Below are 115,343 nucleotides of genomic sequence, written 5' to 3'. Positions count from 1 at the left end.
CAGTTAGGAGCAGCAAATAGAATAATTTTTCTAACCAAGTTATTGGCATTCTGTATATAGTTTCCCGTTACTTATTTCAAGTCTTGGTTTAAATGTCTCTTGGAATTGAACTCCATTGATTATTTAGTATTTTGTGATTTACAATTCCTTCACCATCACTTCCTTATACCATACCATATTTCCATGGTCCTGAATACAAATGTGACCTTTCTTGAATGCCCCAAAACCTGGCCATTGCTTGAATTTACTATTGGCGATCAATTCTATCCAGGCATCGTCCCACATAGTAGTTTGAACTACAGCTGTGCCATTGAGTTTGAAAGTAAGCGAACCATGATCACAGATGATCTCGGCATGATTCCATTCGCCAACAGGTTTAACTGTCTTTGTGGAGCAAGGGATCAGGTCGTATAAGTCACCGGCATGATGTTTGAATATCTTACCATCGGGATGGCCGTCATTGTCCAATACTTGCATTTCAGGACCTGTTTCATATGAAGCCTTATATTTCACAGAGTCATCTTGAACATAAAACATGACGCCACTATTGCCATTTTTTGAGATCTTCCAGTCATATTTTAAATGAAAGTTTTCATACTCCTTATCAGTTACTATGTCACCACCTTCCTTGATCTTCCAATCTGCTTTAGCCAAAGTATCCAAATATAACTCACCATCTTTGACTTTCCAGGCAGAGCCAACAGCGCCACCTCCATATTTATGCCAGCCTGCGGTAGTCTTACCGTCAAAAAGTTTAGTCCAGCCTTTTTCATTTTCTTGCATAGAGCAACTTATTAATGTGATGAGTAAGAGGGTGGAGAAGAGGATAGTTAGTTTGTTATGCATGTTATCTGGTTTTTTTAATTATAGTTTGTTTGAAAAAGACTCCCCCTAGCCCCCTCTGAGAGAGGGGGAAAGTCACCGCGGCTCGGGTAGAGTTAATCTAAGCCAAGGATTTTTCTATTCATTTTTTCGTCAGTACCCGAAGAAGCAAAGTCGTCGAATGCCTTGTCAGTGACAGGAATTATGTGATTTTTAATAAATTCAGCGCCTTCTTTCGCGCCTACTTCCGGATGTTTGATGCAACACTCCCATTCCATAATCGCCCACCCGGCAAAATCGTATTGTGTTAGTTTGCTGAAGATCGTTTTGAAATCTACCTGGCCATCACCCGGTGATCTGTATCTTCCTGCCCTGTTTAGCCAACTTTGATAGCCTCCGAAAGTGCCTTGCTTTCCTGTTGGATTAAATTCTGCATCCTTCACATGAAATGCCTTTATTCTTTCGTGATAGAAATCTATGTACTGAATATAATCCAATTGCTGAAGTACAAAGTGTGAAGGGTCATATAATAAGCAAGCTCTTGGATGATCATTAACTTCTTTGAGAAACATCTCATAGGTGATGCCATCAAATAGGTCTTCACCCGGATGGATCTCATAACAAACATCTATACCATGGTCCTCATAATAGTCCAGAATCGGTTTCCATCGTTTACCCAATTCCTTAAATCCTTCTTCTACTAACCCTGCAGGCCTTTGCGGCCAGGGGTGGAAGGTATGCCAAAGAAGAGATCCACTAAAAGTAGGTACAGCATTCAGACCTAAATTCTGAGAAGCTTTGGCTGCATATTTCAATTGTTGGACGGCCCACGCTTGTCTTTCTATAGGTTTATTTTTTAATTCTGTCGGAGCAAATCCTTCGAATAAAGCATCATAAGCAGGATGAACCGCCACGAGTTGACCTTGAAGATGGGTTGAAAGTTCAGAGATTTCCAAATTGAATTCGCCAACAATTTCTTTGATTTCATCGGCATAATCTTTGCTTTTGGCAGCTTTTTCAAGATCAATTAAACGAATATCCCATGTTGGAATCTGTACCGCTTTAAAACCTAATGATTCTGACCATTGACAAATGGATCTCAAATCATTGAACGGTGGCGCATCACTCATGAATTGAGCAAGGAAAATTCCGGGACCTTTAATGGTACGCATATGCAAATGATGAATGGTAAATTATAAATTATAATAATAAATGAAGATAGGAAAGAATTGGTAATTGAAAATGAATAATTGACTGGAAAAATTATGAACTTCATACTTATTGATAGCTACTACTGATAGTTCGGTTAAGATAAAAGTAGAGAAACCTAATGCGTAATTACTGATTCTATTCTATGTGAAGAGTTGGTTGAAATCTATCTCAACTTAGCCAAATAATCTGGTTTAGTAATCTTATAAACTAGACTTTCAGCTTGACCTTCCACATCATTAAGTTTATCAAAAAGGACCATTTCGCACTTTTCCAATACTTTAATTGATGCTAAGTGACCTGGCCTTACAATGGCAAATATTTCTTCTGTATTAAGCTGATCAAATCCAAATTCTATTGCCGCAAATGATAATTCAGTAGCATATCCTTTTCCCCAGGATTTTGCATCAAATCTATACCCAAGATTTAACTTAACTTCTTCACCATAAGATCTATCAGAAAGTCCGCCAACTCCCATGACTTGATCCGGATTACCTATCTCCCTGATAATCCATGCACTATAACCTGGATCCTTCCATTGATTTATTATTTCCTCAAATACTTTTTTTGCTTTCGCAAGGTCCATCGGGCCGGCCGGATTAAATAAATTAGTCTGAGGATCTGATTGTATCTCATAGAATCTATTGAAATCGGATTCAGTTGGTTTATCTAAAATTAATCTTTTGGTTCTCAGCATTTAATATTGTTATAATATTTAAAATTATAAGAAAATATCAAACTACAAGATATTTTTTGAAACTTCGGTGCAATTAAATTTATATTAATCAATTGATATCGCTCAACTTAAAGCTAGAAATCAGAAGTTTGTCCATAGATTGAAGCGAAGGTGCGAGAATTCTGATAATTGAGAATCTAAGGATTATTATCTGGGATAGAACCATTTTTTTCTGCCTGCACCGTAGATTTTCGTATTCCAGTTCTATGAATCTCGTTGATATATTGATCTTTTAAGTGATCGTAAAAGGAATGCCTGCTTGATGAGGAAGCGATTAAATTGGAAATTAATGCTGTCAACATAATGTAAAAAATCACGTTATGGCTGCTGGTCATTTCAAGGACCAAGATGGAAGACGTGAATGGACTTCGTGTGATACTGGTCAAAAAGCCGGTCATTCCACATAGGATTAGCAGATTTGTTTCGGTGCTTGTTACATTAAAAAATTCTGCAAAAACAGCACCTATGCTTGCTCCTGCACTGAGTGAAGGTGCGAATATACCACCGGCTGCACCAGTAGAAAAAGAAATTATAGGACCTAAAATTCTTAAAATTGGCAAGTACCATGATACATGTTTGTCATCAGTAAAAAGTGTATTTACCATTATTTCTTTACCGGAACCAAGTGTATATTTATCTAAAAAGGAGGCGAGTGAAGCAATTATTAGACCACAAATCGAAACATACAGAATTTTATGAAAATTGGTTTTAAGTACATTTTTCTTTTTTGATATATATAAAACAGCGCTGCCCATGCCGGTTCCAGCTACACCTGTTATAATTGCAATGGGGAGAATCAATAGGATGATCCAAGAAGAAATATTGCTTAGGTCAGGATAGCCTAAATACAGATAAGGTCCTAAGAAATTTAGTGCGGTGAGTCCAGCGATAATCACGCCAGTTAATAAAGCAGATTTAAAAAAACTAAAATGAATTTTGGTAAGTTCCTCGATAGCAAAAACTATACCACCTAAAGGTGTATTAAAGGCGGCTGCAAGACCTGCGGCAGCTCCTGTAACAATCATATTTCTCTTCGAAATCTTTGGATACCATGCGGGTAGAAAGTCATTGATTTTTTTGAAAATTGTTGCAGAGATTTGGATAGTAGGACCTTCTCTCCCAATGACACCTCCTCCAAAAACCATAATTAGGCTGGAAAGTATCTTGATGAAGATGACTTTAAGGCTGAGTAGCACATTTACTCTGTAAGAGTTAATTGGATTGGATAATTCTATTGCTGCGGTTACTTGAGGAATACCGCTTCCCCTTGCATATGGTGCATATCTCTGAACGATCCACCATGCCAATACAAAACAGATAGGAGTAATTATAAATAAAGCCCAACTTATGTTTTCGAAAATCAGATGCGTTCCGTATTCTGCCCATGAAAATAATTTTGCGTAAAGGACTGCGATAGAGCCGGATATAAATGCACCAATCCAAAAAGGCAAGGCGTTAAGTAGATTTTTCTTGAGCCTTTTGTTTGTTATTAAATCGAACTTGGATTTTAAGAATAGCCTTACTTTGTATAATAAATTCATGTGCAAAGATAATGTATAATAACAAAAGGATTGGATTTGCTTGTTAAAGAGAATGTTAAACGGCCGGGCCCCATAATAAGATTTCTCTTAGAAGTTGTAGAATGTTATTATTAAAATGGCTTTTGAATTGTGTCAACGGAATAGCTGGTAAAAAAAAGTCTTTAATCCACTTAAATTATTAACACATAAAGCGGTTGAAATGGCAGTAATTTTATATTATTGGTTCTAATTTACCTCTGGGTGTATGGGATTTAAACATAAAACATGAAGTATATTTTGTTCAGATTTAAAGGAATGCTTCTTTTGCTTCTTTGTACTTGGATTTCCATTTCCTTATCATATGGGCAAATCCATACCGCACTTTTTACCTCTTCCGACAAAGAAATAGAGGGCGCTTTTGAATGGGCCAAGGGTATGGCAATGAGCTACAAAGGGGAAGAAAATGATCATGTAGGGCCTTGGTATGAAGCAGCGCTCCCATCAAGATTTGCATTCTGCATGAGAGATGCTTCTCATCAATGTATTGGTGCCGAGATTTTGGGTTGGAGTGAACAAAATTTGAATATATTCTCGTTGTTTGCCAAGAATATTTCAGTCTCGAAAGATTGGTGCTCTTATTGGGAAATAAATAAATGGAATAAACCGGCTCCTGAAGACTACAGAAACGACAAAGAATTTTGGTATAATTTACCGGCTAATTTTGATCTTCTTTATGCAACATGGCGATTGTATCAATGGACAGGTAATAAGTCTTATATTGAAGAGCCCAATTTTATCTATTTTCAAGAAAAAACAGTTGATGATTACATTGATAAATGGGTATTATCGGCAGACTCATTGTTCTTTAGGCCAAGTCATGTAAATGTGCCGATTCCGTATAATGAGAAGGATTATTTTCATAGTTGCCGTGGGTTGCCATCTTATACAGAAGGGATTCCTGGTATGAAAATGGGAGCAGATCTTGTCGCAGCATTATACCGTGGTCTCATTACTTATTCTGATATTTTAAAGACAAAAGGTCAAACTGGGAAGGCCGACATATATGCTAGAAAGGCGGAACAGTATAGGAATTCCTTGGAAACGGAATGGTGGAGCAATGAAAATTCTCAATACTACTCATATTATTGTGATGATGGGAAGTTTAGGAATGATGAGCCGGGTACTTACTTACTTTGGTTTGATGCACTTAAGGATATCAAAAGGAAAAATCATACGGTAGAACAAATTATTACATCAAAAAGTAATGTGGAAAATATGTCATATTGGCCATATTTATTATACACTAATGGGAATTGGACAGAGGCAAGAAATATTATTCTTCGACTTTCAGACTCAACTACAGCTAGAAGGGAGTATCCGGAGGTCTCGTTTGGTGTACTGGAAGGTGTTGTTAAAGGCGCAATGGGTATTGATCCTGATGCGGAAGAGTATTCAATTAGTACTTTATCTAGGATCAATGGTGGCAACTCTGCGACTATATTAGATTTGCCAATCTTACAGACATTTGTGGATCTTAGTCATAGAAGTGATCATCAATCAGAAATGACTAATAAAGGGAAGAAGTCTTTTATTTGGAAAGCTAAATTTTCCGGAATTTATGCTTCGATAACAGTAGATAAATCTTCCGCCCCAGTAAATAAGGAGTTTGACAGTCAAGGCAAACCAATAACTTTTGTGATGGTGCCAATGGACCCTGGAAAACATGCATCAGTTGAGGCATTCAAATGAGATGGTAATTTTTTTATTTTTATAGGTTACTTCCATCTCTTTTTTTCAATTTTTCATTGTTTATTTAATCAAATTAAATCGGTCGTCACATCAACTGCAAAATGGCTCTATGAAATCTTCTAATTCTTTCATTTTTATAGGGGGTAATTTATTGTAAATTTCACGACCATTTTGTACTTGAGTTAAAATTTTGCTATCGATCATAATTTGCAAATGCCTTGAAATTGTCTGTCTTGATAATTTGATATTTACTAAAATAGCTGTTGGAGTAATAGCCTGAAGTGCAATCGAGGCAATATTTGCTCGTCGACTTGGGTCCGCCAGTGCCTGAAATGCATATCCTCTTATTTCCATAATACAGCAACTTGACCTCATAAAATAATTTATAGACTTTTTAACCAATAAATTTATAAATATGCCTGGTGTATTAATCTATGTGCTTAAAGCAGCAAAAAGAAAAATTTTGAGTTGTGCCGAAAGGTGTCACATGATCATGAGTTTTGCATTGAATTGATGTAAATGCTTCGATGAAGCATTTGGATAATTGGTCTGTACTATAATTCTTGATATCCAGTCCACTGCATTTCTGTGGGCCGTTTTCTGAGAAAGTCCCTAAAATCAAATATCCATTGACATATTTATTCACAGTATCAAGGTATTTTTTTATTTCTAACTCGTTGGTTAAGAAATGAAAGGCGGCTCGATCGTGCCAGAGATCAAAATTTGAATGTGGTATATATTCATTAATGTCGCTGACGATCCAGTTAATTTTTTCAGCTCGGCTTCCCAGCCTCTTTTTTGCTCTTTCTATAGCTGTTGAAGAAATATCTAATATCGTGATATTTATAAAACCCTTGTCCAATAAATAATCGACAAAATTACTGTCACCACCACCAATGTCTATAATGCTTGCATTCTTGCTCAGACCTATTGAATGTATGAATTCAAGGGATATTTCTGGAATTACTTGTGTCCAACTTACTTGATCGGGTGTTTTAGTTTCATAGATTTTTTCCCAGTGTAATTTATTTGATATGCTCATAGATCGCAGTATTACTAGAGTTTGAGTAAGAATATTGGTGGTTCTTAAGCTTTAATTAGCATTTTAAGTATAATTCTGTTTCACAAATTTAGTTCAGAATACCTACACAATATAATTTGTCGTATGTTTGCACGGGCAATATAGCCTAAATCATTTAATTTAATTAGTAATGTACAGCGGAGTTGTAAAATTTTTCAATTCAGAGAAAGGCTTTGGTTTTATCGTAGATAGTAGTTCCAAAGAAGAATTCTTTGTTCATGTTTCAGGCCTTATTGACGATGTCGCAGAAGGAGATTCAGTAACTTTTGATACTGAAAAGGGAAGAAAAGGTATGAATGCAATCAATGTAAAGTTAGCGTAAGCCTTTAATTTTGCCCGTATCAGTTTGGGTTGTTTTGGTCGATTGACTTAACTTCCCAAACTGATTTTTTTTTTTGGAGTATTTTATAAAATAGCTTCAAATTTGTAATTGTTGGTCCTTCAAATCTTTTCATAGAGTATTTTCGAGATAGATTTTACCGTGTTTGGGAGCAAATTTCATTGTAACTCAGACTGGCTTTTCTTGTTTGGTCTAATGCCTTCAATTACTTGAATCACTTAAAGAATATTAAATCTTTGTAAACTCATTGCTTATTCAGTCTTTTAACCGAATAAATATCTGTCCGACGGTCTTTCAAATTACGGACGCTTCCAAACTGATTTAATTCTCTCAATAGATCTAAATCAACATCAGCGATAAGGATCATTTCACTATTTGGTGTTGCTTCAGCTTTGATACCATTCGTTGGGAATGAAAAGTCACAAGGGGTGAATACCATCGATTGAGCATATTGAATGTCCATATTGTGCACCTTTGGAAGATTGCCGACGCTGCCGGCAATAGCCACATAACATTCATTTTCTATTGCTCTGGCTTGCGCGCAATTTCTTACTCTGGAATATCCACTTTGAGTATCTGTTAAGAAAGGAACAAACAAAATATCAATACCATCTTCCGCTAAAATCCTACCCAATTCAGGAAATTCTACATCATAACAAATTAATATTCCAATCCTTCCACAATCAGTATCATAAGTCTGAATCGATTGTCCACCCTGCATACCCCATACTTTGGCTTCATCAGGTGTGACATGTAATTTTTCATAACGTTCTACTCCACCATCCCTCTTGCATAGGTATCCTGCATTATACAAGTTATTATTCACGATTTCAGGCATGCTGCCTGTTATGATGTTTATGTTGTATGAAATAGCCAACTCTGCGAATCGCTTAGTTATAGCTTCTGTGTAAGTAGCCAATTGACGTATAGCATCCGGTTCTGAGAGGTGATTATATTCAGACATTAAAGGAGCATTAAAAAACTCAGGGAATAATGCAAAATCTGCTCTGTAGCCTGACACAGCGTCAATAAAGTATTCCGCCTGCTGCATTAATTCTTCAAAGTTCTTATAAAGCCTCATTTGCCACTGGATCAAACCAAGTCTGATTACCGTCTTCTTGATATTGGCGGAATTAGTTTTTTTCTCATAATAAACATTATCCCATTCCAGCAAAACTGCATATTCTTTGGATTCTTTATCTCCTTCGAGATATCCTTTCAAAACCCGCATCGGGTGAAAATCATTTGACATCTGAAAGTCCAAAACTGGATCGTGGATTTCCTTGTTTCTTACATTATCAATGTATTGGCGTGGAGTCATCGTAGCGGAATATTGATGATAATTCGGAATACGTCCACCGAAAACTATTCCTTTCAGATTCAGTTTTTCACATAGTTCTTTCCGGTAATCATACAGTCTTCTACCTAATCTCAAACCACGAAATTTAGGACTCACGAAGACATCTATACCATAAAGTTTATCTCCAAGAGCAGTATGAGTATTAAATGAATATGCTCCAGTGATCTCGCTGTATGTATGCTTATCATCATATTTGGAATAATCCACTATAATTGATAAGGCACAAGCTGCCAGCTGATTATCTATTTTAATGCCTACCTGACCTTCAGGGAATTTTTCTATGAGAGATTTGATGTGATGTTCTTTCCAATAAGCATTAGGCATGTGAGAGTAAACTTCCTTCATCACATCTCTAATCTCATCATAGTCCTCCATTTTTAGAAAAACAAGTTCAATATTATCGATTGAATGAGTATCATTTTTATTGTCCATGATATATTTTATTTGTTTTGAGTTACGCTCGTAAAAAGTGAGATTCCAAATTTTACAAGTAATTACAACAACTCATACATTTAGATTGAATGATGATGCAAAGGTACAAAATATTAAGTGAGAAGGTGAGAAGAGGTGAGGAGGTGAGGAGGTGAGAAGGTGAGAAGGTGAGGGGGTGAGAGGGAAAGAACACTAACGTGAGTTCAAAGATTGGAGGCGATTATTGTTGATTGTGGTGAGAGGGGGGGGAGGGGAAAAGAGAGGTAGAATAAAGTATTTTCTGAAAACGCTATTACTCATTATCCATTACTCATTGATAATTGGAGTTAAAATGTAAGTGTGATAGAATAAATGTCAAAATTATTCAACCAAGTAGCGTTCATTTTCTAAGTCTACCCATTACTCTGATTTGGTTAGGTTATTCATAAATAGGTTCATTTCCTTCAGCCATTTTCCTCACATTTTCCAACACTCGTTTCATATAAGTTTTCCAGAAGGTGTTTGTAAAAAGCCAGTTGAGCGGATAGAAAAGCGGATTTCCTGAATGCATTGTGTAAGTGTAATCGATTTGAATCTTATTGGGTTCAAGTTCAGTAGTCTGCCATTCTCCAGTAAATTTTGTAAAACCGAGCATCCAGGCTTGAAAATTGCTCACTTCGATCTTCCAATATTTATTTTCGATGCGTTCCAGGACAGTATCATTCGATGCCCAACCACCTTTTTGAGTCAGCGACTTTGCCGCATATACTTTTTTTGAAAAACCGATTTTTCCCCAATTTTCATCATCTGTAGTATGGGTGACGGCAGGCATGATTCCATAACCAGTGTGGACTTTCGCGACATCACAAAGCATTGGTGTCTTAAAGGCTCGTTCGAGGGAACAATGGTAGATAGTTGAAACGGAGATTTGGAATGTCAAATTATTTGCTTTTGATATCGTAAATTTAAAAAATTACTTAATGTATAAATATTAGGAAGATTAGTTTCAAATTTAGTTTGAAAGAAAAAATACTCATGGAAAAGATTTACTTTAGAAAAATCTTTTCAATGAGTATTTTTTATCTTTATTCTTGATGTCAAATATTACATACTTAAAGCACTATTGCTGCGATGTAGTCTTCTTATGATCTTTGTCATTTTCGTGTGTATTTTTTCTAATCGGCACTGGCAAAACTCCAGCCATTTCACTGATTATGTTGATCAATTCACTTCCGGATGGAACTACAATTTTTGCATTTGACATTAAAGAATTTTCAACAGCTTCCAATTTTCTTAATAATTGAGCATTTCCTGTAAAAAATTCATCAGCAGCAACGTTCACCAACTTTATAGCCTCAGCTTCTCCTTCTGCGTGCAATACTTTTGCTCTTTTATAACCTTCAGCTTCTTTTATTTTAGCTCTCTTTACCCCATCAGCAACAGTCTCTGCGGCAGTTGCATAATCTATAGCAGCAATCTTTTCATTTTCAGCCTTAACTACTTTCCCCGCGGCTGAACGTAAAGTTAGCGTGCCAATAATATTCCTAAGAGTAGTACGAGCAAGATTCACGATCTGTAATCTGTAGTTATTTACATTGTACAAAGAGCTTTTTACATTTTCTTCACCTTCTATTACTCTGAAGTAAATCTGTGCATCTACACTGGCATTAAGGTTATCGTTCGTGATAATTTCCTGAGGTTGTGCATCTACCATCTGCTCTGTAATATTCACAATGTACATCTTGTCGATAAATGGTATAATCCAATGAAAGCCTGGATTGGCAAACTTCGAGTATTTACCCAACCGTTCGATCAACCCTCTATGAGTTGGGCGAACGATCTTGACACCTGCAAAAAATAATAGTATCAGTGCCGCTAAATAAATTGGTATTTGTTCCTGGAAATAGGGGGCGGCGTCTTTTAATCTCTTTGTTTCGATTTAATAGTTATTTATTAAAGCGAATTTATTAATAAGTAAATCGAACAGATAATTCAAATTTGTTGCTTTATTAGATAAAAATGAATTTGAAAAAATGTGTTCGTATAAACTGGCAATATAAATTTGTTTAATGCAGGCTGAAATAAGAATAGTTGATCATGTTTGGAAATTATGATATCTAAATTTAACCTATTAATCTTTATTTTTGTGGCATTATTTTAATCTATTCTATTTTATCTATATCTAATTTATTTTATAAATTTTTCTCTTTTTTTTTTATTCTCCCCCCCCGTGTTTTAATGAAAAAAATTAATTTTAGAAAGGTTTAGATAAATCTGATATTAAATCTATGGGGGTAATAGAGTGCTGAGTGACCTCAGAACAGCAATTAAAAATTTTGGAATGCATTATTTGTTGATTATCTGGTTTTTAAAAATGATGGTGTTTAATATAATTTAGTGCTTCTAGTAATTCACCGCTAAACCCACTCCAAATCCCATATCACTATCGTAATGTGTCCGAATACCAATGTTTTTATTTACAATATAGCCTAGATCCACCATATATTCCTTATCAGTATTAACCATAAATCCAAATCGTAATCTTTTAGAAATGGGTATGTCTTCTCTCATTATTTGTAAGCGGACATCTCCGTTGTGATAAACTTCCGTCTGAAAAATTAGAAGCATGGGCAGTGTATAATCAAAGCCAGCGCTAAATAGCTTGCGATTGTCCTTATAAACGCCATTCTGTCCCAATACTCCAGCGACGCCTGAAACCATACCACATATCCGAAGATTAACGGAAATTGATTGCTTTCTTTTTGTAATTTTAACATCGAGTACAAAATGTGGCAATGAAAAAACCAATCACCATCAATGTTAGCTGCAAATTCAATAGTATCTGTTTCCATTGGCATGATGCCCAGCGTTTTAGTGGGCATATGCACCTGACCATTTAACAAAAATCATGACCATGCAGGTGCAAAGGTGTCTCATAGATTATTGTAAAGACTATACGAACCGTTTCACCTTTTTTAATGAAATTTGTCGCATGTCCATACTCCCGAACGTTTCTGTTTCCGTTAAATCAAATCGCATTTCATTAATAGGTGCAGTTGGCGCCAAGGTCTTTAGTTTGCATTAGGCCATGAGAATGGTACCAATGCGTCCCATTTTAATAATTGGAAACGATAAGTAAAGGTTTCTCCGGTTTGATAGGCATGTGTAAGATAAGGCACTCCATCTCCTTGTTGGGTACATTGTTTTTTTTTTTTTTTTTTTTCCCCAATTTTCCCCCCCAACCCGTAAGTGGGGCCGGTGGCCCCCCCGCCGTTTTTTTCCCGAAACCCCCGTTATTTTTTAAAAAAAAAACAGCCCCAGTACTTTTTTCCAAGATACTAACAATAAAGCTATTACGTGGCAGATTTTCTTACTCATTTTCCAATCGATTTATCATTTTTTAATTTCTTCAATTTCTTTCTTTGGGCAGCAATGATCTCACCAGCCAATTTTTTGACCTCAGGATCTTTTATATCAGCCCGCTCGCTGGTAAGAATGGCAATTGAATGATGAGGGATCATGCCTTTCATATAAAGGACGTCACCATTACGGGTTTTTTTTGCCCCCCCACCGGGCCCAGGGCCCCCCCCAGAACCCCCGGGCCAATGAGAATTGCCATATTTTTTTCTATCAATATACATTCCTTTCATTATAAGCAGCATAATCACACCCATTACAGAGATACCCAAACAAGCCATGTAAAATCGTGTCATGCTAAAATAAACATGGTCCAAAGCATATGTATTCAAGTACATTGTAACATACATAGCCATAAAAGATAGTGCTAACATAATAAAGAATTTGGTATAGCTATTTCCGCTTTTCTTTTTTATCGATTCCATTATTTTTGTTTTTAAAGGTTAGATTGTATTTAATGGCAAGACTTTTTTATTAATAGTTAGTTGAAAATACGTTGAGAAGTTAAATTTATAATTTAATATTTTTCAATCGCAAAGAATTAGCAATTACTGAAACTGAACTGAAACTCATCGCTGCGGCTGCTATCATTGGGGAAAGAAGTAAACCGAAAAATGGATACAATATACCAGCTGCAATTGGTATACATAATGCATTGTAGCCAAAAGCAAAAAGCAGGTTTTGTTTAATGTTTAGCATGACTTTATGACTAAGGTTTTTTGCTTTTGCAATGCCCATCAAATCACCTTTTAACAAAGTAATTTTTGCACTTTCGATTGCCACGTCTGTTCCTGTACCCATCGCTATGCCAATGTCTGCCTGCGCAAGTGCAGGTGCGTCGTTGATACCATCGCCTGCCATTGCCACGATTTTACCCTGAGCTTGAAGTTTCTTAATTTCCTCCATTTTATCCTGAGGTAAACACTCTGCTTTAAAATGAGTTAGGTTCAAATCAACGGCAACAGCTTTCGCCGTATTGTGATTATCGCCCGTGAGCATGATTACTTCCACCCCATCATCCAGTAATTTTTGGATAGCATTTTTACTACTTGCTTTTATTGCGTCAGAAATGACTAAAAAACCCTCTAATTTCCCATCAATTGCAAAATAAGAAACGGTTTTTCCTTTTTTCTGCTCGTTTACGATTTGTTGCTTTTGATCTTCTCCAACGGCTACATTTTTATCTTGCATCAGTTTTTCGTTACCAATAACAATGCTTTTACCTTCTAGCATCCCCATAACACCTTTTCCCGATATAGCTTCAAATTCGGATATGGTTTTAATTGCCAACTCTTTGTCCTTTGCCTTTTTTACAATGGCTTCTGCTAATGGGTGTTCACTTTGTGCATTGATTGATGCTGCCAATATCAAGAGTTCATCCTCAGAAAAAAGCTGAAAAGAATGAATTATCTCCAATGACGGTTTGCCTTCAGTAATCGTTCCGGTTTTGTCGGTAATCAACACATCTACTTTATCCATTTTTTCCAGAGCTTCTGCATCTTTAATCAATACACCATTTTGGGCACCTTTACCTACGCCTACCATTACACTCATGGGAGTTGCCAAGCCCAGAGCGCAAGGACAAGCTATAATTAATACTGCCAAGGCATTTACAAAAGCATATACATATGAAGGTTCAGGTCCTAAAAATTTCCAAATTAAGAATGTACTTAAGGAAATTAACATTACTATCGGAACGAAATATTTTGAAATGGTGTCTGCCAACTTTTGGATAGGGGCTTTGCTTCGACTGGCATCATTCACCATTTTAATAATCTGGGCAAGCAGGGTTTCATCGCCAACTTTTTCGGCCTTAAAGATAAAAGATCTATTGCCGTTTATAGTGCCCGAACTTACCTTGTCATTTACAGTTTTTTCAACAGGAATTGGTTCACCAGTAATCATGGATTCATCTATGTTGCTGCTACCATCAGTTATACTGCCATCCACAGGGATTTTATCTCCCGGCTTCACGCGCAACAAATCTCCAACCTTAATATCGTGAATTGAAATAGTTTTTTCAACGCCATTTTCAACCAAAATAGCCTGTGTAGGTGATAATTTTAATAATGCTTTTATAGCTCCATTCGTTTGGCTATGCGCCCTTGCCTCTAGTACTTGACCCAATAATACCAAGGTAAGAATCACAGTTACTGCTTCGAAATAAAGATAAACACTGCCATCATGATTTTTGAACTGGTCCGGAAATATACTGGGGAAAAGTAATGCCACCACACTAAAAATAAATGCGGCTCCTGCACCAACTCCAATGAGGCTGAACATATTTAGATTCCATGTTTTGAAGGAATTCCATGCTCTTTCGAAAAACATCCAACATGCATAAAAAACTACGGGTAGAGACAACGCAAATTGGAGCCAATTTTTAAAATTTACGCTAAGCCAACTATTTAAAGGATTGTTTGGTATCATTTCTCCCATTACTAGTATGAAAATGGGTAAGGTAAATGCTACAGCAATTTTAAATTTTCTAACAAGTTTTTGATATGTTTTATTTTCTGCATCCTCAGGGATCAAAGGCACGAGATCCATTCCACAGATTGAACAATTTCCGGGGCCATCTTCCATTATTTCGGGGTGCATAGGACAGGTGTATTGTGTGCTTTTGACCACACTTGCTTGTTGCAACAGATCCATTCCACAGACGGGACAGTCTCCTGCTTTAGCGTACATTTTATTACCTTCACAGTGCATTGGGCAATAATATTTCCCGTCATTATTGGGTTTTGGAATATGCTTTTCTAATGGTTTTTCTTCCATTGTTTCGTGCATCGACCCAATACTATATTTTCCACCATCATTTTCCAAAGCGTCTTTAAAAGCGGCTAGAGGAATATGTCTATCCATTTCTATAGTAGCCGATTTCTCTTCAAGACTTACTTCTATTTTGGTTACACCCTCAACTTCGCTGAGCGTTTTTAGGACATGATTGCGACAGCCGTTGCAGCTCATTCCTGATATTTGGTATGTATGTGTCATTATTTTTTTTTGAAAATTAATTAAAATGGACTAGAGTATCTTAAATCAGAAGTCAACTCGTTTTAATTGATTGTGTTATTTTTTTACCATGCTGTGACAATAAACTAATTAAGTATAAAATAGTTAGCTGTAAATAGATTGTACAGGTTGTTATTCTTGTGAAATTGTTGTTATTCTTTCATAATTTAACCCTATAATAATTTTTCAACCTCTGAATTCCGCGTTACATTCAGGACTTCCATATAAATACCTAAGGCGCTTATGGGTTGCATGGACTGATAGCACGAAAATTCCTAATTCTACTACTTTACCTTCACCACCGGATAAACATTAGCCCATGGCTCCCCATACTTAGAGCGCTCATATATAAAATTCAATTGGCCAAAAGCATTGGTTTTAAGTGCTGGGTCAGCCTCGATGGCCTTATCGAGTGCTGTGCGGAGGGAAGGATCCTTTTTAAGTAATTCGGCAGCTTCATCTTCAAAAACATAATCTGAAAATCCTTCTTTTCTATTTAATATACCATCAAAGAAATTCCAATTGAAATATGAGTCGGTGGCTTGAGGTTCCAGCGTTTCTACGATGTATCTTTTGGCTCGTTGATCTGTTGGAATAATGTAATCCCCTTTCAAAAATTGTTTTGTGACTTCAATCGGCTCCACTTGTGTATTGTAATGTCCAAAATGACTTTCGTAAGGATTTTTAATGCTCTCTGTTTTTATAATTTTGTAAGCCTGACCTTTTATCACAGTGTCCTGACCGATTTTAACCATTTTTACACCATTCATCTTCATTCTTTCTACTACCTTATAATAGGCTTGCGGTAAAATATAAGAAGTCGGCACATCGACCATTGTTGTTGCATTGGCATACCCATAATATGGCACCTTCCATGTAACAGGTTTATCTCTGAAATATTTTAAGCGAGGCAGACCTGAAACTTCACTGTTGACATAAGCATAGTCATAACCTTTGAAATTGAAAGTATCATTTTTGGTCTTGTCCATTTCCCATGCGACAGGCATTTTTTGTGCCACTTTCATGTCGCGTATTGCTTTAGCACGTTCTATTTTAATTGAAACATAATTTTCAGCATTGTATTCGATCATCGACATCATGAATGCATAAGTTGCCTTAACACGTTGATCATAAAGTTTCAACATATGTGTTTCGGGTACAAAACAAAATGATTGAAACAAACTGCCGTAACCTGAAGCATAGCGGGGACTATCAATGAATCCCGGTAGTCCTTTGTCGGGTGTTGTCCCCCAAACATTGACATATGGGCACATCGGAAACGATTTTATATCCATCCTTTTATAAAGATCAGTCAGCATTTGTGTTCGTAGAAATGCTGCTTGTCCATAACCCAGTTTGTCAGGATGGCTCGCCAGCATTGTCATAGTATATGTATAGTCTGCGCCATTGGAGACATGATTATCAATAAAGATCTCAGGATCCCATTTGGTGTAGAGTTCTGAGAAACTCATGGCATTTTTTGTATCACATTTGATAAAGTCGCGATTGAGGTCGAGGTTCTGACCATTGCCACGGAATCCGTATTCCGCAGGGCCATTCTGACTCGCTCTAAGTGAAGAATTTCTGACCAAAGCTCCATCGATGTTGTATACAGGAATGATGACAAGCACCAGCCTTTCTAATAAAGCTGCTTTTTTGGGGTCAGTGAGAATATCCTGAACTAACCAAAGCGTGGCATCGATACCATCCGGTTCGCCGGGATGTATGCCATTGTTTATAAAAAGGACGTTTTTCTTTCTTCTACGCGCATCTCCCGGATTAAAATCGCTATTGATATCTACGATTACTTCATGAAGTGGAATTCCGACATCCGTCATGCCGACTTCATTTACCTGGATCCTTTTGTCTTTTGCCGCCATAGCTTTATATAATTCAATGGCTTTGGCATAAGTAACGGAGCGATTTGCTTCGACTTCTTTCTTGAAAGGGTAGGGGGTAAAGGACTCCTGAGCTGAAAGAATATTAAATGTCAAAAAAGTAGCAATAATTATAGCAGAAAACTTGTTCATGGAAGCGTATTTAGATTTAGGTGCAAGTTAGAAAAATATGAAAAGTTTTAAGGTTAAAAAGTGAGGAGGTGAGAAGGTGATAGGGTGATAGGGTGATAGGGTGATAGGGCAGTATTGATAAATTTGTTCTTGACTAAATATTAATCTAGACAGCTAAAGGAGATTTCGAAGTCATAATTACGAATTATAAAATAATTAAGAAACTATAACCCAGCTGAAGTTCCGAGATTGATTATCACGACTGCAGGGATTAGATAATCTTACTAGAATTAGAATATGACTTGGAAACTTCACTATTCTTCAAAAGCATTGGATTACCGGATGCCGACTTTTTTACCACACAGGCTATTTGCTTCAAAACTAGCACCCAAAAGAAAAAATCATTAATCCAATGATGTTCATACTGAGTTGAAATATATTAATACCCATATTCTATAAAAGTTAATACCCACGATAATTTGTCTTACATTCAATGATTTAAGAAAACAAAGGGAATTTAACCTTTGATTAAATTTTGTGCGCTGATGGAACCATGTATTTAATAATTGAATTTTAGATTACTGATTACTGATTACTGATTACTGATTACTGATAACTGACCACTGATTACTGATAACATCTCCAACATTCTTATATTTGTCCCAAATAGAAAATATCAAAATGCAAAATATACAAAACTTTATCGCCGGACAGTGGATTAGTGGGGATGGCCCAGGTCAACCATTGATGCACGCCATCACAGGTGAACAATTTGCGACGGTGTCTTCTAAAGGGCTGGATTTTCAAGGCATGTTCGACTTTGCGAGAGATAAAGGCAATAAGTCTTTAAGAAAAATGACTTTTCAAGAGAGAGCTTTAATGCTAAAGGCACTTGCTTTGTACCTCATGGATCGAAAAGAAAAATATTACGAGGTAAGTTATAAAACCGGCGCTACCAGAGTAGATAGCTGGGTGGACATCGAAGGCGGAATAGGTAATTTATTTGCCAATGCAAGTCTGCGAAGAAAATTGCCGAACCAACCATTCTGCATTGATGGTGAATATGCCCCACTCTCAAAAGAAGGGAGTTTCATCGGTCAGCATATTCTTGTGCCAAAACTAGGTGTCGCCTTGCACATCAATGCCTTCAATTTCCCTGTTTGGGGCATGCTCGAAAAAGTAGCAGTCAATCTACTAGCAGGAATGCCCGCTATTGTTAAGCCGGCTGCCATTACTTCCTACTTAACTGAAGTAGTTTTTAGAGACATCATCGAGAGTGGATTGCTCCCAGCAGGTGCCTTGCAACTTGTCACTGGTTCCGCACACAATTTAATTGATTTTGTCAATGAGCAGGATGTGGTCACATTTACAGGATCCGCTGATACAGGACGTTTGTTGAAGAGACATGAGAATATTATTGAACATGCAGTTCCTTTTAATATGGAGGCCGATTCATTGAATTGTTGCATTCTCGGCAGTGATGCAGTATTTGGAACTCCTGAATTCGACTTATTTATCAAAGAAGTCAAACGAGAGGTTACCACGAAAGCAGGTCAAAAATGCACTGCAATCAGAAGGATCATTGTTCCTGAAAACATGGTAGAAGACGTTAGTTACCATCTCACAGAAGCGTTGTCGCAGGTGATGATCGGAGATACAAAGCATAAAAATGTGAGGATGGGTGCATTGGTCGGTAAAGGTCAGGTCGAGGAAGTAAAAGGTAAAGTCGTTCAGTTATTAAAAGACTCAGAACTTGTCTATGGTCTGGATGAATTAATATTAGTAGGAGATAATACCCAAAATGGTTCATTCATGGGACCTGTTCTGCTAAGGGCTACTAATACCGAAGCAGATAGTCGCGTACACGATATAGAAGCATTTGGCCCGGTATCGACAATCATTGGTTATAAGGACATTGATCATGCAATTGAATTGGCCAATAGGGGTAAAGGCTCACTTGTTAGTAGCATTGTAACTTATGATGATGCCATAGCAACACAATATACACTTGGAGCGGCTCCTTATCATGGAAGGATTATGGTTCTCAACAGAGATTGTGCAAAGGAGAGTACAGGTCATGGAAGTCCGATGCCTTTGCTAACACATGGAGGTCCTGGTAGGGCAGGAGGTGGTGAGGAAATGGGTGGATTGAGAGGTATCAAACATTACATGCAGCGCTGTGCTGTGCAAGGTTCACCTACGACTTTAACTGAAATAACTCAGGTATACCAGCCCGGCGGGAAATATAAAGATCCGGGCAAACATCCATTCAGATTGCATTTTGAAGAATTGACTGTGGGAGATACGTTAATTACACACAAAAGAACGATCACTGAGACAGATATTGTCAATTTTGCCAATGTGAGTTGGGATCATTTCTATGCTCATACTGATGTGACAAGTCTTGACGGAACCATATTTACTGAAAGAGTAGCACATGGATATTTTGTATTATCTGCTGCGGCAGGCTTGTTTGTAGATCCGGGAAAAGGCCCTGTATTATTGAACTATGGTCTTGAAGAATGTCGCTTCTTAAAGCCGGTCTATGCGGGAATGACCATAGGCGTAAAACTCACAGTCAAAGAAAAAATCGACCAGGAGAAAAAGACGGACGATGATATTGCAAAAGGCATTGTAAAATATTATGTGGATATTTATGATGAATTGGACGAGAAAGTCGCTGTGGCGACAATATTGACGATGGTTAAGAAAATAGATAATTGATTAAGGAGTTTGGCGTTTGTTGTTTGTGGTTTGAAGCTTTATTTTCAAATTCAATAAACCTGAAAGCTTGCCGGACTGAGTAGACAGGGTTGATATTATGAAATGAAATAATATGTAAAGCTCTTTAAGAGCGTTTCCCTCCAGCGAATTGCGAAAGCTGTTCGATATGTAAAAAACAAATTGCGAAAGCAATTTCCATTTTTAAAAAAATAAAATATCCATGAGCGATAATCAAGCATACGTTAGATCCCAAATAAAATCAGACAGAGTCGAAATAGAATTTTATCACCCTGCAGGGAATTCACTTCCGGGCTCATTATTAGCACAATTGGTACGTGCGATAAATGATGCAGGTAATGAAAAACCAAATGTCATCCTACTAAAAAGCCATGGAGAAAGAACGTTCTGTGCAGGAGCTAGCTTCGACGAATTGTCGTCAATCGGAGATGAGGCAACAGGGCTAAAGTTTTTCTCAGGATTTGCAAATGTCATCAATGCCATACGTAAGAGTTCAAAAATCGTCCTCACTCGAGTTCAAGGGAAAGCAGTAGGCGGAGGAGTGGGCATCATGGCTGCATCCGATTATGTCATAGCCAGCAAATACGCTTCCGTAAGATTAAGTGAATTGGCTGTTGGTATTGGCCCTTTCGTCATTGGCCCTGCTGTGGAGCGGAAGATCGGACTGTCTGCATTTGCGAAGATGGCCTTGACACCGGATGAATGGCAGACTGCTGAGTGGGCACTACAAAGAGATCTTGTTCAGGAGGTTTTTGAAGACGTGAAACAGGTCGATGAATACATAGATTTTCTGATCGCAAAATGGAATACTTATAGCCCTGATGCTATGGATGAGCTCAAGAAAGTTCTGTGGAAGGGCACAGAAGATTGGGATAACCTGCTGGCTGAAAGAGCAGCTATCTCTGGTAGATTAGTGTTAAGTGAATTTACAAAAAATGCTATTAATTCGTTTAAAAGTAAATCATAAAAGATGGGTACGAAAATTAAAGAAGTTGATATAATAATCGACAAAGCTGCACCATTCGCCCAACCCATCATGCGTCATTATAGGAATCTCATTCATGATAATTGCCCAAATGTGGAAGAAAAGATAAAATGGGGCATGGCCTTTTTTGACTATAAAGGTCCCATGACTCATATAGCAGCCTTCAAAGCTCATTGTGCAATTGGGTTTTGGAAAGCACCATTACTAGAAGAATTTAGCAATACCTTACAACTCGAAGAGCGCACCGCAATGGGACATTTTGGCAAAATTGGAGGAATGGATGAAATGCCATCCGATGAAATTCTGATACCGATTATCATGGAAGCCTGGAGGCTAAATGACGAAAATGTCAAACTCCCTGCTAAAAATAAAGTTGTCAAAGAAATAGATGACTCAGTTCCTGAAGAATTGAAAATTGCTTTGTCAAAGGCACCTCAAGCTCAATTCAACTTTGAAAAATTTAGCCCTTCACACAAAAGAGAATACAGCAACTGGATCAGAGAAGCAAAAACAGAGGCGACTAAATTAAAAAGGATTAACACTGCCATCGAGCAATTAAATGAAGGTAAGAGTAAGGATTGGAAGTATCAAAAATAGGTGAGAGGGTGAGAGGGTGATAAGGTGATCAGGTGATGAGTGATCAGGTTATCGAGTGATGTGTGATGTGTGATAAGTGAGAAGGTGAGGAGGTGAAGCGTATGACTTGGCCGTGACTATTCTAATTTCTAACTTCTAATTTCTAATTTTTATAATAATGTCTGAACAAAATTACATAGATATAAATCGCCAATCCTGGAATAACCGGGTTGACAGCCATTATGATTCTGATTTCTATGATGTGAAGGGATTTATCGAAGGAAAAACGTCGATTAATAATGAGGAGATGGTCTTGCTCGGAGATGTCAATGGAAAATCCATACTTCATCTTCAATGTCATTTCGGTCAAGACACACTCTCGTTGGCAAGATTAGGAGCAAATGTAACTGGAGTAGATCTCTCAGATAAGGCCATTGACAGAGCAAATGAATTGTCAAACGAGATCGGGGTAGATGCAAGATTTATTTGTTGCGATATTTACGATCTACCTCTTCATCTTGATGAGCAATTTGACATAGTTTTTACATCATACGGCACAATCGGATGGTTTCCTGATTTGGATAAATGGGCCGGATTAATATCCCGATATTTAAAACATAGCGGCAAATTTGTATTCATTGACTTTCATCCGGTACTTTGGATGATGGACAATGATTTTATAAAATTTGAATACAATTATTTTAAATCAGATCCTATTATAGAGTCTCAAACCGGGACATATGCTGAAAAAGAATCTGATATTCAGGTAACTGATGTCTCCTGGAATCACTCACTTAGTGAGGTGATGAATTGCCTCATGGATCAACATTTGAGAATGACACATTTTAAGGAATATAATTATTCTTTGTATAATTGCTTCAGTCATATGGAAGAATTTGAAAAGGGAAAGTACCGAATAAAACATTTGGGAGAGAAGCTACCGATGATGTATTCGTTAGTTTTTGAAAAATAACCAGATGATATGAAGGCAAATTTTAGCTGGAAATAAGAAAAGTATAAAAATTCAATTGAATGCAATATCAAAAAATAATTTCGGGAACTACAGTAATCGAATTTCATAACAGCCTTTGGGGTGAAGAAACGATCAAGGTCAATGGGCAGGAAGTTTCCAAAGCGAAGTCAATAATGGGAGCCGAGCACTTTTTTACAGTCGTAGAAAATAATGAAGAGGCGAGATATGTTCTTGTTACAAAAGTTGATTCTCAGATGCAACCTTTACTAGACTTATTCAGAAATGGTATACCCATTAAGCACAATTTAGTCATCAATTACGGAAAGCCGCCGCAGAATGAATATAAAAAGAAAGGAATTTTGTTCCTTAATAAGTACAAACTTGAAGAAGCAGAGGCTCAGTTTTTAAAGGCAATGGATATAGATAGTTTTGATGCTGAGTTATATCTGTATTTAGCTTGTATTTATTCTTTAAGAGAAAATAGTTTGAAAGGTTATGAATATTTGCTGAAGGCTAAACAGAAAAATTTGTGTGATCTCTCTGTCTTTGAAACAAACGACATGCTTGCTTTTCTTAGAATTCAGGAAGCATTTGAAGGATTTAAGTCAAGTGGGTATAATTCGTACGATGTCAGTTTGATGCCGACCATATCTAAAGGTGATTCAGGGCAGGAGGTCAAATAAATATAAAAGCAAATAAAGTTCAAGTTTTTATAAATAAAAGTTAGGTGTATCTAACATTTATTTATATTTGTCTTTGTAAAATAGTCAGGCTGTTGCTTGAACAGGATATTTTTGCTAAGCTGAATTAAAAACAATGAATAAAGGCGATGATCGATCCTTATCGGAAATCAATTCCTCTATTGAGGTGGTAACTAAAAAGGGTTTTTGGAAAAAGTTGTTTTCTTTTATGGGTCCAGCATATTTGGTCAGTGTTGGATATATGGACCCGGGAAATTGGGCTACTGATCTTGCAGGTGGAAGCCAATTTGGTTATAAATTAATTTGGGTGCTTTTGATGTCAAATCTGATGGCCTTACTACTTCAAAGCCTCAGTGCCAGACTTGGCTTAGTCCAAAAGTTAGACCTTGCCCAAGCTTCTCGCGCTAATTATCCCAGATTCGTAAATTTTTGCCTTTGGATACTTGCTGAAATCGCTATTGCTGCTACAGATCTCGCTGAAGTACTTGGTATGGCTATAGGTTTGCAGTTACTGTTTGGCATACCTTTGTTATGGGGTGTGAGTTTGACAGTGGCAGATACCTTCCTTTTTTTGTTATTACAAAATTATGGTGTGCGAAAGATGGAAGCATTCATCATCTGTCTCATTGCTATTATAGGAGGATCTTTTTTAGTTGAAATGATACTCGCCAAACCAGACATGAGTGAGTTGGCAGCCGGATTTATTCCTTCTATACCAAATAGTACTGCACTTTATATTGCAATAGGTATTATAGGTGCTACTATCATGCCTCACAATTTATATTTGCACTCAGCATTGGTGCAAACCCGGCGTTTCGATTCAGATGAAAAAAGCGTAAAAAGTGCCATAAAATTTAATATTATCGATTCGGCAATTGCGTTGAACCTTGCGTTTTTTGTCAATGCTGCAATTTTGGTATTAGCTGCATCGACCTTTTTTAATAATGGAATGTTTGAAGTCGCGGAGATTCAAGATGCACACAAGTTTTTAGAACCCTTATTAGGGAGTAAATGGGCGCCTATATTATTTGCTGTAGCATTGATAGCGGCTGGGCAAAGTAGCACTATTACTGGCACTCTAGCTGGGCAGATTGTGATGGAAGGATATCTTAATCTACGCATACAACCATGGCTAAGACGACTCATCACCCGTTTGATAGCCATCATTCCTGCATTACTGGTTATATTGATCTCAGGTGAATCCAAGACTGGAGAATTGCTGATTTTTAGTCAGGTCATTCTTAGTCTGCAGCTAGGTTTTGCAATCATACCTTTAATTCATTTCGTATCCAATAGGGAGAAAATGGGTGTATTTGCTATTGGTAAATTAACAAAATTTACGGCGTGGCTCATTGCTTTAATTATCGTATCTCTGAATGTTAATTTGGTATTTAATGAATTGTTAGGTTGGCTTGAAAGTGCAGGAGACGAAGCTTATGTGCTATGGCTGACAGTCGTCCCGGTAATGATCGCAGCAGTCTTCCTTTTATTATATCTAGTATTTAATCCGCTTTTCAGAAAACATAAAAAAGAAAAATTAATTTCTCCTCACGGCCTTTTACAGCCTCTGGTTATTAATACGGATATAAAATTTAGACGTATTGCAATCGCCCTGGATTTTTCAGATACAGATGCAAAGGCTGTTAATGGAGCACTCGCACAAGGTGGAAAAAATTCTAAATACGTACTCATACATATTGTGGAATCAGTCAGTGCATATATTATGGGTGGCGAGACAAGTGATCATGAATCCTCTTCAGATCTTAAGTATCTTGAGGACTATACAGCTCAATTAAATGCCTTAGGCTATGATGTTGGATACAAATTGGAGTTTGGAAGTCCCAAGAAAAAGATACCACAAATTGTGAAGGATTTTGATGCCGATCTACTTGTGATGGCAGCACATGGACATCAGTGGTTTAAAGACATACTCTTTGGGACTACAGTGGATAGTGTGCGACATAAGATCGATATACAAATGTTGGTAGTGAAATGAGACGACTTTCTCTATTTATTTTTTGAAAACATCGACTTATTCGCAACAATTTGTTAATTAAATTGTAATATTCAAATTGCATTAATATTAAACAATTGTTTGTTTTTTGTGATTATTTCATATAATACATCAACTTTATTCACTTTGCTTAATTATTTTGTAATATTGAATATCTCACCATTACCTATTTTGTTAATTTTTTTATTAAATAAATAACCACTTTATATGAATAAAGCTAGCTTCATTAAAGACTTATTGGCAGGACTTACTGTTAGTTTTGCAGCTTTGTCTTTAGGTGCTGCTTTTGGAGCAATGTCAGGCAGAGGAGCCTTCGCCGGTATGATCGGAGCGGCAGTAATCCCTATTATTACTTCTATATTTGGTGGTACAAGACTTCAAGCTTCCGGTCCAACTGCACCAATGACTGCTGTAACGGCACTGATTGTTGCACATGCCTATGATGTATTTCCGGAAAAGATATTTGCAGAGCAATTTATTACATTGATATTTATGATGTTTGGAGTCACCATTATACTCGCAGGTGTGCTCAGAGCAGGAAGATTAATTCAACTCGTTCCGAATACCGTTGTTTTAGGTTTCATGAATGGGATTGCTGTGCTAATTTGGTATGATCAGATTGCAAAACTATTTGGTATACTTGGCAAAAAGATGATTGAAGGCAGTCTCTGGCTTAACTTAACCATTGCTTTAGCCACCATTTGCTTAATATTTTTAATTCCTTACCTCATTAAGAAATCAGGGATCAAAGCGCAATACCACTCCTTTTTTTCGGGACTTTTATTTGCTATATTGATCATGACCATACTTGCCAATCTGATGGGATTAGATGTCCAGAAAGTTGAATTAGGTAATACCATAGAATCATTTAGCGAATACTTTGCCATTATTTCAAGTTATTTTCCCTCTTCACAGATAGTTACACAGCAGAATTTAATTCTGGCTTTACCTTATGCCCTTGAGTTAACGATGCTATGTTATCTCGACAGCTTGCTTACAGCATTGGTAGTCGACAAGATGACAGGAGAGAAGACTAATCAAAACAAAGAATTGATGGCTCAGGGTCTGGCCAATGGAATCAGCGGAATTCTACAGGGTATACCTGGTGCACAAGCCACCATTCGTTCAGTGCTGCTCATCAAAGAGAATGCGCAGACAAGATTGGCTGGTATCATGCTTGGTATATTTGTTCTGATCAGTTTGGTGTTCTTTAAAGATTTCATTACTCTAATTCCAGCAGCTGTATTCGCCGGAGTGCTTGTGAAAGCAGGTTGGGATGTTTGTGACAGAGATTATGTTGAGGCTTATTTTAAGAATAATTGGATAAAATCAATTAACAGAAATTTTCAGGTTTTAATAATTGTATACACAACAATCATAACTGTTGTAGTTGACCTGAATGTCGCAGTGATCACTGGTACCATACTTTATTATATAGGAGTAAAACTTTTCAAGAAATACGACTTAAAAGATGTGGAAGATCAATATGAAGAAAACATAGATTAATATATATAAAACATTATGATAGAAAAATTAAAGGCAGGCAATGAGGCCTGGATAGAAAAAATTAATGCAGAAGATCCAACTTTTTTTTCCAAAATGGCTGTTGGGCAATCACCTGAAATCTTGTGGATAGGTTGTTCGGATAGCCGAGCTCCTGCGAATGAAATCACTGGTACACAGGCGGGCGAAATATTTGTACATAGAAATATTGCCAACATGGTAGTCCATTCAGATATGAATTTACTAAGTGTCCTCGATTATGCAGTGAATGCACTATTAGTTAAACACGTTATTGTATGTGGGCATTACGAATGTGGGGGAGTCAAAGCAGCTATGGGTGGACGTCAGCATGGACTGGTAGACAATTGGATCCGACATATTAAGGATGTCTACAGATTGTATGAAGATGAACTCGAAGCTATTGAGGACAAACAGGAAAGGTTTGACAAGTTTGTAGAATTTAACGTTTATGAACAAGTATTTGATCTATCTAAGACTTCAATTATTCAAAATGCATGGGAGGAAAGAAAAAGCCCTACTATACACGGCTGGGTATTCGATGTCAGAACAGGCAAGATAAAAGATCTTGGAATATCCTTCGACAGCAATACAGAAATCCCGAAGTTATACAAGATTGACAGCGAAACTGTATTATTCTAATCTCATAAATTGAAATTTGTCACCATCAAACAAGCCCTTGTCACTTAGTTTTAAACTTGGGATGACAAGTAATGCCATGAATGATAGACTCATGTAAGGTGCACGAAGAGTCGAACCCATAATAACTTTACAATATTGGTCAAGATCTGTATATTTATTAGTCACTTCCCATGCATCTTGGTCACTCATCAATCCTGCAACAGCTAATGGCAATGTTTTAATTTCATTGCCATTAGCAGCAGAGAGTGCTCCTTTATGATGTATTACTTCATTGATAGCATTTAGAATGTCCATATCATTTGTGCCGGTAGCAATAATATTATGGCTGTCATGTGCTACAGAGGATGCCATAGCCCCTCGTTTTAATCCAAAATTTTTAATAAAGCTTATCGCTGGTTTTGTTTGATTGTAACGATTGACCACCACTAATTTCAATATGTCATTTTCAACATTGCAGTGTTTGCCTTCTATGATTAATTTATTAGTAATTAATTGCCCATCCAGACATTCTATTACATTTTCGCTTTCATTAATAATATATTTAATGGATTCCAGATCTATAGGATCAATATTAAATTGATTAATATCATCGATGGCGATTCTCGGGATCAAGGATTGACCCTCATTTGCAACTAAATGTCCTTTAATATATGTGGCAATCGTTTTAAATTCTTGAAGGTCCGATGTAATAATAAAATCCGCCGGATCCCCCACTTGTAAGGTACCGACAGGAAGACCATAATGAAGGATAGGGTTAATACAAGCTACTTTAAGCACATCAAAAATATCATGACCCTTTTTCAGGGCTCTTGTGACGAGTTGGTTAATGTGTCCTGAAATGAGACTGTCAGGGTGCTTATCATCGCTACAAAACATGAGCATATTTGAATGATCTTTCATTAGTGGAATCAATGCATCAAAATTTCTTGCGGCACTTCCTTCCCGAATAATGACCTTCATTCCTAAGGCTATTTTACCCAATGCTTCCTCATAAGTAAAGCACTCATGATCTGTGGAGGGGCCGGCCTCAAAATACCTCCTTGCATCATCTCCCATCAATCCTGGGGCATGACCATCAATAGGTTTGTTGTATTTTTTAGCGATTTGTAATTTAGCAAGTACACTTGGATCATTGAACAAAACTCCCGGAAAATTCATCATTTCTGCAAGGTACCAAATGTCATCATTTTGCATTAATACTTCTACTTCCTGGGATTCAATGGTTGCTCCTGCAGTCTCATATATAGTAGCAGGAACACAACTTGGAGCTCCAAAGAAGAAATGGAAAGGAACCTTTTTGCTGTTATCAATCATATATTCCACTCCTTTAACTCCACACACATTTGCTATTTCGTGAGGGTCGCTCACAGTTGCAACGGTGCCATGTAATACTGCCATACGTGCAAATTCTGAAGGAACTAATAGAGAGCTTTCTATATGGATATGTGCATCTATGAAGCCAGGAAGAATGTATGACTCCAAATCTTCTGAAAGTCTTTCAATCGAAGCGATTATTCCATTCTCTATAGTAATGCTGGCCGGATATATCGTTTTCTGATGTAAGTCTACAAGATTCGCTTTTATATTCATCATGTGTTTAAGTTTGAACTAATAGTATTGACATGCCGATAAATATATTGACCTATTGGAAAGGTATTTTCACGGCTTCGTCCTCGATTCTCATATTAATATTTATAATGTTATTAAGTTTGAGAAAATTAAATCCACAGTTTTCTTCGTCAAATATTTTATAAAAATGGCAAATAAAATATCTAATATCCTTAAATATATTTTAGCAAATTCTATTTTGATTCTGAAATATTTCCTTTTTGACTATAAATCTAATTCAGGAAATGATAATATTCTATTATCTACCAAATACAATTTCTATTTAATGCAGTTAAACTTAATATGATTCATGCTAATTCCTACTAAAAATAAAATTTATTATTTGAAATTGTGATCAAAAGAAGTATAGATCGGATATTTGATTTTATTTAATGTAAAATACATTAGGTTTATTTTTGAAGATGAGTTTTAAGAATTTTGTCTTGTTTCTGACATTAAAAATATAAAAACAGCAATAAAACATATATATAGAAAATTGTACATGTGTTATCGTTTTAATGGATTTTAGAGAGTTATCAATGTTACCAAATAATTTTTATTAAAAATTTAATATCTTTACCTCTTTATCGCACTTAACTATACCCTCATGAAAAAGCTAAACCTAATATTGGGATTATTTTTTGTTTTTACTGCTTTATATTCTCAAGAGATCTCAAACCAACTAGTTAGTCCAGGCGGGCAAACTTCAAAAACAAGTCTTATTAATTTTGACTGGTCATTAGGCCAAATTGCTTCAACGACAATCAATACCTCCGGGGGATTAATTACTCAAGGTTTTCAACAACCAACAATCACAAAAAAAGGAGCAACACGCCCTGTCTCTGTTGCTTCTTCAACTATCATTGATGCTTGGCCAAATCCTACCAATTCTCAATTATTTTTAGATATCCAAACGAAAAATAATGATAAATTGAATTTTGAGCTTATGAATAATCAGGGAATTAAACAGCTTGATTATACTCAGGAAAGTTCTGAAAGCCGCATCGCACTAAATTTAGAAAAATTACTTCCTGGTCTTTATATTTTGTTGATACACAACTCCTCAGGTGAATTAATTGATTTAAAGAAGATCATCCGTTCTAATTAAGCTTAATTTTTATAAATATTAAACACTTACTAATGAAGCATTTTATCCTATTCATTTTCATAGCTTTTTTCGCTGTGAATTCATTTTCTCAAGCGCTACCCAAAGGTATGAACTATCAGGCAGTGGCCAGAGACCAAAAAGGTCAGGTAATCGCCAATGAAGACATTGAATTAAAAATCGAATTAACTAGCCTGCAGTCCGGGCATGAAAAAATCTATTACTCTGAAAGTCATAATGTGACTACCAATCTTCTTGGTCTTTTTTCTTTGACTATTGGAGAAGGCAAATCTGAAAAGGGCGGCTATGATTTAATACCTTGGTCTACTGAAGATATATTTATGAATGTTTCAATAGGGGACAAAGCTACACAATCATTTACCAACATTAGCAGCAGTAAACTATTGGCAGTGCCATATGCATACTATGCTGTTACTGCCTCACAGATCTTGGGAGGAGATGAGATTGAAACCAGGGGAAGTGACGAAGCTTGGATGCTGGCAGGAAATCTCACCGCAGGCAAGCCAAAGGCTAAGCTGGGAACAAGAGATTGTGCTGATGTAGTGGTAATCACGAATAGTATTGAAAGGATGCGTATACAATGTGATGGCAATATTTCAATGGAGAATAACCTCACAGTTAAAAATGACTTGGAAGTTCAAAATGATATGAGCGTTTGGGCTGATGTTATTTTAAATTCAAACTATAAAAATAAGCTTTCACAGACAATCAATAATGGACCATTCTCGGTTTTAAATAGATCAGCGACATATCTGTCAGGCTCGCTTACTGTAGATCTGAACACCTGGCTAAAAAGCAGGTTAAGGGTAGACCTTCGGACAGATCTTAATGATTCATTATTTGTAAATAATGGTGCACCAACATACCTAACAGGTTTGCTGACTGTTGACAAAAAGACATGGCTCAAAAACAGATTGAGAGTAGACCTTAGAACGGATCTTAATGATTCATTGTATGTTAATAATGGAGCTCCAACTTATTTAACAGGGAAACTTACTGTTGATCTTGCTACTTGGCTAAAAAATACTTTGAGAGTAGATGGCATTACGGATCTAAACGCTGCATTGAATGTCAATAATATGGCACCTACATATTTGAGCGGAACACTTACTGTAGACAAAAGAACATGGCTTAAAAACAGATTAAATGTTGATCTTAGAACGGATCTTAACGATTCATTGAACGTCAACAATATGGCTCCAACATTATTGACAGGTACTTTACAGGTTAATAAGTTTTCTACTTTTAAGGATCAGGTTTTACTTGATAATCCATCTTTCCAATCTACAAGCATCAGTACCGGAGCTCTGGTAGTAAATGGTGGCGTTGGTATTGGTAAAAATCTTTGGATCGGAGGAGAATTTCATACGCTCGGTCCGGTTAAGTTGGAATCTACTCTAGATGTTCAAGGTGCAGCCAATTTCTTTGGAACATTAACTGGTCATAAGTTTACAGAATTAAAAGCCGGATTAAGAGTTCGCGGTGCGACAAAATTAGATTCAATTCTTACAGTGGATGGCGCAACTACGCTTAATACGACATTAAATGTATTAGGTACCACTACAACAAAAGCAATTAATGCCAATGGTCAGGTGACAATCTCGGCTGCATTGGGAACCGACGAAGGAAATTATGGCGCACATCCATTACGAGTAGAGGGAAGTGGACAAGGAATAGCAATAAAATTAACTGCAGGAACTCCTGATAATGGAAGTAATTTTGTAACTTTTTATAATGGTTCCGGAAATCCGGTAGGCGCAATTCAAGGAGAAACAGCAGCAGAAGTTGCCTCAGATCCTGAATTTATTTTCAATCAGGCTATTCTAATCGCAACTGAAGTTACAGCGGGTATTAATATTGGTCTTTCACTTATTCCTGTTGTAGTAGCTGGACTTGTTGCTTCGACTGGTCCATGCGGTGCATGTATTGGTATGGCAGCAGCAGATTTAGCACTGGCCACTGCAAATTTAATTGCATTTAATGTTTTTGCATTTGAGAATTTAGGAGTTAGCTACTCATCTGGATCTGCTGATTACGCAGAATGGTTGGAACGTGCTAATCCTTCAGAAAGAATTTCTGCAGGCGAAATCGTAGGAGTTACTGGAGGAAAGATTTCTAAAAATACAGTGAAAGCGCATCAATTAATGGTGATTTCCACTAAGCCTGCTGTCCTTGGTAACGTGCCAAAAGAAGGAACAGAACATCTATATGAAAAAGTAGCTTTCATGGGTCAAATTCCTGTTAGAGTAAAAGGCCTAGTGCTTACAGGAGATTATATTCTTCCTTCAGGATTAAATGATGGTCAAGGAATTGCGGTTTCTCCTGATGATATAAAGGTTACACAATATAAAGAAATTGTGGGGGTTGCTTGGTCTGCTTCTTTAAACACAAATGGTATTTCTGTAGTTAATATGGCTATCGGTTTGAATTCTAATGATATGGCAAGATTGGTAGAGAAGCATGATATTAGAATTTCAGAAATGGAAAACAAATACAAATCTTTAGAAAATCGTATTACTGCAATTGAAGATGGAACTATTGCTGATCCTAAGAAAGAGGGAAGAGGAGTTATTGCAAATAATGCACCTGAAATCCAACAACCTAAGACATCAAGAGAGGCGCTTGCATATGCTAATATGCCTCCTGAATTAAGCGATGAAGTAATGGAAGAAGCAATGTCTTATCTTAAAAACCAATATTTAAATCATGGTGTTAAATTAGAAGATTATCCGGCATTGAATAAGCTTTTTGTAGACGAAGCTTTCAGAAGTGAAGTAATCAGAAAAACTCAATCAAATTACAAGATATCTTATCAAAGTGCTATGGCATCTTTAGATAAATAGTAATTTAATTATTACTGTCTGAAATAATGTATGAGACCGGCCTGACAGCCGGTCTTTTTTTATTGATTTTGGATGCATCTTATAAGCAACGGAATTATATAATTGATTAATATTTTTCCGTAAAATGCCAATCTTAAATTCGGTTGATAAAGTATAATTTGTCAATTACAAATTTCCATTCGGCATTAGTGCTATTTTATTGAAATACTTATCTTTAAAAAAATATTACAATGTCAAAATTCCTTGGGCTTAGGACAACTATCTACAAAGTGAAAGAAATCGAGAAAGCTCGCGATTGGTATGCTGAGGTTTTTGAGACACAGCCATATTTTGACCAGCCATATTATGTTGGATTTAATATAGGGGGATATGAACTAGGCTTGCAGCCTGTCAGTCAAAGCCCTGAAATACAAGTGGATAATGTAGTTGTATACTGGGGAGTCGAAGATATAAATGAAACTTACAATTGGATGTTAAAAAATGGAGCAGAGCCACATGAAACACCTGAAAATGTGGGTGGAGATATTGAGGTAGCTACTGTTGTAGATCCTTGGGGCAATGTAGTAGGTCTCATTTACAATCCATCATTTAAATTAGTAAATAGTAATGATTAGAGTGATAATAACAGGCAGCACAGGAATGGTAGGTGAAGGTGTTCTATACGAATGCCTTAGATCTGACCAGGTGGAAGCTGTTTTAGTAATTAATAGAAAACCATGTGGGTACAGTCATCCTAAGTTGTCGGAGATCATTCATAATAACTTCTACAACTTAAAACCAATAGAGTCTGAATTGAAAGGATATAATGCTTGCTATTTCTGCCTGGGAGTTACTTCTGTGGGAAAGAATGAAGAAGAATATACAAGGTTAACCTATGATTTAACATTACATGTATGTGAATTGATTTCACAGAATAATACAGATTTAACTATTTGTTACATTTCTGGTGCAGGCACTTATTCTGATGAAAAGGGAAAGTTGATGTGGGCAAGAGTCAAAGGAAAGACTGAAAACGATATTATGCGGCTAAAAGAAGTGAAGGGTTTCGCATTCCGACCCGGCATTATAAAGCCAATTAAAGGTTTGAAATTTACACATCAAGCCTATAAATATTTTCTATGGGTTTTTCCTATTATAAAGTTGTTTAGCTCTAATGGTTTTTGCAGTTTGGAACAAATTGGTAAGGCTATGATTCAGGTTAGTATGGTTGGTCGAAAAGATCCCCGACTTGAAGTCAAAGACATTATAGAGGAAGCAGCAAAATATGACGCTGCATACAATGAAGTAGTTTAATAGCTTACATAAATTTTAAACTATTTTTGTTTTAATTAGTTTAAGGGTTTAAATAATCGAAATATGAAATTTACTAAATTTGGCAGTGCAAACTGGAAAGGCACAGGTAAAGAGGGAGTTGGCACAGTAAGTACTGAGTCTAATGCGCTTGACAATGCAAACTATGGCTATAAAGCAAGATTCGAAGATGGTCCCGGAACTAATCCGGAAGAACTAATAGGTGCAGCGCACGCCTCTTGTTTTAGCATGAAGCTAAGTTTCGTTTTAAACGCTCAGGGCTTTACACCTGACAATATTGATACTAAAGCTGAGATTACGTTTGAAGATGGAAAGATCACTAAAAGCCATTTAATTCTAAAAGCAATAGTTCCAGGAATCACAGAAGAACAATTTCAAACAGCTGCTGCTGAAGCAAAATCAAACTGTCCAATTTCATTATCGTTGAACTGTGATATCTCATTAGAGGCAACGCTAGAATTTTAAGGAATTCAATTCATGAATAAAACTCTCAACAACCAAATTGGTTGGCTACGTCTTATTGCTTTGATAGAAGGGATTTCTTTTCTGTTGATTTTATTTGTTTCGATGCCCTTGAAATATATCTGGAACATACCTGAGCCAAATATTTATATTGGGTACAGCCATGGTATTTTATTTATGCTGTACATTATTACAGTATTATTTATGTCCAGAATATTAAAATGGTCTAATAAGGTAACATTTATGGCTCTTTTAGTTTCAGTGATTCCGTTTGGGACATTTTGGGCCGACAAGACTATATTTAGAGCCAAGTCAACTTTGCCAAAAAACTAAATTTGTCAAAGTCATATTAAATAAGTACCTTTGCGGCATAAATTTTATTATTATATTTATTTTAATCACCTACCCACCTAATCTATATACAAGCACATATATATTTAGTTAATCAAAGTGCTAAATAATCTTTAAACAAAACTAATTTGTTATTTACAGAATTAAATTTAATCGAGCCAATCCTAAGTGCGCTCGAAGCAGAAGGATATACAAATCCTACACCCATTCAACAAAAAGCTATTCCACCCGTACTTGCCGGTAAAGACCTCTTGGGTTGCGCTCAGACAGGTACTGGAAAAACTGCGGCATTCGCAATCCCAATGTTACAATTGCTTTCATCCAGAAAACCTGAACTTTCTGCTCAGGGTAAAAAACCTATCAGAGCACTTATCCTTACACCTACCAGAGAATTAGCTATCCAGATACAAGAAAGTTTTGACGCATATGGCCAAAACCTTCGCATGCACAATGCAGTGGTATTTGGGGGCGTAAATCAAAATCCGCAAGTTGAAAAATTGAGAAGGGGGATTGATGTGCTTGTAGCAACGCCGGGCAGGCTTCTTGACTTAATTGATCAAGGTTATGTTCATCTTAATAAAATTGAATTTTTTGTTTTGGATGAGGCTGATAGAATGCTTGATATGGGATTCGTTCATGATGTGAAAAAGATCATTACAAAGTTGCCTAAACAGCGACAAACATTATTTTTCTCTGCAACAATGCCTAAAGAGATCCAATCTCTTGCTGACAGCATTCTCAATAATCCTGTGAAGGTTGAAGTTAGTCCGGTATCATCAACAGCTGATACGGTAGCACAAGCTGTCTATTTTGTCAAGAAAGACAACAAGAGATTATTGTTGAATGATATGTTGAAGGATAGGTCAATCGAGACAATTTTGGTTTTCACCAGAACAAAACATGGCGCAGACAAGGTAGTTAAAGATCTAATTCGTTCAAATGTAACTGCAGAAGCCATTCATGGAAATAAATCTCAAGTGGCAAGACAACGAGCTCTACAAAATTTCAAAAATAGAACTACCAGAGTATTGGTTGCAACAGATATTGCTGCCAGAGGAATTGACATTGATGACCTGACGCATGTTTTGAATTATGAATTGCCAAATATTGCAGAGACCTACGTACATAGAATAGGTAGAACCGGTAGGGCAGGATCATCGGGCATAGCTTTGTCGTTTTGTGATGATGTAGAAGTAGCATATCTTAGAGATATACAAAAATTGATCAATAGAAATATTCATATAGTGGATACTCATCCGTATCATGAAGAATATGAGTTTATCAAACCTACTCCGGCAACTGTCAAACAGCAAGGACAAAGAGGTGGTGCTCGTCAACAGGGAAATGGCGGCGGAAGGAATAACCAGCGTCCAAAATCATGGAAAGGATCAAGACCAAATAGGTCTATGTCTGAATCGAGATAGAATTTTAAAAGTCAAATAATCGGGCAACCCATAAATTGATTGAATACAATTTATTTATATTCAATGATTTAAGTAAGTATGATTTGGTTATGTGGGCTGGATTTTATGCGTCAGTGAAAGTACATTTGAAAATAGTTTGATTTTTTTTTGAACTACATATATAAAATGTCAAAGTTAGTATTATCTTTGCAGTCGCTTATGGAAAAGTCCAATAGTTTTTGATTGAAACGACCGTTTGGTGCTTATGTTAGCACTGATAAAAATATAATATTGAACTTCTTTTTACATGTATTTCAAGTAAATAAGTAAAAAGAAATTCAATGCCAGTGTAGCTCAGTTGGCCAGAGCAGCTGATTTGTAATCAGCTGGTCGGGGGTTCGAATCCCTCCACTGGCTCTAATTATTTTGTCGGGTAGATGGCCGAGTGGTTAAAGGCGGCAGACTGTAAATCTGCTCACGTGAGTGTACGTAGGTTCGAACCCTACTCTGCCCACAAATTAATTATTGTCAATTTCAATCATTTTGTATTTTTTGCGGGAGTAGCTCAGTTGGTAGAGCGACAGCCTTCCAAGCTGTAGGTCGCGGGTTCGAGCCTCGTCTCCCGCTCCATCCTTTCAGGTTTTCCTGAAGAAATACGGTTACTATCGTATATGTGTTAAGGAATTGAGATTGCAAATTGGATATTCCCCATAACGTATGCTGATGTAGCTCAGGGGTAGAGCACTTCCTTGGTAAGGAAGAGGTCGAGGGTTCAAATCCCTTCATCAGCTCTAAAATATGTGTGCCTGATTTGGCATGATATATAAAGAAAACTTTAAGCGGAAACAGTTGTCTTCCGCCTAATTTTGTATTAGTTTATAATTGTATAATTTAAATATTTTTTAAAAAAAGTTCATTCGATGGCAAAGGAAACATTTGACAGGAGCAAGCCACACCTTAACGTTGGTACAATAGGTCACGTGGATCATGGTAAAACCACTCTTACGGCTGCTATCACTTCAGTGTTAGCTGCTGATGGATTGGCTGAAAAGAAGAGTTATGATTCAATTGATGCTGCTCCGGAGGAAAAAGAAAGAGGTATTACTATCAACACTGCTCACGTAGAGTATCAGACGGTTAATCGTCACTATGCTCACGTTGACTGTCCGGGTCACGCCGACTATGTTAAGAACATGGTTACAGGTGCTGCTCAAATGGACGGAGCGATCCTTGTGGTTGCAGCTACTGATGGTCCTATGCCTCAAACAAGAGAACACATTCTATTGGCTCGCCAGGTTGGTGTTCCAGCGATTGTAGTTTTCATGAATAAAGTAGATATCGTTGACGATCCGGAAATGCTAGAATTAGTAGAAATGGAAGTTAGAGAACTACTTGATCAATACGAATTTGACGGTTCTAACGCTGCGGTTATTCAAGGTTCTGCTTTGAAAGCTTTGGAAGGAGATCCTGTTTACGTTCAGAAGATCAAAGATCTTATGGAAGCAGTAGATACTCAGATTCCTGAGCCTGCTCGTCTTGTTGACCTTCCATTCTTGATGCCGGTAGAAGACGTATTTACTATCACAGGTAGAGGTACAGTAGCTACAGGTCGTATTGAAAGAGGTGTAATCAACGTTAACAACCCGGTTGAAATTATCGGTATGATGAAAGAAGATGAGAAGCCTCTTACATCAGTTGTAACAGGTGTTGAGATGTTTAGAAAATTACTTGACAGAGGTGAGGCAGGTGATAACGCTGGTTTACTTTTGAGAGGTATCGATAAAACAATGATCAAAAGAGGTCAAGTTATTTGTGCTCCAGGTTCAGTAAAGCCACACAAGAAATTCAAGTGTGAAGTTTATGTTCTTGGAAAAGATGAAGGTGGACGTCATACTCCATTCTTTAACGGTTACCGTCCACAGTTCTACTTCAGAACGACGGATGTAACAGGTGACTGTGTACTTCCTGCAGGTGTTGAAATGGTTATGCCAGGTGACAACGTAACTCTAGAAGTTACATTGTTGAACACAATTGCAATGGATAAAGGTTTGCGTTTTGCGATCCGTGAAGGTGGCCGTACAGTTGGTGCTGGACAGGTTACTGAGGTGATTGCATAAGCAATTTTAAATAAGAATTGTAATGATATTAAGCACCTCATCTTGATGGGGTGCTTATTTCAATTATCAACGGGAATAGCTCAACTGGTAGAGTGCCGGTCTCCAAAACCGTAGGTTGCGGGTTCGATCCCTGCTTCCCGTGCAAATTTTAACAAAATGGACAAATTAACAACATACATTAAAGATAGTTATGATGAGCTAATTCACAAAGTTGAATGGCCGGAGCGTAATGTCCTTCTTGAGAGCACCATTGCAGTCATTGTAGGTTTGTTGATTATCACTGTTTTCGTCTTTATAATGGATGGTGGAATTAATACACTTGTTGATTTTATCTATAAAATTAAATAATGTCCGATAGTCCTGAAATATTGATCCCAAATGATCGAAAGTGGTATTCCCTTCGAGTCATCAGTGGTAAAGAAAAGAAGGCTAAGGAAGCCATTGACCTTGAATTGACCCGTTCAGGTTGGAAGGAAATTGTTACACAAGTAGTGGTTCCAACTGAAAAGGTCTACAAAATAGAGAAGGGCAAAAAGGTGATTCGTGAAAGAAACATCCTGGGCGGATATATTCTAGTAGAGGCAGTATTTAAAAAGATGACTGGAGAAATAATCCAAGCCATCAATAATATACCAAATGTAATTCACTTTCTAGGTGGACAGCAGCCGATACCAATGCAACATGCAGAAGCTAATCGATTACTCGGGAAGATTGATGAGTCTCAAGATATGGATGAATCGATGTTGGAACCATTTATCGTTGGCGAAACAATTAAAATTGTCGATGGGCCATTCAACGAGTTTGTTGGAGACATCAAAGAAGTTAACGAAGAGAAAAAGAAACTTAAAGTGATCGTTAAAATATTCGGTCGTGGTACAGAAGTTGAGTTGAACTTCGTACAGGTTGAAAAGAAATAATTAAACATTGTATCCTTGAGGGTACAGAATATAACAATTAACTATTATGGCAAAAGAGGTTGATATAAAAATCAAATTGCAAGTCAAAGGCGGACAGGCAAACCCTGCTCCACCAGTAGGACCGGCTTTAGGTGCAAAAGGTGTAAACATCATGGAATTCTGCAAAAGATTTAATGCAGAGACTCAAGATAAAATGGGTAAAGTTTGCCCGGTTATCATCAATGTTTATAAAGATAAATCGTTTGATTTTATCATTAAAACATCTCCTGCTTCAGTTCAATTATTAGAGTTGAGCGGAGCTAAAAAAGGTTCTGATGAGTCTAATAGAAAAAAAGTTGGTAAAGTAACCTGGGATCAAGTACAAAAAGTAGCTGAAGATAAAATGTCGGACTTGAATGCATTGACTCTTCACTCTGCTATGAAAATGGTAGCTGGTAGTGCCCGCTCATTGGGTATAACAGTGGAAGGTACTGCACCTTGGGATAATTAATTCAAATACGAGGATATTTATCCTCAATTTTGAAGTTATATATTTTAATAATAAGGGAGCTGACTATGTGGTCAGCGTTTTACCTAAAAACATTTTGAGATGTCAAAACTTTCTAAAAAACAAAAAGCTTCTCAAGCCAAAGTTGATGCAAATAAATTGTATCTGATTGAAGAAGCTATGGCAGTCGTTAAAGACGCCAACTATGCAAAATTCGATGCTTCTGTCGATTTGCATATCAAATTAGGAGTAGATCCTCGTAAAGCTGATCAAGCGATCAGAGGAACTGTTTCCCTCCCTCATGGTACTGGTAAAAGCAAAACTGTTGCTGTTTTTTGTACTCCGGAAAAGGAGGATGAAGCTCGTGCAGCAGGTGCGGAATTTGTAGGACTTGACGAATTGATTGAAAAAGTTGCTGGAGGATGGACTGATGTGGACGTTGTAATTGCAATGCCTGGCGTAATGGCTAAAATGGGTAAAATAGCAAGAGTTTTAGGTCCAAGAGGTTTAATGCCTAACCCTAAGACTGGAACTGTAACTAATGACGTAGCAAATGCTGTCAATGAAGTTAAAAAAGGTAAAATCTCATTCAGAGTTGATAAATATGGTATCGTGCACTCATCAGTAGGTAGAGTTTCATTTACTCCTGCGCAATTGGTTGACAATGCTAACGAACTGTTACATACTTTGAACAGAATGAAACCTTCTTCTGCTAAAGGAACATATATGAAGTCTATAACTATAGCTTCAACGATGAGCCCTGGTGTGAAAATCGATACCCGATCAATTAAATAATTCTATCAAGAGAAAGAGATATGAATAAAGAACAAAAAACACAGGCAATAGCGGACTTAACAGAGCAGTTTGCCAACTCTACATTCTTCTACCTTACAGATGCATCATCTCTGAGTGTAGCGCAAATTAACAATTTCAGAAGACTTTGTTTTGCAGAGAATGTACAAATGCAGGTGGTTAAAAATACACTTGTTAAAAAGGCTTTAGAGGCTGCTGACGAATCAAAAGGTTATGCAGGTCTATATGAATCACTTACAGGGCCAACCGCAGTATTGTTTACCGAAACGGCAAATATACCTACGAAACTTCTTAAGAAATTCAGAAAAGCAAACAGCAAACCGGTTTTAAAAGCAGCTTATATAGATTCGGCAATTTACATCGGTGATGATCAAATAGAAGTTTTAACAAAACTTAAATCAAAAGAGCAATTGGTAGGCGAAATACTTGGTCTATTACAATCTCCTGCGAAAAACGTTATCAGTGCTTTGAAGTCTGGAGGATCCACAATAGCGGGTCTGTTGAAGACTTTAGAGGAAAGAGCAAACTAATTGCATTTGCTTTGGTAGCTTGAAGAAGATTGATCTCTGAATCGAGCTACTATTAATACGGCTTCCAAGCTTTACGCAATAATATATTTATTGACTAAATTTTAAAAATTAATTACAACATGGCGGATTTAAAATCTTTCGCAGAACAATTGGTTAACTTAACCGTTAAGGAAGTTACAGAATTGGCAACTATACTTAAAGATGAGTATGGTATTGAACCAGCAGCAGCTGCAGCAGTAGCAGTAGCAGGACCAGCAGCAGGTGGCGGTGACGCTGAAGCAGCTGTTCAAACTGAGTTTGATGTTATTTTGAAATCAGCAGGTGCTAACAAACTAGCAGTTGTTAAAGAAGTGAAAAACTTATTGAACTTAGGCTTGAAAGAGGCTAAAGACATAGTTGACGCTGCTCCAGCTCCTTTGAAACAAGGTGTTTCAAAAGACGAAGCTGATTCAATCAAAGCAGCTCTTGATGGAGCAGGTGCTGAGGTTGAAATTAAATAATAACATTTAATTCTTACAAACCGAAGACCATAGTTGGTTGTTTGGTAAAAACATAGTGTTGCTAATAAAAGTAATATTGTATATCGATTAGGCTTAGTTGAGTTATTTATAACTCTACTAAGCCTATGGTTATATATGAACTTTCATCGTAACTATGTGTTTTAGAGGCTTATTTTATGTCTCTCTCTTTATTTGAAAACTTCATTCATATTGCAGTAATCTTAGATTACTTTATTACTAAAAACAGATCGATCTAATGGGTTCAAAAGTAGCTTCTAAAAACAGTGAATTAACTAGACATAATTTTGGTAAAATCAAATTGGCAGATCATCAACCGGATCTTTTGGAGATCCAGTTAAAATCTTTCAAAGAATTTTTCCAACTTGAAACAACACCTGAAAATAGAATTAATGAAGGTCTATATAGAGTATTCCAGGAAAATTTTCCAATAAGTGATGCGAGAAGCATTTTCGTATTGGAATTTTTGGATTATTATATAGACCCGCCAAGATATGATATAGAAGAATGTATGCAGCGCGGTCTGACATATTCTCTTCCTTTGAAAGCAAAACTTCGTTTATCTTGTAATGATGAGGAACACGTCGACTTTCAAACGATTGTTCAGGATGTTTTCTTAGGAAATATTCCATATATGACCCCGAAAGGCACTTTTGTGATAAATGGTGCACAAAGGGTTGTCGTTTCACAACTGCATAGATCACCTGGAGTTTTCTTTAGTCAGACATTCCACCCAAATGGAACTAAGATCTATTCAGCCAGGGTAATTCCATTTAAAGGAGCCTGGATGGAATTTGCTACAGACATTAATACTGTCATGTATGCTTATATAGATAGAAAGAAAAAATTCCCTGTAACAACGCTTCTTAGAGCTATTGGATTTGGTTCTGATAAAGATATTTTAGAAATCTTTGGCCTTTCAGAAGAGATATCAGCTAAGAAAAAAGATCTTCAAAAGGCAGTTGGCAGAAAGCTTGCTGCACGTGTCCTCCGCAAATGGACTGAAGATTTTGTCGATGAGGATACTGGAGAGGTGGTGACAATAGAAAGAAATGAAATCATCCTTGAAAGAGACGTGATTTTGGAAGAGTCTCATTTTGATCTTATTCAAGATGCAGGTATAGAGACAGTCATCCTTCAAAAAGAAGATGTTTCTGAAGATTATACGATCATTTACAATACCCTTCAAAAAGACCCTGCAAGTAGTGAAATTGAAGCTGTAGAATACATCTATCGTCAGCTAAGAGGTGCAGAGCCACCTGATGAAGAGACTGCAAGAAGTATCATTGATAAATTATTCTTTTCAGACAAAAGATATAACCTGGGTGAAGTTGGTAGATATAAGATCAACCGAAAACTAGGACTTTCTACTGATCTGACTACATTGGTATTGACAAAAGAAGACATTATTCTTATTGTTAAATATCTAGTATCATTGATAAATCAGAAAGCTGAACTCGATGATATCGATCACTTGAGCAATAGAAGAGTTAGAACAGTTGGTGAACAATTATTTGCTCAATTTGGAGTTGGACTTGCTCGTATGGCCAGAACAATTCGTGAGCGGATGAACGTTCGTGATAATGAGGTATTTACTCCCGTAGACCTTATTAATGCAAGAACACTTTCTTCAGTTATCAACTCATTTTTTGGTACATCTCAATTATCTCAGTTTCTGGATCAAACCAATCCACTTTCAGAGATCACACATAAGAGAAGAATTTCAGCACTAGGGCCAGGTGGTCTTTCCAGAGAGAGAGCAGGTTTTGAGGTGCGTGACGTTCACTATTCTCACTATGGTCGTCTTTGTACTATTGAGACTCCCGAAGGACCAAATATTGGATTGATTTCTACACTTTGCGTGCATGCGAAGATTAATAAAATGGGATTCCTTGAGACTCCTTATAGAAAAGTAAATAATGGGGTTGTAGATCTTACGACAACAGTTGATTACCTTTCTGCTGAAGCGGAAGATTATCAAAAAATTGCTCAGGCCAATTCCCCTATTAATGAAGATGGTTCGTTCGTTAGTGATCGTATCAAAGCAAGAGATCAGGGTGATTTTCCAGTACTTGAACCTTCAGAAGTTGAATATATTGATGTAGCTCCAAACCAGATTGTTGGTATTTCAGCTTCATTGATTCCATTCCTTGAAAATGATGATGCAAACAGAGCCTTGATGGGTTCGAACATGCAACGTCAGGCAGTTCCTTTGATTCGTCCGGCTTCACCTATCGTAGGTACAGGTCTGGAAGGCAAAGTGGCCAGAGATTCAAGAATGCTAATTAATGCTGAAGGTGATGGTGTGGTAGATTATGTAGATGCTGCAAAGATCATTATTAGATATGACAGAAGTGAAGAAGATCAATTGGTATCTTTTGAAGACAATGTTAAAACATATACATTAACTAAATTCTTACGTACCAACCAAGGTACTTGTATCAACCTTAAGCCAATCGTAAAGAAAGGTATGAGAGTGAATGCAGGAACAGTACTTTGCGAAGGTTATGCTACAGAAAATGGTGAGTTGGCATTGGGTCAAAACCTAAAAGTGGCTTTCATGCCTTGGAAAGGTTACAACTTTGAGGATGCTATCGTGCTTTCTGAAAGAGTAGTAAGAGAAGATGTATTTTCATCTATCCATATTGAGCACTTCGAGATGGATGTAAGAGATACAAAACTAGGTGAAGAGGAATTGACTCCGGATATACCAAACGTTAGTGAAGAAGCTACTAAAGACTTGGACGATAACGGGATCATTAGAGTTGGTGCTTGGGTTAACGAAGGCGATATCCTTATAGGTAAGATCACTCCAAAAGGAGAAAGTGATCCTACTCCAGAAGAAAAACTACTTCGTGCCATTTTCGGTGACAAAGCTGGTGATGTGAAAGATGCATCATTAAAGTGTCCTCCATCTGTAGAAGGTGTAGTAATAAACAAACAATTATTCGCAAGAGCGAAAAAAGATAAGGTACAGAAAGTTCATGAAAAAGACCTGTTAGACAAGTTAGATGATGAACATGAAGTCTTACTGAATGAATTGAAGACGAACTTGATCGATAAGCTACTTGTTTTGGTTAAAAACAGGGTAACAAAAGGAATCAAATCAATCTACAATGAAGAGATGTTGCCTAAAGGATCTAAGTTTAATAAAACTGTTCTGAAAGCAATCGAATTCAATACCGTAGATTATGCAAACTGGACTGACGATGATGCAACAAATGCTTTGATCGTAAGAATGTTACATAATTATAGCATCAAAGTAAATGAAGAACTTGGTCGCTATAAAAGAGAGAAATTCAATATCAGTATTGGTGATGAGTTACCAGCTGGTGTATTGAAGTTAGCTAAGGTTTATATCGCTAAGAAGCGTAAGCTGAAAGTTGGAGATAAATTGGCGGGTCGTCACGGTAACAAGGGTATCGTATCTAGAATAGTAAGGGTAGAAGATATGCCTTTCCTTGAAGATGGAACTCCTGTGGATATCGTTTTAAATCCACTGGGTGTACCTTCAAGGATGAACCTAGGTCAGATATTTGAAACAGTATTAGGCTGGGCAGGTGAAAAGTTGAACATAAAGTATGCAACTCCAATCTTTGATGGTGCTAAATTCTCAGAAATAGCTGACGAATTGGTTAAAGCTGAGCTACCTGAATTAGGACAAACATATCTATATGATGGTGAGACCGGTGATAAATTCCACCAAAAAGCAACTGTAGGAGTTATCTATATGTTGAAACTTTCTCACATGGTAGATGATAAGATGCACGCAAGAAGTATCGGACCATACTCATTAATAACACAACAACCTCTGGGTGGTAAAGCTCAGTTTGGTGGTCAGCGTTTTGGAGAGATGGAGGTATGGGCACTTGAAGCTTACGGAGCATCAAATATTCTTCAGGAATTATTGACTATTAAGTCGGATGATATCCAGGGTAGAGCGAAAGCTTATGAGGCGATAGTGAAAGGTGATAACCTTCCAGAGCCAAATATCCCTGAGTCATTCAATGTATTGGTCCATGAATTAAGAGGATTAGCACTTGACGTAGGATTTGATTAATAATTAAATCCATGTTTCGAGATTCAACTTAAGTTGAATAAATTAATCATTATTTGAACCCATTAACTTTATTATAATATGTCATTGAAGAAAAAGAATTCAACACCAAAGCAAAGTTTTTCATCGATTACTATTCGTTTAGCTAGTCCTGATGAGATTTTGGAGAGGTCATATGGGGAGGTTTTAAAGCCTGAAACAATCAATTATCGTTCATACAAGCCTGAGCGTGACGGTTTATTCTGTGAAAGAATATTTGGTCCAGTTAAGGATTATGAATGCTACTGTGGTAAATATAAAAGGATTCGTTACAAAGGCATCGTATGCGATCGATGTGGTGTAGAAGTTACAGAGAAGAAAGTACGTAGAGAGCGTATGGGGCACATCAAACTGGTGGTTCCAATCGTTCATATTTGGTTTTTCAGATCTCTTCCAAACAAAATTGGATATCTTTTAGGTGTTTCTTCTAAGAAACTTGAATCAATCATCTACTACGAAAGGTACGTTGTTGTTCAGGCTGGTGTAAAAGAAACCAGTGGAGTCAATAGATTGGATCTTTTAGCAGAAGAGGAATATTTCGAAATTCTTGATTCGCTTCCTAAGGAAAATCAATTGCTTGATGACAGCCATCCAGATAAATTCATCGCAAAGATGGGTGCTGAAGCAGTTCGTGAATTACTTGTAAGAATCGATCTTGATTCATTATCATTTGAATTACGCCACTTAGCATCAACAGAAACTTCTCAACAAAGAAAGTCTGAAGCGCTAAAGAGATTGAGAGTAGTAGAATCTTTCAGAGAAGGGATGTTAACTACTGAGAACAAGCCTGAATGGGCTGTTATTCAGTATTTGCCAGTGGTACCACCTGAATTGAGACCATTGGTTCCTTTGGATGGTGGCCGTTTTGCTTCTTCGGATTTGAACGACTTGTATCGAAGGGTGATCATAAGAAACAACCGTCTTAAGAGACTTTTAGAGATCAAAGCGCCAGAGGTTATCTTGCGTAATGAGAAAAGGATGCTTCAGGAATCTATTGACAGTTTGTTCGATAATTCAAGAAAATCTAATGCTGTAAAAGCAGAAGGTGGTAGAGCGTTAAAATCACTATCTGATATCCTTAAAGGTAAGCAAGGTCGTTTCCGTCAAAACTTATTAGGTAAAAGGGTTGATTATTCAGGACGTTCTGTAATTGTTGTAGGACCTACCTTGAAGTTGCACGAATGTGGTATTCCTAAAGGAATGGCTTCTGAGCTTTTCAAACCATTTGTTATCAGAAAACTGATTGAAAGAGGTATTGTTAAGACCGTAAAATCTGCAAAAAAATTAGTAGAAAGGAAAGACCCGGTTATTTGGGAGATTCTAGAAAATATATTAAAAGGCCATCCTGTAATGTTAAACAGGGCACCTACACTTCACAGACTTTCTATTCAGGCTTTCCAGCCTAAATTGATAGAAGGAAAAGCCATCCAGTTGCACCCATTAGTTTGTAGTGCATTCAACGCCGATTTTGACGGTGACCAGATGGCGGTACACGTACCATTGAGCCAAGCTTCAATAATTGAAGCACAGTTGTTGATGCTATCCTCACACAACATGTTGAACCCTCAGGATGGTTCTCCGGTGACCCTTCCTTCTCAGGATATGGTACTTGGATTATACTACCTTACTAAAGCAAAGGTGTCGAAAGATGATCTAATTGTTAGAGGCCAAGGAATGAAATTCTACTCTACTGAAGAAGTAGTGATTGCATTGAATGAAGGAAAGATTGATCTTCATGCGGAGATCAAAGTAAGAGAAAGGGTAGAAGTAGATGGCAAATTAGTCATTAAATTGATTGATACAACTGTTGGTAGAGTATTGTTTAATAAAGCTGTACCTCCTAGTGTTCCCTACATTAATGAATTGCTTACAAAGAAAAACCTTAAAAAGGTAATCAACGATATCATTAAAAGAACGGATTTTGCTGTAACTGCTGAATTCCTTGATGGAATCAAAGAGTTAGGATATTTTTGGTCTTTCAAAGGTGGTCTTTCTTTTAACTTGGGTGATTTGATTATACCGAACATGAAAGTTACGGCTATTAAGAGCGCTCAGAGTCAGGTAGATGAAATCATGGAACATTACAACATGGGTCTAATTACCAATAATGAGCGTTATAATCAGACGATAGATAAATGGACTTTTGCGGATAACTTGATCACGAATACGTTGATGAAAGAGTTGGCTTTGGATAAACAAGGTTTTAATTCTGTTTATATGATGTTGGACTCAGGTGCTCGTGGTTCTAAGCAGCAGATCAAGCAGTTGTGCGGACTAAGGGGACTTATGGCTAAGCCTAGAAAATCAGGTGACACCGGAGGTGCGATTATTGAAAACCCGATCTTGTCTTCATTCATAGAAGGGTTATCAGTTTTGGAATACTTTATCTCTACACACGGTGCTAGAAAAGGTCTTGCGGATACAGCTTTGAAAACAGCGGATGCTGGTTACTTAACTCGTAGATTGGTGGATGTAGCTCAGGACGTTGTTATCATGGAGGTGGATTGTGATACTTTAAGAGGTATTGAGACACTTGCATTAAAAGACAATGAAAAGATCATCGAAACATTGGCTAACCGTATTATAGGACGTTATTCACTTCACGATATTTTCCACCCTGACACAGATGAAATTATCTTAGCTGCAGGTGAATATATCGATGAATATGTAGCTGAAGCTATTGAAGCAGCAGGTATTGAAAGCGTTACGATCCGTTCAGTACTGACATGTGAAACTAAACGTGGTGTTTGTAATAAATGCTATGGTAAGAACCTTGCTACAGGTAGAATAGCAGAAATGGGTGATGCGGTAGGTATCATCGCTGCTCAGTCTATCGGGGAGCCGGGAACACAGTTGACGCTTCGTACATTCCACACAGGGGGTACCGCCTCAATGTCTAAATCAGATTCTGAAATCAGATCTAAGTACGAAGGTAAATTGGAGTTTGATGGCATCAGAGTTGCTATTCAGGAAAATGAAGACGGAACTCAAAGTGAAGTTGTTATTTCCAGAACCGGTGAGATCAAAAACGTTGATGGTAAGACAGGTAAGCTTTTAAATACAGAGCATGTTCCTTATGGTGCTAAATTGAAATTGAGAGATGGAGATAAAGTTGCTAAAGGCGATTTGATATGCGACTGGGATCCATTTAATGCAGTTATAATCTCAGAGTTTGCCGGTAAAGCACAATTCGATGCAATCGAAGAAGGTGTGACATTCCGTGTAGAACGTGATGATCAGACTGGATTTGCTGAAAAAGTTATTATTGAAAGTAAAAATAAACGTAAGATTCCAATCATCCGTATCGTAGATAAGGCAGGAGAAGAATTACGTAACTATACACTTCCTGTAGGTTCGTACATGCAGGTAGATGACGCCTCCAAAATCAAAGCAGGCCAGGTTATCGCTAAGATACCTAGAAAGTTAGGTAAGATTACGGATATCACGGGTGGTCTTCCAAGAGTAACAGAGTTATTCGAGGCGAGAAACCCTTCTAACCCGGCTGTAGTAGCAGAGATAGACGGTATCGTAAAATTTGGTATGATCAAACGTGGTAACAGAGAGGTTTCTATCACATCTAAAGATGGTCAGGAAAGGAAGTATCTTGTTGGATTGTCCAAACACGTTCTTGTACAGGACGGCGACTTTGTAAGAGCTGGTACACCACTTTCTGATGGTGCTATCGCGCCAAAAGATATTCTTGATATCAAAGGTCCGTTTGCAGTTCAGGCGCACCTTGTCAATGGTGTTCAGGAAGTATATCGTTCTCAAGGTATAGCTATCAATGATAAGCACATCGAGGTAATCATCAGACAGATGATGAGAAGAGTGGCTATCATAGAGCCGGGAGATACAACTTTCCTAGAAGGAGAAGCAGCAGAAAAATACGAGTTCCTTGAGCAGAATGACTTTGTATTCGATAAGAAGGTAGTAATTGAGGCTGGAGACAGTACTAAATTTAAACCAGGACAATTGGTTACTATACGTCAGATCAGAGAGGAAAATTCAATTCTTAAGAGAGATGACCTTAAGCCGGTGGAATTCCGTGACGCTGCTGCAGCCACTTCTTCACCATTATTACTTGGTATCACCAAGTCTTCATTGGGTACAGAAAGTTGGATATCTGCTGCATCATTCCAGGAGACAACTAAAGTATTGAGTACTGCCGCGATAGCTGCTAAGAAAGATATGTTGAAAGGTCTTAAAGAGAATGTGATCATAGGTAAGAAGATCCCTGCAGGAACAGGTATGCGTAAGTTCAATCAACTATTGGTGGGTGTTACTGCTGATGGTGCGATCCTGGAGCATAGCCCTGAAGAGATCATGAATTAATAAGATTTATCTTAAAATATTGAGACCGTAAGACGTAAGTTTTACGGTCTTTTTAGTTAATAGTATGATAGTATATTAGTATGACAGTATATCGTTATGACAGTATTAAAGAATTAAGTTGAACTGTCCTATCTATATCTTCGTCCATAACTAATTCTCGATTACCTATCAATATCAAGTCAATCCGACTGAACTTTGATATCACGTATCACCATCTTATCATTTATTATTTACCATTTATCATTTTTTCGTATTCGTTTGTAAATATTTATACACAACTATTGTATAAGTAAAAAATATATTATAGCTTTGTTGTAATGAAAACTTGAAAAGCGTGTTTGACAATGAAAATTGTTAGCGAGATATCTTCTCAGGATTCAAATTTTAATCACCAATTAAAATATTTTTTCATGGAAACAACAACCACCATAAAGGTATGTCTAAGCTGTTCGAAAAAAATCAACGGAAGAGCGGACAAAAAATATTGCGATGATTTCTGTCGTAATTCTTACAACAATCATTTGAAAGGTCAGATTAACAATGTCATCCGCAATGTTAATAACGCACTTTTAAAAAATCGGAGAATCTTAGAATCACTCTTACCACCGAATGAAGAGATGAAGATGGTAGGGCAGGACAGGCTGATTAGACGAGGGTTTAAATTAAAACATCATACCCATCTCTTTAAAAACCACAAAGGACAAACATACTTTTTCTGCTACGACTATGGTTATCTAATCACCGATAAAGAAGGAGTACTCATCGTAAAAAGTAAGTAATAAAAAAGGAGCAATTGCAGCAATTGCTCCTTTTTTTAATTTTAGCGAATCAGTGTAACATCCCCTTTGAGTATTCTTATCCCTTCACCAGGAATATTTACCTCAACTACCCAGGCAAATACTGCAGGATTCATCTCTTGATTTTTAAAAATTCCGTCCCATCCTTCAGATTCTATATTAGGTATAAAGTTTGATCTTTCAAATACTAATTCTCCCCATCTGGAGAATATCTTTAGATTGTCAATAATCTTAATATTATCGTCTGTAAATACTGTGACAAGATCATTCACCCCATCACCATTTGGAGTGAAAATGTTAGGTACGAAAATATTAATTTTCTTTCTGATCACAACCCTTACTGTGATTTCATCTTTACAACCCTGTTCATTAGTGACTTCAACGGTGTATGTTATTTCCTTCTTTGGTTTACATCTTGGAGTAAGGCAGGTTGTACAAGAAAGATAAGTCCCCGGTGTCCAGATAATGCTAGTATATGGGCCACTGATCTCAGGGATTAGTGTCACTTCCTCACCTTCATCTACCACATAAACTCCCTGAATATCAATATCTATATTGGAAGACTCCGTGATAGAGAAGTCATCTGTTATTTCGCAACCTTTGCTATCAGTGATGATAAGTGTATGGTCGCCGATTGATAGATTATCAATTTTAACAGGTAATTTGCTGGTTGTTACCATGAGATTATTATCTACATAAATGAAGATCGGCATGGTCATATTCTGAGTGGATAAGACATCTATAAAGTTTGTCAAAGCACTTGTACAAGCTTTAGATGTTAGTTTCCAATTGGCAGTAACTACTGGTGGCGGATCAATCACAAAATTTGTACTAGATTGACAACCTGAGATTGGTTCTTTATAAATCAACGTATAATTTCCTGGAAGTAATCCTTTAAATATGGGAAGTTCAGTAAAAGTACCCCCATCATCCACTGAGAAAATTAGGAGATTAGATGCCGGTGGCAATACTGTAACACTTCCTGTCGCTTCCAAGCAATCCGTATGATCTACTAATAAATCGACATCGATTAATGTGGTTATTCTTACTGATATTTCATCTTTTTTGGAGATACAAGGTCCGGCGCCATCAGGATCTTCTGTTGTAATCGTAAGTATTATTACTTGGTTTAATCTATCTAATGTTGAAGGTATATATTCCGTTGAAGCGTTATTTTTATTGACGAAGGTACCTGAACCTGACGTACTCCAGGTGAAATTGGAAGTTCCGGTTACTTGGGCATTTATTAATATTTTTCCATTTTCACAAATGCTTAGATCAGGGCCTGCATTTACACTAATTAAAATATTGCAGCCACAATCTGTTACGGATAATATTACTGAATCTATAGAGCTACAATTTCCACTTTGAACATTATAATAAATTGTATGTGATCCTAGGCCGGCAATGCCAGGATTGAATGTACTTCCACTTACACCATTGCCTGACCATGCTCCATTAGATGGATTTGCACTTAAGTTGATTGGATCATCATCTAAGCACAATGATATGGGTGAAGTTAGAATATCTATATTTGGAGAGGGAGTGATCGTTAATTTGAGCTCATCCGTAAATGAATGACAAGGGCCACTGCCATCAGGATCAACGGCTGTAAGCATCAGGGTGACTGAACCATTGATAATATCGGATGCACTAGGATTATAAACAGTATTTAACGATGCCGGATCATCGAATGTACCTGTCCCTGATGTTGTCCAAATAGAATTAGTTGTCCCACTGATAGTTCCGTTTACATTATACTTTTGTCCGGCACAAATAATACCGTTAGGGCCTGCATTTGCGGAAGCAGGATTGGCACAACCGCAGTCGTTAACAGCAATGTCAATGGAAGCAGAATTAGTACAACCATTATTGTTGATAAATACATATCCAATAGTAAATATTCCAGCTTGAGTTGGATTGAATGAATTATTTGTAACTCCTTGACCACTGAAGGTTCCACCACTTGGGCTTCCGTTCAAAGTGATTGGAGCATCATCAATACACAGTGGTCCTGCAGAAGCAATGGACACTAATGGAAGTGGATTTACAATAATAACAAATGTTTTACTTCCGGGACAATTTCCACCTATTGTATAAGTTATTGTGTGGCTGCCCTGACCGGCTATCGCCGGATTAAAGATATTTCCTGAAACTCCTGCTCCTGAGAAAACTCCATTTGCTGGAGTAGCTGAAAGTGTCACCAGATTGCCATCGATGCAGACATTTTGAACTGGGGTTATTACTATCTGAATTTGACTAATAGTGATTACTACCAAATCAAGTGCGGCATGGCATGGCCCACTACCATCTGGATCTGAAGTGATTAATGATAAGGTAACTGAACCGTTTGCTATATCTAAGACACCTGGAGTATAATCTGAACTTAAGCTTTGAGAATTACTGAATACTCCATCTCCGGATGTAGACCATATCGCATTAGTTGATACTGTAATTATACCATTAAGTGAAGCTATTTGCCCTGCACATATATTTATATCATTTCCTGCATAGGCTGTAGCCGGATTTAGACATCCGCAATCCTCGATAAGTATGTCAGATGTTATCGAATTGGTACATCCATTTCCATCTGAATATGAATATTTAACTGTAAATGTGCCAGCATTTGAAGGTGTAAATATATTATTCACTATGCCACCACCACTAAATGTTCCGCCGGAAGGTAGACCAACTAATAAAACGGGATCATCATCTATACATAATGGTCCGACAGCGTTAATATTAACTATTGGTAGGGGATTTACAGTTATTAGTGTGGTTGTGGATGCCGGACAGTTGCCATTCAATGTGTAATTAATCACATGGTTACCTACGCCGGCCATCAGTGGATCGAAATTGTTGCCAATGATGCCTGCTCCTGAAAATATTCCCCCTGATGGAATTGCTGATAGTGTTATTATTCCGCCATCAATACATAATGGACCTGCTTGATTTATATTGACCGGGATTGTAGTTATTGTTAAGGTCATCTGATCAGTAGCCTCATGACAAGGCCCATTGCCATCCGGATCCGAAGTGGTCAAAGTAAGGATAACCGCACCGGATAATATATCAGAAGGTCCTGGTGTATAAATAGCATTTAGAGCATTTACGTTGTCAAAAGTACCATCTCCTGACGTTGACCATTGAGAAGCTAAAGCTATTCCAATGGAACCATTCAATTGGTAGTCAGATCCTTTGCAAATACTTGCATCAGATCCTGCATTCGCAAGGGCGGGATCAAGACAGCCACAATCATTGACTGTAATATTGATCATTGATTCAGCGTCACAACCATTAGTATCCGTGTATTTGTAGGTGATTGCAAATACTCCTGCGCTTGAAGGTGTAAATATACCAGCATTAACATTTATTCCTGTAAAAACACCTCCTGTCGGACTTGCTGTAAGGGTTATGGGACTATCATCAATGCACAACAAACCTACATTGTCTATATTAATGATAGGTAAAGGATTTACAGTAATAGAAATCGTAGCAAACCCGCTGCAATTTCCCGATACTGTATATGTTACGACATGAACACCTGTTCCGGCTATCGAAGGATCAAATGTGTTGCCTGAAACACCTACTCCCGAGAAGACACCTCCAGATGGAGTGGCGACTAATGTTACCAATCCTGCATCAATACATATAGGAGCTTGAATATTGATGTTAATTGATAATTGTTCAAAAGTTAGTGTGATATCATCTGATACTGGACTGCATGGACCCACACCATCAGGGTCTGATGTAGTCAACGCTAAGATCACAGATCCATTCGCAAGATCATTGGATCCAGGTGTATATATGCTATTGAGAATTAAAGGATTATTAAAAGTACCATCACCACTTGTTGACCATGATGCTGATGCGGCTACTGTAATTGAGCCAAATAGCTGATAAGTATTTCCTTCGCAAACTATAGCATTTGGTCCTGCATTAGCAGAAGCTGGATTGGTGCAATTACAGTCAGTGACGCCAATAGTGGTTGAACTGGCAGCTGTGCAGCCATTACTATTTGTATATGTGTAATTAATCGTAAAATTTCCGACAGAAGAAGGAGTAAATACATTGCCAACAATGCCGCCTCCACTAAAGGTGCCACCTGCCGGATTACCTGTCAGTGCAACAGGAGCATCATCAAGGCAAAGATCAGCAATATTATTTATACTCACTAAAGGGAGCGGGTTTACGATTATGTTAATAGTTTTATTTGATGGACATGGAGTACTGATTGTATAAGTAATAACATGACTACCAGGACCGGCAGTCATTGGATTGAAAGTATTTCCGGAAACACCGCTTCCAGAGAAAGTTCCACCTGATGGTAATGCATTTAAAGTAACTATTGCATTATTCGAGCAGATTGGATTTACCGGATCGATCTGGATACTTATAATATTAAAAGTAATAACCATATCATCAGAAGCAGCTATACAAGGACCTATTCCGTCTGGATCTAGAGCTGTCAAGGTTAATGTGACGCTTCCAGCTAATAAGTCAGCAGCACTTGGAGTATATGTCGTAATTGCATTTGAAGCATTTGCAAAGACCCCGGTTCCCGATGTAGTCCATAGAGATGAATTTGAAAATGAAATTGAACCAGTTAGATTATATGGAGTGTTTGGACAAATATTAGCATCGGAGCCAGCGTTAGCTATTGGTGGATTGATGCAATTGCAATTGACCACTACGATAGGAATTGTTGCTATATAACTGCATAAATTACCATCAGTATAAAGATAGTCTATATTAAATGTGCCGGGAGTAGAAGGTGTAAATACATTGCCGGTGATACCCGGGCCAAGAAATATACCTCCAGCAGGATTACCTACAAGAAATACAGCAGGATCGTCGGAACATAATTGAGCTACCGGATTTATCGAGACATTAACTCCGGGGTGTACTGTAATATTTATGGAACCCGAGCCAGTGCATCCACCGGTCAATGTATATGTTACTGTATGCACCCCTGCCCCTGCAGAAGCAGGATCAAAAAAGTTGCCTAGGACGCCTTGACCTGCCCATATTCCTCCAGGAGGAGAAGCATTTAGCATAAAGGATTGATCATTGGCACACAATGGTTGAACAGGAAAAATATTAACTGGAGTATTTGTAATTGTCAAGACCATTTGATCTGAAGTCGCACTACATGGCCCAGAACCATCCGGATCGAAAGCAAGTAAGGTCAAAGTAACTGATCCCAATGCGTAATCGGCCTGACTTGGAGTATAGGTTGTTATAGGGTTAGATACATTACCAAATATTCCAGTCCCTGTTGACGACCAAGTCGAATTGGATGAAATAAATATCTGTCCGTTCAGGTTGAAGGTTCCTCCTTCGCAAATACTGCCATCTGGGCCGGCATCAGCACTCGCTGGATTCATGCAAGAGCAATCATTCACCACTACATCAGTCGATGCAACATTCGTACAACCATTACCGTCAGTATAAGTATAAAATATGCTAAAGGTCCCACCAGCTAAAGGATCAAAAGTGTTACCAATTACGTTCGTTCCTGACCAAGTACCGCCAGCGGGCGTAGCAGTAAGAGTTACTGCGGCGCTGTCTATACACAATTGTGGAACTGGGCTAATATTAATCTGTGGAAGAGGGTTAATAATAATTGATAGGGTATTAATTGAAGCGCATTCATTTTCATTTGGCGTAAAAGTATATATAGAGGGTCCGTTTACAGTTGTATTAATAAATGGTGGATCCCAATTACCCACAATCGGAGGGTTGTTGGTACTTAATGCTGGCAAGGACGGAGGAATCTCGCCATTACAGAAAGGCCCTATACCATCAAAAGATGGAATTGTGGGCGCCGTTATATTAATAGACATTGTGGCCGGACCGGCACATTGACCAGGATCAGGAGTAAATGTATACACTGAATTACCTGCGTTAGCAGTATTGACTACAGCTGGGTTCCAGATTCCTGTAACTGTTGGATTATCATTAGAGAAATTAGGAAGTGTCACTCCAGCGGAATTTTTACAGAATGGACCCAGCTGAGTAAAGGTAGGCGTAGGAGGAGTAAAAATTGTTATTGGAATATTAGTCGGAGAGGTGCATTGTCCCGGATCAGGTGTAAATGTATAATTTATGACACCAACTGCCGAAGTGCTAATTACTGATGGACTCCATGTTCCTGTTATTGGCGGCACATCATTTGAAATTAGAGGAAGGTTTGGCGGAATAGAGTTCAGACAGAAAGGTCCGATTGTGGATATAAAAGCTTGTACTGGTTTATTAATAGTTATTACCATGGTAATAGGCGGTGAACAGATTCCAGGCGTTGGTGTAAACGTGTAAACAACCGCGCCTGTGCCATTAGGGTCTATGACTGATGGAGACCAGGTGCCTGGTATCGGAGGAGTGTTTTCTGAATTTGTAGGGAGCGGGTCTAGAGGATCACCGTAACAATAGGGTCCTAATTGAGTGAAAACAGGCAATATCTCAGGTAAGATTTCTATTTGAACTGAGATAGGAGTAGCACATTCTATTGCTGAAGGTGTAAATGTATATGTTGTTATTCCCGGAGTGGATGTGTTCACTACTGAAGGGCTCCAACTTCCTGTGATTGGAGGTGCATTAGTGGATGAACTAGGAAGCGTGATTCCTGCCGAGTTTTGACAATATGGACCAAAGGGGCTGAAAGTAGGAACAATTGGTGGTTTAATAGTAATATCCATTGTAGTCGGCAAGGCACATTCTCCTACATTTGGTGTAAAGGTATAGGTAGTTGTTCCTAGAGTGGAAGTATTGACAGGGTTTGGATTCCAACTACCAGTTATTGGAGGGCTATTGGTAGAGTTGTTGGGCAATACGACAGGAGTAGCATTAAGGCATATGGGTGGGATTGGCACAAATGTTGGAAGTACCGGTGGATTGATTACTACACTCATTGTAGCAGGATCGGCACATTGACCTGCATCTGGAGTAAATGTAAATACAAAGGTTCCAGGCGTTGAGGTGTTAATAATTGCAGGTATCCAGGTCCCAGTTATTGCAGGGCTGTTGGTTGAGGATAATGGAAGAATACCCGGAATAGCATCTTTGCAATACGGACCTAATTGGGTAAACGTAGGTAAAATAGGTGCATCTATCGTGATCATCATTGTAACGATCTTGGCGCACACTCCGGCATTTGGTGTAAAGGTATAAGTAGTCGTACCCGGAGTTGATGTATTAATAACTGCTGGATTCCAGGTTCCCGGTATTGGTGGAATATTGTTTGAGTTATTGGGTAAAATATCAGGAGTAGCATTCTTGCAATATGGCCCTAATTGAGTAAAAGTAGGTGTGATCTCAGGATCAATTACTATCGACATCGTAGTTGGAAGTGCGCATTCACTGGCATTGGGTGTGAATGTAAAAATAAACGTCCCTGCCGTAGATGTATTGATGACAGAAGGAACCCAAGTTCCCATGATAGGAGGAGCGTCATTAGAAGATGTTGGTAGTGCAGGTGCAGAGCTGTTTTGACATAGTGGTCCTATAGGTGTAAAAACAGGGACTATCGGTGCTTTTATAGTAATGTCTAACGTAGTTGGCAGTGCACACAATCCCGGAGTTGGGGTGAACGTATAGGTCGATGTTCCTACTGTAGAAGTATTGACAGGCATTGGACTCCATGTACCGGTAATACCTGGACTATTATTAGAAGTATTAGGTAAAACAATTGGTGTAGAATTCTGGCAAAGTGGAGCAATTGGTGCAAAAGTAGGTATAACTGGTGGGTCGATTACAATAGTCATTAATGCAGGATCTGCACATTGACCCGCTGTAGGAGTGAATGTATATACAAAACTTCCCGGTGCGGAAGTATTAATAACTGCCGGATTCCAAGTTCCTGTTATAGGAGGTACATTGGTAGAACTATTCGAAAAAGTACCAGGTACAGCATCTTTACAATAAGGGCCTAACTGTGTGAACGTTGGTTGGATTGGTGGATCTATAACGATGGTCATAGTTACTACTTTGGCACAGATTCCCGCTGTGGGAGTAAATGTATAGACAAAACTTCCAGGGTTACTGGTGTTTATCACTGAAGGGCTCCATGTACCTGTAATTGGTGGAGCATTAGTAGAACTGCCAGGAAGTGTAGGTGGAGTAGCACCTTTGCAATATGGGCCCAGCTGAGTAAAGGTCGGTGTTATCTCAGGATCTATTGTTATAGACATTGTGGCTGGCAATGCGCATTGGCCGGCTGTAGGAGTAAATGTATAAGTTACTGTTCCCGGAGTGGAAGTGTTTATAACTGCAGGACTCCATGTACCAGTAATTGGTGGTGCATTGGTGGAGCTTCCGGGAAGAGTTGGAGCAGTCGAGTTTTGACACAATGGCCCAATAGGAGCAAAGGTTGGTAATACCGGTTCATTTATTACGATGGTCATCGTAGTTTGTGTAGCACATATTCCTGCGCCGGGAGTAAAGGTATAAACGGTCGAACCTGAAGCTCCAGTGCTTATCACGGCTGGGGACCATGTACCGGTGATTGGCGGACTATTGGTAGATGAGCCTGGCAAGGTTCCCGGTACAGCACCTTTACAGTAAGGACCAAGTTGATTAAACGTTGGTATTATCTTAGGATTTATAGTGATATCAATAGTGACTGGCAATGCACAAACTGAAGGGTCTGGGGTAAAAGTATAAGAACTTGTTCCGGCTGCCGAAGTGTTTATAGTTGGAGGAGACCATGTTCCTGCCAGAGGCGGAGTATTGGAAGATGTGCCAGGAAGCGAAGGAGGTGTATCGCCAATACAGAAAGGCCCTATTGGTGCCATAGTCGCTTGAATAGATGGATTTACAACCAAATGCAGATTGACGATCTTGTCACAACCCGGAGGATTGGGCAGTGTATCTAGTGGGGCATTTGTCGATGTGGTATATGTAATTCCATTGAACACGTAGCTCTGACCTTGGCATATGGCTACATTAAGTGTTTCATAAGTGTAAGGCAGGAAAGTAACAGTGATTTCATTGCTTATTACTTTATTTCCAGAACAGTCAGCAAAACTATTTATTATACAAAAGATCTTATCTCCATTATGCAAATTATTCAAAGTGAGCGTACTGTTATCTGTGCCTACAGATGAATTATTCAGATACCAAGAATATACTATTGGAGGTACACCATTAGTTACATTAGCCGTAAATGTGGCAGAATTCGTCGGGCAGGCAGGGAATACAGGATCACTTGTGATATCCAGAGTTACGACTTCAGAGCTAAAGCTGTTGCTTTTGATAAATACACCAGAGTCTAATGCAGAATCAGAAACATCGGAAATGGCTAATTTAATAGTATAAATCTGGCAGGATTGAACTGTTTGAGTGGCTAATAATGTAGTGGTGAGGCCGTTAAATTCTATAGTTGTACTACCCGAATTGTTGATGTAATATGCGGTAAAAGGGCTTCCGGGGCCAGGACTGGTGCAATTAAGAGTATTTCCGCCTGGACCTGGTACACCATTATTAATTGTATTTATTGTAACAGGTATATTTGTTCCAGGTACTAACGCCAGATTCTTTTTGCCTACTATGCCTGGACCACTTAGGAAGAATCCAAAAACATCATTAAAGCTAGTACAATTATATTGAGGATATTCTTCTGATCCGAAGACAAATTCAAAATTGATTTCTGTGCCTATGGCTCTGAATTGAAATTCAAGATATGCGGCATCATTTATACTTCCTGTGCTCAAGAGGTCGAGGTCAGGATCGCTGCCACCCGATGTATTTGCGCTCATGACAGGCCCTCCTGCAGGCGCACCAATTGGAGTTACAAAACCACTTGATAAAACGACGCCATTAGTCATTGGTAAGGAAGTCGCAAATGCTGTAAAAATACCTTTGGAATTACCATCACCAACGTATGTGGCAGAAATGACATCAACACCTGGACCAACCAATTCCTGGGCCATTTGCATGGCTGTAGCTCCGGTATTAACCGAGAATTGACTATATGCTGTGTTTAAAAATAAAAGAAAGATAGACCCAAAAATGAATTTGTAAAAAGGGGCATAACGATACATAGGTAAATAAATTTAAAAGAGCAAAAAAAGGCGGTCAAAATTCTACTTTGTATCTTTTGTAAATTGTTTGTTAAAACACCTGCGAATTTAGGAATTATTGTGCAATTTTGTCACAATTCGTTAATAATATCTTTGAGATTAGTTATCTATTGAAATAATTTCGAATTTACAATATTTATTTGAAGTTTTGTTGTATTGGTTAGATTATTTCTATTTATTTATTTGTATTATTTTGATTGTTTTAAAATTAAAATTGCCAATTTTGTATATTTATGACATTTAACATCGATATTATTGCTTTTTTAAATTTTTTATTTAATTATTCATTCAGATATTTGTTAACATATGGTCTTTTTAAGATGAATGGTCATTTTTTATTTGACCAAACAAATTTTTTATATGAAGGATAAATTTAATATATATACCTTAGCAAAATTATGGAGATGAAGAATGAATCATGCATTTTAATCAACGATCTGAGTGTTCAGGTTGAAACGGCAGAACTCAACAAGTTGATAAATACACAAATAGATCAACTTTTCAAATCAAGAGGACCTATTGTTATCAGCGTGCTTAATGATCAGGAAATACTTATTACTCCTATTTCTAACGCGGATATTTCGATAAGTAATGATCGCATACATGGTTATCTTCCTGTTAAAATTGAAACAAATCTAAGAGTACCTGTAAAAGCCGTCAAAGTAGAAGCTGAACTCATGGTTGAATTTGAATCTACCTTGATTATTGAGGGTGAAAGCAATATTAAAGTAACATCTAGTATAATAAATATTGAGTGGACAACAGGTCCGGATATCACTCCCAAATTAGTTGACTTTATTGTTCCTGATGAAATGGTCAAAGATATTGTTCAAGACTCATTGCCAACCATTAATGAAAAGATTAACGAGACACTTGCGGAAGTGGTGAATCTCAGCTCTTTACTAACAAAAACTGTTTGGCACAAAATATTAGAAATACCTTTAAAAAATGAAGAATCAATGTTTCTTTCTGTCAAGCCTGAATACATTGAGATTTACAAGGTCAATATCCTGGAAAACTTAATAAAGTTAGCGATTAACACCAGAGTCATAGTTAAGCCGATTGAATCCTCAGAACGACCTGATACAAAATATCAACCAAAGGTGACATTTCTTGAGTCTTATGCTGATAATAAACCTCTTTATATTGAAGTCCGATTGGACCTTCAGTCTCTTGATCTGCCTGCATTGAAAGTTGTTAAATCCTTGGGAAGTATTGAAAAAGCGATTGGATGCACTATTGAAAAAATCTTAGTCAGACCGGTAGGGGAGGATGGAGTTGCAATAGCGATGCGACTTAAAGGTACTTTGAATGGAGGTCTTTCTATCGCTGGTAATCCTGTGGTGGACCAGCAAAACTTAATGCTTGATATTGAGAGCCTGACTTTCAATTTTTCAGGTAAAAATGTACTCTCTTCTTTAAAAGGCAATATTGCTCTTTCTGTTGCCAAATCATTTATGCGCAAACAATTTCCAATAGCACTTAAGCCTTATATCGATAACCTAATATCGACAGTTAATGAAATGATGTCAAATCTTCAATTGGCCAATGGATTGTTTTTAAAAGGAGATATCCATGAGTGGCAGTTGTTAAAAATGGATATTCATAATGGACAGGCTATTATGATAGTTAACTCCAATCTAACCATGGAGCTAGTTCCAGAAAAATAATTAATCAACTAAAGTTTCGGAGCAAAATAATTTCTATAAAAGTTTTGATATCATTTAACTTGAAGTTGGAAGGTTCCCCGCCGTCATTGCACTTAGTCTGGCAAGCTTCTAATTTCTAATTTCTGACTTCTAAATTTAAGGTGAGTGCTGAATATCTTCTGGGAAAAACAAGTGTCCCCGAAACGAATAAATTATAGATCGCCTAATTGTGGTCTAATTATTATTTCTTCTACACATGCTGCAGGGCTAAGTTGTGCAGCATTGAATATACATTTTGCAATATCCAGGGCATCCATCAATCTTTCATCAGGAAGATCAGCCCCTGCCCATGAGTTGGACCAAGTTGCTCCAGGTAATACTGCAGTTACCTTTACTCCAAAAGTCTTTAACTCCTCTCTTAAGTTCTGAGTCAATCCATAGAGGGCAAATTTTGAAATTGAATAAGAACCTCCATTACTATAAGCTTTGAGGCTAGCTACTGAACAAATATTGAATATATGACCTGTCCCCGCGGATTTCATTGAAGGGATCAGCCTCCTACACAGTGTGTAAACTGATGAAAAATTGACCATCATCATTGTCTGATGATCTTCTAAAGATTCTTCAAGGATATTACCGGGAAGAAAAATTCCAGCATTATTAACAAGAATGTCAATTGTAAATTCTAGGTTGGATACAAAATCACAGAAGTAATTCACTTCCTCAATATGCGAAAAATCAGCAGCAAGAATGTGAACTTTTAATTCGGGATACTTTTTCTGTAATTCAATTTTCTGGTCTTCAAGATCAATTAAAGTCCTTGATGTAAGAATGATCTCGGTCGCAAAAGGGGCAAACACATCAGTGATTGCTTTGCCAATGCCTTTAGTACTGCCTGTAATTAAAACTTTCATATGTGGATCAGCCTTTTAGCTTCATTATTTTCTGAGTCGTTGGTCTCAAACCTGGTTCGACCAATGAGAGGATATAAACTCCTCTGGGATAAACTGCAAGATCAAAGTTGATAACATCGGTAAATTCATCGAAATGTATCTGCTCATTGGCACAGCCGACTATATCCTTCAACACGAAATATGCTCCCGGTACCAGATTATTCTCTATGTGAATGGCCAATTGACTTTCGTCAGATTGTATGACTGTAAATTTTTTAATTTTGGGAAAGAATGTCCCTACACCGCCCGTCATTGCAGTATTGTGGACATAATGTAAAAGCGAGTAATCACCATCTTCTCCTATTGCATCCTGACCTATTTCCCACAACATTACACCTCCACATTGTTGTTTAGCCAATTGTGTTTTTTCAATGATTGTCGGAATACTGTTGTAATAAGTCTTTTTTGTATTGTCTGCAAAAGCAAGCTCAGGATCCGCGCTTATAATTGAAGCAAAGGTCTTTCCCCGAACTGGTTTTTTAGCAAAATCATAGCCATAAAAAGGAATTCCAAGATTAATTCTCGAGCGCGGTATATTGCAAGTATTCACCCAAAATTCTATTGATTTCTCTGCGAGATCGAATGAGGAATGTTGTCTGATGACATTAGGTTGCCAAGGTCCCGCATTGTCATAAGCCATGACATTTATATAATCAAAATTATCGAAGTCCGCATTAGTAAGGACATTGTATCGTTTCATTGCAGGGAAGGCCGCACTGATTTCAAAATTATTAATTCTTATCGAATCACTTAATTCGGCTACGAATCCGGGATAATCTGAGGTAATATTGTTCCATTCAAGATCCACATCAACACCATCAAGATTGTTTATCTTCAGAAAGGTTACGATTTGATTAATAAATGCACTGCGATTACTCAGCAACATATATTTTTTCCAGTAGGCAAATTGTGCTCCATTTAATCCACCACCTGCCAGAGAAAGTATAACTTTTAAATCGGGATTTTTCTCTTTGGATCTTCTGATCACGTATGGATAGTCCCCTTTTAGTGTAATTTTACCATCATAAGTAGCTTGCCCAAAAGCCAGGTTCAAATGGGTCAATTTCTCTACTTCTAATTCCTCAATTGTAGAAAATCGATAGGTCGGTAGATACCCAATAATCCGAAAATTATCGGCTTTTAATATATTTGACAGGATAAGAAATGAAGTAAAAACTAAATAAAATCGATAATTCATTTGGGAAATGCTTTATGACAAAGCACAAATATAGACAAATTTTATATATGAAATTATTATATTTGTCTTTCCTGACCATTATAGATATTATAACCGGTATCTTTAAAAAAACCGATCAAAGTGACATTAAATTGAAAGGCTGTTTCAATGGCAAGACTGGTCGCCGCTCCGATCGAAATAATCGTAGTACAATTCATCCTAACGGCTTTTTGAATTAGCTCATAACAAGACCTTCCACTCAGACAAAGTATGTATTCATCTGATGCTAGAAGCCCATTTTTGAACAGGTAACCGGCGCACTTATCTACGGCGTTGTGTCTACCGACATCTTCTCTTAACACAATTAATTTTCCTTTATAGTTAAAAACTGCCGCACTATGACTGCCGCCTGTGAGGACAAATGATTTTTGATTTAATCTGATCTCTTCATACATACTTTTTATAATCTCCGGAGAGAATAATTTATTTACCTTTTTTGGCTCTGAATGCATTTTAAGTGCATCTATACTCGACTTACCACATACACCACAACTAGATGTTATATAGAAGTTGCGCTCAGTATCTTTTGTGTCAGTTGAAATATGGTCATTAAAATAAAGATTAACCTCACCATCGCCTACTGTAGTTTTGACGATATCTCGTGCTTCATTTATTATGCCTTCGTTAAACATAAAACCGAGTGCAAGTTCGTCATCATGCCCTGGTGTTCTCATGGTGATACTTGATGGTTTTTTTCCTAGATCTTTACTAATGGTATTGATCTGAAGCGGTTCTTCGATCATGACATCATCCATAACAGCTGTTCTTTGATTCTTTTTAAATTTAATGATATCAACTGATTGTATTAAAATTTTTTGCTCCATCAAAAACTGTTTGTGAATTAGAATTTTAAATATAATACATTTGCCAAAATATTGCGATTGAAGAGAATAAATCCAATAAACAAATTCTGATCTATGGATAATAAAAAGGCTTGGATTGCCTTAGGGATTATATGTATTATTTGGGGTACAACTTACTTATTTCTCAAAATTGGGGTGCATGAAATGGCCCCTTTTCTGTTTTCAGGAATTCGTCAAGTAACTGCAGGGATTTTGCTTTTTATAGGACTCAGGATATTTCTACGACTGGAAAAACCATCTTTAGAGAATGTGTTGAAGCAATCAGCCGCTGGCATACTAATGATTACTGTAGGGAACGGTCTTGTCGCATATGGTGAAGTAAGTATTCCAAGTAGTCTTGCAGCAGTCATCTGTGCTTCTATGCCAGTTTGGGTTAGTTTGATTAATTTGGTCACCCCAGGAGCGATCAAGCTTACTTGGGTTGGATATTTATCCATACTGCTCGGGGTGTGCGGAATATTTTGGTTGTTTTCTGACTCGCTCACTAGTCTAACAGATATGAAATATCTATGGGGGACTATCCTTACTTTATTAGCTACTTTTGGTTGGATCGGAGGAAGTTATATTATTAAAAGAGGTTCTGGAAATTCCAATCCTTTTCTAAACACAGCAATCCAGATGTTCTCGGGAGGATTAGGTTTATTACTGGTCAGCTTAATAATAGGGGAGGAGCATACTTTTAATTTATCTTCATCAGGATGGGTTGCCATGATTTATCTCATTTTGTTTGGTTCAATTGTAGCCATGATGTCATATGCTTACGCATTGAAGCATTTACCTTTGCCTATTGTGTCTGCATATGCTTATATCAATCCTGTGGTAGCTATTATTTTAGGATGGATAGTCCTGAATGAAAAGATGTCCCTCAGTATACTAGGAGCATGTTTGCTAATTATCTTGAGCGTAGTCCTCCTTAACTTGCCTGTTTCTAAAAGGAAGACAGTATTATATTAATGTAAATTTGATTTCATTTTGGATGGCGAAATCGAAAATATAGTGCGGAACGCCGTCTGATGGCTTAAAGTCATCTGATGTTTTCGATAATATCTTCTTTAATAAAACGAAAACATCAAACGACTCTTTATTTGAAAGAGCATCTAAATTTGAAATGTAGCATTATGAAGATTGTGATACGTCGGATGGCGTAACCAACTCATTCTACTAACTCTTATTGATAGTATTGATCAGCACAACCAGAGTCAATATCGCAGTAGCTTGAGCAACTGATTCAGCAATGACCTTAGCCCAATCTGTCTTCTCTCTCGGTGCTACAGGAAGTAATTTTTCATCCTTATATCCTACTACGATAGCCGAACCTTTATTGACTTTCGGATACTTTTTAAAGAATAAAAAGGACTTAACTTTGGATTTTTTACCATTCGCATCCTGTACATATATTTTACTTTTATCTGCTTTGTCAGAAAGTCCTCCGGCGAATTCATCAATGTAGTATTTGACATTTCTGCCAGACATGTAAGCCACGTTTATTTTGTAATCATTGTTCAATTCTGCAGCGTTTGTGATGTCACCTATATTCACTGCTCCTGCTATTGAAACCAATTCTTTATTCTTAGGAATGGTAAGAATATCCCCATCAGAAAGAGAAATGTTATAACTGGCGTTAGGATTCTTCATTATTTCTCCTAGTTGAATGATGACCAGACCGATATTGTCGAAACTTCTGTTCAATTTGGCACCTCCAAGAAATGCTTCCGGATTTAATCCTCCTGCTCTGCCAATCACTTCATATATAGTTTCATTGTCCTTGATAAGCGCATATGAACCGGGATATCTTACTTCACCTTCTATTTTTATCATCTTTTGGAGACTATACTTAGGTAAGGACCTAACTTCAATGATATCAAATGGTTCCAGATAAGTCTTATTCAGCGCATCTGTGGCCATGATAAGGTCTCTAGGAATATCGAATGTGGCTGCTACTACTTTGGTAGGCTCATTATTATTTAGAACTATCCTGAAGATCTCCACTCTATTAGTCGCTGCCTCAGTTTTTAATCCCCCGGATAAAGTGATGGCATCCAATAATGTCATTGAATAACCATACTTAAATTGACCAGGATTTTTGACGGCTCCTCCCACGCTTACCGTACTTTCATTTTTGATAATGGAGTTGGACAATATGACTATGCGGTCAAGTGGTTCCAATATAAAATTATCAGAAGAATTGATATCTGTCAATGCATTTTGGATATTGAATAAAGCATAGTTTCTTATTCCTGTCGCTGTATCTGTTCGAACTACATATGCTTTTGATAGAGCATCTACTTTTAATCCTCCCGCTAAAGTGACAGCGTCTTTTACCTTAATATTCTTTGCTGGATCAAAATCAAATTCACCCGGATTTCTGACTGCACCACTGACATTAATCTTATAGTACTGTGTAAAATCAATTTGTGAGAGTATGATTAATTTGTCATTGGGACTCAACAAATAATTCTTGGTGGAATTTTTATCTTCTGTAATAGAGTCGATATTAAATGATCGCAAGCTATAGCTATTGTCTGAATTAAGGCTTTGAACAAAACCTATGTTTCTTTTGGTAGTTCTTTTGAGTTTGGCTTTGTCAAGGAGGTCTGTAACTTTCATTCCTTCTTTCCACTCAAAATTCCCCGGCCGTTCGACGTCTCCACTAACTTCCAGCCGGTTTTTTACTTCTTCTGATGATTGAATCACTGTGATTTCATCACCATTTTGTGGTATGAATGATTTGGCGTTGGCAGCACTAACCTCATATATTTTTCGGGATCCATTTTCGAATCTGATTATTTGGATCAATTCTTTATCAGCATCAGCAGCATAGCCACCTGCGTATTTAACAAGGTCTCCAAGATTTTCTGTTGGTAGCAATTCATATCTGTAAGGTCTTACAATTGCACCAATTACTGAAACAACTTTTTGAGCAACGGGGACCTGTACAAAATCATTATTTTGAAGATAGATGTTTGTTGCTAAGGTTGGATTCATCATTGATTTATATACATCGTATATTTTAATTCCTCCACCTGGACTAACTATTTGAATATTTCTGACACTTCCCAGATCTGTAATTCCTTTTGCAAGAACAATTAGGTTATATGCGGTATTGGCTGCAGAAGAAGTAAAGGAACCCGGATTTCTGACTTCACCGAAGACACTGACAGTGATCGATCTTGATTTTTTTAATGAAATAGCAATTTCTCCCGTTGAAAAGGAATATCGTTGCTTATATCTTGCTTCAATAAGTTTTTTCGCTTGGCCCCATGGAAGACTTTTTAGATAAATCTTTGGTAATGATTTTGGATCTATATATCCCTGGTCATCTACTTCCAGATCACCATCATATAATGATCTTCCGAAAATGACAATACGAACTACATCGCCTGGTCCTAGGAGATAATCATTGGCAGGAGTCTGATCCTGAGGGTTGGTGAAATATTCCGGATCGCTATTTAAAAATAATTGTTGACCATATATTGCCACCTTAACTTTCTCAAGATCCTTTAATGAATCTGAAAGCATCTTTGCCTCCTTTTGCTTATTGTTAGGGTCAATCTCAAAAGTTTCCTCAATTGAATTCGAAAACTCATTTTGAAAATCAAAATCATCAAGTTTGACTGTTTTTTTATCTTTATCAGCCTGCTTTGCTTTTTTAAGATTCTCCTCTTTATCAAACTTCTTTGTATCGTTTTTCTCCTTAATGATTTTAGATTTCGCGTCCTCCTTAGCTTTATTTGATGCTTGTATTTTTTCCTCTTCAATTTCTTTAATGGCATCTTCCACCACTTTATCCATGCCCTCGATCTGGTCTGGCCTTAACTGTTTAAGATTATATCCCTTATCGAGCAATTTTGCATTTAGCTCCGCTTCTGTAATGCCTTTAGATTTGATTTCTGATTTAACTTCCTCGATCTTATCGGCATTTTGTTGCATCATTTTCTTTGGATCATAATTAGGATCTGAGATTTGACTGTAGCCAAATACAGGGATCATAAAAACCAAAAAAAGTAAATAAAACTTATTCATTCGTTATTATTTAGGGTTACGCTTTGAATGCGAAAGAGTCAAATTTAATATCTAAATCTAACTATTAGTTCACATCAGTATTTATATTTAATGTGTAACCACTGTTTTAAAATATTCATAAGTAGCTTTTAGGCCATCTGCTCTTGATACCTTGGGCTCCCAATTAAGTAAATTCCTTGCAAGTGTTATATCAGGCTGTCGCACCTTTGGATCATCCTGTGGTAATGCCTGATAAGCTATTTTTACTTGTGTATTTCCTACTAATGCAAGCACTTCATTAGCACATTGATTCAGTGTAATCTCTTCTGGATTGCCTATATTGACAGGTAAATGATAGTCTGAATGTAATAATCGGTAAATGCCTTCTACAAGATCATCTACATAACAGAATGACCTAGTCTGTGAACCATCTCCAAACACCGTCAAATCCTGGCCGCGTATGGCCTGACTAAAGAAAGCTGGAAGTGCTCTGCCATCTTCAACCCTCATCCTCGGCCCGTAAGTATTAAATATGCGAACGATCCTTGTCTCAAGTCCATGAAAATTATGATAGGCCATTGTAATAGCCTCCTGAAATCTCTTTGCTTCATCATAAACACCCCTTGGCCCTATCGGATTCACATTGCCCCAATAGTCTTCCTTTTGAGGATGCACCAATGGGTCGCCATATACTTCAGAAGTTGACGCAATCAACATCCTTGATTTCTTTTCCTTTGCTAACCCTAATAGATTATGAGTGCCTAGCGAACCTACTTTTAACGTTTGAATAGGCATTTTTAGATAATCGATTGGCGATGCAGGTGATGCAAAATGTAGGATATAATCCAAATCACCTTTGACGTAAACAAATTTCGACACATCATGATGATAGAATTCAAATTGTTCTAAATGAAAAAGATGCTGGATGTTTTCCACAGAACCGGTTATGAAATTATCCATGGCCACGACAGCATAACCTTCTTTTATAAACCGGTCACAAAGGTGTGAACCAAGAAAGCCTGCAGCTCCTGTTATTAGGATTCGTTTCATAAAATATTCGTTATTTTCTCGATTTGTGCTCTTGTTAGATCCGGATATATGGGCAGTGATAACACTTGTTGGCAAAGTTGCTCAGTCACCGGAAATGATTTATTTAATGAGTTATGACCACTAAATGCTGGTTGAACGTGCAAAGATAAAGGATAATATATAGATGTGGAAATATTATTGTCTTTCAGATGACTAACCATCTCGTCCCTCCCCTTATCCAGTTTTATTGTGTATTGGTGAAAGGAATGTGTGCTGTATGCAGCTCTAGCAGGTCTGGTTATATGTTTTTTTGACTCAAGAAGTTCATCATAAATGGCTGCAACTTCCATTCTTTTGTTGATATCTTGGTTCAAATATTTCAGTTTTACTTCCAGGATAGCAGCTTGAAGGCTATCCAATCTGGAATTTACACCTATAATATCATGATAATACTTTTTGCGAGCTCCGTGATTACATATCATTCGAAGCTTGATAGCCAGTGATTCATCCCTGGTGTATATTGCCCCACCATCGCCATATGCACCAAGATTTTTTGATGGGAAGAAGCTTGTAGTTCCGATATGCCCTATCGTTCCGCTATGGACACTACTACCATCATTCATAAGCACTTTCGATCCTAACGATTGTGCGGCATCTTCCACAACGATAAGATTATGAGCTTCAGCGATTTTCATTATTGCTTCCATATTGGCACATTGACCAAAAAGGTGGACGGGAATAATGCATTTTGTATTCGGGGTAATTGCTGCTTCTATGTGGTTTTCGTTTAAGCAGAATGTATCAGGATGGATATCTACAAATACCGGTTTTAATTTTAAAAGGCAGATCACTTCTGCAGTGGCAGCAAAAGTGAAAGGTGTGGTAATGATCTCATCACCAGGGTTGAGGTCGCATGCCATAAGAGCAACCTGAAGGGCATCTGTCCCATTAGCGCAGGCTATGACATGAGCTCCATCCAGATATTCAGATAAATTATTTTCAAATTTTTTAACAGGGTTACCACCAATGAACTGTGTAGAATCTAAGATTTGTTGAATGGCCTCATCTATTTCGACTTTGTATCTGCTATACTGCGCCTTAAGGTCATTCATCGGAATATTCATATCCAAATTTTACTGGTTTTTATTGTGGAATAATCTAACGAGGAGCAAAAGTAATCTATTATACGTTCTTAATTTACTCAAGTTTCGGGAGGCAAATTACATAGTCGTAAACAACAATCTGAATATTAATAAAATATTGTAAGGTAGAAGGTAGATTTTAGATGGAATTCATCAATTAATATGAATTTTGCCTATTTAAGTAATTTGGAGGAAAAATATCAATCAATTAACTAAATACCATCTACCTTCTAATCCCGCACTTGCGGGACCATCTACCATCATTTGTCAATTAACGAAACTTGAGATATTATATTATTAAAGGAAAAGCAATTTATTAACTTTGCACTATGATTCAATATTTAAGGTACCTTTCAGCAATTATTTTCGTTGCTCTAGGATCAATTAACTCTCAGGCTCAGATTAAAAAATCTGAACCTAAAAATGCCTTGATGCTCCATATACATTATGGGTATCATGCCCCGGGATTTGATATGGCTAAGAGATTTGGTAACAACTTCTCTATCGGTGGCGATATTGAATACAAACTGAAAAGTGATTTTTTTGTTGGATTCTCTTACTCCTATTTATATGGCAAAAAGATCAAAGAGAAGGTTGCCTATAATCTCATAAATACCAAAAGTGAAATCGTAGGCACTGACAATCATCTCGCCTTATTTACATTATCGGAAAGAGGCTTCAATAGCGTGCTTTCAATTGGTAAGATATTTATGGCAATTATTTAAACGGTTATGACAGAATGAGTAACGGCCTTATGACACAGCAATATATTGGTTATCAATATCTTTCTGACAATAGGAGAATCAATTTTTCTATTGGATTGTTATTTCAACAGGGATTTACCAAGAGCGTCCGAGGTTATAATTACGATTCCATGATGCCCGACGTGGCGAAAAGGTTCGATATGCTCAATGGTATTCAGGCTTCCTGGATCCTTCCATTTTATTTTAATGATTATTCTGAAGAAGTTATTTATTAGAACAATCCATCATGGTTCCACTATTGTATGATGTTCTGATTTGGCTGGCAGATCTCCTTTTTAAAGTCGTTGCACTTTTTCATAAGAAAGCCGCAAAGATCGTTTCAGGAAGAAAATCAACTCTCCAGATTATTAATAATTTTACCACCGATCCACTTCTTCCGGTTTATTGGTTCCATTGTGCATCTCTTGGGGAATGGGAGCAGACAATTCCAGTAGTAGAGCAAATAAAAAATGTTAAAAACAGCTTTGTCCTTGTATCCTTTTATTCGCCATCCGGTTTTGAAAATGCCAAGCGAACAGATCTGATAGATTTGAAGATATACCTTCCAGCGGATACTTCAGCTGGTTATAATGTCATCTTTGAGAAATTTAAAATCAGGGCTATTATTTTTACCCGATATGATATCTGGCCAAATTTAGTGAGAAAAGCAAGTCTTTTAAATATTCCATTGATATTGATAGGTGCAGAGTTTAGACAAGGTAGCCGCTATTTAAACAAATCTTCTTTCTTTGGTAATTTACTTAAGCGATTTGCCTACATAAGTTGTAATGACCTCAATTCATATGATTTAATAAAAAAAGCAGGTTTTCTGAATGCTTCATTGGATGGATCCCCAAAGATAGAAAGAGCATTTGATCTGACTGCTCATCCTCAACATAATGATCATATCAGCTCATGGAAAGGAAATGATAAAGTAATTGTCGCAGGAAGTGTGTGGCAGGAGGAAATTACTTTAATACATGATTGTATTAAAGGTGAAAACCTAAACAATTTAAAATGGATCATCGCACCACACGAACCTTCATCAGCAATGATAGCATTACTGAAAGCAAGATTTGGAACGGAAATGATTCTTTATTCCGAATTTATTCAGCATCCTTCAGATAAAAAGATCATCGTAATTGACAGCATCGGTCTGTTGTCAAAACTATATTATTATGCAGATCTTGCAGTAATTGGAGGAGGATTTGGAAAGGGTATACATAATATTTTAGAACCCGCTTGCTATGGAATACCAGTCATCGCCGGTCCCAATTATACTAAATTTTCAGAAGCATCTATTCTCATTGAACTTGGAGTCTTCAACCCGGTGAATAACTTTGAGCAATTTAGAAATACGCTCGATGGTTTATTATCTAATGAGTCTCGTTTAGATTCAATTAAATCAGCAATTAATAAATTTGCCAAGAATAATAAGAACGTCTCAGAAACGATCAGTGCACGCATCATAAAAGAAAGTATTGAACATGTTTGATAAATTTAAATCCTTACATATTGCCGTATTGGGAGACCTGATATTGGATGAATATATATATGGTGATGTCCAAAGGATCTCGCCTGAAGCACCAATACCAATTGTTCGATTGCAAAATAAAGAGTGGAGGCCGGGAGGAGCGGCTAATGTCGCCTTGAATCTGCACAATCTTGGTATTCGTACTTCTTTGATCGGAGTGAATGGCGATGATAAGAATGGAAATAAATTGAACGCACTTATTGAGTCTATTTGCCTTACAGGTCAAACAAAGATCTGCCTTATCGATAAAAGAATCACCACCTGTAAAACTAGAGTAATAGCCCAGAATCAACATATCGTGCGTATTGATGACGAGGAAACAACTCCTATTTCTGATCATGTGACCTCGGAAATCATTGAAAAACTTAAAACCATACATTCCAAAAACTCTTTGGATGCTGTAATATTTCAGGATTATGAAAAAGGTTTATTTCATCCTGGAAATATACCCACTTTGATAAAAGCCTGCAAGGATTTGGCTGTAAAGATCATAGTAGATCCAAAGGATAAGAACTTCTGGAATTATAAAGGAGTAGATCTAATAAAACCCAATAAAAAAGAAGCTGAAAGTGCACTCAAAGGTAAGCTGGGGCTGTCTGAGGAGTTATTAACGGATGCTGCAAAAAAAATAGTGCATAACTTGGAAAACGAGTTGACCGTGATTACCCTTTCTGAAAACGGTATATTTATAAAGTCAAAAACTGATAGTATCTGGCAGCGTTCAGTTACCCAAAATGTTGTTGATGTATGTGGCGCCGGTGACGCGGTCATTAGTATCGTCGCTGCAGCCTGGTGTTCGGGACTTGGGCTGGAAGATATGGCCACCTTAAGCAATCTTGCCGGGGGTATCGTCTGCAGTGAAAGAGGTGTAGCAGCTATCAGCCTAAATGGTTTAAAGTTGGCTTATGAAAATAGGTAGTCACCTAAAATGTTTTTATGTAAATAAAAAATCACTCTAAGGTCTTGATTAAGGTCCTTGATTTTCCACTTAGGCACAAAGCATAAATAAACCCCATTTAGACGCCGCAAACAGCTTTCGCAATCCGTTATGAGGAAACGACCTATCAAGCCTTTCTGCTTTCCCCTTATTTACTTCAATAATAGCCTGCCCACCAGATCTTGAGATCATGCCAGCTCGCCTGTTCACTGTTCGCCGCTCGCTTCTTAACCTTCTCACCTCCTCACCTCCTTACCTTCTCACCTTTTCCCTTCTCACTTCCTCACCTTCTCACCTCCTCACCTTTTAACCTTCTCACCTTCTCACCTCTTCCCCACATTCCCCCATTTTTTCCGCTGCAATAATCCGTAGAAAGCAATTAATATTCTACTGTTTGATATAAAGCCCTAATTTTAAAATTAAGTTAAAGTATAAAATTTCTTCTGCAATCTTATCCACTTTCAACTCATTTTCCGTATAATTGTACTTTTAAAGAATTCATTTAATCTTATTACATTAATAAAAAAGTTTAGTATTATGAGAAAATTTTTAACTCTAAGAGTTTCTTTTTTCTGGATGCTGTTGGGTTTGCTATCTTTTGCAAACACTGCCAGTGCTCAGGATTATTACATTGTTATCACACAAGGTGATGATGCGATAAAGGGCGATACATTTAAAGTAGGTGTTGCAGCATATCGTGATTTTTGTTTGGAAGGCATTCCTGCTGGTGAAATTTCAACACAAATATGTGAGCCAATCCTTGCAGGTGATGCAGCAAATCCAGCTGCTTTGATCGATCTTGATCCGATCACTGCACAAGCAGGATATTGTGAAAGAGGTGGTGGTATCGCATTTGACACCAAAGCTATGAACATTCAAAATGCTGGTGCTGAAGGAATGTTATTGGCTAATAATGACCAGGCAAATCCTAATAATGTCCTTAATTATGGTACTAAAGGTGCTGTTACTAATTTCTGGGGATTGAGCGTTTCTTACAATTCAGGACAAATCCTTAAGCTTTATCCTGGCTTTTCATTTGTTATCATCACTAAAGCTGTTGCTGCGGACACAGATGTAATTATCTGGGAAGGTGAAGGTGAATTTGATGGTGGATTAGCTCCTTGGACTACTGTAGGTATTTCTTGTGGTGGTGCTGACCAAGACGGTGCTCTTGCTGTTTGGAATTGGGCTGCTGATGGATCTACTCAAGGTCTTTATGGAGGAACTAAAATCAATTCTCCAACAGTGTGTAACGGAGCTGCATTTTTTAACTCTGATCTTTATGACACAAATGCAACAGCTCAAGGTGACGGCCCATGTTCAGCTAACCAGGAAGGTGAATTGATCTCTCCAATCATTGACTTGAGTGCTTATCCAGAAGAAACTGCTATTACTATGAAGTTTACTCAGGTGACACGTCAGTACCAAAGTGAATATTTCGTTGGATGGTCTAATGATGGTGGTGAAACATGGACAGAAATTCCAATTAATACTGGAATCGTTCTAAACTCAGGCTATGAAAATTCAACTCAGCGTATCAAGTTAACAGGAGCAGTTCCAACTGCTAATTTTAGAATAAAATTCAGATATGTAGGAAACTACTACTTCTGGATAGTTGATGATGTTAAATTGGTAGAGCCAGAGGATTATAATGCATTGATCGATCCTAACTGGATGACAACTGCACCTTATCCGACTATGCCTTTAAGTCAGGCCGTACCTGTACAATTTATGACTGATGTTCATAATATTGGTGGTAAATCATTGACTAGCACAGAACTTAAAGCCGTAATCACAAATGAAGCTAACGAAGAGGTTTATTCTGAAACAGTAGTTCTTAACAGTGTTGGTGCTGCTGCAGGTACAGTATTTAGCGGTGATACTATCCAGAATACTATATTCGGATCTTACCTACCAACAGAAGAAGGTGATTACAAAGTAACTTATTCTGTATCTACAGAAGAAGAAGATTTTGATGCTACAAACAACTCTTATTCCAAAACATTCACTGTCACGAATGCTGACAATGGAGAATGGGGTAGAGAAGACGGCATCACAAGAAACATATCATTGGCTTTCGCTGATGGTGTAAGAATTGATTGGGCATATTCAAATGTATTCAGAGCTGAGAATGCTGGTTCTGCTAAAAATGTTAAATTCAACATTGCCAATGCTGATGACTTAGGAGAAATTGGTGGAACTGCACAGTTTTATATCTATGAGTGTGAAGACCTAAATGGTGATTTCATTTATACTGATGATGAGCATGATGTAGTAGGATTTAATTACTTTGATGTCCCTGCAGGTTCTGCAGCCAATCTTGAAGTTGATCTTCCGATCAGAGATTTCGGTACAGAAGAAGTGATCAATCTTGAGTTGAAAGAAGGCAAAGTGTATGTACTTTCTCTTGTTTATCAGGCTCCTGAAAGTGCACCTACGACCAGCTTATTCTGGTCTTCAAGTGATAAGATCAACCAAAGAGCTACTGAATTCATCGGTGAGGCACAAGGTGACTATGTTTGTACACACGAACTACATACACCATGGGAGTTGGATGGTCCTATCGATTGCTCTACTGCAAGAAGTGTATTCTCAGGAACACCGGTTCCTTACGCAAGATTCGGTGTAGGTACTTTGGCTAAGAAGGATCTAAAACTAGCTGACAATACATTCACAGTGTTCCCTACGAATACGAGAGATAATGTATCAGTGGCATTTAACTTTGCTAATGCAACAGATGCTACAATGGAAGTTTATGATATCAATGGTAAGAGATTGTCTAACAATAAACTAGAAAATCAAAAGGATCAAACGAATGTGATCAACGTTGGGCAATTCGCTCAAGGTACTTACTTCGTAAGAGTTACAACTCCTAACGGAACGTTGTCTAAACCTTTTAATGTAATCAAATAATCTTTGATTAGGTGAAATGAGAGGGGCTGCAAGTTTTGCAGCCCCTTTTTTTTTATTTAAATTCAAAATTATTCATATCGCGGTAGACTTCACATAATAAGGTTATTATAAAAAAGCATAATTTAGTTATTATTCTCAATCAACTAAAAACCCTTATAGGGGTTGAATAACAATAGCCCCTGGTGCAACTCGGGGTATAAAGTAGTCCCCTGCCAACTCTGATTTGGTTGAATAAACTCAACGAATTTACTATTGTATAATCTCCGGCTTTTGATGCCGACAAATGGCATTCTTTAATATTATTTCTTTCAAGTCTTTATAAAACATAAGATCCACTGACTCATTACCTTAGACTTTAGATTTAATTCAAGTTTCCTTTGTGAGTAAAAATCTATCGTGAATACAATTGAGAATGAAGGAGCTGCAAGTGGTATTTATCTTCAGGAATAATTTTTCTACTCTAGCATTTTTGTTATATTTAACATCGAATCACACCTTTCTCAAATACTTGCCATGAAAAATAACTACCTGTCTTCAATTTTACTTTGTTTAGGATTCTACTTATTCATTCATAGCAATGCAAATGCGCAGCATTTCATAGAGATCACTGATGGACCGCTCATGGGAACTAAAATGGAAACGATGGTTGGGTGGCATAAGAAATACTGTGATTTAAAACTGAATACTGAATTTAATGCACGATTCTGCAGTCAGCGATATGGCGCTAATCTAAATGATATTACAAGTGAAATTGATCTAGGATTGGAGTTGGATGATGTAGGAGTTTGTTATCGTGGAGGTGGTGCCTCTTATGATATAAAAGCACATAATGTTAATTATTCTGAAGGTAGTGGCATTATTATTATAAATAATCAGCTAAATGAGCCGGATGATGAAATGTTCATAACCGGAACCGAGATTATTCCTGACACAAATTTCTTTTCCATAAGTTTATCCTTTAATAGTGGGAAGATTCTAGAAAATGCCGGAATTGCTGCATTTAAGTTTAAAGTTTTATCTGTAGAAGACAATTCGTCTGATGAAGTTATCTGGGAGGACGGACAGTTTGATGGTGGCATACAATCATGGTCAACAGTTGGCATTTCTTGTGGTGGGATCGGACAGGATCCTGCTGAGGCAATTTGGATCTATGATGCCGAGGGAGCAGCTTACAAGGGAGGGTCCAAACTATCATCTATAGCTTCTGTTACAGCATGCAATGGAGCCATGGTATTTAACTCTTTTATGTATGATACCAATGGGCAGCAACCGGGAGATGGTTCATGCACTATATATCAGATAGGTGAATTAATTTCTCCTAATATAGATATCTCTTCTTTACCTGCTGGGGCACCTGTGACACTTACTTTTTATCAAAGTGTCTCACATGGAAATAGTGAATACTTTGTTGCATGGTCCAATGATGGCGGAGCATCTTGGCAGCAAAAGCTCATCAATGATGATTTAGAATTTGGAGATTTTATAGCCGGAAAGAAAATGAGGGTTAGATTAGAAGGAACCGAGGCTTCACCAAATTTTAAGGTAAAGTTTATTTACCACGGTAATTACAATTATTGGATAATTGATGATGTAAAACTTGTCAAAGCAGCACAATTTAACATTACTACCAATGATGACTGGATGGCCGGAGCTCCTTATCCTACCGTTCCTTCAAGCATGAATGTCCCCATTACCTTTATGGCCAACGTGTCAAATACCGGCTATGACCCTATGACAGGGACCATACTCAGTGCAAGAGTTTTTAACGATTTTGGTGAGGAAGTGCATTTAAGTCAAAATTCTATCACTAGTCCTGGTGCCATTCAGGGTACCATACTTCCAGGATCTGAAATTAACAATTCGGTATTCGGCTCTTATACACCGGATCAAATAGGTGATTATATAATTGTATATAAATTGGCTTCGAATGAAGAAGATGAGGATATCACTGATAATACCTTTAGCAAATCCTTTTCAATAACTACAGAGAATGGTGGACAATGGGGTAGGGAGGATGGCATCACAGGAAATATTGCCATGAAATTTGAGGAAGATGAACCGGTGGATTGGGCCTACTCAAATGTTTTTCGTGGTGAAAAGAGCGGTTCGATTGTTTCGAATGTGACATTCCAAGTGGCAAATGCCGATGAAATAGCGGCAATCAATGGTACTGCCCAATTCTTTATATATGAATGTACGGATAAAAATGGCGATTTCATTTACACTTATGATGAATATGAAATAGTTGGATACAATTTCTTTGACTTTCCCCTAGGAATTATGAAGGATGCTCAAATAAACTTGAATATACTGGACATCTCGACCCAAGAACCTAAAGATGTAAAGATAAGAGAAGGAAAAATATATGTTTTGTCGTTAGTATATAAGGCACCTGAGGATTCGCCATATACTGATCTATATTGGGCATGCAGTGATAAGAACAATCAAAGAGTGATTGAATATATTGGGCAAAAGAATGGTGATTATGTATGCACACATGAAATGCATGCTCCATGGCAGATGAATGGCCCTATTGACTGCACACCTCAGAGGACTTTATTTCAAAATACACCTGTGCCGTATGCAAGATTTTCTGTTTGGACTGCTTCTTCAAATAATTTACAACTTGATCCTCTTTCATTTAATTTATTCCCAACACTCACAAATAATGTAATAAATATTAGCTATAACATTAAAACGGATAAAGCAGTATTATTGGAGATCTACGATATTAATGGCAAGCTGGTATCTACAGAAAAGTATTTCGCAAGAGCCAAAGAGTCCAAAGTAATCAATGTTGGTCAACTAATACCCGGTACTTACATCGCAAAGATCACAACCTCAGAAGGCAGCATTTCTAAGCCTTTCAATGTAATTCGATGAGGATAAAAAATTAGAAGTTAGAAGTCAGAAATTAGAATGGACGCCCGATACAATTGACTGTCGACCAAATAATAATGCCCAAACTTCGCGTCATTTTCAATTTTCAATTTTCCATTCTCAATTCAATCCTTGTTTTGGAATCAAGTCAATCTAATTTCCACAACAGAGCCATTAGCCATTTGTCTGAACCACGCTTGCCTGCCATTTAGGGCAGGGATTAAATTGATTTTTCTGATTGCACTGATTTTCTTAGTTACAACTTGAATGTTGTAGAATGAGAGTGACTCTAATTTCCACAACAGAGCTATCAGCCATCAGCCATCAGCGATATTAATTACTCTGATTGCATTGATTTCTCCCAATGGGAATTTGCCCAGATTTTTCCCTATGTTTGCACTTTATTTGAAAAATATTAGAGAAATAACGGGAAATGTCACAGACACAGGAAGATTTTAAGAGAATTATATCATTTGCAAAGGAATACGGCTTTATCTATCCATCAAGCGAAATCTATGATGGACTTAGTGCAGTTTACGACTATGGTCCACTTGGTGTAGAACTCAAAAATAATCTCAAACAATACTGGTGGCAATCTATGGTGCGCCTAAATGACAATATCGTCGGTATTGATAGTGCCATATTTATGCATCCTATGATCTGGAAAGCAAGTGGTCACGTCGACGCTTTCAATGATCCGATGTTGGATAATAAAGATAGCAAGAAACGTTTTAGGGCGGACGTTCTTATCGAAAATCACATTGAGAAGATAGAAGATAAAATTACTAAGGAAGTTGATAAGGCTGCCAAAAGATTCGGTGAAACCTTTGATGCTGCTATGTACAAGGAAACCAATCCGCGTGTCATGGAATACCAAAATGAAGTGACTACCTTAAGTAAAAGACTTGCTACTGCGATGAGCGAAGGCAATATGGCTGAACTCGGCAAGATCATCGAAGATTTACAGATCGCTGACCCTGATTCCGGTTCGCGCAACTGGACAGAAGTTCGTCAGTTTAACCTGATGTTTTCTACTCAACTAGGCAACATAGCAGGGCAGGAGGAGAAGCTGTATCTGCGTCCGGAAACGGCTCAAGGTATTTTTGTCAACTTCCTGAATGTTCAGAAAACCACCAGACAAAAGATTCCATTCGGTATCGCTCAGATAGGAAAGGCTTTCAGAAATGAGATCGTAGCGCGTCAGTTTATATTCCGTATGCGGGAATTTGAGCAAATGGAAATGCAGTTTTTCATAGCGCCTGGTACAGAATTGGATTGGTTTGAAAAATGGAAAGCTCAACGAATGAAGTGGCACCTAGCTTTAGGGACACCTGCGAATAAATTAAAATTCAAAGATCATGATAACTTGGCCCATTATGCCAATGCCGCGACTGATATCCAGTTTGAGTTTCCATTTGGGTTTAAGGAATTAGAGGGTATTCACTCGAGAACTGATTTCGACCTCAAGAGTCACCAGGAATTGTCGGGTAAAAAATTAACATATTTCGATCAGGAGAAGAATGAAGCTTATGTGCCTTACGTCGTTGAGACATCTATTGGGGCAGATCGTATGTTTCTTGCTATGTTGAGCAATAATTTGAAAGAGGAATCTGTACCTGATTCTAAAGGGGAAGATTCTACAAGACTTGTATTCAAGATTCACCCGGCACTTGCTCCTGTAAAATGCGCAGTATTGCCATTGGTCAAAAATAAAGAAGAGCTTACTTCTAAAGCTAAAACCATTTATGACAAATTAAAATTGCAATTCCAGTGTCAATATGACGACAAAGACGCTATAGGCCGTCGTTACAGAAGGCAGGATGCTATTGGAACACCGATTTGTATTACGGTAGATTTTGAGACGTTGGATGATAATTGTGTTACTGTGAGGGACAGAGATACCTTGGTTCAACAGAGAGTTCCTATCGAACAATTGTCAGCTATCATCGCTGAGAAAACTGATATGTCAAAGGTATTGGAGCAATTGGTATAATCCAATAAATCAATTTTTTTCTATAAATATCGACCGTTAGTCTAATTTTGCCTACTTATATATAAATAATTTATATATTGGTCACTTATATATGATTCAAAACACTTGTGGTATGAAGAGTTAACATTTACTCCAATAAACACGCATTTTAACTTAATAAACAAAACCAAATACAATGTTATTCAAAAAAAGAAAAATTGGCATAATGATCTTATTACTTATTATCACTACGGCTTATGTTTTTCAGGCAGAAAAAAGTGTACCTCCACCATGCGAATATCAGCCTTTTCCTGCTGGTGCTACAAAAACATATCAGGATACTCTTGAAATGCTTGTACACAACACTAGTGTTTTCTTTGAATGTAAATACCAAACATCCGTAGGGCAGTTAAATGAAGCAGACCTTCCACCTATGAATCTTTGTAATAAGGCTGCAAATGCTGTCCAATATGCATTTCCTGGAAGATGCCAGAGTGTTGATGGAGATCCTTGTCCTCCACCACGCTGCCTAGTAAGTGTATTGCCGGGTTTTGTAACCAAAATTAAAGATTCTAAGATCATCATAGAAGATGCACAAAACGGTATAACTGAATGCCCGGCTAAATTAATTCAAGGGCAAACATATTACTATCGATTTGAGTTTGACAAAAACACTGTTTCCCAATATGACAGCACTTTTCGAATCTCATTGTCTCTACCAAATGGGGCGAGCCTAAGCAGAAAAGAGAAATTTTAATAAAATAGTTAGCTTGTTTTTGTAGTTTTGAATTCCCTGAAACGATCAGTAAATGAGTTCAAAGTATATAAAATTGTTGTTAACAATAGCTTTTGTTGTTGGATACAAACAATTTATATACAATCAACACCCGATGAACTCATCTCCTGAGTCGGAACAGACTAATTGGGTCAAGACACGAGAAGGAATTAATAATAACTACAAATTATATAACAGAGGAGTCCTGGATGCTTATCTGAATAAGGCTTTGCAAAATAATGACCTCCTTAAGGCTGCTGAAATCTCTAATTTTGGTTTTGTAACTGCTTATAATCATGGTCTCTGGTTAGAACTTAATTATTTCTTACAAAAGGCACAATCAATTCTTCCCCATTTAGTTGATCCTGAATTAAAGCGTAAATATTATTACGACTACTTCGATTATTCTACAAAGAATTTGTGGCACGAGAATGATTATCAAAAAATTGATTCATTTCAGAAATACACTATAAAGATCATCAGAGGTTGGGGAAAATTATCTGAAATCGATAAATATTGGTTAGGTTATGCTTATAGGAATTTGGGAAATAATGCAATTAACCGTGACTTAACTGCCGCATTGGGGTACTATAATGAAGGAAAAAAAGTCGATCCTAATAGCCTCTACACCAAAAAGAAAATTGCGGAGTATTATTCATTCTTGAATGATTCTGCCCAATCTTTCAAAATATACAGAGAGAGTATAAATTCCGGTATAAAAAACACCCCTAAAAATAACTACAATGAGCAGTTATGCGATATTTTAGTGCAATTCACATACGAGCAATTAAAGTTTGACGATATCAAAGGGGCGCAACAAAGTTTGAGTCTTCTCGATGTTTATAAAACTGATAATGAATATAATAACCTCCAAAAGATATACTTAGAAGGGAAAGTCCATTCGGCAATGGGTAAATACGATTTGGCAAACAAATATCTGCAAAGTTTTATCTCAATAAGCGAACGCAGATATGGGAAGAAAAAACAGTCTTCTATTCTTGCCACATATGATCTAGCAAAGAATGAATTTGCTACAAAAGACTATCGACAATCACTCGCCTCTATCCAAAAAGCCCTGATTAATTCATCACTCCAGTTTTCTAATGCAGACATAAATAAAATCCCGGATCCTGATCAGATCATTTTTAAAAATGAAGCAATAGATTTACTCCAGTTAAAAGCTAGAAGCCTTTATGCATTAAGTGATTATATCACTGCTATCAAAAGTAATGATTTGGCATTCAAATTGATAGAAAGGGTGCAATCAAACTTTCAAAATGATGAAGAGATCAGTTCTAGTAATAACGAATACAAAGACATATATGAAGATCAGCTTGACTATTTATATGTTCTTCAGAAAGGAAGCGATGACCGGGAAATCGCGGAGCAGGCACTTCAAGTATTTGAAATGAGTAAAAATTCAATTCTGCTCAAAAATTATCGCAATTCGAATGCAATGGTCTTCGGCGGCATTCCTGAGAATCTGATCCAAAAGGAGTACCGTATCAAAAATGAACTTACAAGTTTGGAGAAAACAATCCGTGACCAAGCGGAAGGTAGTAATTTCAATAATACAAATGAGTTACTCAATTTAATCAGTGCTAAAAAGAAAGAGTATAATTCAATTATTCAAGATTTTAAGATACGTTATCCCAATTATTTTAGGCTGAAGTATAACTATAAATTTGTGGAGATTAATGACGTAACCTCCAATCTGGAAGAAGGAAAGGCAATGGTTCAGTATTTCATGGGTGAAAGATATATTTATGCCTTAGTAATCAATCGAAATAAAAGCAATTTTTATAGACTTTCGAGGACTGAGGATGTTAAGCAAAGACTATATGATCTGACATATGGAATGGAGCTTTATGCTTCCAATGAGTCAGAATACTTTAGTAAAAGATATGATCTGACTTATTCCCGGCTTGCCTACAAACTCAATAATTTACTAATAGAGCCTATCCGGCCATCCCTGAGTGGTATAACAAAAATGGCGCTCATCGTCGATGGTGAACTAGGCTTTCTACCTTTTGATATTTTGCTGACTTCAGCAGTCGACATAGACAAGATCCCCATGTATAAATCATACCCGTTTCTATTAAAAGATTTTTCAATCAGCTACAACACTTCCGGTACTTTATGGTTAGAAATGGAACTTTCTGATGACAAGTCTAAAAATATTTCATGGACAGGTTTTGCACCATCATATGATGTGACGAGCCAGTCATCACCTTATAATCTTGTTAACTCTAGCAAGGAGATCCGGCGGCTCTCTTATGAATTGGGAGGTAGTTACTTTGTTGGTAAAAACGCGACGAAGAAAGTATTTCTCGAAGAGGTCAATGAGAAATCATTGGTTCAATTCGCGGGTCATTGTATAATTAACGACAAATACCCGGATAGTTCGTATCTGGCCTTTACGGATGTAGGGTCAGAAGCAAAGGATTGGAAACTTACAGTGAATGATATCTACGGTATTCATGTCAGTTCGAAATATGTAGTACTGTCTGCATGCGAAACGGGCATAGGTCTCATCAAAAAAGGGGAGGGAATCATGAGTCTTTCAAGGGCATTCGCTTTTGCAGGTGCTTCATCAATTCTCTCTACATTCTGGAAGGTGGATGATAAATACTCTTATACGCTTATGTCGGAATTATACAATTATTTGAGTAAGGGGATGACAAAGGACGATGCATTAAGAAATTCTAAATTGGATTTTATAAAAAGTGTCAGTAATGCAGAAGCGCATCCTTTTAATTGGGGATCATTCGCCACTATTGGCAATACTAGCAGTATAGATTTGGAAAAATTCACGCCTTGGTGGCAATACCTTATCTACATCTCTTTGCTAGTAGGACTCGTAATTGGTCTTTGGATTTTTTTTGTAAGATGGAGAGGGTGAGGTCAGAGGTCAATAATCAGTAATCAGTAGTCAGTAATCAGTAATTAGTAATCAGTAATCAGTAATCAGTAATCAGTACTCAGTACTCATTACCCATTACCTATTACCTCATCACCCTATCTTTTTCCCACGCCTTTATATATATTAGAAAAATTAATGAAATATTTTTTAAACAAAGCTTTGTGCAATTGGAAAATAGTCGTAACTTTGCATCCACTTTGAGAAAAGAGGGCAAAATAAGTAGTCCAAACATAGGAATCTAGCTGTTTTGAGCCATTTTTGAGAATAATTTTTAATCGTAATTACACAAAAAAGCATAATATGCCTACTATAAATCAATTGGTAAGAAAGGGCAGGAAAGTAGTCGAAATCGCCAGCAAATCAAGAGCTCTTGAGTCTAGTCCTCAGAAGCGTGGTGTTTGTACAAGAGTTTATACTACTACTCCTAAGAAACCGAACTCAGCACTTAGAAAAGTAGCGAAAGTAAGGCTTACCAACCAGATAGAAGTGATCGCTTATATCCCTGGAGAAGGTCACAACCTTCAGGAACACTCCATCGTATTGATCGCTGGTGGTAGAGTAAAAGATTTACCGGGTGTTAGATACACCATCGTTAGGGGAGCTTTAGATACTGCAGGTGTTAACAACAGAAAGAAAAGTCGTTCACACTACGGAACTAAACGTCCTAAGAAATAATATTATTAAGAAGCAAATAACAGCTTAAAAGAACATGAGAAAAAGGAAACCAAAAATTAGAATGATTGAAGGAGATCCAAGGTACAATGATACCATGGTGACTAAATTTGTCAATCATCTAATGTATGAAGGGAAGAAAAGTACCGCCTTTCAAATTTTTTACGATGCAATGGATATCGTTAAAGAGAAATTAGGAGAAGATGAGCACGAGGCTTGGAAAAAAGCTCTCGGTAATGCCATGCCTCAGGTAGAAGTTAGATCAAGAAGGATTGGTGGAGCTACGTTCCAGATCCCTACTGAACTTCCTGCTAACAGAAAGATCTCTATCGGTATGAAATGGTTGATCACTTTCGCAAGAAAAAGAAGTGGTAAAGGTATGGCCGATAAACTTTCTGCAGAACTAATCGCAGCAAGCAAAGGTGAAGGTGCCGCTGTAAAAAGAAAAGAAGATACACACCGTATGGCAGAAGCCAACAGAGCATTCGCTCACTTCAAAGCTTAATTTTTTTAACACAGATTTTTTCAAAATAGATATAAATGTCTTCCAAACTTAATTTAACCAGGAACATTGGTATTGCTGCACATATCGATGCAGGTAAAACAACCACTACCGAGCGTATCCTTTTTTACACAGGTATAAGCCATAAGATCGGAGAAGTACACGATGGTGCTGCTACAATGGACTGGATGGAACAAGAGCAGGAAAGAGGTATTACAATTACTTCTGCTGCTACCAAAACTCACTGGGATTGGAAAGATGAGCACTATTCTATCAACATTATCGATACTCCGGGTCACGTGGATTTTACCGTTGAGGTAGAGCGTTCACTTAGAGTACTAGATGGTGTTGTTGCACTTTTTAGTGCAGTTGATGGTGTTGAACCACAATCAGAAACAGTTTGGCGTCAAGCTGACAGATATAAAGTACCTCGTCTTGGTTTTGTAAACAAAATGGACAGACAAGGTGCGGATTTCTTCAATGTTGTAAAACAAGTGAAGGAGATGTTGGGCGGAAACGCTGTTCCTCTTCAGGTGCCTATCGGTGCAGAAGAGAACTTCAGAGGAGTCGTAGACCTTATAACGAATGAAGCAGTAGTTTGGAATGAAGATGATTATGGTATGACTTACAAGACTATTCCTATCCCGGAAGATCTTGTTCAGATCGTAGCTGATCAAAGAGTTCAAATGCTTGAATCAGTAGCTGAATATGATGAAGCAATCATGGAGAAATATTTCGATGATCCGGATTCTATCACCCCTGATGAGATCAGAGCAGCTATCAGAGCAGCAGTGGTTGATATGAAGATCGTACCTATGATGGCCGGTTCTTCATTCAAAAACAAAGGTGTACAGGCGATGTTGGATGCAGTTTGTGCATTCCTTCCTTCACCATTGGATGTTGAAGCGGTAGAAGGTATCGATCCTCGTACAGATGCTCCTGCATTCAGAAAACCAAACGTTACTGAACCATTTGCAGCACTTGCATTCAAGATTGCTACGGATCCTTTCGTAGGTCGTCTTGCTTTTATGAGAGTTTATTCAGGTAAACTTGATGCCGGTTCTTATGTATTAAATACAAGATCTGACAATAAAGAACGTATTTCTCGACTTTATCAGATGCATGCCAACAAACAAAACCCGATCGATAGGGTAGAGTGCGGTGATATCGCAGCTGCTGTTGGATTTAAAGATATTAAAACAGGTGATACACTTTGTGATGAGGCGAATCCAATCATTCTGGAGTCTATGACTTTCCCTGAACCGGTTATCGGTTTAGCTATTGAGCCTAAGACTACAAAAGATCTTGAGAAATTGGGTATGGCTTTGGCTAAATTAGCTGAAGAAGATCCTACTTTCAGAGTTAAATATGATGAGGATACAGCTCAAACGATCATCGCAGGAATGGGTGAACTTCACCTTGAGATCATCGTGGATCGTCTTAGAAGAGAATTCAAAGTTGAAGTAAACCAGGGAGCTCCTCAGGTCAACTACAAAGAGGCCTTAACTAAAATGGTTAATCACCGTGAGAAGTTGAAAAAACAATCAGGTGGATCTGGTCTATTTGCTGATATGGAATTCGAATTAGGTCCTGCGGATCAGGAATTCCTTGACAGCGAAGATTTCAAAAATGGTAAAACCAAACTTCAGTTTATCTGGGGTATTGTGGGTGGATCAATTGATAAAAACTATATCAAACCAATCACTGACGGTTTCAACCAAATGATGGGTAATGGTATCCTTGCAGGTTACAACATCGACAGTATGAAAGTACGTGTTCATGATGGATCAATGCACTCAGTGGATTCAAAACCAATCGCATTCGAATTGGCTGCTAAGGAAGGATTCAGAGAGGCAGCTAAGAAAGCAGGTGCTGTACTTCTTGAGCCGATCATGAAGCTTGAAGTTACAACTCCTGATGAATACACAGGTTCAGTGATAGGTGACTTGAACAGACGTCGTGGTCTTGTAAAAGGACAAGATGTGAAGTTCAACGCGGTTATCGTGAAAGCTGAAGTTCCACTTAGTGAAATGTTTGGTTATGTAACACAATTACGTACCATCACTTCAGGTAGAGCATCTTCATCAATGGAATTCTCACATTTCAATCAGGCTCCTGCGAATATCGCAGCTGACGTGATCGAGAAAGCTAAAGGTGCTGTAAAAGCATAATATAAGTACAAAAAGGATTTATTTCCTTCAGAATATAAAAGCTCTGGTCGTTTGATCAGGGCTTTTTTGTTTGGATATCATCATGATTCTCTTTTTTCAATTCAATTATTTTATATTTGCTAACTTTCATAACCTCTGTTTAATTTACAGCGATAATAAATTGAAAAATTACCCGATTCTTGAATTAAAAATCAAATTTGATATCAGAAAGTCCATATTAAAATTGTCTGTATTAATTTTACTTCTCTCATTCTTCACAAATGATACAAGTGCTCAGAGCATTAAAAGAAATTTCAGAGAGTTAACAATTTCAAACGGACTTTCCCAGAATATGGTCAGTAGCATCCTCCAAGACCACAATGGGTACATGTGGTTTGGGACAAAAGACGGGCTGAATCGTTTCGATGGATATTCCTGCAAAATTTATAAATCTGATCTGTTTGACAGCACTTCTATAAGTGACAATCATATCACTTGTTTGTATGAAGACAAGGATAATAATTTATGGGTAGGAAGCAGATTGGGAGGGCTTAATTTGTATGTTCCGGGTGCTGATTTCTTTATAAAAGTTATAGATTCCAGGTTTGAAGGAAAATCTATAATTATCAATTCGATTTCGGGTAATTTCCAAGATGGGATATGGATTTCAACCCTGGATGGCCAATGCTTTGGGCTGGATATATCGAATTCAAAAGACGCTAAAAGTCTAAAAGTCAAGTTTTTAAAAGTAGCAGGATTGGGCACTCCGGATAAATCCAAAGTTCTGAACGTCTATTTGGATCAACATAAATTGCTTTGGATAGCAACTATTAAAGGACTTCAAATATATAATCTAAAGAATAAACAACTTGATGCTACCGGACTAGCTTTTTCTACTACTAAAGTATTCGACAGGAACAATGCAATTGATAAAATTGTCTATTCCCCTTTTCGTGAAAGCATCTATGAAACTGTTGAGGATGAAGTTGGCAATATCTGGTTAGCCGGTGATGCAGGATTGTATATGTTTGACAATAAAAAACGAGATTTCTTATTTTACAAGTTAGGTGGATGGGTCAAGACAATTTCTATTTCTCACAATAGAAACGGTGAAAAAGAAGTTTGGGCCGGCTCATTCTCAAATGGTCTAATGATTTTGAACATAGTCACTAATAAGCTCGAGGTCATTGAATATGATAATTTTTCCAATCTAGGAGTATTAAATGGGTTGGTACACAAGATTTATAAGGGAAGTGATGGGACGGTCTGGATGGGAACAAATGGCAGAGGCGTTGTTTATTTTTCGCCCAATAATTCTTTATTTCAAAACAATATGCCCAAAAAATTAATGAATTTTCAGCCAAGTGTATATTCAATATTCCCCATAAAATCACATGGTGATAAGTCTATAATTATTAATACGATGCAGTATTTTTATCATGAAGATCTGACCTATGGACATTCAAAGTTTGATACATCCTTTTTTTCAAGGATTACTTATGAAGATGAGCATGGTCAAATCTGGATGGGTAGTACTGATGGTTTGGTGACATATAATCCAGAAACTAAAAAAATTATTCCCATAGATTCTAAAGAAGAAATTGTTTATGGCATTTATGGAATTGGTCAAAAAATTTGGTACACGACACCAAATTCCCTAAAACTTTACAATACTCTAGACAATACGATCCGCTCATTTCAATTACTTGGGAAAGAGGACCACTCAAGCATCGTGTCTCATGAATCGCTTTATTCCACCCTTAAAGCTGATAGCGACGGAACCTTATGGATTGGTGCGGTAAATGGTCTTTATCATTTTGATCCGATCAAGGAAAAATTCAGGGTGGTGTATAAAAACGATCCCAAAAATCCAAAAAGTATTAGTTCAAACGAAATAAAATCCATTTTGCCGGATCCTATCCAACCTGATAAAACTTTGTGGGTAGGCACGACAACCGGATTAAACAAATTGAATAAAGCAACCGGAACATTTATACATTATAATATTTCTGATGGCCTTCCGAACAATACTATTTATGGAATATTGGCAGATACAAGTAGCAATTTGTGGTTAAGTACCAATCATGGCCTTTCTGTATTTAATATCCTGAAACAAAGCTTTACGAATTTTGATGTGCATAATGGTTTGCAGAGTAATGAATTCAACACCGGTGCGTATTATAAAAGCAGTGATGGTGAGATGTTCTTCGGTGGCATCAGCGGATATAATCGTTTTTATCCCGATAAGATCAATCTTCCATTAAATAAAATTCCGATTGTTATTACTGATGTCAATCTTCCCGGCTCTAAATTTCCTTATCGTTTCTCTTTTTTTCATGGTAATTTACTTACCCATGATAATAACAATATTAGTATTACGCTTGCATCTTTGGACTATGCTTCTCCGGAGAAGTTAAGATATGCTTACCGGATATATAATAATGATACTTCCTGGATCATGCTGGGGAATAACAGAAATGTTACCCTTAGTAATCTTAGCCCCGGCAAATATATTTTTCAAGGTAAGGGAACAGATGCATTTGGCAGATGGGGTGAAAATGTCGTGGAAATGGTGTTTGTAATTTCACCGCCTTGGTGGAAATCCCTTTGGGCATATTTTTTCTATTTGATATTATTAGGTAGTCTGATGTATTACCTATGGAATCGGAATAAACAGCGACTTGTTCAAAAGCATCAACTTGAAAATGAGCGGAGAGAAGCGGCTGCCATCATTGAACTTGATCTAGCCAAGACAAAGTTTGTCGACAATATCACGCACGAATTCAGGACGCCACTTACGATGATTTTAGGACTGACGGATGCAAACAATGTAAATGAGGATATTAATCCGGAGAAAGTTTCTCAGAAAAATGCAACTATCAGAAGAAATGGCAAGCAACTTTTAAATCTGGTAGACCAATTACTGGAATTGTCCAAGTTAGAATCCGGCAAACAAACTATTGATTTGGAAGCAGGAGTGTTGAGTGGATACTTATCACATTTAGTAAATTCATTTGAATCTTTAGCCAATTTAAGTGGAATAAAAGTTATTCACAATATAGATTTTGGCGAAAAAGTATTCCTTTATGATGCTGTCAAAATTCAACAAGTATTGTCCAATCTCATTTCTAATGCAATCAAATTTAGTAAAGATGGAAGTGAAATAATTGTCCATTCGAGCCTAAAAACAACAGATGAAAAGGAGATATTGACTGTACAAGTAATGGACGAGGGAATGGGTATTCCGGAAGATGAATTAAAATACGTTTTCGACCGTTTTCACAGAGTTAAAATAAATGAGACTAAGCAACTTCCAGGCACAGGTATTGGTTTGGCACTTGCAAAAGAGTTGGTGGAAATAATGGGTGGAACTATTGATGTTCGTTCTGAATACGGGAAGGGTAGTGTCTTTAGTTTTGAAATACCTATTTTGAAGTCAGAAGACAAATCTACAAACATCAATAATGAGATAAATGATCAACTATTGACATTTTCTCCTGTGAAATCAGACTTAGTTACTGAGCAAGAAAATTTAATTGTAGACCCATTAACTGAGGAGGAAAGCGATCTTGCAGTCATTTTGATCGTCGAGGACAATGAGGATGTTCGGAATTATATTCAATCATGCGTCAGCGAGAAATTTAAAGTCATTACCGCTGTCAATGGTGTGGACGGATTAAATAAAGCCCTGGAATTCATGCCCGACATCATCATCAGTGATGTGATGATGCCGGAGAAAGATGGTTTTACTTTGTGCGACGACATCAAAAATAACCCGATAACCAGTCATATTCCGGTTATACTTTTGACAGCGAAGGTCGATGCAAAGTCGAAAATTGAGGGATTAAGGAAAGGTGCAGATTCATACCTTGCTAAGCCGTTTGACAGGGAAGAATTATTGCTGATCCTGGACAACATGATATCTTTGATCAGAAGCATGCAGATCCGGCATTATGCAATCATGAACAGCGATCTCCCGGAGAATCTCAGGAATGAATCCACACTGGAAGATGATTTTATCAACCGCGTTTTGTCAATACTTGAAAGCCATTATGCTAACGAGGAATTTTCGATAGAAGACATGGCAGATCAGGTATTTATGAGCAGAAGCCAATTATTTCGTAAAATAAAAGCCATGACAAGTCATTCTCCATCCACTTTTCTCAGAAGTTTTAGATTGAAAAAGGCAAAAGAATTACTGCTTGCCAGACCTGATTTGAATATTTCAGAAGTGGCATATTCTACAGGATTTAGTTCTCCGAAGTATTTTTCAAATGTATTTTTGGAAGAATTTGGGCATCGACCGCGGCAGTGATTGCATATTTAGCTTAAGTTTTGGTGGATCTGTCTGTATAACAAATTGCACAAAAGGAAGAAGAAAAGACTAACCTAATATAGATTCCTAGCTTCGCCCGGAAAGACAATAATTCGATGGGATTTGGGAATAAAAAGGGGCGGCGTAGCCGCCCCTTTTTATTCCAACCCAAAACCAAGGTTTTGTCATTCCGACCGAAGGGAGGAATCTGCCAACCGTTCTTCCAGCTGAATAAAGATAAACAGGTCATTTCAATCCTTAATGATCTATTTATCACTTTATCAATATTATTTACAACAATATCTACTGCAGGGAAGCTTTGCGGGCTTTGCGTGGTCTATCTTTGCGGTCTTTGCGTGAACCAAAAGTCTTTTCAAATATGCTTTTTACTTCAATTCATTGGACACAATTTGAAGACTTTTTTTAATTCTTTTTCAAAAGACTTTGTATTTTTGACAAAATCATTCAAAACAGAAATATTCAAAATGGACAGCCTAGGCGAAACTATTAAAAAACTTCGAAAAGAAAAGGAATTGCCTTTGCGGACAGTCGCTGCATATCTCGACATTGACCAGGCAATTTTAAGCAAAATTGAAAGAGGAAAACGCAATGCAAACCGTGAACAGGTGCTTAAACTTGCCAAATTCTTTGAGATAAAAGAATCCGACTTGCTTGTGTCTTGGCTGTCTGACAAGTTGGTGTATGAAGTGGCAAACGAAGATGTGGCTTTGAAAGCTCTGCAAGTTGCGGAAGAAAAAGTGAGTTATCTCGCAAAAGCTAAGACAAATAAAGCAACAATAATTAGTGCTTTAAAAAGCATATTTAAAACAGAGGACCGTGTTACATCGGCTTGGTTGTTTGGTTCGTGGGCTAGGGGGGAAGAAAACTTAGACAGTGACGTCGATATAATGATAGAAATGAATTCCGACTTCAAATATTCCATGTTCGACATATTGGATATTGCACATATTATAGAGAATAAAATTAATAGAAAAGTTGACCTTGTAGAAAAAGGCTATCTCAAAGACTTTGCCGCCAAAACAATTGGTAATGATTTAATTAAAATATATGGATAAGCCAACATCCATAGAACGAGTGCAGCATATACTGGATGCTATACAATTAATAGGTCAGTTCGTTGAGGGAGAAAACGAAGTTACATTTGTGAAAGACGTGAAACTACAAAGTGCTGTGCAATATCAATTTTTAATTATTGTAGAGGCGATAAAGCATATTGATAATGGAATTTTATTAAAATACAATTATCCCTGGCACATTCCCCGATCATTCCGGAATTTTATCATTCATGTGTATCACGGTATAAAAATGGAAAGAATTTATTATGCCACACAAGATCTAAAAGAATTAAAAGCACAACTGAATAAGATATTAGAAAATGAATTTTAAATGAGCCAACGCCAGATGCGATTAGATTCATTCTCTTTAATATGAAAACCTTATTGGTAAAGGTTAATATCTAAACCTAACAGGATTTCATCAAAACCGATATAAACAGGCTATTTGCAACATAATATCCCATGATTGCAACATAGGTATCCCATACCTATCTACCCTTAGAGCTACTTTTGCAGCATAAATGTTTGCATCCGTTTTGTTCAGTCTAGTAATGAAAGTTCAAGATTGAAATTGAAAGATGCAAGCACCATTTTGTATTAAGCCAGCTTTCAAAAATGTATTTAAAAATTACCGAAAATTTACTCCATCGGTGGATGATCCTGATTTTCTGTCTTGTCTTTTGGATTACAAATGGACATAGTCAGAATATTGAAGATCTGCTAAATAGGAAGAAGGACTCCACTTCTTTTATTAAAAACATGCTCTCCGGAGATCCATTTTCCGTTACAGGCAACTACGGACTTTCACTTAGATCCTACAATACAGATGGGGAAATGGTCCGCCAGACTCCGTTGAGTTCCACGCTTTATGCCAATGCTACTGCGAAACTATACAGCATTACAATTCCGGTGAGCTTCATCCTGAATAACCTGGATAATTTCAGTCATCCATTTCACAAGGAATATTTCCAAGGGATGCTGTCGAATCAACGAAACAGACTGTCCCGTCTAGGTATCAGTCCATACTACAAATGGATTAAAGTGCATGCAGGCCATCGATACATGAATTTTTCAAACTATACACTTTCCAATCACAACTTCCTGGGTGCCGGCATAGAATTGACGCCTGGTAAGTTAAGATTTGCAGCCATGGCGGGACGTTTGGTAAAGGCAGAACCCATCGACCTTGCCTTGGACAGGCCCAATTTGCCGGTTTACAGAAGAGAAGGCTGGGGTTTCAAAGCAGGATATGGGACAAATAGTGACTTTATTGATTTCATTTTATTCAGAGCGAAAGATGATGCCAATTCTTTGGAGAATCAGGTGATTACAGAAGGAATACTTCAGCCGGAAGAAAACCTTGTCATGGCAATTAAAGGTCAGAAAGTAATAGTGAAAAATCTGCAAATTGACTTTGAATTGGCTCGCAGTGGACGCACCCGCAACATGAATGATGATAGAGTAGAGCGATCCGGTGGTTTATCACTTGACTACAGCAATCCAATTTTCAGAAGAAGAACATCGACATCTTATGGCAATGCCGCAACTGCAAACCTTACCTATCGTCTCGGAAAAATACAGTTGGGAGCCGGCTATCAACGCATCGATCCTCAATTCAGGACCTTTGGTGCCTATTTTTTCAATGACGACATAGAAAACTATACAGCTCAATTGTCGGGTTTTGGAATAAAGAATTTTTCTTTTACCGGCACGGCAGGTTTGCAGAGAAATAATCTGGATGGTAGCAGACAAGCCAGTTATCGTCGTTTTATCTCCGCACTCAATGCAAATTACCAGGTCAAAACGTGGATTTTTGGGGTCAATTATTCCAATTTTAATTCGACGATCAATTATGTTTTATCTCAGGATCAGGACTCTTTGAAAGTTGTCATAGTGACTTCCGATGTATCAGGAAATATCTCTAAGAGTCTTACTGGAAATAACGGTGCTATGCACAATTTCAATCTGAGAGGAGGTCTTCAGAAAGTAAACCAAAATCTGGAAACGCCTGCCGGCAATCCAGCCACCAATATGTATTACGCCAATCTTGGGTATAATCTTAGACTCAAGTCCGATTGGAATGGAAACCTAAATCTGGACTATAACCAAAATTCACTGAGTGGCATCCGCCAAGATAGATATGGCATTGGGGGCAAAATTGGGAGAAGCTTATTCAAAAAGAAACTTGATCTGGCATTAGGCACTCAAGCTTACAGAGGAAGCAGCCCAAGCGACATTAGATCTTCGATGCAAACGAATTCTAGCCTTAAAGCAAATTGGAAGATATCTAAACTTCAAGCATTACAATTTCAACTTAATGTCATTCAAAACACGAGAATTACCGGCAGTTCTACGGATAAATTTTCTGAATTAATAGCTTCTATTGGCTTCAATGGCAGATTTGAATACAAGCCTTTTGTCAAGAAGAACACTAACCCAAAAATAGATCAGAAGGATGAGAAATAGTAAGTTACTTTCACTTGGCTGGAGGAATTCACCTCTTATCCTTGCCCTATTTTGCTTCCAAATGATAGCGTCTTCAGTGATGGCTCAAACCATATATCCCGTCTCAGTTTCGTCACAGATGATCATAGGTGGCAGCGTGTATATCGGAGACTTTGCCAATCCAATGGCCACAGCAAATAAACTCAATTATACTTTGAAGCTGGAAGATCCCGTTGAAACAGAACGTACGGTTTATTTTCGGGTCACAATAGCGCAAAATGGAACCATCATTGCATCCAACCCCATAGGCTTCAGAGGTAATCAAATTACGCTGGAGCGCAACGTACCTTATTTTATCAATGGCGAAGATCTTGCGCAGAACCTTAGTATAAACAATCTCATCGGCTTGTCCGGTCCATTTGCATATGGGGTACTCAATGAAGGCATCACAGATATTTGCCTCGAGGTCATAGATGCAGTTCGAGAAGAACCAATTTCCGCCAGAGTTTGCGCTACAGGATACCTTGCTAGGTTGCAGGCGCCTATTTTAATATTGCCGATAGAAGGTCAGAATTTATTTGAAGGTCAGCTCAATAACCTTGTTTTTACCTGGCAAATGACAGATCCGCTGGCTCATCTTCCCTTCGCAAATATTGATTACTTATTTGAGTTGAGAGAGAAGTCACCACTTTTAGACCCACAGGATCAATTTGAAAATCACACATTGATCTATAGTGCAAATCTGGATCAATTTTCAGTTTTCTACAATGAACTGGCATCTCAGCTGGATCCTTCGACTACTTATATATGGCGTGTCACGGCAAGATTTTTTGATCAGCAGGGCAATCCCGCTCCTAACTATTTTGTAAATAATGGCATAAGTCGCATAGGTGTTTTTCAGGTGTTGCCTGACCTGACCATTAATAGTGGAGAGAGTGGAGTTTCTTGTTTTTGCCCTAATGGAGAATGTGATATTATTTTCCCTTCAAACACTCCCGCTCAACGAAATCTGATGGTCGGCGACAGCGTGCGATATGGTTCCTTCTATATGAAGATCAGTGAGTTGGACGGATCCGGAAGTAGTGGTATAGGAAGTGTGAAGATCCCTTTTTTGAATTCAAATGTATCGGTAGCATTTGACAATATCAACATCAATGATCAGTTTGAAGTAACCCAGGGAAATGTCTCTGCAATTGCTTCACAGCTAGTGAGCGCTATCGGTATCGACGCGGACGATCTACCTGATCTGTCTGCGCTTCCCATTGGTTCCACTTGGCTTTCTGATATGAATCAACATGTGCAGGCTATACAGGAAAGCATGTCTTTACCACTTTCTCTTGGCAATAAACTGGCATTATTAGGTTTTTCGATGCCCTTTGACGTATTTGTAACAGACCTGGACTTCAATGCTTATGGCGCAGCTACTGTGAATCTGCTGATGTCTATTCCCGGAACTAATGGTCAAATAATCAATTTCGGTGCCACAGGAGTAAAAATCGGAAGAAATGGGTTTGATATGGCAGGGCTCAAGCTTTATTTATTGAGCGATATCACGATTCCTGGCTTGTCCTCACTTCCATTAGTCATAAGAAAAGCAGTGCAAAATGATCCTTCATTGGGCAGTTATATCACATTTGGCTGCAATGGATTTGAGCAATTTAATTTGCAATGCAGCTACATTTTCCCAACAACTCAATTGCAAAGAACCGACAACACAGCGCTACCCGTTGTCGCTGATATTACTTTAAAATCCAGTTCATGGGGTCAGTTTATTGGCTACGGAAGTATTGATAACTTCAGTGTAACCGGCGCACCTGGTTGGAATTTTAGTGCTCAAAATATTATTTTAGATCTTGATCAATTGACCAACCCAACCGAGGTTAAGTTTCCGGCAAACTATCTACCGAATAATGGAGCTGCTTGGAAAGGCTTTTATATAGATCAAATTTCGGTGGAATTGCCGGAGGATATCAGTATGGCAGCGGGAAACTCTACCACATTTTCTGCAAATAATATTATAATCGACAATGAAGGAATGACCTGCAGAGCAGAAGGTGTCAATATTTTAGATATTTCTACCGGGAATGTCGGAGGTTGGGCTTATTCCATCGACTCCATCAGTGTTAATATTTTTAAAAATAGTTTTGTAAATGCGCATGTAGCCGGAAAGATGGGCATTGGTGTTTTGGATGCAGAAATAGAATATCAGGGATTGATTTTCAAAGACAATAACAACAATTATAGCTTCAATCTTAGTCCTGTCGGAAGTTTTGCGATTCCTTATTTAATGCTTACGGCAAGTATCGATCAAGGTAGTTATCTAGCTATTGAAAAGCAACCTGTCACTAATAAATATAAGCCTTATGCAGACTTGAATATATCCGTCGAACTTAACGTCAATGAAGATGACTTCCGAAATGCCGGCCTTGGAAGTGTCGTGGATGAGTTGAAAGGAATCATGAATATCGATGAATTTGACTTTGGGGTAACGGGCATTAAATTCAACCATTTTAAAATTAATCACCCTGATCTGCCCATTGGAAAGCATTTTTCATTGGAAAGTACGGATGGAGGTGCCATCATTATTCCCGGCCTACCGGATATCAATCTGAGTGATTTAAAATTATTGGAACAGGAGCGCGACTTCAACGGATTCAATCTTCCTGCGCTTGGGATCGATATCCAGATGCAGTTGGGATTTGCCTCAATAGGTGTTGGAGTTTGGGCTAAAAAAGACAGTGCAAAGACCGACGGTTATAAATTTGGAAAATTTGAATTGAAGCTACCTGATTTTTCAGGAATGTCCTTTAAGTGTAACTGTGAAACACCGACTAACAATCCAGGAGATGCTCCAAAACCAAACTTTTGTGTAGCACCGATATTGACTGGAGGAACTTCAACTTCAATTCAGATTAATGATCGTGTCAAGGTAGGACATTTCGTAATGCGTGTGGAAGAGTTGAATGGCAACCAAGGCAAGGGCAAAATGGAAGTACCATTTTTGAATTTACTGCTGGATGTAGAATTTAACAATATTCAAGTTCATAAAATGGCCAACGGTGAAAAAAGGCTGATTAGTGGAGTGGTATTAACTTCCCCTAATGCTTCGCTGGGCGGATTCAATGTCGAAGTTAGTGAAACAGAAGGTCCAATGGATCTTAGTGCATTGAGTGTTACTTCAGAATTTATGGATCAAATGGACAATCTATCTTCTGAAGAAGGTGGATTCTTCAGCATGCCTTTTTCGATAAGTGAAAAAATGGATGAAATGTTTGGAGTGGCTTTACCTGAAGGCTTTGATTTTATTTTACTGGGAATGAAGTTTGAAGCCGGTAGAGCGCGACTTAGCTCGATGTTGACACTCAAATTGCCCGGTGATAATTACATGAAGTTCGGTCTTTCAGGGATGAATATTCGTCCCGATGGATTCAATCTCGATGGTATTCAAATTTATTTGGCGGAAGATTTTACAATTCAAAATTAGATGATACACATGCCGTACATACATATTTTCAAAGTACAAATATTTTGTGTCGTTCTGATGCTTTGCTTCAATGGCGTAGTCATTGCGAAAGGTGATTTTGAACCAATGGATAAAATTGCCGGTATCGGAAATGAAATTATCCTGCCAACGAGTCAAACGCAAATATTAGCTAAAAAAATTACTGGACTTGTCCTCCTTTGGACTAGACCAACAATTGAAACATATTCTGGAATTCAACTGGAAGCATTGAAGGATTATGATCTAAAATCTAAATTACCACAAAATGGCTCCGAACTTACAAAAATGATATTGTCAAGAGCGAATAAGCAATCTCTACCTTTGTTGTTAAATTCTTCTGACTATTTTTCAGGTGCTGATTTTCATGGTCATCAGATGTTTCTAAGTAGTTTGAAAGAAACGTCTCATGGATTGATGGCGGAACTTGTGTTTTCGGTACTAACTCCGGAAGATCAGGTATTAAATTTTACGAGAAGCAATGTTTTAGTTACAGGAAAGAGTAATGAACTGTGCAATATGCAACTTAGTCTTGAAGGAGATGAATCTACTAATGATCCTGAATTTCCCATTACCATCAAAGGTAGTATGGATCTGGATAGTGCGAGTTATGTTTCATTTACTTGCGATGGATTTGAAAGTTTTCAATTAATCTGTGAATACAGGTTTCCTAATTCTTTGTTGACACCGGTACAAGTGGGGCGAAATAATGTTCGCGCCATGTTCAAGATCACTTCAACTGAATTAGGTCAATTTATAGGAACAGTTAGCATAGATCCTTTTGAAGTAGTGGGATTAGATGATGTGAGATTTGAAATACAGGAGGCGGTAGTGGACTATAGTACGGGCAGCAATTTTGCAGGCATGGAAGAAATAATCGATCCTCAATGGCCTGCTGATTTACGAGGTAAATATCTGAACGATACATGGCGCGGATTTTATATGAAAAGATTGTCTGTCAGTTTACCTGAAGGACTTTCTACGACCTCCGGACAGCGCATTAATATTGCGATTGAAGACTTATTGGCGGACCATGGTTCAGGAGTGACTGGCAAAGTCATGGCAAGTCCTGCGCTATCAGGCAATGTTTCCGGTTGGGGTCTTTCGCTTGATCAATTGTTATTAGAAGTATTGGCCAATAGTGTACACGAATTCAAGCTGGAAGGTAAAATAAATATTCCAATCATGGAAGGTACTTCAGGTTATGAAGCCATGTTCAATTATCCACCGGGAAATCCTAACGGAAAGGCGGAGATCAGCTTCAATCTGACGCTTGATGGTACGTATAAAATGCCATTTCTAGCCAATAGCAGCCTAACACTTGACAATGGTTCCGTCGCAGGAATAAGTTATACTCAAGGTAAGTTTCAGCCTCATGCTACCCTGCATGGAAAGATCGAACTTGGATTGAGTAATCCTAAAGTGACTTTGCCGGCGATGGAATTTCAGGATTTCAAAATTAATGATTTCTCCTTGCCATCTTATGGCGATGTGGCAGGAAAAGTCACGGGAGGATTGGATAAGATCAGTGTCGGCGCATTTGGGTTTGGCGGATTAGCACTTCCGGGAGGATCAGGTTCAACGGGATATCTTGACACAAATGATGATTGGTATTTAGGAAATAAATTAGCTAGTGGCCCAAATAATAGTGGGCTTTCATTAAACAATCAAAATAATACGCCCGGCAATGACCCGATACCTAATCAAAAACTCGCAGGTTTTCCTATTACCATCAGAAATATCGGATTGGGTAAAGGTCAGGATGGCGAGAATTCTTGTTACAAGCTGAACTTTACGATCGGAGTTAATTTTGCAAAAGGGGTAAATGCCTTTAATGCCGAAGGGAGTTTTTCAGTTTGGGCTGGTTTGGATTTTAACAAAATTCTTAGTTCAAAACCTTGGGATGCAGTTTCTTACCGCAAAACAACTGTTGAAAGCATATTGATAGAGGCTGATCTGGGTAAAGTTTCTATTACCGGTGGTATCCGCCTGATCAATGACGATCCTGTGTATGGAAGCGGTTTTAAAGGCGCAATAGCGATGTCCGTTAAATTGCCAAGTGCAGGATTTATTGTCCAAAGTGTAGGCCAGTTTGGTAATATTCCTGCTACAAATGGTGTGGAAGATTACCGGTATTTCTTTGTAGATGCAGAGGTGGGATTCAGCTCAGGTTTACAATTAGGAAATACAGGATTGGCTATTTATGGATTTAGCGGTGGCTTATTCTACAATATGAATCGTCTGGGAATGGACCCTGCCACGGTCGCTGCAAATAAAAATGTTGCTTCGATGCCGCCAAATGCGATTCCGAATATGACAGGTCAACTGCTCGAACCCGGCATCACACTTTCCGGAACTCAATATGTACCTAAACTTAATAAAACGAGCTTTCAGGTAGGGATGATATTCGGACTTTCAGCACCACAGACGATGCTCGCAGATGTCGCCTTCGGCATGGACATCAATACCTCGAATGGCTTTGCCATAGAAAAAGTGTATTTTAATGGAGGTGCTTATCTGATGAACAAGGGACTTGCTGAAAGGAAAAAGGCTGCTTCAGTGCTACAGTTGAAACTTCAACTTGATTTGTTAAATGATGAATTGGTGGGCAACTTTGGATTTGCTTTTTCTGTTCCGACAGGTGTCCCTGCCAATTTAGCTTTAATCACCGGACTATATAATACTAACTTAGCTGCAGTCAATGTTTACTTCAAATTTAAAGGCCAAAAGGAATACTTTTTCTATGCGGGCACACCTACCGAGCCGATGAAAATTAATTTCCAGTTGACGGAGTCCATCAAATTGGGAAACATCAATGCTTATTTCATGGTCGGTACCAAGATGCCTGTTATTCCTACACTCGTGGAAGTCTTCGATCAGGAAGGTTATGATTTGCCAAATGAACTTAGAAATATTGCAGGCCGAAGTTTTATCTCCGGTGATCGGGGAGTTGCTTTTGGTGCCAGATTGAGTATTCCGAAGAAAACGTATAAATTTTTGATGTTCAGTTCTTCTATTCAAGCGATGGCAGGATTCGATGCCAGCATGATGTATGTAGATCAAAATGTTTCTTGTGGTTCCAATGGGACTTTCGGCATGAATAATTGGTACATGCAAGGTCAGGCTTATGGCGCTTTTAAAGGATCATTGAGCATGCGCATTAATCTGCTTTTCTATTCAGGTACGGTGAAAATAGCAGAGTTGGAGGCTGGAGCAGCACTTCAAGCCAAACTACCAAATCCAACCTGGATGATGGGCTTCATCTATGGAAGATATTCTGTATTAGGTGGCAGGATCAAAGGTCGGTTTAGCTTTAAATTAGAGATGGGAGAGCAATGCAGCGAGCTTCCGGAATATGATCCTTTGGCTAATATTCCGCTGATCATGGATGTAAGTCCTGTCGATAAGAGCAATACTGAAATTTATAACAGCCCTTCAGCTACTTTCTTTATTCCTATGGGTCAGACATTAAATATTCCAATTACTGACAACAATGGAAAAGTGACAACCAAATTCTATCAATGTTTTGTAAATGATACCTATTCTAAGATAAATAAAAAAGGCAGTTCTGTTGCCATTCCTATTATTATCAATTACCAGGACACTTTTAGCACTGCAGTTTTTCAACCCAAATCTATGTTGGAGCCAAACACTGATTATGAATTTACGATCAGAGTAGGTTGGAAAGAAATAAAAGGAGCGCAAATTATTGCCAGTGCCACATTTGAAGAAAGAAAGATTTCATTTCGAACAGGAGATAAGCCAATAAAGATCATTTCAGAAGCGATTGGATATCAAGCGCCGGGGTTCCGACAGAGATATTGGCACAAAAACTATGCACGACCTCTACTGGAGTTCAAACAACATGGTTGGGACTATTTATTCCCTACTGTCAGGCCGGTTTCATTTAAAACGAAAGATGTAAATATTGCATTAGCTTTTAGTGATGCCGGATGGAATACGGTAAAAGTGGGTGATTCTACAAAGATCTCAAGAGACATTCCTTTAAAGTATGTGTGCAGACTCAAAAACACTAAAACTAATAGTGTAGTTGATTTAGACATCAATGAATATCCTGTAAATAATCAGGATGGCGGTTTCGAACTAGTAATTGACTTTTTCTACATCAATGGCTTCCCGATTCCTATCATCAAGTTGGTTCCCAAGAATTTGAGCGGAAAATTAGTGCGGTTTGATGATTTGAATAATCTGATGCTGACAAAGGGGCAAATCTATTCCATAGAAATCATTCAGACAGCTGACGGTGCAGTGCCTATGCCGGTAACTACCACGGCAGTCGAAAATACAGAGTCTGTCATGTACAATGATACTTTGGAAGTATTTACCAAAGAAACAGTTACGCTTCAAGTGACGCCTTTGAATCAATATAATCAAGCCCTACAGCAGATGATTGGCGATGTGGTCCTTTACAATGATTATCACTTTGGAGTGAGTAAATATGAACATATCAGATATAAATATTATGATATTACTCATGCATCCGACATGCAGGGAGGGTTTCGAAATGACTTTGGATATCCGGATGCTCAACTACCTCAGGTAAAATTTTCCTATCCAACATTTGATGAATACTATGGATTCAATAACCCACTGGAACCATTTGATAAATTTGATCAGATTGTGCTTAGAAACAATCTCCAACTCAGAACCGACGGAGTCTATGGCAATCCTGTAAGAGATTATATGCTAAACCAAAGAAAGCCTATTGAAATGCTTGATTTAGTTGGTGACAGAGCAAATAATTATGTTAAAGCAATGAGAGCTGTGCTTGCCAAAAATGATTCTAAAGCTCAAATATTGAGAGATGAATTGTCTGTACCTGAACTTTTTCTCCAAAGTTTTATAATACCTTATGACCTTTACTACCCAAGGAATAGTGATAACAAAACTTATTCAGACCAAACAGGGGTTCTTTTGCGGGACAATGGTTCTTTGGCCGCCTGGTATAAATTCAAAAATAAAAGGTTGAATGACGAAGAAAATTCTAATAGATTGTCTTTCCAACAATATAAAGATTTTACAAAAAAAGTACTAGGCAATTACTTAAACGTGCCTGGATGGGCTAATCAATTGCACTTTAATACGAGTTTCAGTTCAACGATTACCGACAGTGAAATTACCACTAAAACTATGAAGACGTGGGGACCGGGAAATTATCCTGCTAATTACAGTTTGCCGGGCTCTTCCTATGCACCGGGGTCTACGGTCATGTGGATACAAAATAGCGAGGGGAGAATTCTACAAAATATGCTTCAAATGTATGTGAATCATGCCATTTATTTGGATCAATTGACCTACGCGTTGATTATTTCTAAAGAACAATTAAATACCTATCGGTTGATGAGAAACTATTATATAGATGAGGCCAACCACAGTTTTTATAAAAAACTATTGGATGTCTACTCCAACAATAGATTGGCAGCATTGAAAACTAAACAGTTAGGTTGGAAATTGAGATTTACAAACAATCAGGCACCGGAATATATACATTCACTGGGTACGCAGGACGGTAATACAAGAGGAACAGGGATTAATGTGGATTCATATGATGTAATCATGAGGTTTTTTGGATATTAATTTACAATGATTGAAAATGAATATTTTATATATTAGATATTTTATTGTTATATTAGTGATATGGAATTCTTCTGCTGTCATTTATAGTCAGAGCACTGCCCGTATCGTATTGGATGCAGAGTACGATGGTGATATGGTGCGACTTACTTGGGCACCCAATAGTGATACGATTTGGGCATTGGGGAATAAATTTGGTTATAGCATCACTCGAACAGATGGGTCAAATAAAACAACGTTAATTGCCAAAAGTATTAAGCCAAAACCACTGTCATGGTTTGAAGCGAATGAGCAACTGGACAATGGTTTTATATATGTGATTGGAAAAATTCTGTATGACCCGGAATATAATAAACAACTAGTCCATGAATCACTCACCAATCAACGAATTCAATATGATTATCTGGTACCGGAAGCTATTCGCAGCCCTTTAGTCGCCAGTTCACTTGGTTTGAATTTTTTAGATTCTACAGTCATTTCTGGACAAAATTACACCTATAATCTTTCATTTAAGGATTCTCTAGGCACATTATTTCAAAGCGAAATTTCTGTCAATTTAATTGGAGGAAATCTGGGTCCTAAAACAAATGATTTGGCCCAATTAAAGTTTGATCCTCCCGGAGGTACGCCTCTTTTTAATATGCGTAAAGATCTTGATGTATTGAAGCGAATTGAAGTGGTGGCAAAAGCGTATCAAGATTCAATTGTCCTGCGATGGGCACCAAACGACCATGTTTACTGGACATTGACCAAAAATGAGCCTTATGCCGTATTTAAAGTTGTTGCAAGTAAAGACCCTTCTTCAAATGAAGCTGAATATATTCTTCTGGATTCAATAAAACCCTGGACGCTGGAAATGTTTACTCCACAAATGGTGGAGAAGGATAGCCTCATTCTTGTAGCGGCCCAGTCACTTTATGGGGCACAGGAAAGTTCGGATGCCGATGGTTTGATTATCCAACATTCTGAAAGCGTGATGCGCTATGGGATGGCGATGCTTGCTGCAGATAGATCTCCACTTGCCGCGACAGCATTGGGATTGAGATTTGTGGATAAAAATGTCAAAGTAGGGGAGACCTATAGATATTTGATCCTTACCAGAGCTGCAGAAAATGTCATGGAAAATGGAAATATTGATGTATTAAATCAAGTGGATACTTCAATTAAAGTTCAGGGATTTTATGCAGAAAAAAAGGACAAAAAAGTAAACCTAGTTTGGAGTAAATTGAATGACCAACAATTTTCAGGTTATTTGCTGGAACGTTCAGATGACAGAGGTAAGACATTTAGACGTATTAATGAATCACCACTTTTATTTGTCCAAAATGAACATAGTAGAGAAGATGGAAATTATGGTTTTCTGGACTCTTTAGGGAATAATTATGAAAAATACATGTACGGCATCAGAGGAGTTGATGCGTTTGGAGATATCTCTGAAGTAACCATCATTACTGCTTATGGAGTGGATATGACGCCTCCATCTGCACCGGCGATATATTTTGCAGAATCAATTACTTCAAATAAAATTCAACTCAAATGGCAGATGCCGGATGATAATTATGATCTGGATAAATTTCATATTCTATTGGCTGGAAGTTTAGATGGAGATTACGAAACAGTTGTTACAAATTTAGCAGGAAGTAACAGATCTTATGAGTATTCAGATGAAATCAATACCAATAGGTCATATTATTTTATCGTGGTGGCACAAGATACTGCAGGGAATCAGCGCATGAGCTTGCCTGTATTTGTACAAATGGTTGATTCAATTCCACCAGCAGCCCCAATAAATCTTCGTGGAATAATTGATTCTATGGGAATTGCAACGATCACCTGGGATCAGGGAAAAGAGGAGGACTTGGTTGGATATCGGATTTATATGGCAAATAATCCTGAACATGAATTCGCGCAACTGACCAAGGAATGCACCGCTATGAATGTGTGGCATGACAGCATAGAACTGGTAGCGTTGGATAAAAAAGTGTATTATAAGGTAACCGCTGTGGATAGAAGTAATAACTTTTCAGCATTTTCTACCATGCTCAGCCTTGATAGACCGGACATAATACGACCGGGAGCTCCTGCAGCTCGTCCATCATCATCTGATACAAAAGGAATCAAGATTTCCTGGAGTCTAAGCCCAAGTAATGACGTAGTAGCTTATATTATTTATAGAAAAAATGTGTCCAAACTTGACACTTCTTATCACAGAATCACCAGAATTCAAAATAAAGTCACGACAGAATGGCTTGATTCAACTGCGATTTACGAGCAGATTTATGAGTACATTATCAAAGCGCAGGATAGATCGGGCTTATTATCTGATGCAACTTTTCCCGTCAAGGGGCGAAGAATGTTTGACTTCGCTGCATTGCGCATAACAAGCTTGGTAGCAGAATACAAGAAAGAATATGGGGCTGTCTACCTTGTATGGGATTACTCATTAAAGAAATCAGATTTTGAACTGGTACCTAAGATCTATTACTATTTATACAGAAAAACCAATGAGGAACCCTGGAAAAAGATCAAGCAACTCGATGCCGCTGCACTTTCCTTTTTAGACCGTGATCTGAAGACAAATGGCACTATTACTTATGGAATCAAAATCGTCACAGAAGATGGAATATCAGGTGTCATTTCAGAAAGCAATCTTATCAATTACACTAAAGAATAAATTTTTCAAAATTGAAAGAAATGAGATACTTCTCAGTAATAATAGAACATTTAGTTATCGCTAATAGAAACTTAAAATTTCGTTTTTTTGGACTATTGTTTTTTGTGCTTTTAGCAAGTGGAGGTAAGGTTTTTGCAAATGTAAATGATAGCATCAGTTCCTTTAATTTGGATTGCGATAATCCACCCGGACCGGCAGAGATTGTTACAGCTTCTGGTTTATTTTGCGAGATGTATTCCATTAACCTGGATGCCAATGATATATATGTGGGAAATGGTTTATGGTCTGTTGAAACAGGGCTTGGTACAATTATAGATCCTACAAATCCTCACACTCAATTAGTTGATTTACCTTTCGGTTCTGTAGTCGTATTGAGATGGACGGTAAGTAATGAAGATTGCCCTGACGTTTTTGATGAAATTACAATAACTATCGGTCACTCTGAACCGGAGATCATCTCCAATGCACCACTGTGCGAAGGTTTGACGATGATTTTAGAAATCGAAGATGCATCGCCCTTCACCACTTTTAATTGGTTTGACCCAAATAATAACCTTGCCGGCACTACTTCAACACTGACCATATCGAATGTCACACCTGGAATGCAAGGAGTTTACACAGTTTATGTCACAGACGAATATGGTTGCGAAATATCGGCTTCCAAAGGAGTCGAAATCCTCCAAACTGATGATGCAGATGCAGGAACAGACCAACTTCTTTGCACAGAAACAACTTATAATCTCAGCGCCAATGCACCAAGTTTTGGAAACGGCATGTGGAGTGTCGTCTCCGGAACAGGAGCTTTTGCGGATGAAACAGATCCTCTGACCTTAGTTTCTGATCTATCCCCTGGAGAAAATATGTTGGTTTGGACGATCACTTCATATTTTACTTGCCCTTCAAGTAGTGACACCATTACTCTGACTGTTGGTCACCCTGCACCTGAAATTACTTCCAATGCACCACTGTGCGTAGGTTCGACGATGATTTTAGAAATAGTTGATCCATCACCATTCACTTCTTTCAACTGGTATGATCCGAATAATAATCTTGTTGGTACAAGTACCACATTGACAATACCGAATGTCACATCCGGCATGCAAGGAGTTTACACCGTTTACTTAACTGACGAATATGGTTGCGAAATATCGGCTTCCAAAGGAGTCGAAATCCTCCAAACTGATGATGCAGATGCCGGCCTTGACCAGCTCATTTGCACAGAAAACACTTACAATCTCAGCGCCAATACACCAAGTTTTGGAAACGGCATGTGGAGTGTAATTTCAGGAACAGGAACTTTTGCGGATGCAACAGATCCAAATACCCTAATTTCTGATCTTTCCGCCGGTGAAAATAAGTTGGTTTGGACTATCACTTCATATTTTACTTGCCCTTCAAGCAGTGACACCATTAATCTAACAATTGGTCACCCTGCACCTGAAATTACCTCAAACGCACCACTGTGCGAAGGTTCGACACTAATTTTAGAAATAGTGGACCCATCTCCATTCACCAATTTCAACTGGTTTGACCCAAATAATAATCTAGTAGGCACTACTTCAACACTGACCATACCCAATGTCACGCCTTCCATGCAAGGAGTTTACACCGTTTACCTAACTGACGAATATGGTTGTGAGATCTCTGCTTCGAAAGGTGTCGAAATCCTCCAAACTGATGATGCAGATGCAGGAACAGACCAACTTTTTTGCACAGAAACAACTTATAATCTCAGCGCAAATGCACCAAGTTTTGGAAACGGCATGTGGAGTATCGTCTCCGGAACAGCAACTTTTGCGGATGAAACAGATCCTCTGACCTTAGTTTCTGATCTATCCCCTGGAGAAAATATGTTGGTTTGGACGATCACTTCATATTTTACTTGCCCTTCAAGTAGTGACACCATTATTCTAACAATTGGTCACCCTGCACCTGAAATTACTTCCAACGCACCACTGTGCGAAGGTTCGACGATGATTTTAGAAATAGTTGATCCATCACCTTTCACCTCTTTTAACTGGTTTGATCCAAATAATAACCTTATTGGGACTACTTCAACACTGACCATACCGAATGTCACACCCGGCATGCAAGGAGTTTACACAGTTTACCTAACTGATGAATATGGTTGCGAAATATCGGCTTCCAAAGGTGTCGAAATCCTTCAAACCGATGAAGCAGATGCAGGAACAGACCAACTCTTTTGCACAGAAACAACTTACAACCTCAGTGCCAATACACCAAACTTCGGCACCGGTTTGTGGAGTGTCATCTCAGGAACTGCGACTTTTGCAGATCCAACAGATCCAACAACCTTAGTTTCTGATCTATCCCCTGGAGAAAATATGTTGGTTTGGACGATCACTTCTTATTTTACTTGCCCTTCTAGCAGTGACACCATTATTCTAACAATTGGTCACCCTGCACCTGAAATCACCTCAAACGCACCACTGTGCCAAGGTTTGACGATGATTTTAGAAATCGGAGATGCATCGCCCTTCACCACTTTTAATTGGTTTGACCCAAATAATAACCTTGTTGGCACTACTTCAACTTTGACCATACCGAATGTCACTCCTGGAATGCAAGGAGTTTACTCCGTTTACTTAACTGACGAATATGGTTGTGAGATCTCTGCTTCGAAAGGTGTCGAAATCCTTCAAACCGATGATGCGGATGCAGGAACAGACCAACTTCTTTGCACAGAAACAACTTACAATCTCAGCGCCAATACACCAAACTTCGGCACCGGTATGTGGAGTGTACTTTCAGGAACTGCTACTTTTGCAGATCCAACAGATCCAGCAACCTTAGTTTCAGATCTATCCCCTGGAGAAAATAAGTTGGTTTGGACGATTACCTCTTATTTTACATGCCCTGCAAGTAGTGATACCATCACACTAACCGTTGGCCATCCAGCACCGGAGATCACATCCAACGCTCCGCTTTGTGTTGGCTCAACTCTAATTTTAGAAACAGTAAATCCTTTACCTTATAACACTTTTAACTGGTTTGACCCAAGTAACATCCTTGTTGGCACTACCTCAACTTTGGAAATTTCAAACATAACACTTGCGATGGCGGGTACATACACCCTCATCACGACAGATGAGTTTGGCTGTGAGAAATCAACTTCCATTGAAGTGATAGTTGAAGAAGCAGATATCGCAAATGCCGGAATTGATCAATTACTTTGTTCTGAAAATACTTTCACCATGGAGGGCAATCAACCGTTAAGCGGCGAAGGTCTTTGGACAATATTAAGCGGAAGCGGAACTATTGAAAATCCTGCTAATCCAACAACGCTTGTTACTGATCTTGGCATTGGTGAAAATACCTTTATATGGACTATTACACCGACAAATGGTTGCGCTGCATCAAGTGATACTGTAATCATCACCATTGGCCATCCAGCACCGGAGATCACATCCAACGCTCCACTTTGCGAAGGTTCGACACTAATCTTAGAAATAGTTGATCCATCTCCTTACACGATATTCAACTGGTTTGACCCAAATAATATCCTAGAGGGTAACGCCTCTACTTTGGAAATATCCAATATAATAATAGCGATGGCGGGTACATACACCATAATCACCACTGATGAATTTGGCTGTGAGAAATCAACTTTCATTGAAGTGATGATTGAAGAAGCAGATATCTCAAATGCCGGAATTGATCAATTACTTTGTTCTGAAAATACTTTCACCATGGAGGGCAATCAACCGTTAAGCGGCGAAGGTCTTTGGACAATATTAAACGGAAACGGAACAATTGAAAATCCTACAAATCCTACAACGCTTGTTTCGGATCTTGGCATTGGTGAAAATACCTTTATATGGACTATTACACCGACAAATGGTTGCGCTGCATCAAGTGATACTGTAATCATCACCATTGGCCATCCGGCACCGGAGATCACATCCAACGCTCCGCTTTGTGAAGGCTCAACTCTAATTTTAGAAACAGTAAATCCTTTAATTTATAACACTTTCAACTGGTTTGACCCAAATAATAACCTTGTTGGCACGACCTCTACTTTGGAAATCCCAAATATAACATTTGCGATGGCGGGTACCTACACCCTCATCACGACAGATGAATTTGGCTGTGAGAAATCATCTTCCATTGAAGTGATGATTGAAGAAGCAGATATCTCAAATGCCGGAATTGATCAATTACTTTGTTCTGAAAATACTTTCACCATGGAGGGCAATCAACCGTTAAGCGGCGAAGGTCTTTGGACAATATTAAACGGAAACGGAACAATTGAAAATCCTACAAATCCTACAACGCTTGTTTCGGATCTTGGCATTGGTGAAAATATCTTTGTATGGACGATTACACCAATAAATGGTTGTTTAGAGTCAAGTGATAAAGTAATTATCACAGTTGGCCATCCGGCACCGGAGATCACATCCAACGCTCCACTTTGTGAAGGCTCAACTCTAATTTTACAAACAGTAAATCCTTTACCTTATAACACTTTTAACTGGTTTGACCCAAGTAACATCCTTGTTGGCACGACCTCTACTTTGGAAATATCCAATATAATAATAGCGATGGCGGGTACATACACCCTTATCACGACTGATGAATTTGGCTGTGAGAAATCATCTTCCATTGAAGTGATGATTGAAGAAGCAGATATCGCAAATGCCGGAATTGATCAATTACTTTGTTCTGAAAATACTTTCACCATGGAGGGCAATCAACCGTTAAGCGGCGAAGGTCTTTGGACAATATTAAACGGAAACGGAACAATTGAAAATCCTACAAATCCAACAACGCTTGTTACTGATCTTGGCATTGGTGAAAATACTTTTGTCTGGACTATTACACCAATAAATGGTTGTTCAGAGTCAAGTGATAGTGTTATCATCACCATTGGTCTTCCAGCACCGGAGATCACATCCAACGCTCCACTTTGCGAAGGTTCGACACTAACCTTAGAAATAGTTGATCCATCTCCTTACACGATATTCAACTGGTTTGACCCAAATAATATCCTAGTGGGTAACGCCTCTACTTTGGAAATATCCAATATAATAATAGCGATGGCGGGTACATACACCCTCATCACCACTGATGAATTTGGATGTGAGAAATCAACTTCCATTGAAGTGATGATTGAAGAAGCAGATATTGCAAATGCCGGAAATGATCAATTACTTTGTTCTGAAAATACTTTCACCATGGAGGGCAATCAACCGTTAAGCGGCGAAGGTCTTTGGACAATATTAAGCGGAA

Annotated in this window: 68 protein-coding genes, 5 tRNA genes and 2 pseudogenes (1 of these 75 only partly in view); 54 read left to right on the top strand and 21 right to left on the bottom strand. The window is 37.8% G+C overall.

The window, feature by feature from the left end; translation table 11 throughout:
• Window positions 1–138: 138 nt before the first annotated feature.
• From IPI15_RS12990 to IPI15_RS12975, 4 genes are all read right to left on the bottom strand, one after another.
• A complete protein-coding gene (locus IPI15_RS12990; RefSeq protein ID WP_287420592.1) occupies window positions 139–846 on the bottom strand; it encodes a 3-keto-disaccharide hydrolase in 708 nt (235 codons plus the stop codon).
• Window positions 847–938: 92 nt separating this feature from the next.
• Complete coding sequence (locus IPI15_RS12985; RefSeq protein WP_287420590.1) at window positions 939–1,994, bottom strand: sugar phosphate isomerase/epimerase family protein; 1,056 nt, start codon at window positions 1,992–1,994, stop codon at window positions 939–941.
• 203 nt (window positions 1,995–2,197) lie between these two features.
• Complete coding sequence (locus tag IPI15_RS12980) at window positions 2,198–2,728, bottom strand: GNAT family N-acetyltransferase (RefSeq protein WP_287420588.1); 531 nt, start codon at window positions 2,726–2,728, stop codon at window positions 2,198–2,200.
• A gap of 176 nt (window positions 2,729–2,904) precedes the next feature.
• Window positions 2,905–4,308 carry a chloride channel protein gene (locus IPI15_RS12975; RefSeq protein ID WP_287420587.1) on the bottom strand — a complete coding sequence of 468 codons (1,404 nt, stop codon included), beginning with the start codon at window positions 4,306–4,308 and terminating at the stop codon, window positions 2,905–2,907.
• 264 nt (window positions 4,309–4,572) lie between these two features.
• Here IPI15_RS12975 and IPI15_RS12970 point away from each other — a divergent pair, with 264 nt between their 5' ends.
• The gene (locus IPI15_RS12970; RefSeq protein WP_287420585.1) at window positions 4,573–6,036 is read left to right on the top strand and encodes a hypothetical protein; all 1,464 of its coding nucleotides are present in this window, start codon (window positions 4,573–4,575) and stop codon (window positions 6,034–6,036) included.
• A gap of 90 nt (window positions 6,037–6,126) precedes the next feature.
• Here the strand turns inward: IPI15_RS12970 and IPI15_RS12965 are convergent, their stop codons facing one another.
• Both IPI15_RS12965 and IPI15_RS12960 read right to left on the bottom strand, forming a co-directional pair.
• Window positions 6,127–6,390, bottom strand: a complete 264-nt coding sequence (locus IPI15_RS12965; RefSeq protein WP_287420583.1) for an ArsR/SmtB family transcription factor — start codon at window positions 6,388–6,390, stop codon at window positions 6,127–6,129.
• A 73-nt stretch (window positions 6,391–6,463) separates the two neighbouring features.
• Window positions 6,464–7,078 (bottom strand): class I SAM-dependent methyltransferase, encoded by a 615-nt coding sequence (locus IPI15_RS12960; protein WP_287420582.1) that lies wholly within the window; start codon window positions 7,076–7,078, stop codon window positions 6,464–6,466.
• A 169-nt stretch (window positions 7,079–7,247) separates the two neighbouring features.
• Here IPI15_RS12960 and IPI15_RS12955 point away from each other — a divergent pair, with 169 nt between their 5' ends.
• Window positions 7,248–7,439 carry a cold-shock protein gene (locus IPI15_RS12955; RefSeq protein ID WP_287403483.1) on the top strand — a complete coding sequence of 64 codons (192 nt, stop codon included), beginning with the start codon at window positions 7,248–7,250 and terminating at the stop codon, window positions 7,437–7,439.
• Between the two features lie 262 nt (window positions 7,440–7,701).
• Here IPI15_RS12955 and IPI15_RS12950 read toward each other — a convergent pair whose 3' ends face one another.
• The 7 genes and pseudogenes from IPI15_RS12950 to IPI15_RS12920 all read right to left on the bottom strand — a co-directional run bounded on the left by IPI15_RS12950 (window position 7,702) and on the right by IPI15_RS12920 (window position 17,690).
• Window positions 7,702–9,249 carry a GNAT family N-acetyltransferase gene (locus IPI15_RS12950; RefSeq protein ID WP_287420580.1) on the bottom strand — a complete coding sequence of 516 codons (1,548 nt, stop codon included), beginning with the start codon at window positions 9,247–9,249 and terminating at the stop codon, window positions 7,702–7,704.
• A gap of 418 nt (window positions 9,250–9,667) precedes the next feature.
• Entirely contained in the window at window positions 9,668–10,168 is a 501-nt protein-coding gene (locus IPI15_RS12945) for an SRPBCC family protein (protein WP_287420578.1), read from the bottom strand.
• A 180-nt stretch (window positions 10,169–10,348) separates the two neighbouring features.
• The gene (locus tag IPI15_RS12940; protein ID WP_353845306.1) at window positions 10,349–11,095 is read right to left on the bottom strand and encodes an SPFH domain-containing protein; all 747 of its coding nucleotides are present in this window, start codon (window positions 11,093–11,095) and stop codon (window positions 10,349–10,351) included.
• A gap of 536 nt (window positions 11,096–11,631) precedes the next feature.
• Window positions 11,632–12,208: pseudogene (locus IPI15_RS12935) on the bottom strand (multicopper oxidase domain-containing protein); the annotation flags it as partial.
• 390 nt (window positions 12,209–12,598) lie between these two features.
• Window positions 12,599–13,070: pseudogene (locus IPI15_RS12930) on the bottom strand (DUF305 domain-containing protein).
• 85 nt (window positions 13,071–13,155) lie between these two features.
• Complete coding sequence (locus IPI15_RS12925; protein ID WP_287420575.1) at window positions 13,156–15,642, bottom strand: heavy metal translocating P-type ATPase; 2,487 nt, start codon at window positions 15,640–15,642, stop codon at window positions 13,156–13,158.
• Between the two features lie 302 nt (window positions 15,643–15,944).
• On the bottom strand, window positions 15,945–17,690 hold the full coding sequence (locus tag IPI15_RS12920) for a M14 family zinc carboxypeptidase (protein ID WP_287420573.1): 1,746 nt from the start codon (window positions 17,688–17,690) through the stop codon (window positions 15,945–15,947).
• A gap of 660 nt (window positions 17,691–18,350) precedes the next feature.
• Between IPI15_RS12920 and paaZ the strand changes: the two genes are divergently transcribed.
• From paaZ to IPI15_RS12880, 8 genes are all read left to right on the top strand, one after another.
• Window positions 18,351–20,393, top strand: coding sequence for a phenylacetic acid degradation bifunctional protein PaaZ (gene paaZ, locus IPI15_RS12915; protein WP_287420572.1), 2,043 nt, complete (start codon window positions 18,351–18,353; stop codon window positions 20,391–20,393).
• 220 nt (window positions 20,394–20,613) lie between these two features.
• Window positions 20,614–21,378 (top strand): enoyl-CoA hydratase/isomerase family protein, encoded by a 765-nt coding sequence (locus IPI15_RS12910; protein WP_287403491.1) that lies wholly within the window; start codon window positions 20,614–20,616, stop codon window positions 21,376–21,378.
• Between the two features lie 3 nt (window positions 21,379–21,381).
• Complete coding sequence (locus IPI15_RS12905) at window positions 21,382–21,993, top strand: YdeI/OmpD-associated family protein (protein ID WP_287420571.1); 612 nt, start codon at window positions 21,382–21,384, stop codon at window positions 21,991–21,993.
• Window positions 21,994–22,147: 154 nt separating this feature from the next.
• Window positions 22,148–22,945 carry a class I SAM-dependent methyltransferase gene (locus IPI15_RS12900; RefSeq protein ID WP_353845305.1) on the top strand — a complete coding sequence of 266 codons (798 nt, stop codon included), beginning with the start codon at window positions 22,148–22,150 and terminating at the stop codon, window positions 22,943–22,945.
• A 59-nt stretch (window positions 22,946–23,004) separates the two neighbouring features.
• Complete coding sequence (locus IPI15_RS12895) at window positions 23,005–23,628, top strand: tetratricopeptide repeat protein (protein WP_287420567.1); 624 nt, start codon at window positions 23,005–23,007, stop codon at window positions 23,626–23,628.
• 133 nt (window positions 23,629–23,761) lie between these two features.
• Window positions 23,762–25,642, top strand: a complete 1,881-nt coding sequence (locus IPI15_RS12890; RefSeq protein ID WP_287403501.1) for an Nramp family divalent metal transporter — start codon at window positions 23,762–23,764, stop codon at window positions 25,640–25,642.
• Window positions 25,643–25,867: 225 nt separating this feature from the next.
• Window positions 25,868–27,166 carry a SulP family inorganic anion transporter gene (locus IPI15_RS12885; protein ID WP_287420565.1) on the top strand — a complete coding sequence of 433 codons (1,299 nt, stop codon included), beginning with the start codon at window positions 25,868–25,870 and terminating at the stop codon, window positions 27,164–27,166.
• 15 nt (window positions 27,167–27,181) lie between these two features.
• The gene (locus tag IPI15_RS12880) at window positions 27,182–27,823 is read left to right on the top strand and encodes a carbonic anhydrase (protein WP_287403505.1); all 642 of its coding nucleotides are present in this window, start codon (window positions 27,182–27,184) and stop codon (window positions 27,821–27,823) included.
• Here IPI15_RS12880 and ade read toward each other — a convergent pair.
• Window positions 27,815–29,413 (bottom strand): adenine deaminase, encoded by a 1,599-nt coding sequence (gene ade / locus IPI15_RS12875; RefSeq protein WP_287423817.1) that lies wholly within the window; start codon window positions 29,411–29,413, stop codon window positions 27,815–27,817. The two genes, IPI15_RS12880 and ade, sit on opposite strands and share 9 nt — an antisense overlap.
• Window positions 29,414–30,038: 625 nt before the next feature.
• Here ade and IPI15_RS12870 point away from each other — a divergent pair.
• The 22 genes from IPI15_RS12870 to IPI15_RS12765 all read left to right on the top strand — a co-directional run bounded on the left by IPI15_RS12870 (window position 30,039) and on the right by IPI15_RS12765 (window position 51,516).
• Window positions 30,039–30,539 (top strand): T9SS type A sorting domain-containing protein, encoded by a 501-nt coding sequence (locus IPI15_RS12870; RefSeq protein ID WP_287403508.1) that lies wholly within the window; start codon window positions 30,039–30,041, stop codon window positions 30,537–30,539.
• Window positions 30,540–30,571: 32 nt separating this feature from the next.
• Window positions 30,572–33,400, top strand: a complete 2,829-nt coding sequence (locus tag IPI15_RS12865) for a hypothetical protein (protein ID WP_287403510.1) — start codon at window positions 30,572–30,574, stop codon at window positions 33,398–33,400.
• Between the two features lie 230 nt (window positions 33,401–33,630).
• Window positions 33,631–34,014: a VOC family protein gene (locus IPI15_RS12860; protein WP_287403512.1), complete on the top strand. Its 384-nt coding sequence runs from the start codon at window positions 33,631–33,633 to the stop codon at window positions 34,012–34,014.
• Window positions 34,007–34,693, top strand: coding sequence for an NAD-dependent epimerase/dehydratase family protein (locus tag IPI15_RS12855; RefSeq protein WP_287403515.1), 687 nt, complete (start codon window positions 34,007–34,009; stop codon window positions 34,691–34,693). Before IPI15_RS12860 ends, IPI15_RS12855 begins: the two co-directional genes overlap by 8 nt.
• A 63-nt stretch (window positions 34,694–34,756) precedes the next feature.
• Entirely contained in the window at window positions 34,757–35,176 is a 420-nt protein-coding gene (locus tag IPI15_RS12850) for an OsmC family protein (protein ID WP_287403517.1), read from the top strand.
• Between the two features lie 12 nt (window positions 35,177–35,188).
• Window positions 35,189–35,506, top strand: coding sequence for a DUF3817 domain-containing protein (locus IPI15_RS12845; RefSeq protein ID WP_287403519.1), 318 nt, complete (start codon window positions 35,189–35,191; stop codon window positions 35,504–35,506).
• Window positions 35,507–35,652: 146 nt separating this feature from the next.
• Window positions 35,653–36,948 (top strand): DEAD/DEAH box helicase, encoded by a 1,296-nt coding sequence (locus IPI15_RS12840; protein WP_287403520.1) that lies wholly within the window; start codon window positions 35,653–35,655, stop codon window positions 36,946–36,948.
• A gap of 322 nt (window positions 36,949–37,270) precedes the next feature.
• Window positions 37,271–37,344, top strand: a tRNA-Thr gene (locus IPI15_RS12835).
• 14 nt (window positions 37,345–37,358) lie between these two features.
• A tRNA-Tyr gene (locus IPI15_RS12830) sits at window positions 37,359–37,441 on the top strand.
• 40 nt (window positions 37,442–37,481) lie between these two features.
• A tRNA-Gly gene (locus tag IPI15_RS12825) sits at window positions 37,482–37,557 on the top strand.
• Window positions 37,558–37,646: 89 nt separating this feature from the next.
• Window positions 37,647–37,718 (top strand) — tRNA-Thr (locus IPI15_RS12820).
• A 129-nt stretch (window positions 37,719–37,847) separates the two neighbouring features.
• On the top strand, window positions 37,848–39,044 hold the full coding sequence (gene tuf / locus IPI15_RS12815) for an elongation factor Tu (protein ID WP_287403522.1): 1,197 nt from the start codon (window positions 37,848–37,850) through the stop codon (window positions 39,042–39,044).
• 69 nt (window positions 39,045–39,113) lie between these two features.
• A tRNA-Trp gene (locus IPI15_RS12810) sits at window positions 39,114–39,186 on the top strand.
• Window positions 39,187–39,200: 14 nt separating this feature from the next.
• Entirely contained in the window at window positions 39,201–39,392 is a 192-nt protein-coding gene (gene secE / locus IPI15_RS12805) for a preprotein translocase subunit SecE (RefSeq protein ID WP_287403523.1), read from the top strand.
• Window positions 39,392–39,961 carry a transcription termination/antitermination protein NusG gene (gene nusG, locus IPI15_RS12800; protein WP_287403525.1) on the top strand — a complete coding sequence of 190 codons (570 nt, stop codon included), beginning with the start codon at window positions 39,392–39,394 and terminating at the stop codon, window positions 39,959–39,961. Before secE ends, nusG begins: the two co-directional genes overlap by 1 nt.
• 46 nt (window positions 39,962–40,007) lie before the next feature.
• Window positions 40,008–40,451 carry a 50S ribosomal protein L11 gene (gene rplK / locus IPI15_RS12795; protein ID WP_287403527.1) on the top strand — a complete coding sequence of 148 codons (444 nt, stop codon included), beginning with the start codon at window positions 40,008–40,010 and terminating at the stop codon, window positions 40,449–40,451.
• A 99-nt stretch (window positions 40,452–40,550) separates the two neighbouring features.
• Window positions 40,551–41,243, top strand: coding sequence for a 50S ribosomal protein L1 (gene rplA, locus IPI15_RS12790; protein WP_287403529.1), 693 nt, complete (start codon window positions 40,551–40,553; stop codon window positions 41,241–41,243).
• Window positions 41,244–41,263: 20 nt separating this feature from the next.
• Window positions 41,264–41,791, top strand: a complete 528-nt coding sequence (rplJ, locus tag IPI15_RS12785; protein ID WP_287420562.1) for a 50S ribosomal protein L10 — start codon at window positions 41,264–41,266, stop codon at window positions 41,789–41,791.
• A gap of 119 nt (window positions 41,792–41,910) precedes the next feature.
• Window positions 41,911–42,291, top strand: coding sequence for a 50S ribosomal protein L7/L12 (gene rplL / locus IPI15_RS12780; RefSeq protein ID WP_287403532.1), 381 nt, complete (start codon window positions 41,911–41,913; stop codon window positions 42,289–42,291).
• Window positions 42,292–42,547: 256 nt separating this feature from the next.
• Window positions 42,548–46,369 carry a DNA-directed RNA polymerase subunit beta gene (gene rpoB / locus IPI15_RS12775; RefSeq protein WP_287403534.1) on the top strand — a complete coding sequence of 1,274 codons (3,822 nt, stop codon included), beginning with the start codon at window positions 42,548–42,550 and terminating at the stop codon, window positions 46,367–46,369.
• 78 nt (window positions 46,370–46,447) lie between these two features.
• Complete coding sequence (rpoC, locus tag IPI15_RS12770; RefSeq protein ID WP_287403535.1) at window positions 46,448–50,737, top strand: DNA-directed RNA polymerase subunit beta'; 4,290 nt, start codon at window positions 46,448–46,450, stop codon at window positions 50,735–50,737.
• A gap of 410 nt (window positions 50,738–51,147) precedes the next feature.
• Window positions 51,148–51,516, top strand: a complete 369-nt coding sequence (locus tag IPI15_RS12765) for a hypothetical protein (protein WP_287403537.1) — start codon at window positions 51,148–51,150, stop codon at window positions 51,514–51,516.
• Window positions 51,517–51,557: 41 nt separating this feature from the next.
• Here IPI15_RS12765 and IPI15_RS12760 read toward each other — a convergent pair whose 3' ends face one another.
• The gene (locus IPI15_RS12760) at window positions 51,558–61,574 is read right to left on the bottom strand and encodes a choice-of-anchor L domain-containing protein (protein WP_287420560.1); all 10,017 of its coding nucleotides are present in this window, start codon (window positions 61,572–61,574) and stop codon (window positions 51,558–51,560) included.
• A gap of 443 nt (window positions 61,575–62,017) precedes the next feature.
• Here IPI15_RS12760 and IPI15_RS12755 point away from each other — a divergent pair, with 443 nt between their 5' ends.
• Complete coding sequence (locus IPI15_RS12755) at window positions 62,018–63,283, top strand: DUF4403 family protein (protein WP_287403541.1); 1,266 nt, start codon at window positions 62,018–62,020, stop codon at window positions 63,281–63,283.
• A 191-nt stretch (window positions 63,284–63,474) separates the two neighbouring features.
• Here the strand turns inward: IPI15_RS12755 and IPI15_RS12750 are convergent, their stop codons facing one another.
• From IPI15_RS12750 to fdhD, 3 genes are read right to left on the bottom strand one after another with little or no spacing between them, the layout of a single operon-like run.
• Window positions 63,475–64,176 carry an SDR family NAD(P)-dependent oxidoreductase gene (locus IPI15_RS12750; protein WP_287403543.1) on the bottom strand — a complete coding sequence of 234 codons (702 nt, stop codon included), beginning with the start codon at window positions 64,174–64,176 and terminating at the stop codon, window positions 63,475–63,477.
• A 7-nt stretch (window positions 64,177–64,183) separates the two neighbouring features.
• Entirely contained in the window at window positions 64,184–65,413 is a 1,230-nt protein-coding gene (locus IPI15_RS12745; protein ID WP_287403544.1) for a glycosyl hydrolase family 18 protein, read from the bottom strand.
• Between the two features lie 56 nt (window positions 65,414–65,469).
• Window positions 65,470–66,276 carry a formate dehydrogenase accessory sulfurtransferase FdhD gene (gene fdhD / locus IPI15_RS12740; protein ID WP_287403546.1) on the bottom strand — a complete coding sequence of 269 codons (807 nt, stop codon included), beginning with the start codon at window positions 66,274–66,276 and terminating at the stop codon, window positions 65,470–65,472.
• Between the two features lie 93 nt (window positions 66,277–66,369).
• Here fdhD and IPI15_RS12735 point away from each other — a divergent pair, with 93 nt between their 5' ends.
• Window positions 66,370–67,269, top strand: a complete 900-nt coding sequence (locus IPI15_RS12735; protein WP_287403548.1) for an EamA family transporter — start codon at window positions 66,370–66,372, stop codon at window positions 67,267–67,269.
• A 207-nt stretch (window positions 67,270–67,476) separates the two neighbouring features.
• Here IPI15_RS12735 and IPI15_RS12730 read toward each other — a convergent pair whose 3' ends face one another.
• The 3 genes from IPI15_RS12730 to IPI15_RS12720 all read right to left on the bottom strand — a co-directional run bounded on the left by IPI15_RS12730 (window position 67,477) and on the right by IPI15_RS12720 (window position 72,470).
• A complete protein-coding gene (locus IPI15_RS12730) occupies window positions 67,477–70,338 on the bottom strand; it encodes an SLBB domain-containing protein (RefSeq protein ID WP_287403549.1) in 2,862 nt (953 codons plus the stop codon).
• An 87-nt stretch (window positions 70,339–70,425) separates the two neighbouring features.
• Window positions 70,426–71,367: a UDP-glucuronic acid decarboxylase family protein gene (locus IPI15_RS12725; protein WP_287403551.1), complete on the bottom strand. Its 942-nt coding sequence runs from the start codon at window positions 71,365–71,367 to the stop codon at window positions 70,426–70,428.
• Window positions 71,364–72,470, bottom strand: coding sequence for a DegT/DnrJ/EryC1/StrS family aminotransferase (locus IPI15_RS12720; RefSeq protein ID WP_287403552.1), 1,107 nt, complete (start codon window positions 72,468–72,470; stop codon window positions 71,364–71,366). The genes IPI15_RS12725 and IPI15_RS12720 overlap by 4 nt, the downstream gene beginning before the upstream one ends.
• A 449-nt stretch (window positions 72,471–72,919) precedes the next feature.
• Here IPI15_RS12720 and IPI15_RS12715 point away from each other — a divergent pair, with 449 nt between their 5' ends.
• The 20 genes from IPI15_RS12715 to IPI15_RS12620 form a co-directional block, all read left to right on the top strand.
• Window positions 72,920–73,213, top strand: a complete 294-nt coding sequence (locus tag IPI15_RS12715; RefSeq protein ID WP_287420558.1) for a hypothetical protein — start codon at window positions 72,920–72,922, stop codon at window positions 73,211–73,213.
• Between the two features lie 14 nt (window positions 73,214–73,227).
• The gene (locus tag IPI15_RS12710; RefSeq protein WP_287420556.1) at window positions 73,228–73,467 is read left to right on the top strand and encodes a hypothetical protein; all 240 of its coding nucleotides are present in this window, start codon (window positions 73,228–73,230) and stop codon (window positions 73,465–73,467) included.
• Between the two features lie 11 nt (window positions 73,468–73,478).
• Entirely contained in the window at window positions 73,479–74,726 is a 1,248-nt protein-coding gene (locus tag IPI15_RS12705; RefSeq protein WP_287403554.1) for a 3-deoxy-D-manno-octulosonic acid transferase, read from the top strand.
• Window positions 74,719–75,684 (top strand): bifunctional heptose 7-phosphate kinase/heptose 1-phosphate adenyltransferase, encoded by a 966-nt coding sequence (locus IPI15_RS12700; RefSeq protein WP_287403556.1) that lies wholly within the window; start codon window positions 74,719–74,721, stop codon window positions 75,682–75,684. Before IPI15_RS12705 ends, IPI15_RS12700 begins: the two co-directional genes overlap by 8 nt.
• Window positions 75,685–76,239: 555 nt before the next feature.
• Window positions 76,240–78,615: a T9SS type A sorting domain-containing protein gene (locus IPI15_RS12695; RefSeq protein ID WP_287420554.1), complete on the top strand. Its 2,376-nt coding sequence runs from the start codon at window positions 76,240–76,242 to the stop codon at window positions 78,613–78,615.
• Between the two features lie 513 nt (window positions 78,616–79,128).
• On the top strand, window positions 79,129–81,498 hold the full coding sequence (locus tag IPI15_RS12690; RefSeq protein WP_287420552.1) for a T9SS type A sorting domain-containing protein: 2,370 nt from the start codon (window positions 79,129–79,131) through the stop codon (window positions 81,496–81,498).
• Between the two features lie 430 nt (window positions 81,499–81,928).
• On the top strand, window positions 81,929–83,488 hold the full coding sequence (locus tag IPI15_RS12685; protein WP_287420550.1) for a glycine--tRNA ligase: 1,560 nt from the start codon (window positions 81,929–81,931) through the stop codon (window positions 83,486–83,488).
• Window positions 83,489–83,693: 205 nt separating this feature from the next.
• Window positions 83,694–84,224 (top strand): hypothetical protein, encoded by a 531-nt coding sequence (locus IPI15_RS12680; protein WP_287403561.1) that lies wholly within the window; start codon window positions 83,694–83,696, stop codon window positions 84,222–84,224.
• A gap of 52 nt (window positions 84,225–84,276) precedes the next feature.
• Window positions 84,277–87,144: a CHAT domain-containing protein gene (locus IPI15_RS12675; protein WP_287420548.1), complete on the top strand. Its 2,868-nt coding sequence runs from the start codon at window positions 84,277–84,279 to the stop codon at window positions 87,142–87,144.
• Window positions 87,145–87,465: 321 nt separating this feature from the next.
• Window positions 87,466–87,840 (top strand): 30S ribosomal protein S12, encoded by a 375-nt coding sequence (gene rpsL, locus IPI15_RS12670; RefSeq protein WP_287403563.1) that lies wholly within the window; start codon window positions 87,466–87,468, stop codon window positions 87,838–87,840.
• A gap of 34 nt (window positions 87,841–87,874) precedes the next feature.
• Window positions 87,875–88,342 carry a 30S ribosomal protein S7 gene (rpsG, locus tag IPI15_RS12665; protein ID WP_287403564.1) on the top strand — a complete coding sequence of 156 codons (468 nt, stop codon included), beginning with the start codon at window positions 87,875–87,877 and terminating at the stop codon, window positions 88,340–88,342.
• A gap of 35 nt (window positions 88,343–88,377) precedes the next feature.
• Window positions 88,378–90,510, top strand: a complete 2,133-nt coding sequence (gene fusA, locus IPI15_RS12660) for an elongation factor G (protein ID WP_287420546.1) — start codon at window positions 88,378–88,380, stop codon at window positions 90,508–90,510.
• A gap of 223 nt (window positions 90,511–90,733) precedes the next feature.
• Window positions 90,734–94,804: a hybrid sensor histidine kinase/response regulator transcription factor gene (locus IPI15_RS12655; RefSeq protein ID WP_287420544.1), complete on the top strand. Its 4,071-nt coding sequence runs from the start codon at window positions 90,734–90,736 to the stop codon at window positions 94,802–94,804.
• A 116-nt stretch (window positions 94,805–94,920) separates the two neighbouring features.
• Window positions 94,921–95,880 carry a nucleotidyltransferase domain-containing protein gene (locus IPI15_RS12650; protein WP_287420542.1) on the top strand — a complete coding sequence of 320 codons (960 nt, stop codon included), beginning with the start codon at window positions 94,921–94,923 and terminating at the stop codon, window positions 95,878–95,880.
• A complete protein-coding gene (locus IPI15_RS12645) occupies window positions 95,873–96,211 on the top strand; it encodes a HepT-like ribonuclease domain-containing protein (RefSeq protein ID WP_287420540.1) in 339 nt (112 codons plus the stop codon). The genes IPI15_RS12650 and IPI15_RS12645 overlap by 8 nt, the downstream gene beginning before the upstream one ends.
• A 323-nt stretch (window positions 96,212–96,534) precedes the next feature.
• Complete coding sequence (locus IPI15_RS12640) at window positions 96,535–98,346, top strand: porin family protein (RefSeq protein ID WP_287420538.1); 1,812 nt, start codon at window positions 96,535–96,537, stop codon at window positions 98,344–98,346.
• A complete protein-coding gene (locus IPI15_RS12635; RefSeq protein ID WP_287420537.1) occupies window positions 98,336–101,809 on the top strand; it encodes a hypothetical protein in 3,474 nt (1,157 codons plus the stop codon). Before IPI15_RS12640 ends, IPI15_RS12635 begins: the two co-directional genes overlap by 11 nt.
• 9 nt (window positions 101,810–101,818) lie before the next feature.
• Window positions 101,819–107,422 (top strand): Ig-like domain-containing domain, encoded by a 5,604-nt coding sequence (locus IPI15_RS12630; RefSeq protein WP_287420536.1) that lies wholly within the window; start codon window positions 101,819–101,821, stop codon window positions 107,420–107,422.
• 16 nt (window positions 107,423–107,438) lie between these two features.
• Complete coding sequence (locus IPI15_RS12625) at window positions 107,439–110,093, top strand: fibronectin type III domain-containing protein (protein WP_287420534.1); 2,655 nt, start codon at window positions 107,439–107,441, stop codon at window positions 110,091–110,093.
• A 20-nt stretch (window positions 110,094–110,113) separates the two neighbouring features.
• Window positions 110,114–115,343: the 5' portion of an Ig-like domain-containing protein gene (locus tag IPI15_RS12620; RefSeq protein WP_287420532.1), read on the top strand. Its footprint extends 3,200 nt past the window's final position; only the first 5,230 of its 8,430 coding nucleotides appear in the window; the start codon lies at window positions 110,114–110,116; its stop codon lies beyond the right edge, outside the window.

This window comes from Candidatus Brachybacter algidus, from assembly GCF_016707225.1.
Taxonomy (GTDB): Bacteria; Bacteroidota; Bacteroidia; order Chitinophagales; family Saprospiraceae; genus Parvibacillus; species Parvibacillus algidus.
Note: the sequence above shows the minus strand (reverse complement) of the source record. Positions and strands in the feature narration are given on the sequence as shown.

Bases quoted from the DNA above. Each gene is read 5' to 3' on its own strand.
- IPI15_RS12990 (WP_287420592.1), bottom strand. From the start codon at position 846: ATGCATAACAAACTAACTATCCTCTTCTCCACCCTCTTACTCATCACA.
- IPI15_RS12985 (WP_287420590.1), bottom strand. From the start codon at position 1,994: ATGCGTACCATTAAAGGTCCCGGAATTTTCCTTGCTCAATTCATGAGT.
- IPI15_RS12980 (WP_287420588.1), bottom strand. From the start codon at position 2,728: ATGCTGAGAACCAAAAGATTAATTTTAGATAAACCAACTGAATCCGAT.
- IPI15_RS12975 (WP_287420587.1), bottom strand. From the start codon at position 4,308: ATGAATTTATTATACAAAGTAAGGCTATTCTTAAAATCCAAGTTCGAT.
- IPI15_RS12970 (WP_287420585.1), top strand. From the start codon at position 4,573: ATGAAGTATATTTTGTTCAGATTTAAAGGAATGCTTCTTTTGCTTCTT.
- IPI15_RS12965 (WP_287420583.1), bottom strand. From the start codon at position 6,390: ATGGAAATAAGAGGATATGCATTTCAGGCACTGGCGGACCCAAGTCGA.
- IPI15_RS12960 (WP_287420582.1), bottom strand. From the start codon at position 7,078: ATGAGCATATCAAATAAATTACACTGGGAAAAAATCTATGAAACTAAA.
- IPI15_RS12955 (WP_287403483.1), top strand. From the start codon at position 7,248: ATGTACAGCGGAGTTGTAAAATTTTTCAATTCAGAGAAAGGCTTTGGT.
- IPI15_RS12950 (WP_287420580.1), bottom strand. From the start codon at position 9,249: ATGGACAATAAAAATGATACTCATTCAATCGATAATATTGAACTTGTT.
- IPI15_RS12925 (WP_287420575.1), bottom strand. From the start codon at position 15,642: ATGACACATACATACCAAATATCAGGAATGAGCTGCAACGGCTGTCGC.
- IPI15_RS12920 (WP_287420573.1), bottom strand. From the start codon at position 17,690: ATGAACAAGTTTTCTGCTATAATTATTGCTACTTTTTTGACATTTAAT.
- paaZ (WP_287420572.1), top strand. From the start codon at position 18,351: ATGCAAAATATACAAAACTTTATCGCCGGACAGTGGATTAGTGGGGAT.
- IPI15_RS12910 (WP_287403491.1), top strand. From the start codon at position 20,614: ATGAGCGATAATCAAGCATACGTTAGATCCCAAATAAAATCAGACAGA.
- IPI15_RS12905 (WP_287420571.1), top strand. From the start codon at position 21,382: ATGGGTACGAAAATTAAAGAAGTTGATATAATAATCGACAAAGCTGCA.
- IPI15_RS12895 (WP_287420567.1), top strand. From the start codon at position 23,005: ATGCAATATCAAAAAATAATTTCGGGAACTACAGTAATCGAATTTCAT.
- IPI15_RS12890 (WP_287403501.1), top strand. From the start codon at position 23,762: ATGAATAAAGGCGATGATCGATCCTTATCGGAAATCAATTCCTCTATT.
- IPI15_RS12885 (WP_287420565.1), top strand. From the start codon at position 25,868: ATGAATAAAGCTAGCTTCATTAAAGACTTATTGGCAGGACTTACTGTT.
- IPI15_RS12880 (WP_287403505.1), top strand. From the start codon at position 27,182: ATGATAGAAAAATTAAAGGCAGGCAATGAGGCCTGGATAGAAAAAATT.
- ade (WP_287423817.1), bottom strand. From the start codon at position 29,413: ATGAATATAAAAGCGAATCTTGTAGACTTACATCAGAAAACGATATAT.
- IPI15_RS12870 (WP_287403508.1), top strand. From the start codon at position 30,039: ATGAAAAAGCTAAACCTAATATTGGGATTATTTTTTGTTTTTACTGCT.
- IPI15_RS12865 (WP_287403510.1), top strand. From the start codon at position 30,572: ATGAAGCATTTTATCCTATTCATTTTCATAGCTTTTTTCGCTGTGAAT.
- IPI15_RS12860 (WP_287403512.1), top strand. From the start codon at position 33,631: ATGTCAAAATTCCTTGGGCTTAGGACAACTATCTACAAAGTGAAAGAA.
- IPI15_RS12855 (WP_287403515.1), top strand. From the start codon at position 34,007: ATGATTAGAGTGATAATAACAGGCAGCACAGGAATGGTAGGTGAAGGT.
- IPI15_RS12850 (WP_287403517.1), top strand. From the start codon at position 34,757: ATGAAATTTACTAAATTTGGCAGTGCAAACTGGAAAGGCACAGGTAAA.
- IPI15_RS12845 (WP_287403519.1), top strand. From the start codon at position 35,189: ATGAATAAAACTCTCAACAACCAAATTGGTTGGCTACGTCTTATTGCT.
- tuf (WP_287403522.1), top strand. From the start codon at position 37,848: ATGGCAAAGGAAACATTTGACAGGAGCAAGCCACACCTTAACGTTGGT.
- secE (WP_287403523.1), top strand. From the start codon at position 39,201: ATGGACAAATTAACAACATACATTAAAGATAGTTATGATGAGCTAATT.
- nusG (WP_287403525.1), top strand. From the start codon at position 39,392: ATGTCCGATAGTCCTGAAATATTGATCCCAAATGATCGAAAGTGGTAT.
- rplK (WP_287403527.1), top strand. From the start codon at position 40,008: ATGGCAAAAGAGGTTGATATAAAAATCAAATTGCAAGTCAAAGGCGGA.
- rplA (WP_287403529.1), top strand. From the start codon at position 40,551: ATGTCAAAACTTTCTAAAAAACAAAAAGCTTCTCAAGCCAAAGTTGAT.
- rplJ (WP_287420562.1), top strand. From the start codon at position 41,264: ATGAATAAAGAACAAAAAACACAGGCAATAGCGGACTTAACAGAGCAG.
- rplL (WP_287403532.1), top strand. From the start codon at position 41,911: ATGGCGGATTTAAAATCTTTCGCAGAACAATTGGTTAACTTAACCGTT.
- rpoB (WP_287403534.1), top strand. From the start codon at position 42,548: ATGGGTTCAAAAGTAGCTTCTAAAAACAGTGAATTAACTAGACATAAT.
- rpoC (WP_287403535.1), top strand. From the start codon at position 46,448: ATGTCATTGAAGAAAAAGAATTCAACACCAAAGCAAAGTTTTTCATCG.
- IPI15_RS12765 (WP_287403537.1), top strand. From the start codon at position 51,148: ATGGAAACAACAACCACCATAAAGGTATGTCTAAGCTGTTCGAAAAAA.
- IPI15_RS12760 (WP_287420560.1), bottom strand. From the start codon at position 61,574: ATGTATCGTTATGCCCCTTTTTACAAATTCATTTTTGGGTCTATCTTT.
- IPI15_RS12755 (WP_287403541.1), top strand. From the start codon at position 62,018: ATGAAGAATGAATCATGCATTTTAATCAACGATCTGAGTGTTCAGGTT.
- IPI15_RS12750 (WP_287403543.1), bottom strand. From the start codon at position 64,176: ATGAAAGTTTTAATTACAGGCAGTACTAAAGGCATTGGCAAAGCAATC.
- IPI15_RS12745 (WP_287403544.1), bottom strand. From the start codon at position 65,413: ATGAATTATCGATTTTATTTAGTTTTTACTTCATTTCTTATCCTGTCA.
- fdhD (WP_287403546.1), bottom strand. From the start codon at position 66,276: ATGGAGCAAAAAATTTTAATACAATCAGTTGATATCATTAAATTTAAA.
- IPI15_RS12735 (WP_287403548.1), top strand. From the start codon at position 66,370: ATGGATAATAAAAAGGCTTGGATTGCCTTAGGGATTATATGTATTATT.
- IPI15_RS12730 (WP_287403549.1), bottom strand. From the start codon at position 70,338: ATGAATAAGTTTTATTTACTTTTTTTGGTTTTTATGATCCCTGTATTT.
- IPI15_RS12725 (WP_287403551.1), bottom strand. From the start codon at position 71,367: ATGAAACGAATCCTAATAACAGGAGCTGCAGGCTTTCTTGGTTCACAC.
- IPI15_RS12720 (WP_287403552.1), bottom strand. From the start codon at position 72,470: ATGAATATTCCGATGAATGACCTTAAGGCGCAGTATAGCAGATACAAA.
- IPI15_RS12715 (WP_287420558.1), top strand. From the start codon at position 72,920: ATGCTCCATATACATTATGGGTATCATGCCCCGGGATTTGATATGGCT.
- IPI15_RS12710 (WP_287420556.1), top strand. From the start codon at position 73,228: ATGAGTAACGGCCTTATGACACAGCAATATATTGGTTATCAATATCTT.
- IPI15_RS12705 (WP_287403554.1), top strand. From the start codon at position 73,479: ATGGTTCCACTATTGTATGATGTTCTGATTTGGCTGGCAGATCTCCTT.
- IPI15_RS12700 (WP_287403556.1), top strand. From the start codon at position 74,719: ATGTTTGATAAATTTAAATCCTTACATATTGCCGTATTGGGAGACCTG.
- IPI15_RS12695 (WP_287420554.1), top strand. From the start codon at position 76,240: ATGAGAAAATTTTTAACTCTAAGAGTTTCTTTTTTCTGGATGCTGTTG.
- IPI15_RS12690 (WP_287420552.1), top strand. From the start codon at position 79,129: ATGAAAAATAACTACCTGTCTTCAATTTTACTTTGTTTAGGATTCTAC.
- IPI15_RS12685 (WP_287420550.1), top strand. From the start codon at position 81,929: ATGTCACAGACACAGGAAGATTTTAAGAGAATTATATCATTTGCAAAG.
- IPI15_RS12680 (WP_287403561.1), top strand. From the start codon at position 83,694: ATGATCTTATTACTTATTATCACTACGGCTTATGTTTTTCAGGCAGAA.
- IPI15_RS12675 (WP_287420548.1), top strand. From the start codon at position 84,277: ATGAGTTCAAAGTATATAAAATTGTTGTTAACAATAGCTTTTGTTGTT.
- rpsL (WP_287403563.1), top strand. From the start codon at position 87,466: ATGCCTACTATAAATCAATTGGTAAGAAAGGGCAGGAAAGTAGTCGAA.
- rpsG (WP_287403564.1), top strand. From the start codon at position 87,875: ATGAGAAAAAGGAAACCAAAAATTAGAATGATTGAAGGAGATCCAAGG.
- fusA (WP_287420546.1), top strand. From the start codon at position 88,378: ATGTCTTCCAAACTTAATTTAACCAGGAACATTGGTATTGCTGCACAT.
- IPI15_RS12650 (WP_287420542.1), top strand. From the start codon at position 94,921: ATGGGATTTGGGAATAAAAAGGGGCGGCGTAGCCGCCCCTTTTTATTC.
- IPI15_RS12645 (WP_287420540.1), top strand. From the start codon at position 95,873: ATGGATAAGCCAACATCCATAGAACGAGTGCAGCATATACTGGATGCT.
- IPI15_RS12640 (WP_287420538.1), top strand. From the start codon at position 96,535: ATGATCCTGATTTTCTGTCTTGTCTTTTGGATTACAAATGGACATAGT.
- IPI15_RS12635 (WP_287420537.1), top strand. From the start codon at position 98,336: ATGAGAAATAGTAAGTTACTTTCACTTGGCTGGAGGAATTCACCTCTT.
- IPI15_RS12630 (WP_287420536.1), top strand. From the start codon at position 101,819: ATGCCGTACATACATATTTTCAAAGTACAAATATTTTGTGTCGTTCTG.
- IPI15_RS12625 (WP_287420534.1), top strand. From the start codon at position 107,439: ATGAATATTTTATATATTAGATATTTTATTGTTATATTAGTGATATGG.